Here is a 112,159-nt window from a genome sequence, read left to right as displayed (position 1 = left end):
TTCGCGGCGGCCGTCACCGAGGAGCTGGCCTCGCTCGCCATGCCCCACGCGCGCGTGTCGATCGCCATCAGCTCCACGGAGGTCCCCGAGGGGGCCGACGGTGTCGTGGTCGACGGCCGCACGGTCGCGTACGGCCCCTCCGGTGTCGACGAGGTGGAACTCCTCCTCGCCCCGCACCCGGGCGCACCGCCCCGGCCCATCGCCAAGGGCGCGTCGGGCGGTGAGCTGTCCCGCGTGATGCTCGCCGTCGAGGTGGTCTTCGCCGGGACCGACCCCGTCCCGACCTACCTCTTCGACGAGGTCGACGCGGGCGTCGGCGGCAAGGCGGCGGTGGAGATCGGCCGGCGCCTCGCGCGGCTGGCCAAGTCGGCGCAGGTCGTGGTCGTCACCCACCTTCCGCAGGTCGCGGCCTTCGCCGACCGGCAGCTGCTGGTCGAGAAGACCAACGACGGCATGGTCACCCGCTCCGGGGTGCAGGTCCTGGAGGGCGAGGCCCGGGTGCGCGAGCTGTCGCGGATGCTCGCCGGCCAGGAGGACAGCGAGACGGCACGGGCCCATGCGGAGGAACTCCTGGCCACCGCCAGGGGGGACGGCTAGCCTCCGGGGAACGCGTGGCCTCGGGTCGGCCGCGCCCAGGGGGAGGCTCCCGTGCCGGGGGCATCGGGCCGATTGTCAGTGGCGCCTCGTAGGGTGCGTGGCGCGGTGATGGGAACGTACGAGCCCCGTCTACGTCACCCGTGTGGGTGATCCGGGGCCGTGAGTTGCCCGGCCGTGCGCGGAAGTGACCTTTCAGCAGTGCCGGAACGTCCGTACGGGCTGGCATCCTTGGCGCACCATCTGCTCGACCCCGTCCCCTGCCCGACGTCAGCCAGGAGCCTTCGCCACGTGAGCCACGTGAGCAGCCACCCGCCGCACGGACAGACACCGCTGCACGCCGTGCACGTCCTCGGCGGTGGCAGCGCGGGCAGTAGTGTGCACGTCAGATCACTGGCCGCCGGGCTGACCGCCAGGGGCGTGCGGGTCACCGTGTGCGCCCCCGACGAGGCCGACCGCGCCTACGACTTCACCGGCGCGGGAGCCCGGCACGTGCCCGTGCCCCGCAGCGGCGACCCCGTCTCGGTGGCCGCCCTGCGCACCGCCTGCGCCGACGCCGGTCTCGTGCACGCCCACGGGCTGCACGCCGCCCTGCGCGCCACCCTCGCCCTCACCGGGCGCAGCGTCCCGCTCGTCGTCACGTGGCACGACCACGCGCACGCGGAGGGCGCCCGCGCACGGCTGGTCAGGCTGCTGGAACGGCGGGTCGCGCGGGCCGCCACCGTGGTGCTCGGCACCTCGTCCGACCTCGTCGACCGGGCGCGCGGCAGCGGCGCGAGGGACGCCAGGCTCGCGGCGATCGCCCTGCCCGGACAGCGCCGCACCGGTGCCACCGCGGTGGAGGACGAGCCCCTGCTGCACAAGTCCCGTGCCGAACTCGGCGCCGTGGACCGCCCGTTGGTGATGGCCGTGGGCGCCCTCGAACCGGGCAGGGGCCACGCGCTCCTGCTGGACGCCGCGCGCGCCTGGCGGCACCTGGACCCGCTGCCGCTCCTCGTCGTGGCGGGGGAGGGGCCCGAGCGCCCGGCCCTGCTGCGCCGGATCGAGACCGAGCGGCTGCCGGTCCGCCTGATCGGGCGGCGCGACGACGTCTCCGACCTCCTGGCGGCGGCCGACATCGCGGTCCTGCCCGGCGGCCGGGAGGCCCGCTCCGTACTCGCGCAGGAGGCGCTGCACGCGCGTGTGCCGCTCGTCGCGGCGGCGACGAGCACGCTCGCCGAACTGGTCGGCGACGCCGCGGAACTCGTGCCGCCCGGCGACGCCGGTGCGCTCGGCACCGCCGTGGCGCGGCTGCTCGCCGACCCGGTCCGGCGTGCCCGGCTCCGGGACAAGGGCGCGGCCCAGGCGGCGACCTGGCCGACCGAGGACGACACGGTCACGCAAGTGCTGAGTGTCTACGACGAGTTGACCCTGCCGCTGCCGTTCAGCTGACCCCCGCCGCTACGCCACGTGCCTGCGGGCCCGCAGCGCGAGGCTCAGCGCGAGCACCGTCTGCGGGTCGTCGAGGTCGGTGCCGAGGAGCTCGCTGATGCGGGCGAGCCTGTTGTAGAGCGTCTGCCGGTTCAGATGCAGCTCGCGCGCGGTCTCCGCCTTGCGGCCCGCGTGCGCCAGATACGTCTGGAGCGTGGGCAGGAGCGGCGGCTTCGCGCGCCGGTCGTGCTCGCGCAGCGGGCCGATCGCGCGGTCCACGAACGCCGCGAGGTCGGGATGGTCGCGCAGCCGCCAGAGCAGCAGGTCGATGTCGAGCCGCCGCGCGTCGTACCAGGGGCGGTCGACGAGGCCCTGCGCGGCCGTCGCCGTCTCCGCCGCGTGCCGCAGGCCCGCCGACGCCGCCGCCCAGCCGCCCGCGACGCCGACGACCACGACGGGTGGCTGGGCGCCGGGCCGTTGCATTCCGGCGCGCTCCACGCCCGCCCGCAGCGCGGCGGCGACCCGGTCGGCGACCGCCGTCCGCTCGGACTCCGTGCGCAGCCCGAGGAGCAGCGGCACGCGGCCCTCGACGGGACGCACACCGAGCAGGACCGGCACGCCCACCGACGCCAGCTCCTCCGCGACGGCCCGCGCGAGCACCGCCCAGCCGCCGCCGGTCGGCAGCCCGTCCGCGAGCCGCATCACCACCGGCAGGAGCGGGCTCCCCGCGGCCACCGGCCGGAAGCCGAGCACGCGGGCCTGGGCGGGGGCGTCATCGGCGGCGATCCGCCCCTCCGCGAGGTCGGTGAGGAAGTCGCCGCGGCCCCGGGCGGCGAGCTCCTCCTCCTGGCGGGCCTGCATCAGCACCACCGCGAGACTGCCCGCCGCCCGCTCCGCCGCGATGCGGTGCACCGGCAGCGGCGCGGACTCCACGGCGAGCAGCGCGAGCCTGGCCCGCACGGAACCGGCGCCGGGGCCGCCGCCCGGCACGTCGACGAGGATCGCGGAGGCCGGCGGGCCGTCCCGGTCGACGGCGCGGCCCCGCAGCCCCTCCCACACCTGGAGCGGGTCGGCGCACTCGGTGCCCGCCCCCGCGGCGTACAGCAGCTGCCCGTCCGCGGTCTCCAGGAACACCGGGTTGCCGCTGAACTCGGCGAGGATGGCGAGGACCTGCGGCACGCCGCCCCCGCCGAGCAGCGCCTCCGTGCACCGCCTGTGCACCTCCTCGGCCCGCTGGAGCAGCGCGTAGTGGCCGTTGACGATCTCGGTGTGCACCTCTTCGGTGACCGTCACGAACGGCACCTCGCGGTGCAGCTGCACCAGCGGGAGCCCGGCCGACCGCGCCGTCTCCACGAGCGCCGCGGGGAGCCGGGTGAAGCGCGGCCCCAGCTCGACGACCAGGGCGGCGATGCCGCGCTCGGCCAGCTTGCGCACGAAGGCCCGCTGGTCGGCGGGGCGGGTGCCGAGGCCCAGCCCCGTGGTCAGCAGCAGCTCGCCGCCCTTGAGCAGCGAGGCGATGTTGGGCACCTCGCCCGCGTGCACCCAGCGCACCGTCCGCTGGAGCCGCTCGGCGCCCGCGACGACCTCGGGGAGCCCGCCGCGCAGCCCCGGGAGTTCCAGCGCGCGCTGCACGGTGATGCCGCCCTGGGGGCCCTGACTTTCCATGGCGCGGACGCTACCGGGGCGCGGGGGGAGACGGCATCCCGGTCCCCCCCCGCGGCGTACGGCTCACCGGGCGACACGCCCGGCTGGGATCGCACGGCTCATGTCGGTCGTCGATTCCGTGAGCTGCGGGTACGCCCGTTGTCTCACGTCGTGTCGTCGCATGCTCGACTTCGATCGGGCGTCGAGACCGGGCTCCGGTGCCGACCCGCGGGCCCGCACCGGCGGGGCGAAGCGCTGTCAGGAGCAGCCGCGCCCCGGTCGTTCACTCCGCGTCCGGCCGGGGCCGCAGGCCGAGCAGGATGTCCTGGATGAGATCGGCGCTGCGCCTGACCGCGTCGTCGCCGAAGCCCAGGAAGTGCCGGTAGTGGATCGGCGCGTAGAGGAGGTCGACCATCACGTCGGTGGGCACGTCGGAGCGGAGCTGCCCGGCGGCGACGGCGGAGTCCAGGCGGGCCCGGCACTTCACGATGCTGGGTTCGAGGATCGTTTCGCGGAACGCCTTCATCAGCGCGGGGTCGTTCTGGGCCTCGCCCACGACGCCCTTGAAGGCCTCGCTGATCCTGCCGGTGATCAGCCGCTGGCTCACCGCGGTGATCTGGGTCGTGAGGTCGGCGGCGATGTCCCCGGTGTCGGGGTAGTCGAAGTCGTCGCCGAGTTCTTCGTTCATCGCCTCCAGCACCACCGCGCCCTTGGAGCGCCACCAGCGGTAGATGGTGGGTTTGCCCACGCCGGCCTGGGCGGCGATGGCCTCGATGGTCACCTTCGCGAAGCCCTTGCGGCGCACCAGGTCGGACGCCGCGTCGAGGATCGCCCGGCGAGCGCGCTCGCTGCGCCGTTCATTGTTCGGGTCGGGGGTCATGGCCTCACCCTACCGCTCGCGTGACGTTACGTTTCGTTTTGACATGGCGCTCGGGGTGGTCTAACGTCCGGAAACGTTACGGAACGTTTCGTAACGCGGTAAGCGGAGGCCGGTGCCGGCCCCCCGCCGAGACAGGGAGAGATATGTCCAGCAACGAGAGCGCGGCCACCGCGGGGCGCGTCGAGAAGATCGCGACCACGCCGGACTGGTACGCGCCGTACCGGATATCGCAGGCCGTCCGGGCCGGGGGCCTCGTGTACGTGTCGGGGCAGGCGGGCTTCGAGGAGGACGGGACGACCGTCGAGGGCGGGTTCCTGGCGCAGGGGCGGCAGGCGTTCAGGAACGTCGGACGGGTGCTGGAGGCGGCAGGCCTGGACTTCGCGGACGTGATCAAGGTCGGCATCTTCGTACGGGACATGGCGACGAACCTCCCGCACGTGATCACGCTGCGCGGCGAGTTCCTGGCCGAGCCCTACCCCGCCGACACCCTCGTCGAGGTCGTGTCGCTGGCCCGGCCCGACTGGCAGATCGAGGTCGAGGTCATCGCGCTGGACCGGAGCGCCGCATGAGCGCCGGGGCCGTGGCGGGACGGGCGCGGGACACGGCGACGCCGGAGGAGGGCGCGGGGGTGCGGGAGTTGCTGGAGCCGTACCGGGCGGGGCGGCTGGAGCTGGCGAACCGGATGGCGATGGCCCCGATGACGCGGGGCCGGGCCGACGACGTGACGGGGGTGCCGAGCCCGCACGCGGCGACGTACTACCGCCAGCGCGCCGGAGCCGGGCTGCTGATCACGGAGGGCGTGTACGTCAACGCGCTCGCCAAGGGCGGCCCCGGCATCCCGGGTCTGGTGACCGACGCGCAGACGCGTGGCTGGCGAGAGGTGACGGACGCGGTGCACGCCGAGGGCGGCACGGTCTTCGCCCAGCTGTGGCACGTGGGCCGGATGACCCACCCGCTGACGCTGCCGGACGGCGAGCTGCCGATGGCCCCGTCGGCCGTCGCCATCGAGGGGAAGCAGATCTTCACCCGGGACGGGCTGCTCGACCACGTGACCCCGCGTGAGATGACGGTCGCTGAGATCGACCGGACCGTGAGGGATTTCGCGTCCGCGGCCCGGCATGCGATCGAGGCGGGCTTCGACGGCGTGGAGATCCACGGCGCGAACGGCTACCTCATCCAGCAGTTCATCGCCGACAACACCAACCTGCGCATGGACGGGTACGGCGGCTCGGTCACCGGTCGTCTGCGGTTCGCGACGGAGGTCGTCGAGGCGGTCGTCACCGAGGTCGGCGCGGACCGCGTGGGCCTGCGCGTCTCGCCGGACAACGCCGAGAACCAGCTCGCCGAGACCGACGCACGCACCACGTACCGTGCGCTGGTCGACGCACTGGACCCGCTGGGCCTGGCCTATCTGCACGTGCTGGAGAACGGCGCGTACGGAGCCATCGCGGATTTGCGGACGCGCTGGTCGGGAACGCTCGTCGCCAACACGAACGGCCCGGCGCCGAGCAGCCCCGCCGCGGGGGCGCGGCTGGTGCGGGACGGGCACGCGGACGTGGTCGCCCTCGGCCGCCTGTTCATGACGAACCCGGACCTGCCCGCCCGCCTTGCCGACGGCATCCCGCTCGCGGGGCCGCCGACGGAGCACCTGTACGGGGGAGGGGCGGAGGGGTACATCGACTACCCGGCCGCGACGGACACCGGGGTCCCGGCAGTCGCCTGAACTCGCCCCGGCGCGCGGCCCGGCCCCCACAGGACGCTGTCGGCCGGTCCCGGCCCGGTTGCTTCGCCCCGCCGCTGTCCGGCGGGGCGAAGCGCTCAGCCGCCGTACGCCCCCGAAGCCGTCAGCCGGAGGGCCGTGTCGATCAGCGGGACGTGGCTGAAGGCCTGCGGGAAGTTGCCGACCTGCCGCTGGTTGGCGGAGTCCCACTCCTCGGCGAGGAGCCCCAGGTCGTTGCGGAGCGCCAGGAGCTTCTCGAAGAGCTTGCGGGCCTCGTCGACCCGGCCGATCATCGCGAGGTCGTCGGCCATCCAGAACGAGCAGGCGAGGAACGCGCCCTCGTCGCCCTCCAGGCCGTCCAGGTTCTCCTCGTCGTCGGCCGTGGGGTAGCGCAGGATGAACCCGTCCGGGGTGGACAGCTCCCGCTGGATCGCCTCGATGGTGCCGATGACGCGCTTGTCGTCGGGCGGCAGGAAGCCCATCTGCGGGATCAGCAGCAGCGAGGCGTCCAGCTCCTTCGAGCCGTAGGACTGCGTGAAGGTGTTCCGCTCCGGGTCGTAGCCCTTCTCGCACACGTCCCGGTGGATGTCGTCGCGCAGCTCGCGCCACTTCTCCAGCGGGCCGTCCGCCTCGCCGGACTCCAGGAGCTTGATGGTGCGGTCCACGGCGACCCAGGCCATCACCTTGGAGTGCACGAAGTGGCGGCGCGGGCCGCGCACCTCCCAGATGCCCTCGTCCGGCTCGTCCCAGTGGTCCTCCAGGTAGCGGATCAGCTTGAGCTGGAGCAGTGAGGCGTAGTCGTTGCGGGCCAGGCCCGTCATGTGGGCCAGGTGCAGGGCCTCGGTGACCTCGCCGTAGACGTCGAGCTGGAGCTGGTTGGCCGCGCCGTTGCCCGCCCGCACGGGGGTGGAGCCCTCGTACCCCGGCAGCCAGTCCAGCTCGGTCTCGCCCAGCTCACGCTCGCCCGCGATGCCGTACATGATCTGCAGGTTCTCGGGGTCGCCGGCCACCGCGCGCAGCAGCCACTCGCGCCAGGCGCGGGCCTCCTCGCGGTAGCCCGTGCGCAGCAGTGACGACAGCGTGATCGCGGCGTCGCGCAGCCACGTGAAGCGGTAGTCCCAGTTGCGGGAGCCGCCGACGTCCTCGGGCAGCGAGGTGGTCGGGGCGGCGACAATGCCGCCGGTCGGCGCGTAGGTGAGCGCCTTCAGGGTGATCAGCGAGCGGACCACGGCCTCCCGGTAGGGCCCGTGGTACGTGCAGTGCTCGACCCACTCGCGCCAGAACTCCTCCGTCGCCTCCAGGGCGTTCTCGGGCTCCGGCAGCGCGGGCTGGTCCTTGTGGGAGGGCTGCCACGAGATGGTGAACGCGATGCGCTCGCCCGGCGAGACGGTGAAGTCGGAGTAGGTGGTCAGGTCCTTGCCGAAGGTCTCGGCGTCGGTGTCCAGCCAGACCGAGTCGGGGCCCGCGACGGCCACGGTGCGGTTGTCGACCTTGTGCACCCAGGGCACCACACGGCCGTAGCTGAAACGCATCCGCAGGGCCGAGCGCATCGGCACCCGGCCGCTGACACCCTCGACGATCCGCACGAGCTGCGGGGCGTCGGTGTCGCGCGGCGGCATGAAATCGATCACGCGGACCGTGCCGCGTGGTGTGTCCCACTCCGACTCCAGGACCAGGGAGTCGCCGCGGTAGCCGCGGCGCGCGGCCGTGGGCGGCTGCGCCTGTGGGTCATAGGCCGGCCCGAGGCGCCAGAAGCCGTGCTCCTCGGTGCCCAACAGGCCGGCGAAAATGGCGTGAGAGTCGAAGCGGGGCAGGCACAGCCAGTCGACTGTCCCGTCCCGGCAGACCAAGGCTGCGGTCTGCATGTCTCCGATGAGTGCGTAGTCCTCGATGCGCCCGGCCACGTGCATCTCCAGTCGAACGGCCACGTTCGCCCCGCGGGGCGCTTACTTACTGGTCAGCGGTCAAGTGATCGTTGACGAGCGCTTGTTCCGGGTGCAAGGCGTGAGTGGTGCCGTGTGCCGGATGGGGGCTCGGCAGCGAGTGTCCGAGCAGGATACGACGCCCTTTGATGATCTGCGCGCCCCTCCCGGCAACGAGCTGCGGCCGAACGGGTGAGCGGCAGGTGAGAGGCCCCGTACCTGCGGGTTCATCGGGCGTGCGGCTGTTGTGACGATGCTGTGCCCGCCCGATGGCCGAGCGTGCCCGGGAGCGTCCCCCTCCGGTCGCTGATACCCTGGTAGCCCGTGAGCCGGTGGTCATAGAACCCCCGAACCGCAGCGACGGCACCTCCCCAGGATCTCCTGCTGAGAGCGCCGGCACGCACCTCCAGACCGCGACCACGGGAGCCCCCTCTTGGCCATGCAGCCCAAATCCAAGACGACCAAGCACATCTTCGTCACCGGGGGTGTCGCCTCTTCCCTCGGCAAGGGTCTGACTGCCTCCAGCCTGGGTGCGCTCCTCAAGGCGCGTGGCCTGCGGGTCACGATGCAGAAGCTCGACCCGTACCTGAACGTCGACCCCGGCACGATGAACCCCTTCCAGCACGGTGAGGTGTTCGTCACGAACGACGGCGCCGAGACCGACCTGGACATCGGCCACTACGAGCGCTTCCTCGACGTCGACCTCGACGGCTCGGCGAACGTCACCACCGGCCAGGTCTACTCCCAGGTCATCGCCAAGGAGCGGCGCGGCGAGTACCTCGGCGACACCGTCCAGGTCATCCCGCACATCACCAACGAGATCAAGCACCGCATCCGCCGCATGGCGACGGACGACGTCGACGTCGTCATCACCGAGGTCGGCGGCACGGTCGGCGACATCGAGTCCCTGCCGTTCCTGGAGACCGTCCGCCAGGTCCGCCACGAGGTCGGCCGCGACAACGTCTTCGTCGTGCACATCTCGCTGCTGCCCTACATCGGCCCCTCCGGCGAGCTGAAGACCAAGCCGACCCAGCACTCGGTGGCCGCCCTGCGCAACATCGGCATCCAGCCGGACGCCATCGTGCTGCGCGCCGACCGCGAGGTCCCGACCGCCATCAAGCGCAAGATCTCGCTGATGTGCGACGTCGACGAGGCCGCGGTGGTCGCCGCCATCGACGCCAAGTCGATCTACGACATCCCGAAGGTGCTGCACACCGAGGGCCTGGACGCCTACGTGGTGCGCAAGCTCGACCTGCCCTTCCGCGACGTGGACTGGACCCAGTGGGACGACCTCCTGGAGCGCGTCCACAGCCCGAAGCACGAGGTCACGGTCGCGCTGGTCGGCAAGTACATCGACCTGCCCGACGCCTACCTCTCGGTGACCGAGGCCATGCGCGCCGGCGGCTTCGCCAACCGCGCCCGCGTCAAGGTCAAGTGGGTCACCTCCGACGACTGCAAGACCCCGGCGGGCGCCGCGAAGCAGCTCGGCGACGTCGACGCCATCCTGATCCCCGGCGGCTTCGGCGAGCGCGGCGTCAACGGCAAGGTCAGCGCCATCCAGTACGCCCGCGAGAACAAGGTGCCGCTGCTCGGCATCTGCCTCGGCCTGCAGTGCATCGTCGTCGAGGCGGCCCGCAACCTCGCCGACATCCCGGACGCGAACTCCACGGAGTTCGACGCGGCCACCGCCCACCCGGTGATCTCCACCATGGCCGAGCAGCTCGACATCGTCGCCGGCGAGGGCGACATGGGCGGAACGATGCGCCTGGGTATGTACCCGGCCAAGCTCGCCGAGGGCTCCATCGTGCGCGAGGTGTACGAGGGCAAGGAGTACGTCGAGGAGCGCCACCGCCACCGCTACGAGGTGAACAACTCCTACCGCGCCGACCTGGAGAAGAAGGCGGGCATCATGTTCTCCGGCACCTCCCCGGACGGCAAGCTCGTCGAGTACGTCGAGTACCCCCGCGAGGTGCACCCCTACCTGGTCGCCACCCAGGCCCACCCGGAGCTGCGCTCGCGTCCGACGCGCCCGCACCCGCTGTTCGCCGGGCTCGTGAAGGCCGCCGTCGAGCGCAAGACGGGCGCCAAGTCCGCCAAGTGACGACAGGCGTTACGGTTGCCGGGGTGCGTGTCCCACGGGACGCGTGCCCCGGTTTCTGTTTGCGCGTGTGGGAGGACAGGGCGATATGACGATCAAGGACACCGCCGAGGAGTGGCAGGTCACGGCGAGCGAGACGCCGTTCGTCGGGAACAAGACCTCCGTGCGCACCGACGACGTGGTGATGCCCGACGGGACCGTCGTCCGCCGCGACTACCAGGTCCACCCCGGCTCGGTCGCCGTCCTCGCGCTCGACGGCGAGGGCCGTGTCCTGGTCATCCGCCAGTACCGCCACCCCGTACGCCACAAGCTCTGGGAGATTCCCGCGGGCCTGCTCGACGTCCCCGGCGAGAACCCCCTGCACGCCGCGCAGCGCGAGCTGTACGAGGAGGCGCACGTCAAGGCCGGGGACTGGCGCGTCCTGACCGACGTCTTCACCACCCCCGGCGGCTGCGACGAGGCCGTGCGGATCTTCCTCGCCCGGGACCTCGCCGAGGCCGAGGGCGAGCGCTTCGAGGTCTCCGAGGAGGAGTCCGACATGGAGCTGGACCGCCTCCCGCTGGAGGAGCTGGTGCGCGGGGTGCTCGCCGGGGAGCTGCACAACAACTGCCTGGTCGTCGGCGTCCTCTCGCTGTACGCGGCCCTGAACGGCGACGGCCTGGACGCCCTCCGCCCCGCCGAGGCCCCCTGGCCCGCCCGCCCCTTCGAGGCCTGAGACGCCCTCCGTATGGCCCCCCGCACCGGTATGACGATCCACTGATCCGATCGGGGGACTTGTGCGCGGCGCGCGGCCGGGAGGGCCGCAGGGCCTGAACTAGGCTCTGAAAGCGTCCCGCTCGGAGACCCGGGCGGGCTCGTGCGCAGGCGGACGGGAGCGTGGCCCGTGACGGATCAGGCGGTCGACACCGACGGTGCGGCGGCGGGTGGTGCTGTGCCGTCGCCCGCCGGCGCCGCGCCGGAGCCCGCGGCGGCTCCCTTCGTCGGCCGGCTCCGGGAACTGAGGGAACTCAGGGCCGACATCGACCGTGCGGGACTCGACACCCTCTCGGGCCGCAAGGCGCCCCGCGCCCGCGTCCTGCTGGTGGCGGGCCGCCCCGGTTCCGGCCGCACCTCGCTCGCCGAGGCGCTGGTGCGCAAGACCGCCGGCGAGTACCCCGACGGAGTGCTCCGGGCCCGCCTCACCGACCCCGACGGCACCCGCGTTTCCACCGAACGCACCGCCCGTACGCTCCTCGACGCCCTCGACGTCCCCGCACCCCCCGGCGCGCACGAGGACGAGCTGGCCGAGATCCTCAGAGGCGTGCTCGCCGAACGCAGGGCGCTGCTCCTCCTCGACGACGCGGCCGACGCCGAGCAGGTCGAACCGCTGCTCCCCGACACGCCCGACTGCCTGGTCGTCGCCGTCTCCGAGGGCCCGCTCACCGGCATCTCCGACGTACGGCCCTGCACCCTCGGCGGCCTCGACAAGGAGGCCGCGGTGCAGCTGCTCGCCCGCGCCGCGGGGCCCGTGCGCATCACCGTGGACCCGCGCTCCGCCGAGGCGCTGGTCGAGACCTGCCAGGGCCATCCCGCGGCCCTCGTCCTGGCCGGCGGCTGGCTCTCGGTGCGGCCCAAGGCCGCCGTCGCCGACCTGGCGAAGCGGCTGCACGACCTGCCGGGCGACGGACCCGCGCTGCCCCGCGTCTTCCGGCACACCTACGCCACGCTGCCCGGGACGCCCGCCCGGATGCTCCGGCTGCTCTCCCTGGCCCCGGCCGCGCACGTCGACCCGCACACCGCCTCCGCGCTGGCCGGCTGCTCGGTCCCCGCGGCCAAGGACGCCCTGGACGACTTCGTCTCCCTCGGCCTCGTACGGCCCGTCGAGTCGCCCCTCGCGCAGTACGAGGTGCCGGGCTGCCTGGTGCCGCTGCTGCGGCGGCTCACCGAGACCGAGGACCGGCCCGCCGAGCTCCAGCTCGCCCGCGCGCGCATGCTGGAGCGGACCGTGCGGCTGCTCCAGTCCTGCCGCGCCGTGACCGAACCCGACAACCCCGCCGCACAGAAGCTGCTCGCCGGGCTGCCGGCCGCCCTGCGCTTCGCGGACCCCGCGGCCGCCGCCGAGTGGCTGCGCATCCGGCAGCCCGCGCTGCTGGCCGCCGCCCGCCTCGCGGTGGCCGACGGGGAGCTCGACACCCTCGCGCGGCGCCTGATGGCGGCCCTGACCCGGGCCCTCGTCGCCCACCGCGGCCAGCAGGCGGCGGCCCCCGAGCTGTACTCCATCCACCAGCTCGTCCTCGACGTGGCCGAACGGCGGGAGCTGCCGCGCGAGGAGGCCGCCGCGCTGCTCAACCTCGCCGACCTCGACGCGCGGACCGGACGCACGCGCGACGCGCTGGCCCGGTACCGGGCGGCGCTGGCCGCGGGACGGCTGGCCGAGGACCCGTACGCCATCGGACGTGCGATGGAATCCGTAGGCGGCGCGCACCAGGAGCTGGAGGACTGGTCGCGGGCCTCCGACTGGTACGGCAGGGCGCTCGCCCACCGCCTGGCCCGCGGCGAGCGCGTCGACGCGGCCCGCCTCTACGGCCGGATCGCCACCGTGCACACCTACGCGGGCCGCTACGGCGAGGCGCTGCGCAACTGGAGCTCGGCGGTCACGGGCCACCGCAAGAACGGCGACGTGGCCGCCCACGCGCGGGCCCTGAGCGAGATGGCGCGCGTCCAGGAGTACGCGGGGCGGCCCGAGGAGTCGCTGCGCACCTGCCAGGAGGCGGTCGAGCTGGCACGGCACGCCGACGACGTGCGGCTGCAGGCCGCGCTCCAGCTCCGCCTGGCGGACACCCTGGAGCGGCTCGGCGACCCCACGGCCGCCCGGCTGCACAGGGGCGCGGCCGAGCGCATGCTGGGAGCGGAGGCCGCCAGTCTTGAAACGAACGGTGGAGCAGGGTCTTCCGCCTACGAAATCCGCAGCACATCGTCAGAGGATTGAAGTATTGGAAGGCTAGACAGCGAGAAATCCTTCATTAGACTGGCTCCGCCGCATACATCTGTGGCGTCTCCCGCTGCGCCCCCGAGTGCACCGGTCTGTAGTGCATTGCCCGAGATTTCCCCTGAGCCAAGGACCGTGATCGACGATGAAGGTCGGCATCCCCCGCGAGGTCAAGAACAACGAGTTCCGGGTGGCCATCACCCCGGCCGGTGTGCACGAGCTGGTGCGCCACGGCCACCAGGTCGTCATCGAGCGGAACGCCGGCGTCGGCTCCTCGATCACGGACGACGAGTACGTCTCGGCCGGCGCGACGATCCTGGACACCGCCGATGAGGTCTGGGCCGCCGCGGACCTGCTCCTGAAGGTCAAGGAGCCCATCGCGGAGGAGTACCACCGCCTCCGCAAGGACCAGACCCTCTTCACCTACCTCCACCTGGCCGCGTCCAAGGAGTGCACGGACGCGCTCCTGGAGTCGGGTACGACCGCCATCGCGTACGAGACCGTCGAGACCGCGAACCGCGCGCTCCCGCTGCTCGCCCCGATGTCCGAGGTCGCGGGCCGCCTGGCCCCGCAGGTCGGCGCCTACCACCTGATGGCCGCCAACGGCGGCCGCGGCGTCCTGCCGGGCGGCGTCCCCGGCGTGGCCGCGGGCAAGGCCGTCGTCATCGGCGGCGGCGTCTCCGGCTGGAACGCCGCGCAGATCGCCATCGGCATGGGCTTCCACGTGACCCTGCTCGACAAGGACATCAACAAGCTCAAGGAAGCCGACAAGATCTTCGGCACGAAGATCCAGACCGTCGTCTCCAACGCCTTCGAGCTGGAGAAGGCCTGCCTGGAGGCCGACCTCGTCATCGGCGCCGTCCTCATCCCGGGCGCCAAGGCCCCGAAGCTCGTCACCAACGAGCTGGTCTCCCGCATGAAGCCGGGAAGTGTCCTTGTCGACATCGCGATCGACCAGGGCGGCTGCTTCGAGGACTCGCACGCCACCACGCACGCCGAGCCGACCTTCCCGGTCCACGGCTCGGTCTTCTACTGCGTCGCCAACATGCCCGGCGCGGTGCCCAACACCTCCACCTACGCGCTGACCAACGCGACGATGCCGTACATCGTCGAGCTGGCGAACCGCGGCTGGGCCGAGGCCCTGCGCCGCGACCCGGCGCTCGCCCTGGGTCTCAACACCCATGACGGCAAGGTCGTTTACAAGGAGGTCGCCGAGGCCCACGGCTACGAGCACGTGGAGCTGGAGACGCTCCTCGGCTGACCCCTCCGCCGACTGCGGTCGGCCACCGACGCTTTCGTCGCTGTCGTCGACGAAAGTCGTCAATCTCACGCCCGCGGCCGGACCTTGAGAGGGGTCCGGCCGTATGCGTATCAGTGCGGACACGTTCAACTCGCCTTGAACGTAACCCTTTAGCCGTTTCGCCCACCCCGGAAACGTGCCACTGGCATGCCGGACGCCCTTGACATCGCCGTGTCCCTTTGCCGACACATCGGGCCCGGTCCGGCGGATTGTGTTGCTGTGGACCGGTGACACGCCATAGAGTCGCCAACCGTCGGCATGGTGCCACGCTGACCTATCGAGAAGTTCCCTGGTCACCAAGGAGGTAAGACGACTTGTGAATGAGTCGACATTTGCTCCCGGGGGTGGTCAACCAGGAACGTCCGAGCGGGGCCGAGGACCCGTGGGACTCGAGGCTGTCGGCTCCGTCGCTGTCCGAACCTTCGAAGCCCGGCAGAGCCCCCAGCCGACACAGCCAGCACCCCAGAGCATGGATGGCCATCACGTGAACGCCATGGCCGGCGACCGGAGTGGCGATAACACCCACACCCACCTCGCCGACTACGAGGAACTGCCCAAGGGGCACTTCTACGACCCCGACGCCGAGTACGAGCCCGATCCGGAGTACGCGGCCACGCTCGCGCCCGACGCGGCCCGCCAGCGCCGCGAGCGCGTCGGCCCCACGGGACGCCCGCTTCCGTACTTCCCGATCCCCGGTCCGCTGACCGACCACGGGCCCGCCAAGATCATCGCGATGTGCAACCAGAAGGGCGGCGTCGGCAAGACGACGTCGACCATCAACCTGGGCGCCGCCCTCGCGGAGTACGGCCGCCGCGTCCTGCTCGTCGACTTCGACCCCCAGGGCGCCCTCTCGGTCGGCCTCGGTGTGAACCCGATGGAGCTGGACCTCACGGTCTACAACCTCCTCATGGAGCGCGGCATGTCCGCGGACGAGGTGCTCCTGAAGACGGCGGTCCCCAACATGGACCTGCTGCCGAGCAACATCGACCTCTCCGCCGCCGAGGTGCAGCTCGTGAGCGAGGTCGCGCGCGAGTCCACGCTGCAGCGGGCGCTCAAGCCGCTGATGCAGGACTACGACTACATCGTGATCGACTGCCAGCCCTCGCTCGGCCTGCTCACGGTGAACGCGCTCACCGCCGCCCACAAGGTGATAGTGCCGCTCGAGTGCGAGTTCTTCGCCCTGCGCGGTGTCGCACTCCTGACGGAGACCATCGAGAAGGTCCAGGAGCGGCTCAACCCCGAGCTGGAGCTGGACGGCATCCTCGCGACCATGTACGACTCCCGCACCGTGCACAGCCGCGAGGTGCTCGCGCGCGTGGTCGAGGCCTTCGACGACCACGTCTACCACACGGTCATCGGGCGCACGGTCCGCTTCCCCGAGACCACGGTCGCCGGTGAGCCGATCACGACGTACGCCTCCAACTCGGTCGGCGCCGCCGCCTATCGCCAGCTCGCCAGGGAGGTGCTCGCCCGGTGTCACGCCGAGTGAGTCTGCCGGGGGCCGACGAGCTGTTCCGCACGACCGGCGGCATGGCCCTGCAGTCGTCGTCGCCGCGACGCCCGGCCAACGGTGAGGCGAGGGTGCCCGCTCCGGCGGGCGAGAGCGACGAGACCGCGGCGGCCGACGAGGCGGCGCAGGGCGAGGGCGGTGAGCCCGCCGAACACGCGGCCACCGACGCCGAGTCCGGCGCGGAGTCGCGCAGCCGGGCGGCGTCCGCCGACGCCGACAAGGGCGCGGGACGCCGGTCCGCGGGCCAGGCACAGGAAGGCGCCGCCCCGCAGGGCGGCGGCAAGAACGGCTCCTCCACCGCCCAGGCACGGCGCCGGGCGCGGGCGGCCAACCGACGGCCCAGCGGGCGCGAGCGGCACGACGAGAAGATCACCGTGTACGTCTCCGCCGAGGAGCTGATGGACCTGGAGCACGCGCGGCTCGTGCTCCGCGGCGAGCACGGGCTCGCGGTGGACCGCGGACGGATCGTGCGGGAGGCCGTCGCGGTCGTCCTCGCGGATCTGGAGTCGCGCGGGGACGCGAGCATCCTCGTACGACGGCTGCGCGGGCGGTAGGGGTAGCGTTTCCGGCCTGATGGCCTTGAACAGTGAATCCGCACCGCCCGCCGCCGGTCGGCGCCGCGCCCTGGGGCGGGGCCCCGGAGCGGCTCCCGCGGAGCCCGAGCCGGAGCAGACGGCCGCGGAGCCGGTCGCCCCGGAGCCCGTGGCCTCAGAGTCCGTGGCGCCGGAGCCCGTGGCCCCAGAGCCCGTGGCGCCGGAGCCGGTGGCCGCGGAGGCCCCCGAGTCCGAAGGGCCCGGTGACGGGCGGTTCACCGTGCGGCTCGCGAACTTCGAGGGCCCCTTCGACCTGCTGCTCCAGCTCATCGCCAAGCACAAGATGGACGTCACCGAGGTCGCGCTCTCCAAGGTGACCGACGAGTTCATGGCGCACATCCGGGCCATGGGGCCCGACTGGGACCTGGACCAGACGACGGAGTTCCTCGTCGTCGCCGCCACCCTGCTCGACCTCAAGGCGGCCCGCCTGCTGCCCGCCGCCGAGGTCGAGGACGAGGCCGACCTCGCACTGCTCGAAGCACGGGACCTGCTGTTCGCGCGGCTGCTCCAGTACCGCGCGTACAAGCAGGTCGCGGACGTCTTCGCGGGACGGCTCGAGGAGGAGGCGCGGCGCTACCCCCGCACCGTCGGCCTGGAGGCGCACCACGCCGAGCTGCTGCCGGAGGTCGTCATCAGCATCGGCGCCGAGGGGTTCGCCGAGCTCGCCGTGAAGGCCATGCAGCCGCGCGCGGAGCCCCAGGTGTACGTGGAGCACATCCACGCCCCGCTGGTGTCCGTGCGGGAGCAGGCGGGGCTGGTCGTCGCCCTGCTGCGGGAGCGCGGCGAGGCGGAGTTCCGGGAGCTGGTGGCGGACGCGGGGGACACGCTGACCGTCGTGGCCCGCTTCCTCGCCCTGCTCGAGCTGTACCGCGAGAAGGCCGTCGCCCTGGACCAGGACGACCCCCTGGGGGAGCTGATGGTGCGGTGGACCGGCGGGGACGGCGCCGACGGGCCGACCGTGACCGACGAGTTCGACCGGGCCCCCGAACCGATGGAGGAGAAGGCGTGAGCGAGCACCCCGCCGGGGCGGACACCGTCGCGGGCCTGGAGCTGCGGCCCGCCCTCGAGGCGGTCCTGATGGTCGTCGACGAGCCGGCCACCGAGGAGCACCTCGCGAAGATCCTCCAGCGGCCGAGGCGCGCGGTCGCCGACGCGCTGCGCGAGCTCGCCGACGAGTACACCGTGCAGCGGCGCGGCTTCGAGCTGCGCCTCGTGGCGGGCGGCTGGCGGTTCTACACGCGGCCCGAGTACGCCGCCGCCGTGGAGGGCTTCGTGCTCGACGGGCAGCAGGCGCGGCTCACCCAGGCGGCCCTGGAGACCCTCGCCGTCGTCGCGTACCGCCAGCCGGTGAGCCGATCGCGGGTCTCGGCGGTGCGCGGGGTGAACTGTGACGGCGTGATGCGCACGCTCCTGCAGAGGGGGCTGGTGGAGGAGGCGGGCGCGGAACCCGAAACAGGTGCGATCCTGTACAGGACGACGAACTACTTCCTGGAGCGGATGGGCCTGCGCGGCCTGGACGAGCTGCCGGAGCTCGCGCCCTTCCTCCCCGAGGCGGACGCGATCGAGGCCGAGACACGGGAAGGGGTTCCGTCGTTCGACCCGGACGCACCCGATGCGCCGGGTGACGAGGACGCAGCCGACTAAGACGGAACTTTTGATGCGAAGCAGCAGCGGCAGGAACAGCAGCGGAAACAACGGCGGGAGCCGTGGTGGCAACAGCGGCGGCCGCGGCAGCAGCGGCGGCCGCGGCAATTACCGGGGTGCCGGTAACAGCCGCGACGACAGGCGGGACGACAAGCGCGACGACAAGCGCGACGACAAGCGCGACGACAAGCCGAAGAGGCCCAGCAAGCCGCGCCCCGAGGAGCGGCGCTACGACGTGGGCGCGGGCGGCACCCAGAGCGGCCCGAAGTCCGGGCGCGGCGCCTCCGCGCGCGGCGGCGCCAAGGGCGGCCCCAAGCAGGGACAGCAGCGCGGCGCCCGGTCGGCCCCGTCCCGCTCCCGCGAGTACGAGACCCGGGCCGAGGAGCGCAACCGCGAGCGGTACGCGGGCAAGCCGAAGGTGAACCTCCCCAAGACCTTCCCCGGCGCCGAGCAGGAGGGCGAGCGGCTCCAGAAGATCCTGGCCCGCGCGGGCTACGGCTCGCGCCGCGCCTGCGAGGAGCTGGTCGACGAGGCCCGTGTCGAGGTCAACGGCGAGATCGTCCTGGAGCAGGGGCTGCGCGTCGACCCCGAGAAGGACGAGATCAAGGTGGACGGCCTGACGGTCGCCACGCAGTCGTACCAGTTCTTCTCGCTGAACAAGCCCGCCGGTGTCGTCTCCACCATGGAGGACACCGAGGGCCGCCAGTGCCTGGGCGACTACGTGACCAACCGCGAGACGCGGCTGTTCCACGTGGGGCGGCTCGACACCGAGACCGAGGGCGTCATCCTGCTCACCAACCACGGTGAGCTGGCCCACCGCCTGACCCACCCGAAGTACGGCGTGAAGAAGGTCTACCTCGCGCACATCGTGGGCCCGATCCCGCGCGACCTGGGCAAGCAGCTCAAGGACGGCATCCAGCTGGAGGACGGCTACGCCCGCGCGGACCACTTCCGCGTCGTGGAGCAGACCGGCAAGAACTACCTCGTCGAGGTCACCCTGCACGAGGGCCGCAAGCACATCGTGCGCCGCATGCTGGCCGAGGCGGGCTTCCCCGTCGACAAGCTGGTGCGGGTGGCCTTCGGGCCGATCACCCTGGGCGACCAGAAGTCCGGCTGGCTGCGGCGGCTGTCCAACACGGAGGTCGGCATGCTCATGAAGGAAGTCGACCTCTAGGAAACCCGGTGGACGGGCGGCCCGGAGGGCAAGAGTCCCGGTCCGGCCCGGCTAACCCTTGCGTGAGCCACCCCCCTCTCTTTATAGTCAACAGGACCATAAAGAGAGGGGGGTGGTCGTGCATGCGGGAATCACAGGAGTACGACAAGTACGCCCACGAACCGTTCGCCGTCACCGTGGACCTGGCGGTCTTCACCATCCGCGACGGCGCACTCCACGTGCTGCTCGTGGAGCGGGGCCAGGAGCCGTACGCGGGACAGTGGGCACTGCCCGGCGGATTCGTGCTGCCGGACGAGTCCGCGGAGAGCGCCGCACAGCGTGAGCTGGCCGAGGAGACGGGGCTCGCGGACGTCAGCGGGCTCCACCTGGAGCAGGTGCGCACCTACAGCGATCCCGGGCGCGATCCGCGGATGCGGGTCGTCTCCGTCGCGTTCGCGGCGCTCGTGCCCGACCTGCCGGAGGCCCGCGCGGGCGGCGACGCGGCCGGCGCGGCCTGGCTGCCGTACGGCCCGGCGGCGTACCGGCCCCTCGCCTTCGACCACGACCGGATCCTCGGCGACGCCTACGACCGGATCCGCGCCAAGCTGGAGTACACCGGGCTCGCCACCGCCTTCTGCCCGCCCGAGTTCACGCTCGGCGAGCTGCGCCAGGTCTACGAGGCCGTGTGGGGCGCGGAACTCGACCCCGCCAACTTCCGGCGCAAGGTCGTCGGCACCGCCGGGCTCGTCGAGGCGATCCCCGGCGCGGCCCGCCTCACCGGCGGCCGGGGCAAACCCGCCGCCCTCTTCCGGGCGGGCACGGCCACCGCCCTGCACCCGCCGCTGCTCCGCCCCACCCCGGAAGGACCGTCCTCATGAAGCGCCCGGCCACCGGCTCCCTCATGGGACTCGCCCTCGGGGACGCGCTCGGCTTCCCGACCGAGTTCAACGACGTCCCCTCGATCCTCGCCGAGTGCGGCCCGTGGCGTGCGATGGAGCTGCCCCGGCCCGCGATCGTCACGGACGACACCCAGATGACCCTCGCCCTGGCCAGGGCCCTGCGCACCGCCATGGACGAGGGCCCGCTCGGGCCGGAGCGGCTGACGCGGCCTCTGCGCGAGGAGTTCGTGGACTGGTACCGCTCGCCGGAGAACAACCGCGCGCCCGGCAACACCTGCCTGACGGCCTGCTCCCTCCTCCAGAGCGGCAGGCCGTGGGAGCAGGCGAGCCAGCCCCACTCCAAGGGCTGCGGCGCCAACATGCGGGTCGCGCCCATCGGCCTCGCCCCCGGCCTGAGCGACGAACAGCGCGCGGGCGCCGCCCAGCTCCAGTCCGCGCTCACCCACGGCCACCCGACCGCGCTCGCCGCCTCCGACCTCACCGCGCACGCCGTACGCCTGCTCGCCGCGGGCGCCGAACCGACCGGCCTCGTCGGCCTGCTGCGCTCCTACGCCTACGACAACCGCGAGACCTACCACGAGCGGTGGCTCGGCGAGCTGTGGCGGCGGAGCGAGGCGCCGACGCCGAAGGAGTTCATCGCCCACGGCTGGGACGAGTGCCTGGCGGTCCTGGAACGCCTGGAGACCGCGCTGAAGCGGGCCAACCCGGAGACCGACCCCTGCCTGGCCGCCGGCGAGGGCTGGATCGCCGAAGAGGCGCTGGCCACCGCCCTGCTCTGCTTCCTCCAGTTCGTCGACGAGCCGGTCACCGCGCTGCGCCGCGCGGCCTGCACCTCGGGCGACTCCGACTCCATCGCCTGCCTCGCCGGAGCCTTCGCGGGCGCCCACCTCGGCGCGGACGCGTGGCCCGCCGCCTGGACGCGGCGGATCGAGTACCGGGACGGGCTTCTCGGACTCGGGGCGCTCTGGGACGCCTGACGGCGAGGAGCGGCCCCCGCACGTCTCGGCAGGCGGGCGCCGCGTCCCCGCGCCCGCGGCGCTGACTACCCTTGACGTATTGCACGCGGGACACGAGGAGCGGTGACGTGGCGGTACGAGCGGTCCGGGGCGCCGTCCAGCTGGACGAGGACGAGGCCGGGCACATGGGGGAGCGGGTCGGCGCGCTGCTCACCGCCGTCCTGGAGCGCAACGCGCTGACCGCCGAGGACCTGATCAGCATCTGGTTCACGGCCACGCCCGACCTGCACAGCGACTTCCCCGCCGCCGCGGCCCGCGCCATCGGCCTCGTCGACGTTCCCCTGATCTGCGCGCGGGAGCTGGAGGTCGACGGCGCCATGCCGCGCGTCGTCAGGCTCCTCGCCCACATAGAGACCGACCGCCCCCGCTCAGAGATCGCGCACGTCTACCTCGGCGCCGCGGCCGCACTCCGCAAGGACATCGCCCAGTGAGAACCGCCCTCGTCATCGGCACCGGCCTGATCGGCACCTCCGCCGCCCTGGCCCTCGCCTCCCGCGGCGTCACCGTCCACCTCGACGACCACGACCCGGCGCAGGCCCGCACCGCCGCCGCGCTCGGCGCCGGCACCGACGAGGCCCCCGAGGGCCCCGTCGACCTCTGCGTCGTCTCCGTGCCGCCCGCGCACGTCGCCGCCACCCTGGCCGGCGTCATACGGCGCGGCGCGGCGCGCGCCTACCTCGACGTCGCCAGCGTCAAGGGCGGGCCCCGCCGCGACCTCGAAGCACTCGGCCTCGACCTTGCCACGTACATCGGCACGCACCCCATGTCCGGGCGCGAGCGCAGCGGCCCGCTGGCCGCCACCGCCGACCTCTTCGAGGGGCGGCCGTGGGTGCTCACCCCGACCCGCGACACCGACACCGAGGTGCTCAACCTCGCCCTCGAACTCGTCGCGCTCTGCCGTGCCGTGCCCGTCGTCATGGACGCCGACGCCCACGACCGCGCGGTCGCCCTCGTCTCGCACATGCCGCACCTGGTCTCCAGCATGGTCGCCGCCCGCCTGGAGAACGCCGACGAGTCGGCCGTACGCCTGTGCGGCCAGGGCATCCGCGACGTCACCCGCATCGCCGCCTCCGACCCGCGGATGTGGATCGACATCCTCTCCGCCAACCCCGGACCCGTCGCCGACCTCCTCGCCGACGTCGCCGCCGACCTCGACGAGACCGTCACGGCCCTGCGAGCCCTGCAGTCCGCCGACGAGGCCAAGCGCACCGAGGGCGCGGCCGGCGTCGCGACCATGCTGCGGCGCGGCAACGCGGGCCAGACCCGGGTCCCCGGCAAGCACGGCTCGGCCCCGGCCGCCTACGAGATCGTCGCGGTGCTGATCAACGACCAGCCCGGCCAGCTGGCCCGGATCTTCGCCGACGCGGACCGGGCGGGCGTCAACATCGAGGACGTGCGCATCGAGCACGCGACCGGTCAGCAGGCGGGCCTCGTGCAGCTCATGGTGGAGCCGAAGGCCGCCCCCGGGCTCGCCGCGGCGCTGCGCGAGCGCGGCTGGTCGATCCGGCAGTAGACGGCGGGCGGAAGGGGCTGTCGGGGCAGGCCGCGCGAGCCAGTAACCTTGTGCGGGGCGTGTCCACGCCCCGCCTCCCCGCCCCGAGTACTGCGAAAGGTGTCCGCAGCCCCGTGGAAACCGCAGAAAACGCCGCCCCGGCAGCCGTGATCGTCGCCATCGACGGCCCCTCCGGCACGGGCAAGTCGAGCACCTCCAAGGCCGTCGCCGCCCAGCTCGGGCTCAGCTACCTGGACACCGGCGCCCAGTACCGGGCGATCACCTGGTGGATGGTGCACAACGGCATCGACCTCACCGACCCCGGTGCGATCGCCGACGCCGCGGGCAAGCCCGGGATCGTCTCGGGCACCGACCCGCTGGCCCCGACCATCACGGTCGACGGCGCCGACGTCTCCGGCCCCATCCGCACCACCGAGGTCACCTCCAAGGTCAGCGCGGTCAGCGCCGTTCCCGAGGTCCGCACCCGCATCACCGAGCTGCAGCGCTGGATCGCGGAGTCGGCCGAGAAGGGCATCGTCGTGGAGGGCCGTGACATCGGCACCACCGTGCTGCCCGACGCCGACCTGAAGATCTTCCTCACCGCCTCGCCCGAGGCGCGCGCCGCCCGCCGCTCCGGCGAGCTCAAGGGCGCCGACGTCAAGGCGACCCAGGAAGCCCTGATCAAGCGGGACGCGGCCGACTCCAGCCGCAAGACGTCCCCGCTGGCCAAGGCCGACGACGCGGTCGAGGTCGACACCACCGAGCTCACGCTCCAGCAGGTCATCGAGTGCGTGGTCACCCTCGTCGAGGAGAAGCGGGCCGAGAAGTGAGCGAGGCGGGCGCCTCCGAGCGGGGGGCCGAGGTCGGCCGCCGGATCGGCGTCGGCCTCATGTACGGCCTGTTCCGGCCGCGGGTGCTCGGCTCCTGGCGGGTGCCCGTGAGCGGGCCCGTGATCCTGGCCGTCAACCACGCGCACAACGTCGACGGCCCGATGGTCATGGGCGTCGCGCCCCGGCCCACGCACTTCCTCATCAAGAAGGAAGCGTTCGTCGGGCCGCTCGGCCCCTTCCTCGACGCCATCGGCCAGGTGAAGGTGGACCGCTCGGGCGCCGACCGCACGGCCATCACCCGTGCCCTCGGCGTCCTCGGACAGGGCGGCGTCCTCGGCATCTTCCCCGAGGGCACCCGGGGCGAGGGCGACTTCGCCTCGCTGCGTGCCGGGCTCGCGTACTTCGCGGTGCGCTCCGGGGCCCCGATCGTCCCGGTCGCGGTCCTGGGAAGCACCGAGCGGGACGGACGGTTGATAAAGCAGCTGCCCCCGCTGCGCAGCCGGGTCGACGTCGTCTTCGGAGACCCCTTCGAGGCGGGCGACGGCAGCGGCCGGCGGACGCGCAAGGCGCTGGACGAGGCGACCGTGCGCATCCAGGAGCGGCTCTCCCGCCACCTGGAAAACGCCAGGCGCCTGACCGGGCGCTGAGCGAGACTTATCAAGTAGTGCGCCGACCCGACACGCGGACCCGCGCACCGATCACCACGATGAACGACGAGGTACGGACTTCATGAGCGACCAGATCCAGCCCGAGGGCGACGGCTTCGCCGAGCACGACCACGGGGCGCTCGGCGACGCCGAGTACGCGCAGTTCATGGAGCTCGCCGCCGAGGAGGGCTTCGACGTCGAGGACGTCGAGGGCGCCATCGAGGAGGCGGGCCACGGCCCGTTGCCCGTGCTCGCCGTCATCGGCCGCCCCAATGTCGGCAAGTCGACCCTGGTGAACCGCATCATCGGCCGCCGCGAGGCCGTCGTGGAGGACCGCCCCGGCGTGACCCGCGACCGCGTCACCTATGAGGCCGAGTGGTCGGGCCGCCGCTTCAAGCTCGTCGACACCGGCGGCTGGGAGCAGGACGTGCTCGGCATCGACGCGTCCGTCGCCGCCCAGGCGGAGTATGCGATCGAGGCCGCGGACGCCGTGGTCTTCGTCGTCGACGCCACGGTCGGCGCCACCGACACCGACGAGGCGGTCGTCCGCCTCCTGCGCAAGGCCGGCAAGCCCGTCGTGCTCTGCGCCAACAAGGTCGACGGCCCCTCCGGCGAGGCCGACGCCACCGCCCTGTGGTCCCTCGGCCTCGGCGAGCCGCACCCCATCTCCGCGCTGCACGGCCGCGGCACCGGCGACATGCTGGACGCCGTCCTCGAGGCGCTGCCCGAGGCGCCCGAGCAGACCTTCGGCACGGCCATCGGCGGCCCCCGCCGCATCGCGCTCATCGGCCGCCCGAACGTCGGCAAGTCCTCGCTGCTCAACAAGGTGGCGAACGAGGACCGCGTGGTCGTCAACGAACTCGCGGGCACCACTCGTGACCCGGTCGACGAGCTGATCGAGCTGGGCGGCGTCACCTGGAAGTTCGTCGACACGGCGGGCATCCGCAAGCGCGTCCACCTCCAGCAGGGCGCCGACTACTACGCCTCGCTGCGCACCGCCGCGGCCGTGGAGAAGGCGGAGGTCGCGGTGATCCTCATCGACGCCTCCGAGTCCATCTCCGTGCAGGACCAGCGCATCGTGACCATGGCCGTCGAGGCGGGCCGCGCGATCGTGGTGGCGTACAACAAGTGGGACACCCTCGACGAGGAGCGCCGCTACTACCTGGAGCGGGAGATCGAGACCGAGCTCGCCCAGGTCGCCTGGGCGCCCCGCGTCAACGTCTCCGCGGCCACCGGCCGCCACATGGAGAAGCTCGTCCCCGCGATCGAGACGGCCCTCGCGGGCTGGGAGACGCGCGTGCCGACCGGACGGCTGAACGCCTTCCTCGGCGAGATCGTCGCCTCCCACCCGCACCCGGTGCGCGGCGGCAAGCAGCCGCGCATCCTCTTCGGCACCCAGGCGGGCACGAAGCCGCCGCGCTTCGTCTTCTTCGCCTCGGGCTTCATCGAGGCCGGCTACCGCCGCTTCCTGGAGCGCCGCCTGCGCGAGGAGTTCGGCTTCGAGGGCACGCCGATCCACGTCTCGGTCCGGGTGCGCGAGAAGCGCGGCCGCAAGAAGTAGGACGCCCCTCGCCCGACCGTGCGCACGCGAGATGCCCGGCCCCGTTCCGCGGGGCCGGGCATCTCGTTCGTTCAGCGCTCGCGGCGCGAGGCCGCCGGCAGGGCCGCGGGGATCGGGTGGAGGCCCGTCGCGTAGTGGTCCTGCCGGCCGTGGCGGCCCATGTGGAACTGCCCGAAGGCGTGCGGGCGCGCGTCCTGCCGTCCGTCGCGCTGTCCGCCGTACGGTCCTGTGCCGAAGGCGGTGAAGCGGAACTCCTCCTCGCCGCTCCGGTCGCCCGGCAGGGCGCGGAAGGCCCTGCGGTACTCCGAGTACAGCGTGTCGTAGATCGGTGTGGCCGAGTACTGGCCCGCCGTGTCCGGCGCGGTGCGCATGGACGGGATCGGGGTCTGGTACGCCGGCCTGTAGCGGGAGGAGTCGTATGTGTGCACGTCTGTGCCAACGACACGGCGGCCCGTCGGATGCGGGGGCCACCCCGCGGCCATTCGGGTGATCAGGTGCCGGCGAGCGGCATGGACCCGGCGGCGAGCAGTCCGCGGGCGGCCGCGTTGTCCAGGGCGTCCCGGAGCAGGTCCTCGCGCGGCTGGCGGCCGATGGAGCCCGCGGGCGCCGCGAAGAGCAGCACGGTCTGGGTCTTGTTGACCGCGGTCCGCCAGTCCTCGGTCACCTGGAGCGGCTGGTGCGCCTGCCACCAGGCGACCGGGGCGCTGCCGTGGGGGCCGGGCTGGAAGACGGCGTGGAGCTGTCCCATGGCGAGCAGGACGGACCAGCCGTGCAGGACGGGCGGCACGGTGTCGAGCGAGGCCACCGGCATGAAGCCCTGCTCGATCAGGAGCGGCAGGAAGTCGTCGCCGCCGCCGGGCGCGGCGCCGGGGCGGGCGATGGGGCCGGTGGGCTCGACGACGAGCGCGGGGCGCAGCTCCCCCTCGATCAGGACGAGGCCGCTGGTCACGCCGAGCACGGCCTGGCTCGGCGCGGGCGCGGCCTCGGCGGGCACGTCGCCGCCGTCGCCGGTGATCGAGCGCACGGCGCCCTGGAGCTGCTCCTCGGAGACCGTCACGATCTGGGAGGGCAGGCAGGAGGCGTGCGCGAAGGCGAGCACGGCGGTCTCCTCGCCGACGAACAGGACCGTGCTGGTGCGTTCCTGCCCGGAGTCGCCCGGGGTGCGGCACGAGGTGCAGTCGTAACTGCCCGGAGTGTTCTCTCCGGCGAGCAGCCGGTCGGCTTCTTCGTCGCCGATCTCGGCGCGAACGTCGTCGCTGACGTCGAGCATGCGCGGCACGGGTGACTCCTCGGGATTGTCACGCGGGGTGATTGGTGCGGGTGTGATGAGCCGGGCGGTGCCCGGCTCATAGGAAGACAACGGCGGATCAGTGGCGCAAGTCACGCAAGACAGCGAACGGAATCGAACCGTCCGCAGCGCGGGGCGAGGTGGTCGCCGGAATGTGTCACTCCGCGCCAACAGGTCTGCGCTGCGGGGGAGTTGGCAGGGGGAGGTGAGCGGTGGGCTGTTGGATCAAGGGGCGTATAAATCCCGATATCAGCGAATGAAGTGGGTGGCCTGAATTCACCGCTACCGCGAGTAACCTCGAACTGGCCCGTGGGGACGGGGACCCGGACGCCGCCGGGGTGAGCCAGCTCCTGGATTTCGCCGCCGTGTGCAGCGAGCGGCGGGGGTACGCCGCCAACCGCGCCGGCATCGGCGGGAATCCGACGCCATCGCGCCGGGGCGGCGGCTGCGGGTCCGAGCCGCCGTTCGGGTGGGGTCCCGGTTCTCGCGGCGCGGGGCGCTGGGGGAGTGGCGTTCATATGCCTAACGTGACCCGATGCATCTGACGCATTCGACGCACTCGACGCATCTGACGCAGTGGACGCAGTGGACGCAGTGGACGCATACGACGTCCACGCCACGTCCGCCCCGGCGTTCCCGGCCGCTGGCCGTGGCCGTGGGCGCGGTCCTGGCCGTGGTGGCGCTGCCGCCCGCCGCCGCGTCCGCGGCTCCGCCGACACGGCCCGCAGCGGGGCCCACGGCAGGGGCCGCCGCCGGGCCCGCCGCGTACCGGAACAGCGCGTGCTCCTCCGACAAGGGGGCCTGGAACTGCCTGGCCCAGTGCGAGAGCAACGGGCGGTGGAACGCGAACACCGGGAACGGCTACTACGGCGGGCTCCAGTTCTGGCAGCCCACCTGGGAGGCGTACGGCGGCCTGCAGTACGCCCCGCGCGCCGACCTCGCCACCAGGTCGGAGCAGATCAAGGTCGCCGAGAAGTTGCGGCTCAGCCAGGGGTGGAAGGCCTGGCCCTCCTGCTCGCGGAAGCTGCGGATCGAGCGGTTCGACCGGCCGGAGGAGCCGACCCGCTCCAGCCGGGGGGAGCGGCGCACGCACGTCGTCGCACGCGGGGAGACCCTCACCTCCATCGCCCGGCGGTACGGGGTCGGCGGGGGCTGGAAGGACCTCTACGCGGCCAACCGGGCGGCGGTCGGGAGCCGGCCCGATCTGCTCCCCGTCGGAGCGAGGCTCGTCATCCCGAAGGGCTGAGCTCCGCGGCCTCTCCGCTGAACACCACCGTGCCTCGGCGCAGTTCGTGCACCACTACCGCCGTTCCCGCCGTCCCTGCCGTCTCTGCCGTCTCTGCCGTCTCTGCCGTCCCTGCCGTCCCCGCTGTTCCCGTCGTCCCCGCAGCCCGTCCCGCGTTCGCGCGCAGGGCGGGCGGCAGACGTTGCTCGGCCAGGACCACGCAGGCGGGGAGGGTGGTGAGGGCCGTGAGCAGGGCGTAGGTGCGGGCTGCGACCTGGGGAGACATGCCCTGGGTGGGCTCGTCGATCAGGATCACCGGGGTCTCGTGGTGGGAGTGGGCCCACCGCAAGGCCCTGGAGAGCGCCAGCATGCGTTGTTCGCCGCCGGAGAGGGTGCCCGCGGGGCGGGACGGGAGCCTCGCGCCGCGGAACGGCGAGCCGGGGTGGGACGGCGAGCTGTACGGCGGGACCGAGGTCTACCGGTACTTCAAGCGCGAGCAGGGAGCGCGGACCGCCGCGGTGGTCTCCTGCAACCAGGCCGCGTCCGCCTCCTACGCGCGGCTCGTCACCCGGGGGCTGCGGGCCGAGGGGTACGAGGTCGTCACCGAACAGCTCGACTTCGCCCTGCCGAACTTCCGGGCGGCCGCCGCCGACCTCCGGGAGCAGGGCGCCGACCTGGTCTTCGACGCGCTCGACACGCACGGCACGCCAAGCTCTGCGAGGCGATGGACGAGGCGGGCGTGGAGGTGACCGCGAAGGTGACCAACGTGCAGAACTGGACCTCGGCCGTCGCCGAGGACTACGAGAACGCGCCCCGCTGCCGCAACGCCCTGTGGGCGACCGGGTCGAGCAGGAACCACGAGGACACCGGCCATCCCGCCGTACGGAATTTCCGCGCCGCCATGAAAGGCCGGGAACTCTCGCAGTGGCAATTGGAGGGATGGGCCGCCGCCATGTGGTTCACGGACGCGGCGCGCGCGTGCGCGGGAGAGGACGGCGGTGACGTCACGCGCGCGTGCGTGGACCGATTCATGAACAGTGACCAGCCGTATCCAGCCCGCGGCCTGCTGATTCCGGTCACTTTCGAACACCTTGACGAACCGCCCGAGCGTCGCAGGACCTGTCTGTCGGTGGCCCGGTGGCGGGACGGCCGGGGCTGGACCACCCGGGGCGGCGACATGAACGAAAACTGCTTCGAAGTGCCCCAGCTCCCCTACCAGCCTTGATGTGCCGCAGGGCGGATAAGTTCCCTCTTCCGGCTACCGATCGCATATCTGTTGAAAAACAGGATGGTGTTGGCACCCAACCTTTGGCCAGGAATCCCCGTCTAACCCTGCGGTAGGCGGACGAGGGGGACTGTCCGCGGGGAAACGTGGGATACGGGGACGCATGCACATCTCTTTCCTGATTCACAACGCGTACGGGATCGGAGGGACGATCCGCACGACGTACAACCTGGCGAACACGCTGGCCCAGCAGCACGACGTCGACGTCGTCTCCGTCTTCCGGCACCGCGACGAGCCGGTGTTCGCGCCTGACCAGCGCGTCCGCCTGAGCCACCTCGTGGATCTGCGCAAGGGCGCCCCGGGCTACGAGGGCGACGACCCCGAACACCTGCGGCCTGCGCGGACCTTCCCCGACGCGGAGGGCCGCTACGACCAGTACAGCGCCCTCACCGACCGGCGCATCGCCGACCACCTCGCGCGCCTGGACGCGGACGTGGTCGTCGGCACCCGCCCCGGCCTCAATGTGCACATCGCCCGCCAGACCACGCGCGGCCCCCTGCGCGTCGGGCAGGAGCACCTCACGCTCGACAGCCACTCCAAGGAGCTGCGCCGCCAGCTCCGGAGCGTCTACCCCCGCCTGGACGTCCTGACCACGACGACCCGGGCCGACGCCCTCGCCTACACCCGCAAGATGCGGCTGCCGGGCGTGCACGTCCAAGCGGTGCCCAACCCCGTGCCCGCCCCCGGCATAGAGCCGGCCGACGGCTCCCACAAGTGGGTCGTCGCGGCCGGGCGGCTCGCCCCCGTCAAGCGGTACGACCTGCTGATCAGGGCCTTCGACAAGGTGCGGCGCGAGCGCCCCGACTGGCGGCTGCGGATATACGGCGGCGGCAAGCAGAAGGACAAGCTGCGCGCGCTGATAGACGAGCTGGGTCTGTACAACCACGTCTTCCTCATGGGCCCCGCCCACCCCATCGAGCCCGAGTGGGCCAAGGGCTCCATAGCCGCCGTCACCTCCAGCCTCGAATCCTTCGGCATGACGATCGTCGAGGCGATGCGCTGCGGCCTCCCCGTGGTCGCCACCGACTGCCCGCACGGCCCCGGCGAGATCATCGACAACGGTGTCGACGGGCGGCTCGTCGAGGTCGGCAACCCCGACGCCATCGCCGGCGGGCTCCTCGAACTCATCAACGACGACTCGCTCCGGCACCGCATGGCGGACGCCGCGCTCCAGGACTCCGAGCGCTTCGACCCCGCCCACATCGCCGAGCGCTACGACGCGATGTTCTCCGGGATGCTCACCCGCGGGAACTCGCTGGGGGGCCGGATGCGCGGCTCCCTCCACCGCACCCGCGGCGCACTGCTCGGAGGCGCCTACGCGGTGCGGGACCTCGGCCGCGTCCAGACGAAGGGATCCACCGCATGACGTCCTTGGCCACCTCGCAGGCGGCGTCGTCCGCAGGGGACCAGGAGGCCGCCGACGCGCCGCGCGCCGACTGCGTCGCCGACTCCGCCGGGGGCCTCACCTTCGACGTCACGGAACCGGGCGGATACGAGCCCGACGACGTGGCCTACCTGCTGCTGCGCCGCCGCGACTCCGACGACGAGGTCCGCCTGCCCCTCACCCCGGCCGCCGACGGACGGCTGCGGGCCGCGCTGCCCAGCAGCGTCGAGCTCGCCGAGGGCCGCTGGAACGCGTACGTGCAGGTGGCGAGCGGTGCGCCGCGCCGGCTCATACCGGGCGTCAACGACCTGCGCTCCCTGGTCGACCGGGCGCCGAGCGGCAGCCGCGGCTACGTCGCGGTCCGCATCCCGTACGTGACGAAGCAGGGCAACCTCTCCGTGCGGAGCTGGCTGCGGGCGCCGCACGCCGAGGCCGGGGAGATCGAGATCGCGGACGGCGGCATGACCGTGCACGGCCGCCTCTACGGCACCGTCCTGAGCGCCGACGCCTGCGCCGAGGCCGTCCGGCGGGCCGAGCCGGACCTCGTCCACCGCGCCGACGTCACGGCCGAGGGACCCCTGTTCAGCTTCGCGCTGCCGCACGGCGAGCTCGCCGAGCGCGGCGCGGGCCCCTGGGACCTGTGGTTGCGCCCGGCCGGGACGAGCGGGCCGCGGGTGCGCCTGGCCCGGCTCCTCGACGACGTCGCGGACAAGAAGGCGATCTTCACGTATCCGGTGCTGCGCCGCGAGACCGCGCACGGCGCGCTGGAAGCGGGCCCGTACTACACCAACGACAACGACCTGGCGGTGCGCGTGCGCGAGGCGGCCACCGGCACGGAGGACGCCGACGCCTGAGAACGCGGACCGTGGCTGTCCTTTATCCGGGGCACAATCGCGTCCATGTTGGAGACTTCGGCACGACTGCTTCGCCTGCTCTCCCTGCTGCAGGCCCACCGGGAGTGGTCCGGCGCGGGCCTCGCCGAGCGGCTCGGCGTGACCCCGCGCACCGTCCGCCGCGACGTGGACCGGCTGCGCGAACTCGGCTACCCCGTCAACGCCAGCCCCGGCACCGGCGGCGGCTACCAGCTCGGCGCGGGGGCCGAGCTGCCGCCGCTGCTCCTCGACGACGACGAGGCGGTCGCGGTCGCCGTCGGCCTGCGCACCGCCGCCGGACAGGGCATCGAGGGCATCGGCGAGACCTCCGTGCGCGCGCTCGGCAAGCTGGAACAGGTCCTGCCGAGCCGGCTGCGCCACCGGGTGGGCGCGCTGAACGCCTTCACCGTGCCGATGCTGCGCACTCCGCGGGCGCAGGGCGTCGACCCGGCCGTGCTCACCGAACTCGCGGGGGTCTGCCGCGACGCGGAGCGGCTCCGCTTCGAGTACCGCGACCACGCGGGGAGCGCCACGCGCAGGACCGTCGAACCGCACCGCCTGGTCTGCACCGAACGCCGCTGGTACCTCGTGGCCTGGGACCTGGACCGCGAGGACTGGCGCACCTTCCGCGTGGACCGTGTCGAACCCAGGCCGCCGCACGGCCCCCGCTTCACACCGCGCCCCCCGCCGGCCGACGACCTCGCCGCGTACGTCGCCAAGGGCGTCTCCCGGGGCGCGTACGCGGAGCAGGCCGTGGTCCGCCTCCTCGTGCCGCGGGCCGAGGCGGCGCAGCGGCTCACCCCGTCCGACGGCATGCTTGAGGCCGAGACGGACGAGAGCTGCCTGCTGCGCACGGGCGCGTCGAGCCTGGACGTGATGGTCTTCCACGTCCTGTTCCTGGGCATCGAGTTCGAGGTGGTGGAGCCCGTGGAGCTGATCGAGCGGATCAGGACGGCCCGGGACCACCTGAGCCGGGCCCTGGACCGGGGTGTCGCGTCCGCGGGCCCTCCGGCGCCCGGCCGCGGTCCTGGCGCGTGACCGCGGGCATGTTCAGCCGCGGGAACGCGACGTCGGGGGAGCCGATCTGGAGCGGCATGATCTCGTCGGCGAAGCCCGCGGACGTCGGCGTCGCGAAGAGCAGCGGCATGATCGTGCCGTGCGGGGTGAAGGCCTGGTCGGACTCCTCGTCGGTCATGAGCTGGAGGCCGGGCCCGGCCGGTTCGGCCCGCGTCATCAGCGCCATGAGGCCGGCGGCGAGGAAGAAGACGAACGACGTGTCAGGTAGAGGTGACCGATCTTCTGGTGGGCGGTGGGGGGCAGCCGGCCACGGCCACCCGGCCGGCGCGCGCCCGCCGTGCCGGCGACTCGACGGCCCGCACCGTCCCGGTCCCCATCGCTCGCCCCTTCGCCGTCGCGTCCCGGGCCTGCCCGAAGCTCAGGCCATGACGCGCGCGTCGGACCCGCCTCCGACAGAGGCGTACGGGCCGCTTCCGGACGGCCGGGGCAGGGTCGCCCCCGGGCGGAATGGTGAATTCCTCCATGGCGTGTCAGCGCCCGTTCCGCGGGCCGGAATCGGAAAGGGGGAAGGGGCCGCAAAGGGCGTCGTCCGCTATTCGGGGCGCCGCTTTCGGGCGTTGTTCGAACCGTCTTCGCGCCTGCGTGAAGGCGTCGCCGAATTACGTCGGGACCCGAGCGGAACCGCCCGTACGTGTGAGGGAGTTCGACCGAAACGCACGTCGTGATCCTGTGACAGAAGCGTGACCAGAGAGGTATACGTGACGCTTGGTGCAGGGGCCCCGGCCTTCCCCGGCGCGGCCCCGGCACCTACCGTGGCGGCCATGGCACCTATTCCGACCCCGCCCGCAGAGCCGCAGGACAGCCCCGACCGCTACGTCGGGCTCGCGTCGCAGGACGCCGAGCGGGAGGCCCGCGCGTCCGGCTGGACCACCGTCAGGTCGCTGCCCCCGGGGGCGATCATCACCATGGAGTACCTCGTGGGGCGGCTCAACTTCGAGGTCCAGGAGGGCGTGGTGACGCGCTCCTGGAAGGGGTAGCCCCCGCCCCGCGGGCCCCGCGTCCGTACGGCCACCCGCGCCATGACGAAGGCCCCGGTTCCTCGACGGAACCGGGGCCTTCGCGGTGCGGGGGATGGGCTGTGCGTACCGCCCCCGCGGGCTTCGTGGGTCAGCCGCCGGCCATCGGGCGGGCCGAGGCGGCGCCGCGCGGAACGCGGTCGGCGTGCGGGTGCGGCGGGCGGCGGCTGCCCGCGGGGGTGACCGGGGTGCGCTCGGAGCGGGCCGTGTGCGGGCCCGGGGCGAGGTACGCCGGGGGCCTCGTGGTGGTGCGGGCGGCGCCGACCGGCTCGCGGGCGGGGGCCTCGCCGCCGGCGGAGGGGCGCTGCTGCACGATCGCGGGGACGCCCACCGGGGCGGGCACGGGCTCGGGCGCCGGTGCCGTGGTGCCCGCGCGGCGGTCGCGCCAGGCCTCGCGGACGCGGAAGATGACGGCCTCGACGCGGGTGATCAGCGGCTCGAACCAGGGCAGCGCGAGCAGGATGAGCAGCCCCGCGGCCCAGCCGAGGAAGACGTCGCTCAGCCAGTGCGTACCGAGGTAGACGGTGGTGAGGCCGACGCTCAGGGAGACCACGGCGGAGAGGGCCGACAGATAGCGGCGGGTGCGCGGGGTGGAGGCCAGATAGGCCAGGATTCCCCAGGTCACGACCGCGTTGGCGGTGTGGCCCGAAGGGAATATATCGCCGTCCTGCCACATCTCGTTCGAGCCGATGACGGTGGCGTAGTGCGGGCCGAGGCGGCCCATGCCGATCTTGGCGGCGCCGACCGTGACGTTGAGCAGGAGCAGGGCGGTGCCGAACATGAGCAGCGGTCGCAGCGTGTGCTGCCGCCAGGAGCGCCAGCCGAGCCAGGCCGCGACCATGACGGCGGTCGGGCCGCGCTGGCCGAGGACGACCCAGTAGTCGAGGAAGGCGTGGATCTCCGGCCACTGCTGGTAGGGCCGGAAGAACATGACCTGCCAGTCGAACCGGACCAGCCACGAGGTGACGAGCACGGCGACGACGATGGCCAGGTAGAAGGCCAGGGTCGCGCCGAAGAGCACGACCCTGTGCCGGCTCATCCTCGGCACATCGAGGTGGGCCGGTCGTTCCGGCTCACGGTCAAGCCGGGCGAAGACCCGGTCAAGACGGGTGAGGTTTCGTTCGGTACGCACCCAATCGACGTTACAGCGAGTGAGTCTGGCGCTAGGCCGAATCAGTGGCTTTGTGATGACGATGTGATGTGGGATTGCTCTCAGGAGCGGGGCTATTCCCTGGGATTCCTTAATGAATCCTCGCGCCCATGCTCAATTCGTAGATCATTTCCGATGCGATTTTATATCCCTTATGAATTCGTTCACCGGGGGCTGGTGTGGAATTTCCCGTACGGCCTCCGGCGAACGAGTGAAACGATCATGACCTGCTCACGGCGGGCCCGAGCCGTGCAGCCAGAACGCCCCGTAGACCGCGCTCGCCACCGCGACGCTGCCCAGGACCAGCGCCGACCTCGACGTCCGCAGCCCGGCGAGCGCCACGGCGAGCGGCAGGAGCAGCGGGAAGGCGGGCAGGAGCAGCCGCGGCTTCGAGCCGAAGTAGCCGGCGGCGCAGAGGGCCAGTGCGACGACGACGCCGGTGTAGAGGAGCAGCGGCAGCGGCTGCCTCTGCCGGACGCCGGTCACGTACAGCCAGATGACCAGGGCGACGCCGACGATCAGGCCGACGCCCGCCAGGGCTCCGGGGACGCCGGTGAACTTCTCCCCGATGAAGCGCGCGAAGGCGAAGCCGAAGTCGAAGCCGTTGCCCCAGCCCGCCTGCACGTCGAGGTAGCCGAGGAGCCCGCCGCCGGTGCGGTGGCCGACCCACAGCACGTACCCGGCCGCGCCGAGCGGGGCGAGGACCACGCCGAGGAGCACGCGCGGCGCGGCCCGCCGCTCGCGGCACACCTGGACGGCCGCGGTCACCCAGATCGCGGCGACCACCGCCGCGCCCACCGGCCGGGTCAGTCCCGCGAGGGAGGCGAAGGCGCCCGCCCACACCCAGCGCCCCCGGAGCAGCGCATACAGTGACCAGGCCGCCAGCGCCGTGAACAGCGACTCGCTGTACGCCATCGACTGCACGATGCCGACCGGCAGCACCGCCCACAGGGCGACGGCGCAGATCCCGGCCCGCCGCCCGTACACGTGGTCGGCGACCGCGAGGATCCCCGCGGCGGCGAAGAGCGAGGCGAGCCAGCTCACCGCGAGCCCGGCATCGGCGTACGAGAGCGGGCTCACCGCCGCGACGAGCCGCTCCAGCCAGGGCAGGAGCGGGAAGAACGCCAGGTTGGAGTGGACGCTTCCGTCCGGGAGGCGCACCTCCCAGCCGTAGCCGAACTCGGCGACGCGGGTGTACCAGAGCGAGTCCCAGCGGGCGCTCAGCAGCGTGTGCGGGCTCTTCCCGGCCGCCGCGCCCCAGACCGCGAGGACCGCGAGGCCGAGCGCGCGCACCCCCGCGTAGACGAGGAGGGCGGGCGCGGCGCGCCGCAGCGCGTGGCCCGCCGGGGACGGCGAGGGGGGATGATCAAGGTCGTTCACGGGCTCGATTATCGGCCGTCGGGGGCGTGCGGGGCCCGACCGGGGCCGCGGCCGGGAGGTGGCCGCGTGGTGCACGCCACACGGCATCCGCGCAACCATGAGAGGTCCGCCACGCGCACCGGAAACGGACTCGCGTACTCTGGCGGCTCACTCGCCTTGTCCGCGCCGCCGTTTCGTGCCGCAGGAGCAGGGATTTCCCATCCCGCAGGCCGCCGATGCGAGGGATCACCTGGGAGGTACGCACATGTCCGGGACGACCACGGCCGCAGCACCGCAGGGCCGTCGGGGATCCGGGGACCGTGCCGGGGTCAATCGCTGGGTCGTGCTCGTCGTCCTCTGCGTCAGTCTGCTGCTGGTCGCCGTCGACGCCACCGTGCTGCACGTCGCCGTGCCCGCGGTCACCGAGGACCTGCGGCCCGGCGGGATGGAGCTGCTCTGGATCGTCGACGTCTATCCGCTCGTCTGCGCCTCGCTCCTCATCCTCTTCGGCACGCTCGGCGACCGCGTCGGCCGCAGACGCGTGCTCCTGCTCGGCTACGCGCTCTTCGGTGTCGCCTCGGCCGTCGCGGCCCTCGCCGACAACGCGCAGGTCCTGATCGCGGCCCGGGCGCTGCTCGGCGTCGGCGGCGCGATGATCATGCCCGCGACGCTGTCGATACTGCGCCAGGTCTTCCCCGACCGGCGTGAGCGCGCCGTCGCCATCGGCGTCTGGAGCGCGGTCGCCGCCGTCGGCGCGGCCGTCGGACCGCTGCTCGGCGGGTTCCTCCTCGAACACTTCTGGTGGGGCTCGGTCTTCCTCATCAACATCCCGCTGATGCTGGTCAGCCTGCCCGTCGGCCGCTGGCTCCTGCCGGAGTCGAAGGGCGACGGCGACGGCCCGTGGGACGTGGCGGGCGCGCTGATGGCCGCGGGCGGGCTCTTCGGCGTCGTCTACGGGGTGAAGCGCCTCGGCGGCGGGGACTCGCCGCTCGGCGTGGCGACCCTGGCCGCGCTGGCCGCGGGCGTCGCCCTGCTCGTCGGGTTCGTGCGCAGACAGCGGCGGCGCGCACGCCCGCTGGTCGATCTGTCGATGTTCGCGCGGCCCGCGTTCAGCACCTCGGTCGGCTGCATCGTCCTCGCCATGCTCGCCCTGGTCGGCCTCGAACTGATCGCCGCGCAGTACCTCCAACTCGTCCTCGGCCTCTCCCCGCTGGAGACCGGCCTGCGGCTGCTGCCGCTCACCCTCGCCGCGATGGCCGCGGGCCTCGCCGGATCGAAGCTCCTGCACCGCTTCGGGCCGCGCGTCACGGTGTGCTCCGGCTTCTGCCTCACCGCGCTCGCCGTCCTCGTGCTCACCGGCATGGGCGGCACCGCCAACGACGTCCTGCTGCTCACCGGCTTCGTGCTGCTCGGCCTCGGCCTGGAGACCACGCTCTTCGGCGCCTACGAGTCGATGCTCAGCGAGGCGCCGCCGTCCCAGGCGGGCGGGGCCGCCGCGATCGGCGAGACCTCCTACCAGCTCGGCGCGGGCATCGGCATCGCCCTGCTCGGCAGCGTCATGAACGCGGCGTACGCGCCGGGGCTCTCCTCGGTGCCGGGCGTCCCCGCGGCGGACAGCGCCGCGGCGGGGCACTCGCTCGGCGAGGCGTACGAGGTCGCCGCGCGGCTCGGCGGCGCGCCCGGCGACGCGCTGCGCTCGGCCGCGCGGGAGGCCTTCGTGCACGGGCTGCACGTGACGCTGCTCGTCAGCGCGGGGCTGCTGCTGCTGGGGGCGCTCGCCGCGCTGCGCCTGCCGCGCGGCATGGACTGTTCGGGCGGTGGTTCCACCTCCGCCTCCACCGAGCCGGGGGTGCCTGCGCCTCGGGAGCCCTCCCGGGTCGGGGTCGACTCCTCCGTGCGGTGAGGCGTCCTGTGCCGGCCTCCGGGCCGGATGGTTTCCCGTCCGCCCGCCTTGACGGCCGCGGTGTGCCGCTCGGGCCCGGCGGCGGGAGGTGTGCGGCGTCCCGTCGCTCTGGACGTGCGGCACACTGCGTCGTAACGTCAGCGCGAGTCGTATAACTACCGATGCTAGTTTTGTGTCGCCGGAGGCCCGCATGTCCGCAAGCGCCCGCACCCCGCTGCCGCCCTTCGACCCCGCCGACCCGCTCGGCATCGACGACCTGCTGGACCCCGAGGACCTGGCGATCCGCGACACCGTCCGCTCCTGGGCGGCCGACCGGGTCCTGCCGCACATCGCCGACTGGTACGAGAAGGGCGAGCTGCCCGGCATCCGCGAGCTGGCCCGTGAGCTGGGCTCCATCGGGGCGCTCGGCATGTCCCTGGAGGGCTACGGCTGCGCGGGCGCGACCTCCGTCCAGTACGGCCTCGCCTGCCTGGAGCTGGAGGCCGCCGACTCCGGCATCCGCTCCCTGGTCTCCGTGCAGGGCTCCCTCGCGATGTACGCCATCCACCGCTTCGGCTCCGAGGAGCAGAAGCGGCGATGGCTGCCGGGGATGGCCGCGGGCGAGATCATCGGCTGCTTCGGCCTGACCGAGCCCGACCACGGCTCCGACCCGGCGTCCATGCGCACGCACGCGAAGAAGGACGGCGCCGACTGGGTGCTCACCGGGCGCAAGATGTGGATCACGAACGGGTCGGTGGCCGGGGTCGCCGTGGTGTGGGCGCAGACCGACGAGGGGATCAGGGGGTTCGTCGTGCCGGCCGGCAGCCCCGGCTTCTCGGCGCCCGAGATCAAGCACAAGTGGTCGCTGCGGGCCAGTGTCACCAGTGAGCTGGTGATGGACGAGGTGCGGCTGCCCGCCGACGCGGTCCTGCCGGAGGTCGTCGGCCTGAAGGGCCCGCTCAGCTGCCTCTCCCACGCGCGCTACGGCATCGTCTGGGGGGCGATGGGGGCGGCCCGCTCGTCCTTCGACGCGGCGGTGGAGTACGCGAAGACCCGCGAGCAGTTCGGCCGGCCCATCGGCGGCTTCCAGCTCACCCAGGCCAAGCTCGCCGACATGGCGGTCGAGCTGCACAAGGGCGTTCTGCTGGCGCACCACCTCGGACGCCGCCTCGACGCGGGCAGGCTCCGTCCCGAGCAGGTCAGCTTCGGCAAGCTCAACAACGTACGAGAGGCGATCGAGATCTGCCGGACGTCCAGGACGATCCTGGGCGCCAACGGGATCTCCCTGGAGTACCCCGTCATGCGGCACGCGACCAACCTCGAATCGGTGCTCACCTATGAGGGCACCGTCGAGATGCATCAACTCGTTCTGGGCAAGGCGCTCACCGGTCTTGACGCCTTCCGGTGATCCGTTCCGGGGCCGGACGGTTCCGGTGAGCGGCCTCGCCCACTAGCTCTGGTTGAAGAATCCGTCCGAGGGGCGACTCGACGCCTCGCCGTTGACGATGTGCGTGTCGGCGGGGGTCAGCAGGAAGACCCGCGTCGCCACGCGCTCGATCGAACCGCGCAGTCCGTAGGTGAGACCGGCCGCGAAATCGACCACACGCTTGGCGTCGGTGGGGTCCATGGACGTGAGGTTCATGATGACCGGGACGCCGTCCCGGAACATCTCACCGATGCCGCGGGCGTCCCGGAAGCTGTTCGGGGTCACCGTCCCGATGCGGCGCTCCTGCTCCTGGGCCTTCTCGCTCGCCACCCGCACGCGCGGGTCGGTCACCCAGGCCTCCGGCTGGTCGGGCCCCTCGGCCCGGTCGTCTTCATAGCCGTCGTCGTAGTAACGCTCGTCGTTGTTGTCGTCAACGAGGCCAAGCCAAGCACTCGCCTTGCGCACCGATCCCATGGACGCCTCCTCTCGCAGCGGTTTCCCTGCTTTCCGCGTTCCTATCGTCGTCCATGATGCGGATGCTGCGCCAAGTGGATAGTCGCCGCGCGGGGTTTTCGTGACGGTACTGGTGCAGAGTCAACACGCCGACGCACGTGGTACTTCAAGGGTCCCGCTGTGTACGGCTGCTGACAGTGAGTGAAATATGATTTCTCCCGGCGTACGGGTGACGGGGGGTGCGTCCGGGTGAACGCCTCCCTCGTTACGATGCCCCGAAATCATCGGATCATCAGTTCGGGCCGTTCGGGGGAGTCGTTTTGTTCGGAATCGTCAGGCCCTGCAGCCATCGTCTCGGAGGCGGGCTCAAGACGCAGTGGATGGCCCACCTCTGCGGGCTCTGCCTCGCGCTCCGCGCCGACCACGGGCAGTTCGCCCGGATCGTCACCAATTACGACGGCCTGATCATCTCCGTCCTGACGGAGGCTCAGGCCGAGCGCCGGGACGGCGGGCGGCGCACCGCGGGGCCCTGTCCGCTGCGCGGGATGCGGACGGCGTCCGTGGCGCGGGGCGAGGGCGCCCGGCTCGCCGCCGCCGTCTCGCTGGTGCTCGCCTCGGCGAAGGTGCGCGACCACGTCGTCGACGGGGACGGGATGCTCGCCCGCAGACCGGTGGCCGTCGCCGCCCGGCGCGTGGCCAGGGGCTGGGACGAGGCGGGCGCGCGGACCGGGGCCGACGTGGGGTTCGACACGGCCGTCCTGCTCGACGCCGTCGAACGGCAGGCCGGGATCGAGGCCTTGGCGGGCCCCGGCACCTCACTCCTCGCGGTGACCGAGCCGACCGAGACGGCCACCGCGGCGGCCTTCGCGCACACCGCCCTGCTCGCCGGGCGGCCCGGCAACGTGGAGCCGCTCGCCGAGGCGGGACGCCTCTTCGGCCGCCTCGCGCACCTGCTCGACGCCGTGGAGGACAGGGAGGCGGACGCCGCGTCGGGCGCGTGGAACCCGCTCACGGCGACCGGCACCTCCCTCACCGAGGCGCGGCGGCTCGCCGACGACGCGCTGCACGGCATCCGCCTCGCGCTGCGCGACGCCGAATTCGCCGACGGCAAGCTCGCGCACGTCCTCCTCGCCCATGAGCTGCGCCGCTCGGTCGACCGCGCCTTCGGCACGGAGTCCTGCGGCCACACCCACCAGGTGACGGCACATCAGCAGGGCGCCTTCGGCCCGCCGCGGCAGGGCGGCCCCTACGGGCCTCCGGCCGGGGGACCGTACGGGCAGCAGAATCCGTACGGGGGCGGCGGCCCGTACGAGGGCGGGAACCCGTACGGGGACGGGGGGAACCCGTACGGCGGTGACGTGCCCGGCGGTCCCGGCGGTCCCGGCGGCGGGGGCGGGCACGGCTTCGGGCCGCAGCCGCCCAAGCCGGGCAAGCGGGGCTTCTGGGCCGGGTGCGCCGTGGCCATCGGGCTCTGCTGCACCTGCAAGGTGTGCTGCGCCGACACCTACGAGGGCCCGTGGTCCCGCAAGAAGCGCGAGGGCTGCTGCAACAACTGCGGCGACTCCGGGTGCTGCGGCTGCTGCGAGTGCTGCAGCTGCTGCGACTGCGGTCTCTGACCCCGCGTCAGCCCCCGCGTCCACGGCACGTGCCGACCGGCCGAGTTTCCGGATGGTTCAATTCCGGACATTCCCGGGGTGCGGTGCGCGAGCGGTGACGCGGCCGTGGTGGGCGTCGGCGCCGAGGACGTGCCCGGGCCCGGCGGAAGGCCCCTGACCGGGGCGGTTCGGCCGGGCCCCGGCTGCGGGGCCGTTCGCCGCCGGTCGCGTGGCGCCCGGTGGACGCCGCCCCGCCGTCATCGGGCGCGGAGGGCTCGGGGCGGTGCGCGACGCCGGTCCCGACTCCGCCGCCCGCCGCGCCCTCGCCGGGACCGGCGCCACGCCCCGCGTGCCGCGTCGACCGGCGGCCGGGCGCCGCACCCCGTACGGCGAGGAGCGCCCCGCCATGGCCGGCGGCGCCGACGGTGGGGAGCGGGGTCCCGGGGCCGGCGGTGAGCCCGCCTTCCGGAGCGGGGGCGCCCGCCACACGCCGCAGGTGAGGGTGGTGGACGGCGGCTCGTCCCCGGCCGCCGTCGCTAACGCCGCCGACGGCCCGCCCGGTCACCGTTTCCGCTTCCCGCGGCTCGCCCCACCCCGACGCCGGCCGACGTGGCACCGGCGGTTCCGACGGGACGTCGCCGCCGCCGTCGACCCCGCGCCGGTCATGCCGTCCGGCCCCTCCCGCGGCCCCGGGGCGCCCTGGTCACGGAGAGCGCCGCGGGGCGCGGAACCCCGCGGAAGCGGCCCGTACGCCTGGCCCGCACCCCCCGGGGCGACGGCCGAAAGGCGCCCTTGTGCGGCCGGACACCGCCCACCAATACTCCCGAGCAGCGCTTGCCAGGAGCACGGCGTACGTGTGCACCCCGAGCCCCGCTCCTCGGCTGCGCCTCACGGGCCCTCAACCCACAAGGGCCCACTGACTTCCCTCGGGAGGAACAAACGTGAGGATCAAGCGCACCACCTCCGGCATAGCGAGACACACCCGTCTGCTCGCCATCGCCACCGGACTCGTCGCCGCGGGAGCGCTCGCCGTACCCGCGGCCAGCGCGCACGACGGCGCGGCCACCTTCAGCGCCTCACAGCTGGAGCAGGCGAGTGACGCGGTGCTCGACGCCGACGTCGCGGGCACCGCCTGGGGCGTGGACCCGAAGACCAAGCGGGTCGTGGTCACCGCCGACAGCACCGTCTCCAAGGCCGAGATCGCCGAGCTCAAGGCGGCCGCGGGGTCCAACGCGGACGCCCTGAAGATCGAGCGGGCCCCGGGCAAGTTCCAGAAGTACATCTCGGGCGGCGACGCCATCTACGCGAGCAGCTGGCGCTGTTCGCTCGGCTTCAACGTCCGCAACGGCAGCACCTACTACTTCCTGACCGCCGGCCACTGCACCGACGGCGCGGGCACCTGGTGGTCCAACTCGGCGAAGACCACCGTGCTGGGCACGACGTCCGGGTCCAGCTTCCCGACGAACGACTACGGCATCGTCAAGTACACCAACGACTCGGTGACCAAGTCCGGCACCGTGGGCAGCCAGGACATCACGAGCGCGGCCGACCCCACCGTCGGGCAGAGCGTCACCCGCCGCGGGTCCACCACCGGCACCCACAGCGGCCGGGTCACCGCGCTCAACCAGACCGTCAACTACGGCGGCGGCGACGTCGTCTACGGCATGATCAAGACCACGGTCTGCGCCGAGCCCGGTGACAGCGGCGGCCCGCTGTACTCGGGTTCGACGGCACTCGGTCTGACCTCCGGCGGCAGCGGCAACTGCTCCTCCGGCGGCACGACCTTCTTCCAGCCGGTCACCGAGGCGCTGCGCGCGTACAACGTCAGCGTCTACTGATCCGGCGGGGCCCGAAGGCCGCGCACCGCACGTGAGACATCGGCACGACCGAGCCCCCGCCCGGCTTTCCGGGCGGGGGCTCGCTCTCTCCCAGGGGGCGAGCTACCTCCGAGGGGGACGCCCAACACGCCCGATGCGGATTCCGGGGGGCGAGCAAGGACGTCTCCCTGCCCGAGGCGATGAAGCGCTCCATGGCCCGCCAGACCGAGGCCGACCGCGAGCGGCGGGCCCGCGTCATCAACGCCGACGCCGAGCCGCGGGCGTCCAAGAAGCTCGCCGAGGCCGCGCACGAGATGGCAAAGGAGCCCGCCGCGCCCCAACTGCAGTTGCTGCGTGCCGTGGTGGCCGTCGCCGCGGAGAAGAACTCCACCCTCGTCCTGCCCTTCCCCGTGGAGCCGCTCCGCTTCCTGGAGCGCGCCCAGCAGGCCCTGCCGCAGCCCCCGGATTCCGGTACGGGGCGTGCGGAAGCCGGAGAGACACGCCGCTCCGGAGGGGCGAGAACCGGACAGGACTAGTCCTCACAGGCTGGTACCGCTTCCCACCACGCGGTGTTCGCAACCGGAACCGACATGGTGCGATGGAAGCGCTCACCGGTACGGGGGCGCACGGCAGTTACAGCGTGCGCGTCCTGAAGTAGACCTTGTGTGCGACCGGAAAGCGTCGGGATAGTGGGCGTGGCCAAGTTGGCATGGACGCGGCTTTTCCAGCGTGGCGTTCCATGCCCGCGTCTGCCCTGCGGCCCGTCAGGCCCCCACGCCCGACGGGTCGTTCCCCCCACAGGAGGTCGTGAGTTTTGAAGCACCGACGCATACCCAAGCGGCGTGTAGCCGTGGCAGGCGCGGGCATCGCCGCGCTGGTCGCCGCGGGAGTCACCTTTCAGACCGCGAACGCGAGCGAGAGCACGGCGGACCCCACCCCGGACGTCCTCTCGGTCGCCAAGGCCGGAAAGCTGGCCTCGGCCCTCGGCAAGGACCTCGGCGCGGACGCCGCGGGCACGTACTACGACGCCAAGGCGAAGACCCTGGTCGTCAACGTGCTGAACGACAAGGCGGCGAAGGCCGTCGAGTCGGCGGGCGGCAAGGCCAGAATCGTCGAGAACTCCCTCGCCGAGCTGAAGAGCGCCCGTGCGACGCTCGACGACGAGGCGGCCGTCCCCGGCACCTCGTGGGTGACGGACCCGACGACCAACAAGGTGGTCGTCACGGCGGACCGCACGGTCAAGGGCGCCGAGCTCGACAAGGTCGGCGCGATCGTGGAGAAGCTCGGCGGCAAGGCCGAACTGAAGCGCAGCAAGGGCGAGTACAAGGCCTTCATCGCCGGCGGCGACGCGATCTGGGGGAGCGGCTCGCGCTGCTCGCTCGGCTTCAACGTGGTCAAGGGCGGGGAGCCGTACTTCCTGACGGCCGGTCACTGCGGCAACTCGGTGAAGAGCTGGTCCGACTCGCAGGGCGGCCAGGAGATCGGCGCCACGCAGGAGTCGAGCTTCCCGGGCAACGACTACGCCCTCGTGAAGTACACGGCTGACGTCCCGCACCCGAGCGAGGTGAACCTCTACGGCGGCACCCAGGCGATCAGCAAGGCCGGGGACGCCACGGTCGGTCAGAAGGTGACGCGCAGCGGCAGCACGACCCAGGTCCACGACGGTGAGGTCACCGCGCTCGACGCCACGGTGAACTACCAGGAGGGGCAGGTCGACGGTCTGATCCAGACCACGGTCTGCGCCGAGCCCGGTGACAGCGGCGGCGCGCTCTTCGCCGGTGACACCGCGCTGGGTCTCACCTCCGGCGGCAGCGGCGACTGCAGCAGCGGCGGCGAGACGTTCTTCCAGCCGGTGCCGGAGGCGCTCAGCGCCTACGGGGCGGAGATCGGCTGAGGCGTCTCTTCGCAGGAGTGACGCGGTGAAGGGGCGCCGGTCCGCTGTCGCGGGCCGGCGCTCCGCCGTGTGCGGCGCGGGTCAGGCGACGCTCTTGCCGTAGCCGGTGCCGCTGAGGTCGATCGAGCCGGACCGTGTGGTGCGGCGGGCGGACAGGGCGAGGGTGACGACGGCGCCCAGGAGCGCCCAGCCCGCGAGGACGAGCAGCGGCCAGGTGATCGCGTTGCCCTCGAAGTACGCGAGGGAGCGGGCGACCCAGGTGCCCGCGCCCGGCGGCAGCCAGGGCCCGATCGCCTTCCAGAAGGGCGGCAGCATCGGCAGCGGGAAGGCGCCGCCCGCGCTGGGGTTGCCCCCGATGACGATGAGCAGGACGGCCAGGCCGATGCCCATGATGCCGGTGAGCGCCTGGAGGGCGAGCGTGATCGCGCCCACCCCGAAGATCACCAGGGCGCCGAGACCCCACAGGCCGAGGACGCTGCCGGGCAGGGCGCCGAGGATCGGCCCGATGATGACCGCGCCGCCGAGTCCGCCGATGACCGAGTAGAGCGCCATGGTGCCGAGTCTGATCACCGCGCGCGGCACGTTGGCGGCCCGGGAGCCCGCGCTGATCGCCAGGATCGACGCGCACAGGTAACCGCCGACGCACCAGCCGACGACGAGGTAGAAGGACGAGAGCCCGTTGAAGTCCTGGCCCGACGCCGGGGCGACGTCGACGCTCTTCACGGTGCGTTTCTGGTCCGCGTCGACCTCGGTGACGAGCGTGGTCAGGGTCCTGGACAGGGCGGTGCCCGCGCCGGAGGCGACCAGGAGGGTGTCGGTGGCGCCGCGGGGGTCGACGACCAGGGCGCCGTCGATCTCCCGGCTCATGATCTTGTGCCGGGCCATGGCCTCGTCCTTGACCCGGCGCGGGTCGAGCGGCTCCCCGGGCAGCTCACGCAGTCGGCGCACGGTCTGCTCGGCCGCCTCGCCCGGCGCGACCACCCCGAAGGCCACGTCCTTGGGCCTCGGGTCGTGCAGCGCCCCCACGTAGGAGGCGATGAACAGGAGCTGCAGGGCGAGTACGCCGATGACGAGCAGGGCTGCTCGCGGGGTGACGGCGCTCTTGAACTCATCGGCGAACCTCATGGCCCCCACGCTCCGGTCCGGGAGGCGTCTTCGCAGGCGGGATGGGCCGAACGGACCACACGGGCGGCGCCGGGGGAGGGGTTTCGCACACGTGTCGTACACGCGTTCGAAACTTGGTCTATGGTGGAGGTGGGGGTTACGGGATCGGTTCAGTTCAGGGTTACAGGAGGTGCGTGTGCCCGGGTTCACGCATCTGCACACCGTCTCCGGGTTCTCCCTGCGGTACGGCGCCTCGCACCCGGAGCGGCTCGCCGAGCGCGCCGCCGAGCGGGGCATGGACGCCCTCGCGCTCACCGACAGGGACGGCGTCGCGGGCGCCGTCCGGTTCGCCAAGGCCTGCGCGAAGGCCGGGGTCCGGCCGCTGTTCGGGGCCGAACTCGCGGTGGGCGGACCCACGCCGGACGAGCCCGGGTCCGCCAGGGGCGTGCGGCGGCGGACCCCCGTGCGCGGAGGCGCCTTCGTCGACGAGTCGGCCCCGCGCGTGACCTTCCTCGCCCGCGACGGCGCCACCGGCTGGGCGGCGCTCTGCCGCCTGGTCACCGAGGCCCACCGCGCCCCCGAGGGGCAGCCCCTCCTGCCGTGGGAGGAGAACCACGGCGAGGGCCTGACCGTGCTGCTCGGCCCCGCGTCCGACGTGGGGCGCGCGCTCGCCGCGGGCCGCCCCGACCGCGCCGCCCGGCTCCTCGCGCCCTGGCGCGAGCGGTACGGCGACGCCCTGCGCCTGGAGTCCGTCTGGCACGGCCGCGAGGGCACGGGCCCGGGGTCGCTCCGCCTCGCCGCCCGCACCCTCGGCTTCGCCGCCGAACAGGGCGTGCGCCCCGTCCTGAGCAACGCCGTGCGCTACGCCGACCCGGGCCAGGGCCCCGTCGCCGACGTCCTCGACGCCGCGCGCCGCCTCGTCCCCGTCGACCCGGCCAAGGAGCTCGACGGCGGGGAGCGCTGGCTGAAGGACGCCGACACCATGCTGGCCGTCGCCGAGCGGGTCGTCGAGGCCGCGGGGTTCCGCCGCGACACCGCCCACCGCCTGCTCGAACAGACCCGGGCGACCGCCGCCGAGTGCGTGGTCGACCCCGAGGACGACATCGGCATCGGCTCCGTGCACTTCCCCGAGCCCCACCTGGTCGGCGCGGGGCGCCGCACCGCGCAGCGCGTCCTCGCCTCGCGGGCCGCGGCGGGCATGGTGCTGCGCGGCTACGCCTCCCGGCGCGCGTACTGGGAGCGGATGCACGAAGAGCTGGACGTCATCGCCCACCACGGCTTCGCCTCCTACTTCCTCACCGTGGCCCAGGTGGTCGACGACGTGCGCGGTCTCGGCATCCGGGTCGCGGCGCGCGGCTCGGGCGCCGGGTCCCTCGTCAACCACCTCATCGGCATCGCGCACGCCGACCCCGTCGAGCACGGGCTGCTCATGGAGCGGTTCCTGTCCACACGGCGGCCCGTCCTGCCGGACATCGACATCGACGTCGAGTCGGCCCGCCGCATCGAGGTCTACCGCGCGATCATCGACCGCTTCGGCGCCGAGCGGGTCGCGACGGTCGCCATGCCCGAGACCTACCGGGTGCGCCACGCCGTACGCGACGTGGGCGCCGCCCTGTCCATGGACCCGGCCGACATCGACCGGATCGCCAAGGCCTTCCCGCACATCCGCGCGCGCGATGCCCGCACCGCGATGGCCGAGCTGCCCGAACTGCGGGAGATCGCCGCGGAGCTGGGCGACCACGCGCGCTTCTGGGACCTCGTCGAGGCCCTGGACGGGCTGCCGCGCGGCATCGCCATGCACCCGTGCGGGGTGCTGCTCTCCGACGCCTCGCTGCTCGCGCGCACGCCCACCGTGCCCACCAGCGGCGAGGGTCTGCCCATGGCGCAGTTCGACAAGGACGACGTCGAGGACCTCGGCCTGCTCAAGCTGGACGTGCTCGGCGTGCGGATGCAGTCGGCGATGGCGCACGCGGTGGCCGAGGTGGAGCGCGCCACGGGCGTCTCCGTCGACCTCGACGACCCGCGCCAGGTGCCGCCGGGCGACCCGGCGACGTACCGGCTCATCCAGTCCACCGAGACGCTCGGCTGCTTCCAGATCGAGTCGCCGGGCCAGCGCGACCTGGTCGGCCGGCTCCAGCCGTCGTCCTTCCACGACCTCGTGGTGGACATCTCCCTCTTCCGTCCGGGCCCGGTCGCGGCCGACATGGTGCGCCCCTTCATCGAGGCGCGGCACGGCCGCGCCCCCGCCCGCTACCCGCACCCCGACCTGGCGGAGCCGCTGGCGGAGACCTACGGGGTCGTCGTCTTCCACGAGCAGGTCATCGAGATCGTGGACATCATGACCGGCTGCGGGCGCGGCGAGGCCGACCGGGTGCGGCGCGGGCTCTCCGACCCGGAGTCGCAGGGGCGGATCAAGATCTGGTACGCGCAGCACGCGGCGGCCAAGGGGTACGACGCCGAGACGATCGAGCGCACCTGGGGGATCGTCGAGGCCTTCGGCTCGTACGGCTTCTGCAAGGCGCATGCCGTGGCCTTCGCCGTGCCCACCTACCAGTCGGCGTGGCTGAAGGCCCACCATCCGGCCGCCTTCTACGCCGGGCTGCTCACGCACGACCCCGGGATGTACCCGAAGCGGCTGCTGCTCGCCGACGCGCGGCGGCGCGGGGTGCCGATCCTGCCGCTCGACGTGAACCGGTCGGCGGTCGCTCACCGTATCGAACTGGTGTCCGAGCCTCGGCGTGCGTGGGGGCTCCGGCTCGCCCTCTCCGACGTGCACGGCATCAGCGAGGCCGAGGCGGAGCGCATCACGGAGGGGCAGCCCTACGCCTCGCTCGTCGACTTCTGGGAGCGGGCCAGGCCCTCCAAGCCGGTCGCCCAGCGGCTCGCCCAGGTCGGCGCGCTCGACGCGTTCGGCGCCAACCGCCGTGACCTGCAACTGCACCTGGCGGAGCTGCGGCGCGGCACCCGGGGGACCGCCGGGGGGCAGCTCCCGCTGGCCGGCGGGCGCGGCACCGCGCCGGCGGGGCTGCCCGACCTCGACGACGCGGAGCGGCTCAGCGCCGAACTCGGCGTCCTCGGCATGGACTCCTCGCGCCACCTCATGGGCGACCACCGCGACTTCCTCGCCGAGCTGGGCGTCCTCAGCGCCCGGCGGCTCCGCGAGGCCGAGGACGGGACGACCATCCTGGTCGCGGGCGCCAAGGCGGCCACGCAGACCCCGCCGCTCCGCTCCGGCAAGCGCGTCATCTTCACGACCCTGGACGACGGCACCGGCCTGGTCGACCTGGCCTTCTTCGAGGACGCGCACGAACGGTGCGCGCACACCGTCTTCCACTCCTGGCTGCTGCTGGTCCGCGGCGTGGTGCAGCGCCGCAGCCCCCGCAGCTTCAGCGTGGTGGGCGCGGCGGCGTGGAACCTGGCGGAACTGGTGGAGCTGCGCAAGGAGGGCGGCCTGGAGGCGGTGGCGCGACGCCTCGCGGAGCCCGAACCCGAGCCCGAACCCGAACCGGCCTGTGCGCAGGGGGCCGCCCCGGCGCCCACCGCGCGGCGCATCGAGATGCCCACCGGGTTCCGGATGAACCCCTGGGCGGACCTCCGGCCGCCGGGCGAGGGCCCCGCGGGCGTCAGCAGGAAGCTGTGGCACCAGAGTCCGGGGAGCGCGGGATGAGCGAGGCGAGCGAGGTGAGGGAGATGAGCGGGCGGACCGAGGGCGGGACGCTCTACGTGCGGTTCCTGCTGACGCCCATGTACGAGGCCGCGCTGCCCCAGCTGATGGCCCTGCTCGGCGAGTTCACCCCGCAGGTGGAGGCGCTGCCGCCCGACGCCGCGCTGGTGGACCTGCGCGGCGCGCGGCGGTACTTCGGCCGGAGCCCCGTCGACCTCGCCGCGCTGATCCGCGTACGGGCACTCGCGCTGTACGGGGTCGAGTGCGCGATCGGCGCCGGGCCCGGGCCCATGCTGGCCCGGATGGCCGCGCGCGACGCCGCCCCCGGCGTGACCAGGGCGGTGCCCGAGGGCCCCGACGGCGTACGGGACTTCCTCGCCGACCGGCCGGTCGCCGAGCTGCCCGGCATCGGCCGCGCCACCGCCCGCACCCTCTGCGAGTACGGCCTCGACTCCCTCGGGAAGGTCGGCGCCGCGCCCCTGTCCACCCTGCAGCGGCTCGTCGGCGTCCGCGCGGGCCGCGAGCTGCGCGAGAAGGCGCGGGGCATCGACCGCGGCACGGTCGTGCCCAACGCCGCCGCCCGCTCGGTCGCCGTGGAACGGCCCTTCCCCCGCGATGAGCTCGACCCCTTCCGGCACCGCCGCGCCCTGCTCTCCGGCGCGGAGGAGCTGGGCGCGAGGATGCGCGGCGAGGACCAGGTGTGCCGCACGCTGACCCTCACCGTGCGGTACGCGGACCGCTCCACGACCACCAGGACCAGGACCCTGCCCGAGCCGACCGCCCACTCCACCGCGCTGACCACGACCGCGTACCGCATGTACGAGGCGCTCGGCCTCCAGCGGGCCAGGGTGCGCGCCCTGTCCCTGCGCGCCGAGGGCCTGGCGCCCGCCGAACACGCCGCCCACCAGCTGACGTTCGACCCGGCGGACGAGAAGGCCCGCCGCATCGAGGAGGTCGCCGACCGCGCACGGGCGAAGTTCGGCCCCGGCGCGATCGTCCCGGGCACCCTGGCGGCCTAGCCGCATCGCGTCGCCCGTCTCCTTGACCCAGCGGTGCCTCTTGCCGCCGAGGAGCGCCGGGAGCGGCAGGAGCATGCCGACCGCCGAGGCCGCGGCGCCCGCGGCCTGCCGCAACCGTGCCGAGCGCGAGGCCGGTCAGCGCGCACACCGGCGCGAGCAGCGCGGGGGCCACGACGGCGCGCGACGCCCCGGGAGCGGCTTCCTGGTCTCGGCCCGGCCGCCCCTGCCGAAGGGAACGGCCCGATGAGTGGAGGGGCCGTCCGCGTGGCGCTCGCGGACGGCCAGCCGCTGGCGCGGGCCGGGCTGCGGGTGCTGATGTCCGACACCGCGGGCATCGAGGTCGTGGCGAGGCGGGAACGGGCGCCGAGGCGGTGGCTCCCGCCGATGACCTGCGCCCCGACGTCGTCGTCATGGACATCACGGTGGCCACCGTCAAGGCGCACGTGGCCAGGCTCTTCACGAAGCTGGGCGCGCGGGCCCGCGCACACCTGGGCATCGCGCGGGCCCGCGCACACCTGGGCATCGCGGCGTACGGGTCGGGGCTCGCGGCCCCGAACCGCTGAACCGCCGCGCGCCGCTCCGGCCGGGTCGTGCGACGGGCGCTCAGCGGCCGTGGCGTCCGGCGGCCCTGCGGCGGGTCGTGGCGAACATCGCGGCGGCGCCGACGGCCAGCGCGGCGGCCCCGCCGATCGCGAGGTAGGAGGTGGCGCCGGAGCCGCCGGTCTCGGCGAGGCGGTCGTCCGCGGCGGTGACGGGCTTCTCGGCGCCGCCCTTGGCCGCGGGCCGATTGCCGGACGCCTCCTCGCCGGCGGCCCCGGCCTCGGTCTCGGCGGCCGGGGCGGGCGCGGTGACCTCGGCGCCGGTCTTCGCGTCGGCGTCACCGTGGCCGTGGTGCTCGACCGACGACTTGCCGGCACCGGCCGCGATGTCCTCGTCGGAGGGCGCGGAGGCGGCCGGGGCGGGGGCCGAGCCGCCGCTGTCCTTGCCGAAGACGACGTCGGAGCAGGTGTAGAACGCCTCGGGGGAGTCCGAGCGCTGCCAGATCGAGTAGACGAGGTGGCGGCCCGACCTCGCCGGGACCTTCCCGTCGAAGACGTACTCACCGTTCACCAGCTTCGGGTCGGTGACCTCCGCGAACGGCTCGGCCTCCAGGTCCGACCACTTCAGGGGCTTCGACGGGTCGTACGAGTCCTTCGTGAGGTACAGCGCGAAGGAGCCCCGGTGCGGGGCGGTGGCCCTGTAGCGGAAGGTGTGGTCGCCCGCGGCGAGCGTGCTGGACGGCCAGTCGGCGCGCGGCAGGTCGAGGCCCCGGTACTTGTCGTTGCCCGCGCTGCACAGCTCGCCGTCGGGGATGATCTCCTTCGACTTGCCCGCGGCGTTGGCGATGTTCACCCCGTTCCAGTCGTAGAGGGCCTGCGTGCCGCCTGCGGCGACGGCGGCCTTGCAGGCGGCCGACTCCGGAGACTCGGGCCCCTCCTGGAAGCAGGCGGACACCCGGCTCACCGGGTCCGTCATCGAGCCGTGCGCGGCGGCGGGCGTGGCCGTGAGGACGGTCAGGGCCAGCGGGGCGACGCCGGCGGCGGCGAACGCGGCGGCCTTGCGACGAGCGAGCATGGGTGGTTCTCCTCAACTGCGGTTCGGGGGAGTGAAAACTAACCCCCGAAATCCGCGGAATCCCCTGCTGGGAGCGGGAGACGGTGATCCTTATGGCTGCGTTGAGGAAGGGCTCAGGCTCAGCTCAGGTCACGTCCGGGATGCCCGTTTCGGCACCGCCACGGCTCCCCGTCCACGGCTCGCCAGCCCACCGCTCACCCCGTCCACCGGTACCGCCGCTCGGGGCGCCCCGTCCCGCCGTACCGCAGCGTCACGGCCGCGCGCCCCGTCTCGGCGAAGAACTCCAGATAGCGGCGGGCGCTGACCCGGGAGAGGGCGCCGGCCGCCGCGCACTCCGACGCCGAGAGGCCGCCCGGGTGGTCGCGCAGGGTCTGCTCGACCAGGTCCGCGGTGTGCGCGGCGAGGCCCTTCGGCAGTTCGCGGGAGCCCGGCGGCCGGGTGCCGAAGATCCGGTCGACGTCCTCCTGGCGGGCCTCGGCGAGGCCGTCGAGCCGCGCCCGCACCGCCGCCACGTGCCGCAACTGCTCCCGCAGCGCCGCCTGGTTGAACGGCTTGATCAGATAGTGCAGGGCGCCCGCCCGCAGCGCGGCCCGTACGATCTCCGCGTCCCGCGCGGCCGTGATGAACAGCGCGTCCACCGGCTGCCGCCCCGGATCGCGCTCCTCCGCCGCCCGCAGCTCCCGCAGCACCGCGATGCCGTCCATGTCGGGCAGGTAGACGTCGAGGAGCACGAGGTCGGGGCGGACGTCCGCGGCCAGGCGCACCGCCTCCGCGCCGCTGTGCGCGACGCCGACCACCGCGAACCCCTCGACCGTGGAGACGTACCTGCTGTGCAGCTTCGCGACCATGAAGTCGTCGTCCACGACCAGGACCCTTGTCATCGCCGCAGGCTATGGGCGCGACCACAACGACCACAACGTCCGTTGATTCCGGAAGAGAGACAGGTTGTTAACACCCGGGCAACATGTGGGCCACCTCACACATACCCCGTCCCCCGGGGGCGTCCCTCCCCGGCGCCCCCTCGACGTACCGACAGGTGGTGGCACACGTGCGGCTGCGCACACCGCTCGCCCTGCTGGGGGCCGCCCTCCTCGTGCTCGTGGCGCCGCCGCTGCTCACCACGGGCAGCGGCGCCGACACCGGCACCCAGATCCCCGGCCTGCGCTTCATGGTCCCCAACACCCCCGGCGGCGGTTACGACATCACCGCCCGCACCGCGGCGAAGAACGCCGAGGACGCCGGACTCACCCACAACATCGAGGTCTACAACCTGCCCGGCGCCGGCGGCACCGTCGGCCTGACCCGGCTCGTCGGCGAGCACGGCAACGGCAAGCTCGCCATGTCCATGGGCCTCGGCGTCGTCGGCGCCGCCCGCTCCAACCACTCCCCGAAGAGCCTCGGCGACACCACCCCGATCGCCCGCCTCACCGAGGAGCAGGACGTCGTGGTGGTCGCCGAGAACTCCCCGTACAAGACCATCGACCAGCTCATCGGGGCGTGGCGGGAGAACCCCGGCAAGCTGCCCGTGGGCGGCGGCTCCTCGCCCGGCGGCCCCGACCACCTGGCCCCGATGCTGATGGCGCGCGCCGCCGGGATCGCCCCGAAGAAGGTCAACTACGTGCCCTTCGACGGCGGCGGCGAACTCCTCGCCTCCATCCTCGGCAGCAAGGTCGCCTTCGGCGTCTCCGGCGTCGGCGAGTACCTGGACCAGATCAAGTCCGGGGAGCTCAGGCTCCTCGCCGTCACCGGGCCGAAGCGGGTGAAGGGTTTGGACGGGCCCACCCTCAAGGAGTCCGGCTACGACGTGGACTTCACCAACTGGCGCGGCATCGTCGCCCCGCCCGGAATCAGCGACGCCGAGCGGAAGAAGCTCATCACCCTCGTCGAGAAGCTGCACGCCTCGCCCGAGTGGAAGAAGTCCCTCAAGACCAACGGCTGGGACGACGCCTTCCTGACCGGCGAGAAGTTCGGCGACTTCCTGGACGCCCAGGACAAGCGCGTGGTGTCGGTGCTGAAGGAGCTGGGACTGTGACCACCCCCGACACCACCACCACCACGACCGGCGCCGGCCCCGAGGGCACAGGCGGCCGCTCCCGCCGCGCCTGGCTGCGCGAGCACTCCGAACTCGGCGTCGGCGTCCTGCTCCTCGCCCTCGGCGTGCTCGTCCTCACCGACGCGCTCACCATGGACGTCGAGATCGCCCAGCGCGGCCCCATCGGGCCCAAGACCGTGCCCGTCGCTGTCGGCGTCGGACTGCTCGTCGTCGCCGTCCTGCTCGCCGTCGACGTGCTGCGCGGCGGGCGGGGCGAGGCCGAGGGCGGCGAGGACATCGACCTCTCCGAACCCGCCGACTGGCGGACCGTGCTGCTCCTGGCGGGCGTCTTCCTCGCCACCGCCGTCCTCATCGAGCCGGTCGGCTTCCCCATCGCGGGCGCCCTGCTGTTCTGGGGCTCCGCCTACGCCCTCGGCAGCCGCCACCTCGACCGCGACCCGCTGATCGCCGCCGGGCTCTCCGTGGTCACGTACGAGGTCTTCAACAACCTGCTCGGCGTTCCGCTGCCGGGCGGCCCCCTGATGGGAGTGCTGTGACATGGACGCCTTCAACTCCCTGATGGACGGCTTCGGCACCGCCCTCACCCCGGTCAACCTGCTCTGGGCCGCCGTCGGCGTGCTCCTGGGGACCGCGATCGGCGTACTGCCCGGCATCGGGCCCGCCATGGCCGTCGCCCTGCTGCTCCCCGTGACGTACGGCCTGGAGCCGACCGGCGCCTTCATCATGTTCGCGGGCATCTACTACGGGGCGATGTTCGGCGGGTCGACCACTTCCATCCTGCTCAACACCCCGGGCGAGAGCGCCGCCGTCGTCGCGGCCATGGAAGGCCATCCGATGGCCAAGGCGGGGCGGGGCGCGCAGGCCCTCGCCGCCGCCGCCATCGGGCACTTCGCCGGTGGCATGATCGGCACGCTGCTCCTCGTCGCCCTCGCCCCGACCGTGGCCGACCTCGCCGTCGACATCGGCGCGCCCGACTACTTCGCGATCATGGTGCTCGCGTTCATCGCCGTGACCTCGGTCCTCGGCTCCTCCCGCATCCGGGGCCTCGCCTCGCTGCTCATCGGCCTCACCATCGGCCTCGTGGGCCTGGACCAGATGACCGGCCAGCAGCGGCTCACCTTCGGCTCGCTCCAGCTCGCCGACGGCATCGACGTGGTGATCGTCGCGGTCGGCCTCTTCGCGATCGGCGAGGCCCTCTGGGTCGCCGCGCACCTGCGCCGCGGCGACGCCGAGGCGATCCCCGTGGGCCGCCCGTGGCTGGGCGGGGCGGATGTGCGGCGCACCTGGAAGTCCTGGCTGCGCGGCCCCTTCATCGGCTTCCCCTTCGGGGCGATCCCGGCGGGCGGGGCGGAGATCCCGACGTTCCTGTCGTACGTCACCGAGAAGCGCCTGTCCCGGCACAAGGACGAGTGGGGCAAGGGCGCGATCGAAGGCGTCGCCGGGCCCGAGTCGGCCGCCTCCGCGTCGGCCGCGGGCACCCTCGTCTCCATGCTGACGCTCGGCCTGCCCACGACCGCCGTCGCCGCCGTGATGCTCGCCGCCTTCCAGCAGTACGGCATCCAGCCCGGCCCGCTGCTCTTCGAACGCGAACCCGACCTGGTCTGGGGCCTCATCGCCTCGCTCTTCGTCGGCATGGTGCTGCTGCTCGCCCTCAACCTGCCGCTGGCCCCCGTCTGGGCGAAACTGCTGCGCATCCCACGGCCCTACCTCTACGCGGGCATCCTCTTCTTCGCGGCGGTCGGCGCCTACGCGGTCGGCGGCGAGCCGGTCGACCTCGTCATCCTGCTGGTCATCGGCCTGATCGGCTTCGGCATGCGGCGCTACGGGCTGCCGATCCTGCCCGCGGTCATCGGCGTGATCCTCGGCCCCAACGCCGAGCAGCAGCTGCGCCGCGCCCTGCAGATCAGCGACGGCAGCGTCGGCGGCCTGGTCGACACACCGTTCTCCCTCACCGTCTATGGACTGATCGTCCTGATCGTGGCCTGGCCGTTGGTGAAGAAGGCGCTGGCACGGGTCCGCCGCCGTGGCGTAGACGTGGAGGCATGACCGAGACCACGGATCAGTTCACGGACATCCGCCCCGCCACCGCCGCCGACGTCCCCGCCGTGGCGGCGGTGACCGACGCGGCCTACCACCACTACGTCGAGCGCATCGGGCTCCGCCCCTCGCCCATGGACGCCGATCACGCGGCCGACGTGGCGGCGGGGCGGGTGTTCGTGACCGGGGACCCGGTCGTCGGCCTGCTCGTCCTCGCCCCGGTCACCGCACCGGGCGAGGACGCCCATCTCTTCCTGGAGTCCATCGCGGTCCACCCCGACGCCGCGGGCCAAGGGGTGGGCCGCCGGCTGCTCGCCTTCGTCGACGCCCACGCGCGGTCACTGGGACTCGCCGAGATCCGCCTCTACACCAACGCCCTGATGTGGGAGAACCAGAAGATCTACCCCCGCCATGGCTACGACTTCGTGGAGCGGCGCCTCGACGGCCCCTACGACCGCGTGCACTACCGCAAGCGGCTCCACGGCGTCTGAGGGCGTCTCACCCGTCGGGCCACCAGGTCCGCTGGACGTCCTTGCGGACCTCGGACCTCTCACGCGGGGCGGCCTCGTCCTCCTGGCGTTCCCGTACTCGACGGCTGACGGCTTTGCTCACGGGCTTGTGCACGGTCACTCGGCGCATGGCTGCCTCCCTGCCTTACCGATGTCCACCTAAGACGTTCCGTAGACCTCCGTGGACAGGCTTTCTGATCGAAACCCTCGATCCGGCGCGGGTTCCGTCACTTCCCGAAGACCCGCACCACGGGCCAGCGCCTCCAGTCCGTCCAGGGCCCGCAGCGCCGCGACGGCCGCCGCGGGGTCCGCCGCACGCAGACCGCTCGCCTCGAACTCGTCCTCGTCGAGGCGGAGCACGGCGGCGCCGTCCGCGGAGCACCACAGGTCGAGGTCCAGGTCCTCCACCGTGAGGACGGCGCCCTCGCGGACGGCCGGGCGCGTCACGTCGCAGTACCAGCCCTTCAGGGCGCCGTCGGCCGCGTACACCTCTTTGACCGCGTACCAGCGGTCGCGCCAGTAGTGCTCGGTGAAGACGTCGCCCGGCTCGAAGCGCACGAAGCCGAAGTCGCGGACGCCGGGGGCCGCCCAGGGCGCCCGTACCGTGACGCGCGTGCCGTCGTCGTGGAGCAGCTCCGCCGGGTAGCGGATCTTCGTGGCGCCCGCCTTGACGAGGACGACCTCGACCGTCGTGGCCCCGCCGTCAGCCGAGGTCGCGGACATGGCGCACCTCCGTCGCGCAGATCTCGTAGCCGAACCATTCGTTGATCGCCAGCATCGGGCCGTTGCCCGCGTCGTTGCCGGTGAACGCCTCGGTGCAGCCGGCCGCGCGGGCGCGGTGCAGGGAGTCGTTCTTGGCGAGCTTGGCGAGGCCGCGGCCGCGGAAGGCGCGCGCGGTGCCCGTCATGCCGGACGCGTAGCGGCCCGCGCCGTCCGTGCGGGCCAGGCTGAACGCGGCGGGGTGGCCTTCCACCAGGGCCACCGTGGTGAGCTCCCGGCTCACCAGCGGGTGCCGCCAGGTCTCGGCGAGCCAGTGCTCGTAGTCCGTGAACTCCGCCGCGACGTCGCCGGGTTCGTCCGCCACGGTCTCCGCGTCGAGGGCGAAGAGGGGCCGCGCGTCCTCCGCGAACACCGACCCGCTGACCAGCTCCACCCCGGCGGGCGGCTCACGGCGTGGCGGCAGCGAGCCGTGCGCCAGATCGAGGCGGAGGAAGTGCGCGCTGCGGCTCGCGCGGTAGCCGCGCCGGGCGGCGAACGCGAGGTTCCCGGGCTCGTCGAGCACCCAGGAGTAGACGGTCCGCGCCCCCGCGTGCGCCAGGTGCTCCTCGGCCGTGCGCAGCAGCAGCGAGCCCGCGCCGGCGCCGAGCCGCTCCGGATGGACGTAGACGTTGGCGAAGCCCTGGCCGGGCTCCGGGCTGTCGTGGGCGATGCCCACCTGGGCGGTGCCGACCACCTCGCCGTCGTGCTCGGCGATCAACTGCCGGTAGTGGGCGTCGGGATGGGCGTGCGCCCGGTCGAAGGCGACCGACTCGGGGGTCGCGAGCATCGCGGGCACACAGGCCCGGCGTACGGCGGCGAAGCCCACGGCGTCCGCGGCGGCAGTGGTGCTGCTGGGGTCGAAGGCGCGCACGATCACAGTCATGGGGCCGCACGGTACGCGCGCGCCGCGCCCGGGGCCTCCCATTTTCCTCACGGGTAAAGGGGCCGGGCGGAGCGGCCTGCGCGGGCGGACCGGGCCCGTACGGGGGACCGGGGCGCCACGGGCGGACCGGGGCCCGCGCGTGCGGGACAATCGCTTTCGTGACTCTGCAGATCGACATCGACGAAGGCTCCAGCGCCGCGCCGTACGAGCAGGTGCGGGCCCAGATCGCCGAACAGGCCAGGTCCGGGGCGCTGCCGGTGGGCCACAAGCTGCCCACCGTGCGGGGGCTCGCCCAGGAGCTCGGGCTCGCCGCCAACACCGTCGCCAAGGCCTACCGGGCGCTGGAGGCCGACGGGGTCATCGAGACCCGGGGCCGCAACGGCACGTTCGTCGCCGCGGTGGGCGACGCCGCCGCACGGGAGGCGTCCGCCGCCGCCCAGGCGTACGCCGAGCGCGCGCGGCGGCTCGGCCTCTCCGAGCAGGACGCGCTCGCCGCGGCACGGGACGCCCTGCGGGCGGCGTACGGAGCCGCGCGGTAGCCCACCGCACCCGGGCCGCCCTACAGGTACAGCCCCGCGTCCGCGCCCTCCCGCTGGTCCGGCACCGACGTCGGCGCCGTGCCGCGCCGCAGCGCGAACAGCTCCGCCAGGGTGGCGCCCTCGCGGCCCACGCCCTCGTCCGTGCCGAGCCACTCCACCGCCTCGGGCCGGGTCAGCGCGCCGACCTCGATACGGGCCAGGCAGCGCCCTGGGCGGACGACGGCGGGGTGCAGCCGCTCCAGGTCCTCGTTGGTCGTGACGCCGACCAGGACGTTGCGGCCCTGCCCGAGGAGGCCGTCGGTGAGGTTGAGCAGCCGGGAGAGCGCCTGGCCCGCCGTGTGTTTCGCCTCACCCCTGATCAGCTCGTCGCAGTCCTCCAGGAGCAGCAGCCGCCAGCGGCCCTTCCCCGTGCCGTCGTCCTCGCCGATCGCGATGTCCATCAGATAGCCGACGTCGCCGAACAGCCGCTCCGGGTCCAGGACGCAGTCCACCTGGCACCAGTCGCGCCAGGCGCGCGCCAGCGTCCGCAGCGCCGACGTCTTGCCCGTGCCCGGCGGGCCGTGCAGGAGCAGCAGCCGGCCCGCGATGTCCTCCGGGACCGTCTTCATCAGCTTGTCCATGGCATCGGCGACCGGCGCGGTGTAGTTGGGCCGCACCTCCTCCCACGTGCCGGCCGAGATCTGCCGGGTCGTGCGGTACGGGCCGCGCCGCGGCGAGACGTACCAGAACCCCATGGTGACGTCCTCCGGCTGAGGCTCCGGCTCGTCCTGCGCGCCGTCCGTCGCCTGCTTGAGGATCTTCTCCGCCAGCTCCTCGCTGGTCGCCGTCACCGTGACGTCCGCGCCGCGGTTCCAGCGGGAGACCAGCAGGGTCCAGCCGGGGCCCTCGGCGAGCGTCGCGTTGCGGTCGTCGTCGCGGGCGGCCCGCAGGACCTTCGACCCCGGGGGCAGCAGCGTGGAACCGGACCTGACGCGGTCGATGTTGGCGCTGTGCGAGAACGGCTGCTCGCCCGTCGCGAAGCGGCCGAGGAACAGCGCGTCCACGACGTCCGACGGGGAGTCGCTGTCATCGACGTGCAGCCGGATCGGCAGGGCGTCGTGCGGGTTGGCGGCCATGCCGACATGATCCGGCACGGACGCCTCTCCTTGCATCCGGTTTCCGCCGCGTGTTCCCGCGCACCGCCGCGCGGGGAGCGGAGCCGGGCCCGTCACGGAGCTGTGTCCGGAACCTGTCCCGCCGTAGGGGCACGCCGATACGCTTGTCGCTGATGGGACGTCATGGGTGGGTTTCCTCGGCACTGCGGTGGCGGTTCACCGCACTGCTCGGCGTTGGTGCGGTCGTTCTGGCCCTGGTGATCACTCTGGTCCACACGCTCCCCGGCGACGGCGGCAGCACCGCGGGCACCACGCCCGACGGCGACAAGGTGCACGGCACCCCCGCCGTCCCTCCCGACGGCATGGACGCGGCCGTGGGCTGGGGCTTCACCCACACCCAGTACAGCGCGGACGAGGGCGAGGACGCCGCGGTCGACCGCGCCCGCTCCGGGCTCGCGGACCAGGGGCGGCCGGTCCCGCAGATCCAGCACATCATGGGCTGGGGCGCGAGCAACCCCGAACCGGTCAAGGGGCACTACGACTTCTCCGAGATGGACCGCCGCATCGACTTCGTCAGGGAGAGCGAGGGCGTCCCCGTCGTCACGCTGTGCTGCGCCCCCGACTGGATGAAGGGCGGCGAGCCCGGCGCCGACAGCACCGACTGGAGCCAGCAGGCCCTGGAGACCGCGCCGGACCCCGAGCACTACGACGACTTCGCGAAGCTCGCCGCGACCGTCGCCAAGCGCTACCCCGACGTACGCCACTTCATCGTCTGGAACGAGTTCAAGGGCTTCTGGAACACGGAGAAGGGCCGCTGGGACCACGAGGGGTACACCGAGCTGTACAACCGCGTCCACGAGGAGCTGAAGAAGGTCGACGAGGACATCATGGTGGGCGGCCCCTACCTCGTGATGGACAGTCTCCACCCCCGCCAGACCGTGGACGCCTCGCCGGTCAAGGGCGCCTGGGGCAGCCTGGACCAGCGCGTCCTCGACGCCTTCACGTACTGGAACAAGCACAAGAGGGGCGCGGACTTCGTCGTCGTCGACGGCTCCAGCTACACCACGGACGACGAGACGCTCCCCGACGAGTTCAGGGCCACCGACAAGTTCACGGCCGTGGGCCGGTGGATCCGTGAGCGCGCCGGCGACCTGCCCCTGTGGTGGGCCGAGTACTACGTGGAGCCCGGCGACAGCAGGGACAACCGCGACGACTGGTCCGAGGCGCACCGCGTCGCCGTCCATGCCGCCGGCCTGATGGGCATGGCCAAGGGCGGCGCCACCAGCGGCTTCTACTGGAACCCGCAGAAGAGGGGCGCCAAGTGCGCCGGCTGCCTGTGGACCCCGACGCGGCGCGCGGACGGCGGCGCCCCCCTGCCCATGCTGAAGCTCATCGAGCGGTTCGGCGCGGAGTTCGGGCCCGGCACCCGCTTCCGTGAGGTGAGGGTCGCCGCCGGCGACCGGCCCGCCGTGCGGGTCCTCGCCGACGACGACGCCGTCCTCGTGGTCAACACGCTGGCCCGCCCGATCAGCGCGAAGGTCGACGGCAAGCGGTTCGACCTGGCCGGGTACGAGGTGAAGTGGCTCGAACGCTGAGCCCCGCAGCTCCGCCCCGGCCTCCCGGAAGCAGTCCTCCCGCCGGCGGAACCTCCCGGAAGCGGACGCCCCCGGCAGCGGGCCTCCTCGGAGCGGGCCCGCCGGAGGGCCCGCCTCACGCCATCGTCACGAACCGCTGGACCAGCGAGGCGAGCAGCACCGCGAGCAGCGGCAGCGAGAACCAGAAGCTGCTCTGCAGCCACCGCTGCTGCCGCACGCTCGGCGCCGTCGCCACCCGCACCACCTCGCGCGTCGTGAGCAGCAGCGCGAGCGCCACGAAGGCCAGCGCCCCCACGACCGTCCACGGCGTCCACGTCACCTTCGGCCCGGCCGCCCAGTCCGCGGCCTGCGGGGCCTCGCCGTCCGGCCGCCCGCGCATGCCGTAGATGGTCGCGTCCTCGTTGCTGAAGACCTTCTTCAGCTCCTCGCGCTCGTCCAGGTGCTGGATGAGCCGCGGCTGCCACGTCTCGGAGTAGCCCGCGTCGAGCTCCAGGTACGTCGTCTGGCTGCGGTTGATCATCAGGTACGAGTGCGGGCCCGCGTCCTTGAGCGCCTTCACCAGGCCGGAGACCAGGACCGGATCGGCGGGCGCGAGCGTGGGGACGTACTCCACCTTCTCCATGTCTCGGGCGCCCCACGGCATGGCGGGCGTGACATTGTCGACCGTGTCGTCGCTCATCCAGAGCAGCCGTACCGTCGGGTCGTCGTGCGCGTACACGTACTCCATGGCCGCGACCTCGCCGGGGCGGATCCGCTCGAAGGGCTCGTTGCCCCAGCGCGCCACCAGGAAGCCGCCCATCAGGACGAGCCCGGCCATCAGCGCGGCGAGTGGCGCGAGGCTCACCCGGTCCCGGTCCCGCTCCTCCGCGGTGAGGCCGGCCCTCGGGAAGAGCGCGAGCCCGGCGAGCAGGGCCGCGCCGGGCAGCGCGAACATGAAGACGCGCAGCGCCATCTCGCCGCCGTAGGACTGCATGCCGAAACCGAGGAACGGCACGAAGGTCAGGACGAGGAGCGAGCGCTCGCTGTACCGGTAGAAGCGCCGCCGCCACCAGCCCCAGCAGGCGAACGCCAGCACGCCGCCGGCCATCGCCACGCGCGCGTACAGCACGAGCCGGTGCGTGGAACTGCCGCCCTCGATCCGGCCGGAGACCGACGAGGACACATTGCCGCCGACGCCCCCGACGCCGCCGAACAGCTCGTCGAAGTGCCCCGACCAGTAGGGCTCGGCGAGGAAGCCGAGCCACACGACGACGAACACACCGAGGAGCACGGGCAGACCGCGCAGCTCCGAGCGGCCGATGAGGACGAGCACCGTCAGGACGCCGAGCATCACGAACGGCGTGAGCTGGTGCGCGGCGACCGACGCCACGAAGATGCCGACGAGGATCAGCAGCAGTACGGCGCGCTCCCCGCGGCCCGTCGGCTCGACCTCCAGCTCGCCGGGGCGCCGCTTGGTCCACAGCACGCGCGGCGCGCGGAACCAGACCAGGAGGACGGCGATGAAGGCGAGGTAGAGCAGGTACGTGAAGCCCTGCGGGGAGAAGTAGTCCTGGCCCACCCAGCCGCTCAGGACGAAGATCCACAGCCCCGCCCACTTGGCGCGCCAGGCCGCCCGCATCGAGCGCACGAGCAGGAACATCGGCGCCAGGTACAGCACCTGGATGGCCGTCGGCCACCAGCGGATGACCTCGGTCATGTCCGAGACGCCGCACGCCTTCGCGACGAACGCGGCCGCGGCGAAGAAGCCCGGCCAGCTCCAGCGCGCGTCGAGATCGGGCGCGGCGGCGCCTGTCCTGTCGATGTACTCCATGAAGCCCAGGTGCTGCCAGGCCGTGGCGAACCGCGGCTCGGTCTCGATGACCGCGGGCAGCGCGTGCAGGGACACCACCGTGGCGAGGAGCGTCACCAGGAGCAGGCCCTTGATCGGCCGGTCCATCCAGAGCAGCACGGCGAAGACGACGATCAGCAGGGCCGCGCCGAGCAGCGTCGCCCTCGGCAGCACGGAGATCAGGCCGAGCCCGCCCATGTCCTCCAGGTCGGCGTCGCCCATGCCGAGCACGGGCACCCAGTACAGGGTGAGCGCGAGGGCCAGGAGCAGCGCCATGACGAGGACGTGGCGGCGGGGCGCGCGCGGGGGCGTGCCGCCGTCCGCGGAGGCGTCCTCGCCGGGCGCGCCCTCGGGGGGCGCCTTCCGGGGAAGCGGTTCCTCGGGGGGAGCCTCTTCGAGGAGCGGTTCCTCGGGGGGCTCCTCCCGCCGCTCCTTCAGCCGCTCCTCCAGCGGTTCTCCGAGCGGTTCCGCCGGCGGGGGCTCGTCGGCGGCGTCCCCGGCACGTGAGGTGTCGGCGTCGCGGGAGGCCGGCGTTCTCAGCGCCCACGTGGGCCGGTGGTCCATGTCGTCCCCCTCGCTCTCCGCCGCGGGCGTGCCGGGTGGCAGGGCCGTCCCCGCGGCGGGCGTGCCCGGTCCCGGCCGCACGTCGGGCCTGCGCTCCGGGTGGTCGAAGTCCAGTTGCACGGCGAGCTGCAGGGTGTCCGAGTCCAGGGACTCCCACAGCGCCCACGCGGGCCCGTGGCGCTCCTTGCCGTCGGCGCGGGCGGCGGCGCGGCGTATCGCCATCGTCGGCGCGTCGCGCGTGCCGAGGCCGGCCAGGTCCCCGTCGGGGGCCTCGCCCGCCGGGGGCCGGGCCGTGGGCGCGCTCCGCGTGACGCGGTACAGCTTCGGCGCGGCGATCGCCACGATCACCGCCAGGCTGGAGATCTCCGCGATGCCCGCGCCCGTCAGGCCCATCCGCGGCAGCAGGATCAGCGTCAGGCCGAGGACCAGGACGCAGAGCAGGCCCTGCAGCCAGGCGATCCCGGAGGTCTTGCTCTGCGCGCGCTGCACCGCGAAGTACGTCTCCATGACGACCCGCAGCAGCGCCCCCACGGCGAACCAGCGCAGCAGCGGGGTCGCGGCGTCCGCGTACGCCTGGCCGAACAGGCTCAGGATGAACGGCGCCGCGAGGAACAGGGTGCCGCACACCGGCAGCATGATCATCGCCATCCGGCGCAGCGCGGCACGGGTGTTGGCCGCGAGCAGCGCCGGGTCGTGCGCGCCCTCGACGGTCAGCGAGGCGCCCATGTTGATGGCGAGCAGGTTGACGGTGCCGCCGATGGTGGTGGTGATGTAGAAGTACGCGTTGTCGACCGAGCTGACCTGCGAGGCGACGATGACCGGCACGAGGTAGACGACGGCGAGCGAGAACAGCGAGCCGGTGTAGTCGCCGGCCAGGAAGCGGCCGATCTCGCGCAGCGTCGGCGGCTTCGTCCTGCCGTCGGTGGCCTTCACATGGCGCGGCACCAGGCGCCGGAAGACCAGCCAGCCGAGCGGGATCACCGACACCGCGATCGAGGCGACCCAGGAGACGAAGACACCCGCGGTCGGGACGGCCGCGGCCACGGCGATGAGCAGCCCCAGCTTGGCGACCGAGAAGACGGTGTTGCCGACCGGCACCCACAGCGCGTTGCGCAGCCCGGTGAGCACCCCGTCCTGGAGGGTGAGCACCGACCAGGCGACGACGGCGAGGACGAACCCGACACCGTGCACCGGACCGTGCAGGAACCGGTACGAGGGCCCCCACAGGTCCAGCGTGAGCAGGAAGACGCCCGCGGCGAGCGCCACGGCCACCGAACTTCCCGCGTACGTGCGGAAGATCAGCCTGCCCGTGGCGCGGCCCGCGATGGGGATGAACCGGGCGAGGGCGCCGGTCAGCGTCACGGCGGTGAGGCCCGCGAGGAGCTTCATCGCCGCGATCGCGGCCGAGCCCTGGCCGACCGCCGACTCCGAGTAGTAGCGGGCGGCGGCCAGCCAGAAGCCGACCCCGAGCACGCCCGAGATGCCCGTGTTGAGCATCAGGGCGTAGGCGTTGCGGAACAGCGGACTGCCGCCGTCCGCGCCCGGCAGGCGCATTCTGCGCGGCCTGCCGGACTTGCCGGACGGCGGCTGCCCGCCGCCGCTCTCGGGGCCGGTGACACCGGCCTGGGCGGTGGTCGTGTCAGACACGGGTGCGCATCGCCTTCCGGCGGATCTGTCGGGCTCTGCGGACCATGGCGTACCCCTTGGTGAGGGCACGGTCCCTGGCGAAGACGCGGGCGACGGCGCGCCCCTCCACGAGGCGCTCGAACTCCTCGGCCCCGGTGGCGCGGCGCACGGTGACCCGCCGCAGCGCGTACGGGCCCTGGCCGCGGCGGGCCAGGGAGTTGCCGACGGCGAGCGCCTGGGCGAAACCCGCCTCCCGCACGCGGGCGCGCACCCGGCGGTCCGAGTAGCCGTAAGGGTAGGCGAACGAGAGGGGCCGGGCGCCCAGCTCGTCGGCGACGATGTCGCGGCAGCGCCTCAGTTCGTGGCGCAGCTCGGCGCCGGGCAGCTGGTCCAGCTCGGGGTGGGTGTGGCTGTGGCCGCCGATCTCGGCGCCCGCCGCGGCCAGTTCGCGCACCTGGTCCCAGTCGAGCATGAAGTCCAGGGCGCCACCGGTGTCGTGCGCGCCGCGCAGCCAGCCGGTGGAGACGAAGAGCGTCGAGGCGAAGCCGTGCTTGGCGAGCACGGGCAGCGCGTACCGGTGCACGCCCTCGTAACCGTCGTCGAAGGTGACCAGGACGGGGCGCTCGGGCAGGGGCCGTCCGGAGCGCCAGGCCGCGGCGAGCCCGGCGGTCGTGAGCGGGGTGAAGCCCCGCTCCGCCAGCACCTCCATCTGGAGGGCGAACGCGTCGGGCGACACCGACAGCTCGTGCGTCGCCTCGTTCGGCGCGTGCGCCACCGAGTGGTACATCAGGATCGGCACGGGACCCGGCGCCCGGCTCATGCGGCGGCCCCCTCACCGGCCGCGCCCTGCCCGCCCCCGCGTTCCGCCGCCCCCTCGGCGGCGACGGCGTCCCCGGCGATCTCCACGACACGGAACGTGGTGCCGCCGCGCCTGGCGCGGAGGGCGCCGAGGGCGTAGCCCCCGGCGGCGGTGAGGACGCCGGCCACGATGGCGCCCGCCCGTCCCGCGCCGCCCGGCCGCCCGAGCACGGTGTCCCGCAGGCCGCGGCCGACGCCGGCCGGCAGGACGCGCGTGGTGTAGCGCCGCTCGGACTCCAGGCCCTTGGCGGCGCCGACGCTCCGGGCGACCAGGGCCTTGGAGAGCCCTTCGGCGTAGGTGCGGGAGCGGAAGTAGCGGAACCGCTCCCGCGCGGCGGGCACCCGGTGGTGGATCACCGCGCGGTCGTCGATGAGCAGGACCGCGTCCGGGGCGGCGCGGGTGAGGCGGATGCAGAACTCCGTCTCCTCGCAGCCGAGCGGCCTTCTGTCGCCGTCCCGCCCGATGCCGGTCGCGAAGCCGCCGGCGACGTCGAAGGCGGAGCGCCGGAACGCGGCGTTCCCGCCGAGCACGTTGCGCACGCGGACCCGGCCGGGCGGGAGCCCCTTGTACGTACAGCCGACGACCCAGTCGAACTCCTCGGGGAACCAGACGGGCCGCCGCTTCGACTCCCACAGCGGCATGGTGCGCCCGCCGACGGCGAGGACCCGCGGGTCCTCGAAGCCCGCGGCGAAGTGGCGCAGCCAGTCGCGCTCGGCGACGGCGTCGTCGTCGAGGAAGGCGACGACGGAGCCGCGGGACGCGGCGATCCCGGTGTTGCGTCCCGCGGAGAGGCCGCGCGGACCCGCGTTGGCGAGCACCCGCACCCCCTCGGTCTCCTTGTACTCCCCGGCCAGCCGTTCGAGGAGCGTGGCGTTGTGGTCGACCACGAGCAGGGTCTCCAGGGCGGGCAGCGACTGCGCGCCCACCGAGGAGACCGCCGCGAGGATGTCCTCCCAGCGGTCCTCGGTGTACACGCAGACGACCACGGAGATCTCCGTGCTCAAGACACCTCTCCCCGGCCGGCGCCGAAGGGGAGCACACGGGCGGCCTTGGGCTTCGAGCCGCGCCGGACGCGGTTCGAGCGCTCGTTGAGTATCACCTTCAGGACGCGCAGGCCGTCGCGGACGGCACGGAGGTTGCTGACGCCGTGTATCCGCAGGTACTCGTGGCTGGGAATCTCCTGGACCTTCAGGCCCGCCTTGACGACCCTGATGTTCATCAGGGTCTCGACCTCGAAGCCGGTGCAGTCCAGCTCGATCTTGTCCAGGCAGTGCCGCCAGAACGCGTTGTATCCGTAGCACAGGTCGGTGTAGCGGGCGCCGAACTTGGCGTTGACGACGGAGCACAGGACATGGTTGCCGAGCTTGCGTATCGGCGTCATGTCGTCCGTGCCGCCGCCGTTGGCGAACCGGGAGCCCTTGGCGAAGTCCGCGCCCGAGACGAGGGCGGAGACGTAGGAGACGATCTCCTGGCCGTCGGCGGAGCCGTCGGCGTCGACCATCACGATGATGTCGCCCGTGCACGCGGCGAAACCGGTGATCAGGGCGTCGCCCTTGCCCTTGCCGAGTTGGCGGACCACCTTCACGTCCGGCCACAGCTCACGGGCGACGGCCACGGTGTCGTCGGTGGAGTTCCCGTCCACGAGGACGACCTCGTGGATCCACTCGGGAAGTGTCTTGAAAACGTAGGGCAGATTCTCCGCCTCGTTCATGGCGGGAATAACCACGCTGACCGGCGGAGTGATCGCCAAATGCGTGGAGATCGGCCGGAAGTCGCGCGAGATCTCGTCTAACGGGTCCTGCCCGGCGTCTGCCGGGCGCACAAAAGAAGTCATGAGTCCGGTGGTCCCTCTCGTCCGGTGGACCGCCCGCCCCCGGGCGGTCCGGTAATTGATCCGGTTCGAAAGGGGGGTTCTCACAAGGCGCATGCCGAAATTGATCTCCGTACATGCCGAGTGAGCTGGCATAGCGCGGGACGTGACCCGGTCATGAAGCGACGCCGGGCACGGCACCCCCCTACCGCGCCCCGCACCGGAACCATCGCGATCTTGAGCCCTCCCCCAGATCGCATGACGTGATGGACCGTTGCGGGTGGATGTACGACGGTATTGATGATTGAGACTGTATGGCAAGACCTGGAACGTGGCCTCACGTTTTTCATGATTTGAGCTGTCTATGCGATCAGATGCGGACTTTCCTATTCCCTGCCACGTGATCGGATTTTACCCATCCGTTTGAGCAGCCTGTCAGCCGGATCAAACAATTCCGGCCTCGACAGGACGGTATTGCGCAGCGCCCTGACCGGCGCGCGTCGCGCCGTGTGTCCGAATGCCACCGGGTGGCGCAGGGCCACCCTGCCCTCGAAGACATCGATTTCACGCGTCTTGAGGGAGTCCTTGTACTCCTTCTGGCCACGGCCCAGATCGAGATACGCGATGCCGTCGGCGGCGGCCGCCTCCGCCATGCGCAGATGCAGCACCAGGCCGGGCGAGTACTTCGCGAACGCCGGGTCGTACGCCGGGAACCAGCAGGCGAGGACGCGCTCGCTGCGCAGCCCGAAGTGCGCCGCGACCGGGACGTCCGCCGCGTAGAGCACCGAGAGGACGCCGGCGAAGGACTCGCCCCTGGAGTGGAAGAGGCGGTGCACGAGCTGGGTGATCCACGGGTGCGCGAAGCGGTCGCTGCGGCCCGTCCTGCGGTACTGGGCCGACTTCCAGCCCATCAGGGCGGCCAGGGCCCGCGGGTCGCGCTCGTCGTGCACGTAGCGCACGGGGCCGTGGTCGCGGCCGAGCTTGCGCTCCTTGGCCAGAGTGGTGCGGGTGAACTTGGGGGAGCGCTCCCGCAGTCGACCGAGATAGACCTCATACCCCTGGTCGACGTCCATGACGGGGGACGGGAAGACGCCGCGCGCGCCCGCCTCGAACGGTCCCTGCCCGCTCGCGAGGTGGTCGAACTCCCAGACCGCGAGCCCGCAGGCCCGCAGCAGCTCCCGCGCGTCCCACGTGAAGCCGGGCCGGTGCACGAGGCCCTGGCAGTCCGAGACGCCGAGGCCGACGGCCCGGCCGACGCCGGTGACGGTCCGCTGGAAGGGGAAGAACGCGGCGGGCCCGCCGGCGTCCCGCGCGACCGCGATCCGCACCCCGCGCCGCTCGTGCCCCAGGGACAGGGTGAACTCGGGGGACAGGAAGGGGTTGGCGAGCTCCGGCGAGCCGTTGAGGTGCGCCTTGGACTGCCACGCGGTCCAGGCCGCCCGGTCGGCGGCCGTCAGCTCGCCGGGGCGGTGCACGGTTATGTTCACGTCAGGAAGTCCACTTTCTCACCGCGTGACGGCGCAGCCGCTGTGCCTCCAGGAGCAGCAGGACGAGAGCGCTCAGGACGGTCACGGCGACGACGCCGCCGCGCACCGACCACACGTGCAGCGCCAGCATGGCCTGCGCCACCAGCATGTTGACGGCGATGGAGCCGGCCACGGCGGCCACGGCCCTGCCCCACGGCTCCAGCGCCCGCAGCGCGGCGGCGATCGCCGCACCGGGCGCGGCGATCAGGAAGAAGAGCGTGAAGGGGCCGCGCAGCGGCGAGTCGAGGTCGACCAGCGCGAGCATCGCGCCGACGCCGCCCACGGCGACGGCCGCTCCCGCGAACAGCGGCAGCAGGTCCCGCGCCCGGTCCCGTGCCCCGGGCCGTGGCACGCCCGGTGTCGACGCCTTGCTCCGCATGGTCTGCATTGGCGACTTCGCCCCCCGACGCGCCGGATGCCGGGCTTCAATGTGTCGCAGCGTCAGGCGAACCGTCAAGACGGCCGGGAGAGGGGCGGGTGTTCCTCGCCATGCGCCTGGGACGCCAGGTGAACTACGCGCGTGCGCAGGGGAATTGCCGGTGAAATTATTGACATGGACACTATCGACGGGTCGGAGCCGCGTGCTACCACGGGGTAGCGGAAATCCTGCTTAGGGAGGCTCCATGAGATTGTCCCGGACCGCGGCATACCTGTCCTCGCTCCTCCTCGCCGCCGCCTTCGCCCTCACCGGGGCGGCGGCGGCACACGCGGCCCCCTCCACCGACGCCCGGGCGGCCACCGGATATGTGGCGCTCGGCGACTCCTACTCGTCCGGCGTCGGCGCCGGCAGCTACGACAGCTCAAGCGGCGACTGCAAGCGCAGCACCAAGGCCTACCCGGCCCTCTGGGCAGCGGCGAACTCGCCCTCCAGCTTCCACTTCACGGCCTGCTCCGGCGCTCGTACGGGTGACGTCCTGGCCAAGCAGCTCGGCCCGCTCGGCTCCGGCACCGGCCTCGTCTCGATCTCGGTCGGCGGCAACGACGCGGGCTTCGCCGACGTCATGACGACCTGTGTCCTGCAGTCCGAGAGCAACTGCCTGGCCCGCATCGCCCAGGCCCGCTCGTACGTCGACTCCACGCTCCCCGGCAATCTCGACAAGGTCTACTCGGCGATCAGCGCCAAGGCGCCCTCCGCCCAGGTGGTCGTCCTCGGCTACCCCCGCTTCTACAAGCTCGACGGCAGCTGCGTGGCCGGCCTCTCCGAGCGCGAGCGGGCCGCCATCAACAGCGCGGCCGACTACCTCAACACGGCCACCGCCAAGCGCGCCGCCGACCACGGCTTCACCTTCGGCGACGTCACGGGCGCGTTCACCGGGCACGAGCTCTGCTCCGGCAGCCCCTGGCTGCACAGCCTGAACATCTTCAACCCCGGCGAGTCCTACCACCCCAAGGCCGCCGGACAGTCCGGCGGCTACCTTCCCGTCCTCACCTCGGCTGCCTGACCTCCGCGGGCCGCGCGTAGGCGTTCGGTGGGGAGGAGGCCCCGTCCGTCGGGGTCTCCTGCCCCTGCTCGCACGCCACCGAGTACTCCACGGAGTTCGACGTCGCGGAGACGGGGCCGCGCACCTGTACGTGGACCGCGTCCGTCCACGTCTCCGAACCGGTGCTGTACCCCGTCTCCGTGTGTGCGACCTGCCGTGTCTTCGTGCCGCCCGAGGAGAAGGGCAGCGTCTTCCACCCCGGGTCGCTCGACTCTCCCGACCTGGTGACCCAGCGGTACCGCACGTCGGCCGGGACGCGCCCCACCGTGAAGGTGGCCGTGAACGACGGCGCGCGGCCCGCGGCCGGGGGACAGGCGCCCTTGTACCGGGTGCGGGAGCCCTCGACCCGCACCTTCACGCTCTGCGCCGGCTGGGTGGTGGTGCCACCGTCGCCGCCGTTGCCCCCGTTCCCGCCGTTCGTCGAGCCGCCGTCGCCGCCACCGCCGTCACTCCCGCCGTCCGACGAGCCGTCGCCGTCCGATGAGCCGCCGTCCGACGAGCCTTTCGACCCCTCCGACGAACCGCCGCCCTTGCTCCCGCCGTCGTCCGACCCGCCGGAGGCGCTGTGGGGCGAGCCGCCCCCGCTGTTCCCGCCGCCACCGTCCCGGCCGAGCAGGGCGTACGCGATCCCGCCGACGGTGAGGGCGAGCACCACGAGTCCGGCGACGAGCAGGACGAGCACGCGGCGCCGCCGGTCCGCCTCCGCCGCGTCCGGCTCCGGGGCGACGTGCCGCGCCGAGGTGTCGGGCAGCGGGGCGGGCGGCGGCGGCCCGTACGGGTGCTCGGCCGTGACGGTCGGCCGGTGGGGGAGGGCGGTCCCGGTGGACGGCCTGCCGCCGGCGGCGACGAGCCGCAGGTCGCTCTCGGCGTCGGCAGCGGACGTCCGCTCGGCCGGGTCCTTGCGCAGCAGCCCCTCGATGACCGGGGCGAGCGGCCCGGCGTTGCGCGCGGGCGGCAGGTCGTCGTCGACCACTGCCCGCAGTGTGCTCAGCGGGGTGTCCTGACGGAACGGAGAGCTGCCCTCCACGCAGGCGTACAGCAGCACGCCGAGCGACCACAGGTCGGAGGCGGGGCCGGGGCGCTGCCCCAGCGCGCGCTCGGGGGCGAGGAACTCCGGGGAGCCGACGACCTCTCCGGTCATCGTCAGCGCGGAGCTGCCCTCGACCATGGCGATGCCGAAGTCGGTGAGGACGACGCGGCCGTCGTTGGCGATCAGGACGTTGCCGGGCTTGACGTCGCGGTGCAGGACCCCGGCGTCGTGGGCGGCGCGCAGGGCCGCGAGCAGCTCGGAGCCGATGCGGGCCGTGCGCTGCGGCGGCAGGGTTCCCTCCGCCTCCAGCACGTCGGAGAGCGAGAGGCCCCGCACGACCTCCATGACGATCCAGGGGCGGCCCTCCTCCATCGCCACGTCGTAGACGGTCACGACGTTGCGGTGCGGGATGCGGGCGGCGGCCCAGGCCTCCCGTTCGAGGCGGGCGTAGAGTCGGTCGACCTCGCTCGCCGGGAGCCCGGCGGGCGCGCGCACCTCCTTGACGGCGACCTCACGGCCGAGCACTTCGTCACGGGCCCGCCACACGGTGCCCATGCCGCCCTCGCCGAGGGGCGAAAGGAGCCGGTACCGCCCGGCGATCACGCGCTCTGGCTGGCTCACGGGGCGCCCCCATCCGCAGCGGTGCGTTTCTCCACAAAAGTAGCCACGTGAGATAGCCCACGTCGACCCGGCGGGAACAGGAGGCGGCGTGAACGGAGTCCCGCCGTGGTGCGGCGGCAAGGGTGCTCCCCCGCGCCATATGTCCAACTCGCCCTGGAATCAGGTGGATGCGGGGCGTTGTTGTCAACCTCCTTACGGGGAAGGTGAATCCTGCCACCGGGATACACGGGCGTCGCGGTGGGGCGATAGGGTTAACTTGCCCTGGGCCGGGTGCCCTCGTACGGGTGGGGAGTGACATGGAACAGATAACGGTGCGCAGCAGGGCGCGTGTCCCTGCGATCACGTGTGGGAGCAGTGCGACCAGCACGCGCCTCGACCGCCATCTCTCGGTGCTGGGCGGCCCCGCCGTCCCGCAGCGCGAGTCGCACGAGGCGACGCTGCTGATGCGTGAGCTGACTTCACGTGACGCCGCGCACGCCCGTGGCGGCAGGGGTGCACGAGTGAGGCACGTCTCGCTCTTCGCGCCACTGCGCAGGCTGCGGCGCTCGCTTTTCGGCGGACGCTGAAGCACGGGTGGTCCCCGGGACTGAGCCGCCGCTCCGCGGCGGATCTTTCCCACCCACCCGTTCCCCCTCGTCCCTCCCTTGCCTCACCCGCATCACACCCGTACCCCCCGTCACACCCCGCACCCCCAGAACGTCCCGCCGCCCCGCGCGCACCGGTTGACGAAACATCACGCCCCCGCTCTCACCCGCGCGCGTACCGCCGCACGGCCGCCGGCACGCACAGGGCCAGCAGAAGCAGACACCACGCGATCGAGCCCGCCGCTGGGTGGGCGACCGGCCAGGCGGCGCCCGTCGGGACGGGAGCGTTGCCGAAGAGGTCGCGTATCGCCGTCGCCACCGCGCTGATCGGATTCCACTCGGCGACCGTCCGCAGCCAGCCGGGCAGCCCGTCCGTCGGGATGTAGGCGTTCGACAGCAGCGGCAGGATGAACGTCGCGCCGCCCAACTGCCCCGCCGCCTCCTCGCTCCGCGACACCAGGCCGAGCAGGATGCCGATCCACGTCGCCGTGAACCGGAAGAGCAGCAGCAGCCCGAACGCGCCGACCGCGGCGGGCGCGCCGCCGTCGATCCGCCACCCCATCGCCAGCCCCACGAGCATCAGCGGCACAAGACCCACCGCCGTGGTGACCAGATCGGCCGCGGCCTGCCCGAGCGGTACGGCAGCACGGCTCACCGGCAGCGTCCGCAGCCGGTCCATCACTCCTCGGTGGGAATCCTGGGCGGCGGTGAACATCCCGGTCATGATGCCGTTGGCGGCGGTCGCGACGAGCATGCCCGGCACCAGATAGGCGCGGTAGTCCGAGCCCGGCATCGCGAGGGCGCTGCCGAAGACGTAGCCGAAGAAGAGCAGGAAGACGATGGGCATCGTCTGGGTCATGACCAGGATGGCGGGGGCGTGCCGCACGCGCCGCAGATGCCGGCCGAGCATGGCGGTGCCGTCGTAGAGGATGGCGCTCATGAAGGGACCTCCGAGGTCGGGGGAGAGGGGAGGGTGGGCGCCCGGCTCACGGGACCAGGCGCAGGAAGACGTCGTCGAGCGTCGGGGCCCGCAGGCTCACGTCCACGAGCGGGACCCCCGCGGCGTCCAGCTCCCGGACCAGGCGGGGCAGAGTGAGGGCCGGGTCGGGAGAGACCACGCCCACGGTCCGCCGCTCCGCGTCGAGGACCGGTTCGGCGCCGGTCAGCTGGTCGAGCACCACGGCGGCCGCGGGCACGGCCGCGTCCTCGGCGACGACGACCTCCGCGTAACTCCCCATCCGCGCCTTCAGCTCCGCGGGTGTGCCGCGGTGCGCCGCGCGCCCGCCGTCGATCAGCACCACCTCGTCGGCGAGCTGATCGGCCTCCTCCAGGTACTGCGTGGTCAGGAGCACCGTCGTGCCCTCGCCCGCCAGCTCGCGCACGGCCTCCCAGATGCCGTTCCTGCTGTGCGGGTCGAGCCCCGTGGTCGGCTCGTCGAGGAAGAGCACGGCCGGCGGCACGATGAGACTCGCCGCGAGGTCGAGGCGGCGCCGCATGCCGCCGGAGTACGTCCGCGCGGGCCGCTCCGCCGCCTCGGTGAGCCCGAACCGCTCCAGGAGTTCGTCGGCGTGCGCGCGGGGCGCCCTCAGCAGCCGGGCGAAGAGCCGCAGGTTCTCGCGGCCTGTCAGGTCGCCGTCGACCGAGGCGTACTGCCCGGTGACCCCGATGCGGCGGCGCACGGCCGCCGGGTCCCGCACCACGTCGTGACCCGCGACCCGCACGGTCCCCGCGTCCGGCGCGAGGAGCGTGGTCAGCACCCGGACTGCCGTCGTCTTCCCCGCGCCGTTGGGGCCGAGCAGTCCGCACACGCTCCCTTCGGCGACGGCGAGGTCAAGGCCGCGCAGCGCGTGGACGGCCGAGCCGCCGGAGCCGAAGCGCTTCGTCAGACCTTCACTAAGTACAGCGTACGTAGATGGCATGGTGTCACCGTACCTCACTACGTACGCTGTACGTAACTACTATGGGAGCGAGGTGATGATCCATGGCGGGCCGAGCGGCCGAACCGGAAGTGATCTGGGCGCGCCCCGAGCGTGCGGGCCGTGGCCCGAGGCCCGCGTACAGCAGGGCGGACATCGCGGCGGCGGCGGTCCGCATCGCCGACGCGGACGGCATCGACGCGGTATCCATGCGGCGCGTGGCGGGCGAGCTGGGCTGCGGCACGATGTCGCTGTACAACTACGTGCCGCGGAAGGAAGACCTCTACGAACTGATGGTCGACGCTGTCAGCGGTGAGTACGAGCTGTCCGAGGCGGCCGTCGGCGGTGACTGGTACGCGGGGATGCTGGGCCTGGGTCGCCAGACCCGGGACATCCTGCGCCGCCACCCATGGCTGACACGGGTGATGTCGACGGGCCACGCCTTCAGCCCCAACGCCTTGCGCTACCTGGAGCACTGCCTGGGCGTCCTTGACGGCCTCGCCGCGCCCCAGGGCACGAAGATGGAGCTCATCGCGATGGTCAACGGCACGGCGATGACCGCGGTCGCCCACGAGATCGCCATGGCCGAACGCGCCAGGGGGCTGCCGTGGTCCGAGGAGCAGGAGCAGCGGGTCCGCTCCGCCTATCTGCACGGCCAGTTGGCCGACGGCGCGTATCCGCGGCTGGCGAGGGTGATGGCGGAGGGCCCGGCGCCGGGCGATCCGGACGAGAGCTACGAACGCGCGCTGCGCCGACTGCTCGACTCGTTCCGCCGAGAGCCCGCGCCGTGACACGGGCGCCGGCTCTGACGCTCAGAGCAGGGCGAACTGCCCGTCGGGTCCCTCTTCGCGGTGGTCGAGGACGGAGGCGGGGCGACGTGCGGCGTCCGGCACGGGCAGGACGCCCGCCCGGCCGAGATCGCCCGCGGTGATCCGAGGAGCCTCCGTCGACGCCAACTCCCGCTGCTCGGGCCTCAGTTCCGCGAGCAGGGCCAGGACCGTGATCAGTTCGAGCAGCTCCGACGTCCAGGCCTGCGGCCACGTCCGGGGGCGGATGGCCGCAAGCGACCCCGGCTGCGCGTCCGCGTCGGCCGTGCGCGCGCCGAACCAGTGCTCGATCACCCGCACCCCGCTCACCTCGAACTCCCACGCCTCCTTCGGCACCGGTGAGATGACGCCCTCGTCGCCGATCTGCAGGACCCGCTCATCGGCGTCGTACGACAGTGAGCAGGGGCGCGCGGGCAGGGGCGCGCGGACATAGGGCCTGCGCCCGCCGGGCAGCTTCGGGCGCTCACCGTCGCCCCGCAGATGCAGCCGCAGCATCCGCTCGCCCAGGTCGGCGCCGCGCGCCCAGACTCCGGGGTCGGAGGTGAGCGGCACCCGGCAGCCCGCCGCCGAAGCCGTCCCCGTGGCGAGGGCGAAGGCGAGCAGCGACCGCGCGGTGACCTCGTGGCCGAGGAGCTGCGACAGATGCCCGGCGAGCCCCGGCGCCAGGTTGGGCTCGACGGCCCCCGGGCGGCGGAAGAGCGGCCGGATGCGGCCGGGGCGTCCGGCGGGGGAGCGCCCGTCCGGCAGCACGGCCGAGGCGAGGACGGCGGGCCCCGCGGCGCCGGGCACGTAACCCTGTTCGACGGCGAAGAGCTGGCCCTCGCCCGCGACCCGCCACAGTTCGGGGCGGGCCACGTCCAGGAGGCGGTGGTCGGGGATCAGCCACTGCTCGTCGAAGGGGCCGTGCAGGACGCGCACCGGCTCGGGGCAGGGGCCCGACTCCCTGGCCAGGCGGCCGGTGCCCCCGGCGTGGCCGGGGAGCTGGGCGACCGCGGTGTGCGGTGTGCGGGAGCGCGTGGGGCGGAACAGGGCCTCGCGGTCCTCGCCCGTCGCGCGGACCAGCGTGTCCCAACGGGCCCTCAGCGATGCGGCGTCCGGCGCCATCGGCCACCCGCGGCCCGGCCGGAGCGGTGCGACGGACCACGGCATGAGATCCGCGAGCAGCGGCGCTTCGTCGTGCGTCACGCCCGGCATCGTAACCCCCTGGGACTACGTCGCCTCCAGCGTGACCGAGAAGGAGAAGCGGTCGCCGCGGTAGTGGATGCGGGCCACGTCCAGGGCCCGTCCTTCCTCGTCGTAGGTGACGCCGGTGTAGTGCAGGATCGGGCTGAGCAGCGGCACTTGCAGGAGCCGGGCGGTCTCGGGATCGGCGAGCGTGGCCTCGACGGTGTCGGTGATCCGGCTGATCCTGACGCCCACCACGTCGCGCAGCACCTTCGTCATCGGCCAGCGCGCGAGGTCGTCGGGGTCGATGCGGGCGGCGAGCTCCGGGCGGACGAAATTGCGGGCGTGGTTGGTCGGCTCGCCCGTCTTCTCGTCGCTGCGCAGCCGGTGGTACGTGGCCACCTCGGCGGAGTCGGGGAAGTACGCCGCGAGTTCGGCGGCCGGCGGGGCCGAGCCGTGGTCGAGCAGCTCGGTGGTCATGCCCGACTGCTGGGCCACGATCGCGTCGACCGAGCCGAGCAGGCGGACGGGGGCGCCGCGCCGGGCGCTCGGCTCGATGAAGGTGCCGCGCCGCCGGTGGCGGGTGATGAGCCCCTCGTCCTCCAGCTCCTTGAGCGCCTGCCGCATGGTCAGCACGCTCACCCCGTAATGCCCCGCCAGCTGCTCCTCGGTGGGCAGCCGGAGCGGGGCGTCGGGGGTGCGGCCGAGTATCGAGGCGCGCAGGGACTGCGACACCTGGTACCAGAGCGGCAGCTTTCGGTTCAGGACGATCGAGTCCGGTGCGAAAGCAGTCACGGTCTCTCCGGGTCAGTTGCGGAAGTGGCGCTCCAGACCCTGCCACACGTCGTCGTACCCACGCTGCAGGTGGGACGCCTGAGCCGCCTGCTCCGTGGCCGTCACCGGCCACCGCGTCTCGAACATGAAGGCGAGGCCGTCGTCGATCTTCTGCGGCCTCAGCTCCGCCGCCGAGGCCTTCTCGAACGTCTCGCGGTCCGGGCCGTGCGCCGACATCATGTTGTGGAGCGAACCACCGCCGGGGACGAAGCCCCCTTCCCCGGCCGCCTTCGCGTCGTACGCGCCCTCGATCAGGCCCATGTACTCGCTCATCACGTTCCGGTGGAAGTACGGGGGCCGGAAGGTGTCCTCGCCCACCAGCCAGCGCGGCGCGAAGACGACGAAGTCGACGCCGGCGAGGCCGGGGGTGTCGGACGGCGAGGTGAGCACCGTGAAGATCGACGGGTCCGGGTGGTCATAGCTGATCGAGCCGATGACGTTGAAGCGGTGCAGGTCGTAGACGTACGGGACGTGGTTGCCGTGCCAGGCCACCACGTCGAGCGGCGAGTGGTCGTACGTCGCGTGCCAGAGGTTGCCGCAGAACTTGTTCACCACCTCCACCGGGCCCTCGACGTCCTCGTACGCGGCGACGGGCGCCCGGAAGTCGCGTGCGTTCGCCAGGCCGTTGGCGCCGATCGGGCCGAGGTCGGGGAGCTGGAAGGGGGCGCCGTAGTTCTCGCAGACGTACCCGCGGGCGCTCGCGTCGAGGAGTTCCACGCGGAAGCGGACGCCGCGCGGGATCAGCGCGACCTCGCCGGGCTCGGCGTGCAGCAGCCCGAACTCGGTGCGCAGGAGCAGGCCGCCGCGCTCGGGCACGATGAGCAGCTCGCCGTCCGCGTCGCTGAACACCCGGCCGGTCATCGAGGCGTTGGCGTGGTAGAGGTGGATGCCCATGCCGGTGCGCTGGGCCGCGTCGCCGTTGCCGCCCAGCGTCCACAGGCCCGCGAGGAAGTCCGTGCCGGGGGCCGGCTCGGGGAGCGGGTTCCAGCGCAGCCGGTTCGGGTCGGGCGCCGACTCGGTGAAGGGGGCGGTGCGGACGCCGCCGTTGTCCACGCGGGTGAAGCGCGGGTGCGCGGCCGAGGGGCGGATGCGGTACAGCCACGAGCGGCGGTTGTGCGCCCGCGGCTCGGTGAAGGCCGAGCCGCTGAGCTGTTCCGCGTAGAGCCCGAGGGGGGCGCGCTGGGGCGAGTTGCGGCCGTGCGGCAGGGCGCCGGGCACCGCCTCGGAGCTGTGTTCGTTGCCGAAGCCGGAGAGGTAGCCCAACCCCTCGGCGGTCTTGCGTGCCTCGCCTTCGCCGGCTCGGCCCGTGGTGCTCGTGCGGTCCCCGCTCATCATGGCTCCCTCTGCAATCATTCCTATGGGACACCGTAGGATTGGAGGTTTCCTTCCGCAAGGGGAAGCCAAGAACATGAGGGGTGCTCTACTCTCCCGGGATGCGCCAGCCGAAGCCGCCCAGGGAACCGAAGGCCCCGGCCTCGATGCGCCGCGTGCCCGTGCAGGAGCGCAGCGCCGAGCGGCTGGCCCGCATCCTCGACGCCTGCGCCGCCGTCCTCGACGAGGTCGGCTACGAGAACCTCACCACCCGGGCCGTCGCCCTCCGCGCCGGCGTGCCGATCGGCTCGGTCTACCGGTTCTTCGGCAACAAGCGCGCCCTCGCCGACGCCCTGGCCCACCGCAACCTCGACCGCTACGCCGAACGCGTCGCGGCCCGCATGGCCGACGTCGCCCGGGGCGACTGGCGCGGCGCGGTCGACGCCGCCTTCGACGAGTACCTCGCGATGATGCGCACCGTCCCCGGCTTCGGCCTCGTGGACTTCGGCATCCCCTCGGCGCCCGACGCCATGCCGGACGCCAACGAACAGGTCGCCGAACGGGTGGCGGCGCTGCTCGCGGACCACCTGGACCGGCCGCTGGAGGGCCGGCTGCGCAGGACCGTGGCGGTCGGCGTCGAGGCGGTCGACGCCGTGCTCCAGCTCGCCTTCCGGGGCCGCCCCGGCGGCGACCCGCACCTGGTCGAGGAGGCGCGGACCCTGCTGCACGCCTACTTCGCGCGGACGCTCGACTGACCGCCGCCGGTTGCGCCTCTCGTACGCGTACCTCGTTGACCAGGAGTTTTGCGCTTATTGCTCGCACGTCAACATCTTGTTAACGCTCGATTGCGGGTCCTAACGTCATCCGGACCGCCAGACCTGGTGGGAGTTCGATGGTGAACGTTAGGTAGCCCCCATGCTGACAATCCTCGGATTCGTCATGATCGCCACCTTCCTGGTGCTGATCATGATGAAGAAGATGTCGCCGATCGCGGCACTGGTGCTGATCCCCGCTCTCTTCTGCGTGTTCGTGGGGAAGGGAGCCCATCTCGGGGACTACGTCCTCGAAGGCGTCGGCAATCTGGCGCCCACGGCGGCCATGCTCATGTTCGCCATCGTGTACTTCGGCGTCATGATCGACGTCGGCCTCTTCGACCCGATCGTCCGGGGCATCCTGCGCTTCTGCAAGGCGGACCCGGTCCGCATCGTGGTCGGCACCGCCGTGCTCGCCGCGATCGTCTCCCTCGACGGCGACGGCTCGACCACCTTCATGATCACGGTCTCGGCGATGTACCCGCTCTACAAGCGCCTCAAGATGAGCCTCGTGGTCATGACCGGCGTCGCCGCCACCGCCAACGGCGTCATGAACACCCTGCCCTGGGGCGGCCCCACCGCCCGCGCCGCGACCGCCCTGAAGGTCGACGCCGCCGACATCTTCGTCCCGATGATCCCGGCGCTCGCCATGGGACTCGTCGCCGTCTTCCTGCTCTCCTACGCGCTCGGCCTGCGGGAGCGCAAGCGGCTCGGCACGCTCTCGCTCGACGAGGTCCTCCACAAGGAGACCGCCACGGCCGACGAGACGGTCCTCGTGGGCGCGGGCGGCGCCGGCGGCCGTACGCCGCTCACGAAGAAGACCACCGGAGGCGGCGGCGAGGCCCCGGGAGCGGACGCGGAGGACGCCGGCGAGGACGCGGCGGAGGACGGCTTCCAGGGCCTCGACCCGCACCGCGCCACCCTGCGCCCCAAGCTCTACTGGTTCAACGCGGGCCTCACCGTCCTGCTGCTCACCGCCATGATCATGGAGTGGCTGCCGATCCCGGTCCTCTTCCTGCTCGGCGCCGCGCTCGCCCTCACGGTCAACTTCCCGCACATGCCCGACCAGAAGGCCCGTATCGCCGCCCACGCGGAGAACGTCCTCAACGTCGCCGGCATGGTCTTCGCCGCCGCCGTCTTCACCGGCGTCCTCACCGGCACCGGCATGGTCGACAGCATGGCCACGTGGCTCGTCGACGCCATCCCCGAGGGCATGGGCCCGCAGATGGGCCTCGTGACCGGGCTCCTCTCCCTGCCGCTCACCTACTTCATGTCGAACGACGGCTTCTACTTCGGCGTCCTGCCGGTCCTCGCCGAGGCGGGCCAGGCGCACGGCGTCAGCACCCTGGAGATCGCCCGCGCCTCCATCGCCGGGCAGGCGCTGCACATGTCGAGCCCGCTGGTGCCCGCCGTCTACGTCCTGGTCGGGATGGCCAAGGTCGAGTTCGGCGACCACACGCGGTTCACCGTCAAATGGGCCGTCCTCACCTCGCTGGTGGTGCTCGGCTCCGGCATCCTCTTCGGCATCATCTGATGCCTGACGCCTCGGCCCGGCCCGGTGGCAGGGGCTGGCTGCTCCGTCTCGTCATCGCCTTCAGCTTCGCGCAGGGGGCGGTGTCGATGGCGCGGCCCGCCGTCTCCTACCGGGCCCTGTCCCTGGGCGCCGACGAGCGTGCCATCGGCGTCATCGCGGGCGTCTACGCCCTGCTCCCGCTCTTCGCGGCCGTCCCCCTCGGCCGCAGGACGGACCACGGGCGGTGCGCCCCCCTGCTGCCCGCCGGCGTCGTCCTGATCGCCGGCGGCTGCGCCCTGAGCGGCACGGCGGGCTCGCTCGCCGCGATGGCGGCGTGGAGCGGTGTGATGGGGCTCGGCCACCTCTGCTTCGTGATCGGCGCGCAGTCGCTCGTCGCCCGGCAGTCCGCGCCCGAGGAACAGGACCGCAACTTCGGCCACTTCACCATCGGCGCCTCGCTCGGCCAGCTGGCGGGCCCGCTCGCGGCGGGCGCCCTGATCGGCGCGGACATCGACCGTACGAGCGCCTTCGCGCTGTTCGTCTCGGCGGCGGTCGCCGCTCTCGCCCTGGGCTCGCTGTGGCGCATCGAGCACGTCCGCTCCGCGGGCCCCCGCCCCGAGCGGGCGGCGAAGGCGCCGGTCCTCGGCATCCTGCGCGCCCGTGGCGTGCCCGCGGGCATCTTCATCAGCCTGGCCGTGCTCTCCGCGACGGACATCCTCACGGCCTATCTGCCCGTGGTCGGCGAGGACCGCGGCATCGCGCCCGCCACGGTCGGCCTGCTGCTCTCGCTGCGGGCCGCGGCGACCATCGCCTGCCGGCTGGTGATGACCCCGCTGATCGGGCTGCTCGGCCGCACCGCGCTGATCGTCGTCACCTGCTCGCTCGCCGCGCTGCTCTGCGCGGGGGTCGCGCTGCCCGTGCCCGTGTGGGCGCTCGGCGTCATGCTCGTGCTGCTCGGCTTCTGCCTGGGTGTGGGCCAGCCTCTGTCGATGACGACGGTCGTCCAGGCGGCTCCGGACGAGGCCCGCTCCACCGCCCTCGCGCTCCGGCTGACCGGCAACCGGCTCGGGCAGGTCGCCGCACCCGCCTCCGCCGGCCTGATCGCCGGGGTGGCGGGCGTGGCGGCGCCGTTCGTGATGCTGGGCGGGCTGCTGCTCGTCGCGGCGGGCCTCGGCGCGCGCAGCCGCCCCGGGGGTTCCGGCAAGAGCGAGGGCCCCGGCGAGCGGGAAGACCCCGATGAGCGCGAGGAACCCGGTGAGCGGGATCGGCCCGTCCGGGCCGGCGACCCGGGGCCTACCGCTCCTCGCCCGTGAAGTCCCACACCGCACGCGCGCCGGGGCCGACGGTGAGGGTGGAGTTGCCGATCCGCTCCACGTGCCGCTGCTCGGCCGCCTTGTTGAGCGCGAACGTGAACCGCTTCAGGCCCGCCCGGTCGCGGGGCGCGGTGTCCAGCCGGATCGTGGTGCCGCCGCCGGCCGCGACGACGCCGCCCGCCACTTCCCGGACCCGGAAGCCGCCCGCCCGCAGCAGCGGCACGGTGTTGTCCAGGTCGCGCTCGGTGACCGCGAAGCGGACCGAGGTCACGTCGCGCATCAGGCGCTCGCGGTAGGTGTCGGGGAGGTAGCGCTCGCGGCCGACGTCCCCGGGGTGGGAGGCCGGCTCGGTCTTGCCGCGCGGGTCGGCGAAGTACTCCGGCCGGTACTCCATGGCCCAGGCCCCGAAGGCGTCGTACTGGTCGGTGGTGAAGATGAAGTCGAACCACGGCACGGGGACGCCGTCGCCGAAGTCCCGGGTCTGCACACCCTCGATCGGCTTCTCGATCCCCGCGTCCCGCAGCCGCTCCAGCACGGTCGCGAAGTCGCCGTCGCGCTCGGTGGAGACCGCGAGCCCGGCGCTGCCATGCTCCGTGCCGGGCAGGTCGCCGACCCCGAAGAGTTCGAGATAGGTCTCGCGGCCCTTGAGGTAGCGCCCGGTCCAGGTGCCCTGGGAGCCGGTCGTGGTGCGCACCTCGAAGTCGGCGAACTTCGGGAGGTAGTCGGAGTGTTCGATGGCGTCGGCGGTCTCGCGGTCGAGCACGCCGTACGAGTGGTTGTAGAACAGCAGCTGTCGGTCGGTCGGTGGCTTCTCCTCGGCCCGCGCCGTCCTCGTCCCGCCGTCGGGCACCCCGAGGAGCGTGGCCGCGAGGGCCGTGGCGAGGACCGCGGTCATCCGTAGCTTGCGTCGCAGCAGCAGCATGCGTATGAGCGTAGGACGCGGTGGAGCGCGGACGCCGCTGTTCCGTGAACCACACGCCGGGAGATGCCCCTGGTGCCCCAAAACTAACAGCGCTAGTTTGTACGCGGACGCCAGAGCCCGTGCCATGGCGCCGGATGCCCGGCCGGGGTGCCGGCACAGGCTCCCAACCTGGAGGTATGCGATGAAGGCCCACGACGGGATGTACATCGGCGGCGCCTGGCGCCCGGCCGCAGGCGCCGGCACGATCACGGTCGTCGACCCGGCGGACGAGCGGCCCGTCGGCCAGGTCCCCGCGGGCTCGGCCGAGGACGTCGACGCCGCCGTCCGCGCCGCCCGCGCCGCCCTGCCCGGCTGGGCCGCGACGCCGCCCGTCGAGCGCGCCGCGCTGATCGGGGCGCTCCGCGACCGGCTCGCCGCCCGCAAGGACGAGATCGCCGAGACCGTCACCGCAGAGCTGGGCTCCCCGCTGCCGTTCTCGCAGACCGTGCACGCGGGCGTGCCGGTCCTGGTCGCGGGATCGTACGCGGAGCTGGCCGCGACCCACCCCTTCGAGGAGAAGGTCGGCAACTCCACGGTCTACCTGGAGCCGGTCGGCGTGGTCGGCGCGATCACCCCCTGGAACTACCCCCTGCACCAGATCGTCAACAAGGTGGCCCCCGCGCTCGCGGCCGGCTGCACGGTGGTGCTCAAGCCCGCCGAGGACACCCCGCTCACCGCCCAGCTCTTCGCCGAGGCGGTGCACGAGGCGGACATCCCCGCGGGCGTCTTCAACCTCGTCACCGGCCTCGGCCCGGTCGCGGGGCAGGCGCTCGCCGAGCACGAGGGCGTCGACCTCGTCTCCTTCACCGGCTCCACGGCCGTCGGCAGGCGGATCGGCGCCGCGGCCGGGGCCGCGGTCAAGCGCGTCGCCCTGGAGCTCGGCGGCAAGTCCGCCAACGTCATCCTGCCGGGCGCCGACCTCGCCAAGGCGGTCAACGTCGGCGTCGCCAACGTCATGTCCAACTCCGGCCAGACGTGCAGCGCCTGGACCCGCATGCTGGTCCACACCGACTCCTACGACGAGGCGGTGGAGCTGGCCGCGGCCGCCGCCGCCAAGTACGGCCCCCGCATCGGCCCGCTCGTCAACGCGGTGCAGCAGGCCCGCGTCCGCGGCTACATCGAGAAGGGCGTCGAGGAGGGCGCCCGGATCGTGGCGGGCGGCCCCGAGGCGCCCAGGGAGCGCGGCTACTACGTGCAGCCCACGGTCTTCGCCGACGTCACCCCCGAGATGACCATCGCCCAGGAGGAGATCTTCGGCCCGGTGCTCTCCCTCATCCGCTACGAGGACGAGGAGGACGCCCTGCGCATCGCCAACGGCACGGTGTACGGCCTGGCGGGCGCGGTGTGGGCCGCCGACGACGCCGAGGCCGCCGCCTTCGCCCGGCGCATGGACACCGGGCAGGTCGACATCAACGGCGGCCGCTTCAACCCGCTCGCGCCCTTCGGCGGCTACAAGCAGTCCGGTGTCGGCCGCGAACTCGGCGCGCACGGCCTCGCGGAGTACCTCCAGACGAAGTCCCTGCAGTTCTGAGCCGTCCCGCCGCCCCGCAGCCCCGAGCCAGCCAACTTCCCAAGGAGTACGTGAACGTGGTCCGCGCCGCCATCCTCCCCGCCGTCGGCTCCCCGCTGGAGATCGCCGCCATCGAGCTGCCGGAGCCGGGGCCCGGCCAGGTCCGGGTGCGGCTCGCCGCCGCCGGGGTCTGCCACTCCGACCTGTCCCTGTCCAACGGCACGATGCGGCTCCCCGCGCCCGCCGTCCTCGGCCACGAGGGCGCGGGGACGGTGGTCTCCGTGGGCGAGGACGTCACGGGGTACGCGCCCGGCGACGCCGTCGTCCTGAACTGGGCCCCGTCCTGCGGCGTCTGCCATGCCTGCTCGCTCGGCGAGGTGTGGCTCTGCGCCGACGCCCTGGCGGGCGCCGCCCGGGTCCACGCGCGGCGTCCCGACGGCACGGAACTGCACCCGGGCCTGAACGTCGCCGCCTTCGCCGAGGAGACCGTGGTCCCGGCCCGCTGCCTCCTGCCCGCGCCGGACGGCGTCCCGCTCACCGACGCAGCCCTGCTCGGCTGCGCCGTCCTGACCGGGTACGGGGCCGTGCGCCACTCCGCGAAGGTCCGCGAGGGCGAGACGGTCGCCGTCTTCGGCGTGGGCGGGGTCGGCCTCGCCACGCTGCAGGCGGCCAGGATCGCCGGGGCCGCGCGGATCGTCGCGGTGGACGTCTCGCCCGAGAAGGAGGAGCTGGCGCGGGCCGCGGGGGCCACGGACTACGTCGTCGCCTCGGACACCACGGCCCGCGCGGTCCGCAAGCTGACCGGCGGCCACGGCGTCGACGTGGCCGTGGAGTGCGTGGGCCGCGCGGTGACGATCCGCACGGCCTGGGAGTCCACGCGGCGCGGCGGCCGGACCACGGTGGTGGGCATCGGCGGCAAGGACCAGCAGGTGACGTTCAACGCCCTGGAGATCTTCCACTGGGGCAGGACGCTCTCCGGCTGCGTGTACGGCAACTCCGACCCCGCGGTGGACCTGCCGGTCCTCGCCGGGCACATCCGGGCGGGCCGCCTGGACCTGAGCGTCCTGGTGACCGACCGGATCGGGCTCGACGGCATCCCGGCGGCCTTCGACAACATGCTCGCGGGCAAGGGCGGCCGGGCGCTGGTGGTGTTCTAGGCCGCGCCTCTAGCCCTCCGCCGGGCCCGCGCCCCGGCGGTGCGCCCCCAGTCGGGGGAAGGACGTGGCGGCGGCCAGGAACACCAGCGTCGTGAGGACGAACGGCCAGGTGAACACGGGCCCGCCGGACGGCGCGAGGAGGGCGGCCACCGCAGGGCCCGCGGCCGTCGCCACGGCCGCTCCCACCAGCGCGTACGCCAGTGTCGCCGCCCGCGCGGGCAGGAAGCCCCCGCAGAGGGCGAGCGCCACGAGCACGGCGTTGTACCCCGCCGTGCCGTCGGCGATCCCCGCGGCGGGGGCGCCGAGCGCCCATGCCGTCGCCATGCCCGCCGCGTTGCCCAGGCACGCCACGGCCGCGGCCCGGCGGCTCGCCACGAGGAGGCCGAGCAGGAGCAAGGCGCCCACGTGCCACTGCGGCGCGAGGAAGATCTCGGCGAATCCGGAGAGGAAGCCGCGGGCCAGGTCGTCGGGGCCGAGTCCCGTGGGACCGGTGGCGGGACGGGGCGGGGCCGCGAGCGTCTCGCCCTGGTGCCAGATGCGGCGGAAGCCCGGCGCGGCGGCGGCCGTCGCGCTCACGGTCAGGCAGAACGGCAGCGTGAGCGAGGGCAGTCCGAGGGGGCCGAGCAGATGGCCCGCGGCGCCGGTGACGACCGTGACGACCCCGCAGCCCGCGAGCGCGAGCAGGGCCGTCGAGAGGTGGCGCGGTCCCAGCACGGCGGCGAGGCCGAGCGCGGTCAGGCAGGCGTTGAACCCCTCGAGGCCCAGGGACACCCGGTCGCGGTCGGCCCCGAGGAGCCGCGCGGCGCCCGTGCCGACGGCGGTGCCCGCCAGGCCGTAGAGCCCGTACTCCCAGCCCGCCGCCGTCAGCGCCAGGCAGAAGACGCCGCCCGCCGCGACGCTGGGCAGGAAGGTCACCTGGCCCTGCCCCCGCAGCACCGCCGCCGCGAACTCCCGCGGCCGGAGCGGCGGCACGGCGTCCCCGCCCGCACCGCCCGCGCCGCCCGCACCGGCCGTGCCCGTCACGTGCCCCACGATCCACCCATCCCCCGGCGTGATGTCCCTGTCCGCACGGCGGGACGGATGTCTCACCCGGCAGGACGGGTGCAGAGTACATCCACTCTCTGGCCGACGCTATAGTACTCTCTGTGTAGTGGTCGGAGTGTAGTACTACGTCTGGAGTGGTGGCCATGGTGCGCAGGAACGACGGCCGGCGGGCGGCCCTGGTCGACGCCGCCATCGAGGTGCTGGCCAGGGAGGGCGCCCGCGGGCTCACCTTCCGCGCGGTGGACACCGAGGCGGGGGTGCCCACCGGCACCGCGTCCAACTACTTCGCCAACCGCGACGACCTGCTGACCCAAGCGGGCGCCCGCGTCTACGAACGCCTCACGCCCGGCGAGGAGGAGGTCGCACGCCAGCGCTCCGCCGAGCCCGACAAGGAGACCTACGCGCGGCTCATGCGCGAGGTCGTCGGACGGGTCAGCGGCTTCCGCACCGGCTATCTCGCCCTGCTCGAACTGCGCCTTGAGGCGACCAGGCGCCCGGAGCTGCGCGCCGTCCTCACCGAGCGCGTACGGGACGACCTCGCCGCCAACGTCGCGTACCACGAGTCCTCCGGCCTGCCCGGCGACGCGACGGCGGTCAAGCTCCTGTACCTGGCCTTCAACTGGCTCATCGTCGAGCAGCTCACCCTGCCCGACGTGCTCTCCGAGGCCGAGCGGGACCGGCTCGTCACGGCGGCCGTGGAGCGCATCGTCAACGACTGACGCGGCGGGCCTCAGAGGTCCGTGACGCCGAGGTGCGCGGCGAAGGCCCGCGCGCCCGCCGGGGTGACCTTCACCGCGCGCTGCGAGCCGATCCGCGCGCACCACCCCGCGTCCAGCGCGTGCCGGCAGAGCGCCGCGCCCGCCACCCCGGCCAGATGCGGCTTCCGCTCGGTCCAGTCGAGGCAGCCCCTGGCCAGCGGCCGCCGCCCGGCGCGCACCAGCTCGATGCCGAGTTCCCCGAACCAGGCGAGGCCGTCGTCGGTGAGCGCGAAGCCGGTGTCCTGGCGGAGCAGCCCCCGCTCGGTCATCGCCCCGGTGACCCTGATGCCCAGCCGGCCCGCCAGATGGTCGTAGCAGGTGCGCCCGCGCGCCATGGCGGCGCCCGCGCTCGACTGGCGCAGCGTGCGGGGCCGCGCCGGGGCCCCGGGCGCCGCGTGCGCGGCGAGGTCCTCGACGAGCTGGGCGATCCCCGCGTCGGCGAGCCGCACATAGCGGTGGCGTCCCTGCCGCTCCTCGGCGAGCAGCCCGCCCGCGACCAGCTTGCCCAGGTGCTCGCTGGCGGTGGAGGGGGCCACGCCCGCGTGCCGTGCCAGCTCGCCCGCCGTCCAGGCCCGTCCGTCCAGCAGCGCGAGCAGGCAGGCGGCCCGCGTCTCGTCGGCGAAGAGCCCGGCGAGCGAGGCGAGGGCGGGGGCGGTGGTGATCGATGTGACGTCCTGCGGCATGTCTCAAGGATGACCGGGTGACGCTTCGGCGGGCGTCGAAGCGTCACCGGCGGGCCTCCCGGGACCCTCGCCGCCCGCCATGTGCTCGTACTGCGCGGCGAGCCCGTCGAGTAGGGCGTGCAGGCCCGTCTCGAAGGCGCGGGCGTCGATGAGGTCCTGGCGCTCGGCGAGGAGGTGGGCCTGGCCGAGGTGGGGGTAGTCGGCCGGGTCGTACGCGGTCTCGTCGTCCACGAAGCCGCCGGCGAAGGAGCCGAGCGCGGAGCCCATGATGAAGTACCGCATCAGGGCGCCGATCGACGTGGCCTGCGCGGGCGGCCACCCCGCCGCCACCATCGCCCCGAACACCGCGTCGGCGAGCCGCAGCCCGGCGGGCCTGCGCCCGGGGCCCCGCGCGAGCACGGGGACGATGTTCGGGTGCAGCGTGAGCGCCGCCCGGTAGGAGACCGCCCAGTCGTGCAGGGCCGTGCGCCAGTCGCGGGGGTCGGCGGCGTCGAACATCGAGAGGTCGACCTGCGCGCTCACCGAGTCCGCGACCGCCTCCAGGATCTGGTCCTTGGTGCGGAAGTGGTTGTAGAGGGACGGCCCGCTCACCCCGAGTTCGGCGGCCAGGCGGCGCGTGGAGACGGCGGCGAGCCCCTCGGCGTCCACGAGGGCGCGCGCCGTGTCGACGATGCGTTCTCGGCTGAGGAGGGGCTTGCGCGGTCGGGCCATGCGGCACATAGTAGGGCTGCCACGGGAAACTAGCAGTGCTAATTTAAAGGCCGACGCGAAGAGGGTGCGCACGATGAACCTGGAGCTCAGCGAGGAGCAGACCGCCGTCAAGCGGCTGGCCGAGGACTTCGTCGCGCGCGAGATCACCCCGAACGTCGTCGCGTGGGACCGCGCCGAGAGCGTCGACAGGGCCGTCGTGAAGAAGCTCGGCGACCTCGGGTTCCTCGGGCTCACCATCGACGCGGAGTACGGCGGCTCGGGCGGCGACCACCTCGCGTACTGCCTGGTGACCGAGGAGCTGGGGCGCGGCGACTCCTCCGTGCGCGGCATCGTCTCGGTCTCGCTCGGGCTCGTCGCCAAGACCGTCGCCGCCTGGGGCGCCGAGGAGCAGAAGCGGCGGTGGCTGCCGGGGCTGACCTCGGGCGAGTACGTCGGGTGCTTCGGCCTCACCGAGCCCGGCACCGGCTCCGACGCGGGCAACCTCACCACGCGGGCCGTGCGCGACGGCGGCGACTACGTGGTCAACGGCGCCAAGATGTTCATCACCAACGGCACCTGGGCCGACGTCGTCCTCCTCTTCGCGCGCACCAACGACGCCCCGGGGCACAAGGGCGTCTCCGCCTTCCTGGTGCCCACCGACACCCCCGGGCTCGACCGCCGCGCCGTCCACGGCAAGCTCGGCCTGCGCGGCCAGGCCACCGCCGAGCTGACCTTCCAGGACGTCCGCGTCCCGGCCTCGGCGATGCTCGCGCCCGAGGGCAAGGGGTTCTCCGTGGCGATGTCCGCCCTGGCCAAGGGGCGCATGTCGGTGGCCGCCGGATGCGTGGGCATCGCGCGGGCCGCCCTCGACGCGGCGGTGCGGTACGCGGGCGAGCGCGAGCAGTTCGGCAAGCCCATCGCCCGCCACCAGCTCGTCCAGGAGCTGATCAGCGACATCGCGGTGGACGTGGACGCCGCGCGCCTGCTGACCTGGCGGGTCGCCGACCTGATCGACCGGGGGCAGCCGTTCGCCACCGAGTCCTCCAAGGCCAAGCTGTTCGCCTCCGAGGCCGCCGTGCGCGCCGCCAACAACGCCCTCCAGGTCTTCGGCGGCTACGGCTACATAGACGAGTACCCGGTGGGCAAGCTCCTGCGGGACGCCCGGGTGATGACCCTGTACGAGGGCACGAGCCAGATCCAGAAGCTGGTCATCGGGCGCGCGCTGACGGGGGTCTCGGCGTTCTGACCGCCCCGGCGCGCCCTGAGTACCTACCTGAGTACGTCAGCGGATACGGCACGCCCCGCCTTCCGGCGAAGCTGGCGCCATGACTGAGCCGCCCGTCAAGCAGCAGACGACCAACGCCTTCTACGGCCAGGCCGTGGCCTCGTTCGCGGTGTCCCTCGCCGCCGTCGCCGTCGGCATCGGCTATCTGGACGCCTCGGCCTGGGTGCGGGGCTTCCTCGCCATCGCCGTGCTCTACCTGACGACCTCCGCGTTCACCCTCGCCAAGGTGATCAGGGACCGGCAGGACGCGGTGCAGATCGTCAGCAGGGTCGACCAGGCCCGCGTCGACAAGCTCCTCGCCGAGCACGACCCGTTCGCCAAGCCCTGACCCGGTCCCTAAGCGCTTGCTCACCGTCAGGGGTATGGTGTCCCTCCCGAAGAGAGACGCGGGCGGAACAGGAGTGGGCATGAGTGCGGCGGAGGAGACGGGCGGCGGCGAGGAGCAGCCGTGGGGCGAGGTCAGCCCCGACGCGGCCAGGCGGCTGCTGATCGCCGCCGTGGAGGCCTTCGCCGAGCGCGGCTACCACGCGACGACGACCCGTGACATCGCGGGCCGCGCGGGGATGAGCCCGGCGGCGCTCTACATCCACTACAAGACCAAGGAAGAGCTGCTCCACCGCATCAGCAGGATCGGCCACGACAAGGCCCTCGCCATCCTGCGCACCGCGGCGGACGGCGAGGGCACGGCGGCCGAGCGCCTGACGGCGGCCGTGCGGTCCTTCGTCGGCTGGCACGCCGCCCACCACACCACCGCGCGGGTCGTGCAGTACGAGCTCGACGCGCTCGGCGCCGAGCACCGCACGGAGATCGTCGCGCTGCGCCGCAAGACCGACGAGGCGGTGCGGGACATCATCAACGACGGTGTGCGGGCCGGGGAGTTCGACGTCCCCGACGTGCCCGGCACGACCCTCGCCGTGCTCTCGCTCTGCATCGACGTGGCCCGCTGGTTCAACGTGGCGGGGCGCCGCACGCCCGACGAGGTCGGCGCGCTCTACGCCGACCTCGTGCTGCGCATGGTGGGCGCGGGGACGTAGCGCCCCCGGGCCCGCGCGGTGCTCAGAAGTAGTAGCGCGAGACCGACTCCGCCACGCACGCCGGCTTGTCGGAGCCCTCGCGCTCCACGGTGACCTGGGCCGTCACCTGCACCCCGCCGTCCTTCGTGGGGCTCGCGTCGGTGAGCACGGCGCTCGCCCGCAGGCGCGAGCCCACCGGCACGGGGGAGGGGAAGCGCACCTTGTTGGCGCCGTAGTTGATGCCCATCTTCATGTTCTCGACGCGGAGCACCTGCGGCACCAGGCTCGGCAGCAGCGACAGCGTCAGGTAGCCGTGCGCGATCGTCGTCCCGAACGGGCCGTCGGCGGCCTTCGCGGCGTCCACGTGAATCCACTGGTGGTCGCCCGTGGCGTCGGCGAAGAGGTCGATCCGCTTCTGGTCGATCTCCAGCCAGTCGCTGTGCCCCAGTTGCTCGCCGATCCCGGCCCGCAGTTCCTCGGCCGACGTGAAGATCCTCGGCTCCGCCATGTCCCTGGTCCTCCCAGACTCTCGGTCTTCCGCGACGCGCGTGTCCCGCGCGGCGTGCCTGCCCCGCATGCACGACTAAGCGCTTGCTCAGCATGCTGGGTGTGCCGATCCGTGTCAACGGACCACCCATTAGGGTTCGAGGGGTGCCCCAGATTCCAGAGAAGGTCCACGAACTCACCGTCGGCCAGGTCTCGGCCCGTAGCGGCGCGGCCGTCTCCGCCCTGCACTTCTACGAGTCCAAGGGCCTCATCACCAGCCGCCGCACCTCGGGCAACCAGCGCCGCTACCACCGGGACACGCTGCGCCGCGTCGCCTTCATCCGCGCCTCGCAGCGCGTCGGCATCCCGCTCGCCACGATCCGTGAGGCCCTCGACTCGCTCCCCGAGGAGCGCACCCCCACCCGTGAGGACTGGGCGCGCCTCTCGGGGACCTGGCGCTCGGAACTGGACGAGCGCATCAAGCAGCTGAGCCGGCTGCGCGACCACCTCACGGACTGCATCGGCTGCGGCTGCCTCTCCCTGGAGACCTGCGTGCTCTCCAACCCCGACGACGTCTTCGGCGAACGGCTCACCGGCTCCCGTCTGATGGCGGAGCGCCGCTCCTCGTCGTGAGTCCGGCCGCCGCCCGGCGGTCCCGGGCGGCGGCCCGCCGGCTCACTCGTACTCCGTGCCGCCCTTGCGCGTCAGATAGGCGGCGCTGACCGCCTTGGCGATGGCCCGGCCGCCCGTCACCGGGCTGTACCGCTCCACGGCCGGGCGGATCACCACGCCCTCGCGCAGGTGCAGCCCCCGCCCCGACACGGTCTCGCGGCCCGAGGCGAGCTCCAGGACGCGGCCCGCGTCGTAGGGCCCCTCGTACAGCCGCGGGACGAGGGGCAGTTGGCCGTCGAGCAGGGCCGCCGCGTCCAGCCAGCGCACCTGCCCGTCGATCTCCGCGCTGACGTCGAAGACGGCGTACCCCAGCGTGTCGCGCCGCCCGTCCGCGCCGTACGACAGGTCCTGCACCCCGTCGCCGTACACCTCGCCGAAGACGCCGACCCTGCTCGCCCCCAGCCGCTCGGCGAGCCGTGCCGCCGCGTCCGCCACGCCGTGGCCGCGGACGGCCCGCCAGTAGAGGTTGCGCGGGTCCTCGCGCAGGGCCAGGGACTTTGCCCCGAAGCCCTTCGACGAGACGTGGACGCGGCCGTCCGCGGCGACATACGTCAGCAGACACGCCGAGCCGTGCAGCTTCTCGGTCACGACCACCGGCTCGCCCGGGGCGAAGACGTCCGGGTGGCGCTGGATGTTCTCGATGTCGACCCAGGGCAGCAGGCCGGGCGCCGCCTCCGTGTCGCCGCTCATGGTGGGCGGGATCGGCGGCGCCCACTTGGTGATGCCGAGGCGCTCCGCGAAGTCCGTGCCCTCGGCCGCCGCCCGCGCCAGGTCGACGCCGGCGAGCGCGGCCGGACGGCACACGATGCCCTGCGACAGCTCGCCGCGCAGCCGCACCGCCTTGACCCGGTCGCCGCTGCCGCCCGCGAGGCGTCCCGTCAGCCCCAGTTCCTCGATGAGGGCGGCGGGCAGGACCGCCTGCTCGGGGATGTACACCGCGACGTCGCCGGTGCGGTAGGCGCCCTTGGCGACGACCGCGCGGTACAGGCCCACCTGGGCGAGTTCGAGGGCGTCGGCGCCCGGGTGCTCGTGGACGGTCAGTGCTTCGGCGGTGACGCGCAGCGTCGACATGGGCCCGTTCTCCTCGGTGGCCGGCGGATGTCCTTCCTCGCCGCCCACTCTCGCCCGTCACAAAACGACGTGACCACCGTAATTTCCCCGTGCTACGGAACCGGCGCCCGAGGCCGCAAGGTAGGTGCAGGACACGCGAGCCGAAGGAAGCCACGCACCACATCACCCAGGGAGGGCCGATGCCGGTCGCCATCTGTTCGTTGAAGTGGGACGCCGCGCAGGACGGGCGTCAGTCCGTCACGTATGACAGCGACGGCTACCACCTCGTGCGCTTTCCGTACGGCGCGGGGGAGGAGAACTACGACCCCTGGCGCATGCACGACCCGGCGAAGGGCGGCGGCTCGTCCGCCGCGTTCCCCCACCCGCGCTCGGGGCTGATATGGCCGAGCCACGACGGCTGGGGCGTGCTCTCCGCGCTGGTCTTCTGGGAGCCGGACAGCGGCCCCACCGAATACCGCACCCGCTTCGTCCGCGACCCGCTCGGCCTCTCGACCGGGTACGACTCGACCGCGACGACCGACTCCGCGCCCACCAGGGGCAGCCAGTTCCGGTCCTACGTCTGGCAGATGTTCGTGCACCCGAACACGCCCGTGGGGCTGAAGATCTCGGCGCGCGGCGTGGGCGACGTCCGCAAGAAGACGCCGATCACACACGCCCAGTTCAAGCTCGCCATCCACACGGACGTGCTCAGGCCCTGAGCGTCACACCTCTCACACCGACACCAGCGGGCGCAGCCGCCGGGCGCGTACCTGGGCCCGGCGCACCGCCTCCCGGGTGAGGACGGGAGCGGGCACGACGATGCCGCAGCCCGTGCAGACCGCGCCCGACGACGGCTCGTGCGCCAGGCCGTGCCGCCACACGAGGGTGGTGTCCTCGCAGACCGGGCAGGCCTCGCCCGGCTCCCTCTCCAGTGCCGCTATCAGCCGGCGCAGGACGTCCGCGAGGTGCGCGTCGGGGTGGACGTCGGGGTCGTCGCACCAGGCGACCCCGAACCCGCCCCAGGTGCGGCGGTGCCAGTCGTCGTCACTGCCCGGCCGGCGCAGGCCGTCGTGCTTCTCCTTGCGGCGGCGCTCCGCGAAGTCCGCCTCGTAGGCGAGCCAGACCGCCCGCGCCGCCTCCAGCTCCGTCAGCGCCGCCACGAGCCGCGCCGGGTCGGGAGACCTGTCCTCGGGCCCGAAGCCGGCCCGGGCGCACAGGTGATCCCAGGTCGCCCGGTGTCCATAGGGGGCGAACCTCTCCAGGCACTTGCGCAGTGAGTACCGCCGCAGTGCCAGGTCGCTCCTCGGATCACGTACCTGTCTCGCGAGACTCCGGAATCCGGCCATCGCCCTGCACCTCCGTCACACGTACGTCGTTCTGGTACCCCGTGTTCCTTCTCTCCCGGCGCCGCTGCCGAGCGGAAGCCGAAGCGGCGTCGCCGAGTAGACGTATCGACACGCGATTCGGCTCCCTTTTCGGGCGACCGCTTTTCGCCTGCCCGTCGGAGCTGCCCTGATGCACCCGGAGAGGGGGCGCGTTGTGGTGATTCGGAAAAGGCGACGGTTGTTCATCTTTCGGGTTCGTCGACCCGCCAGTAACCTCCGCCGCATCGGCCTTCCGCAGACCACCGGAGGAGCACCCATGGGACGACGCAACGTCAGACTCAGAACGTTCACCGCGGGGGCGGCGCTCGCCCTCGGCGCCGCGCTCCTCACGCCCCTGCCGGGCGCGGCGGCGGCGCCGGACGACCCGGGTGCGAGGGAACGCTCCGCCGAAGCGGCGGACTACTGCGGGAGCCAGTGCGCCGACGTCCTGCCGCCCGGCGCCAACGGCAACGCGACGCTCGCCGAAATCCTCGCCCACCGGGTCCTCGGCACCCAGCCGGCGCACGCCGACGACCAGCTCGGCCCCTACGACGCCCTGTCCTCGGGTTACACCTCGCTCACCGACGACAAGCTGACGGAGTTCTTCGACGACGCCTCCTTCGGGGTGCGTGAGGGCCAGGTCGCCTCCGTCACCAGGCCGCGCGAAGACGTGACGATCACCCGGGACAAGAAGTACGGCATCCCGCACGTCAAGGGCACCACGCGCTACGGCACCGAGTTCGGCGCGGGCTTCGCCGCGGGCCAGGACCGGCTCTGGCTCATCGACCTCTTCCGGCACATCGGACGCGGGCAGCTCACCTCCTTCGCGGGCGGCGCGCCCGCCAACCAGGGCCTGGAGCAGCAGTTCTGGCCGCAGGCCCCATACACCGAGGCGGACCTGGAGAAGCAGGTCGAGTACATCCGCTCGACGCAGGGCGAGCGCGGCAAGCAGGCCATGGAGGACGCGCAGGCCTATGTCGACGGCCTCAACGCCTACCGCGTGAAGTCCAAGAACGGCCGCTACTTCCCCGGCGAGTACGTCCTGACCGGCAAGATCGACGCGATCACCAACAAGGGCGAGATAGAGCCCTTCAAGATCACCGACATGATCGCGCTGGCCTCCGTGGTCGGCGGGCTCTTCGGCAACGGCGGCGGCGGCGAGGTCGAGTCCGCCCTCTCCCTGCTGAAGTCCCAGGAGAAGTACGGCGTCCAGAAGGGCACCGAGGTCTGGGAGTCCTTCCGCGCCCGCAACGACCCCGAGGCCGTGCGGACCATCCACGACGGCACGAGCTTCCCCTACGCGAACAAACCGGACAAGGCGCGCGGCACCGCGCTGCCCGACCCGGGCTCCGTCGAGCGCGAGCAGCTCGTGTACGACCGCGAGGGCGGCGCCAGGACGGGCGCCAAGGACCCGGTGAAGGCCCCGAAGAAGCTGAAGCCCGCCCAGGGCATGTACGACGAGGGCGTCCTGCCCGAGGACCTGTTCCGCCAGGACGGCCACAAGAAGGGCATGTCCAACGCGCTGCTGGTCTCCGGCAAGCACACCGCGAGCAAGAACCCCGTCGCCGTCTTCGGCCCCCAGACCGGCTACTTCGCCCCCCAGCTCCTCATGCAGCAGGAGCTCCAGGGACCCGGCATCAGCGCCCGCGGCGTCTCCTTCGCGGGCGTCGGCATGTACGTCCAGCTCGGCCGCGGCCAGGACTACGCCTGGTCGGCCACCTCCGCGGGACAGGACATCACCGACACTTACGCCGTGGAGCTGTGCGAGCCCGGCGGCGGGACGCCCACCAAGCAGTCGACCGGCTACCTGTACCGCGGCACGTGCACGCCCATGGAGAAGCTGGAGCGCAAGAACGCCTGGCAGCCGACCGTCGCCGACTCCACGGCCGCAGGCTCCTACCGCATGCAGGTCTTCCGCACCAAGTACGGCGTCGTGACCCACCGCGCGAGCGTCGACGGCGCGCCCGTCGCGTACGTCTCGCTGCGCTCCACCTACCGCCACGAGGCCGACTCGATCATCGGCTTCCAGATGCTGAACGACCCCTCGTACGTCAAGGACGCCGCGACCTTCCAGAAGGCGGCGCAGCACATCAGCTACGCCTTCAACTGGTTCTACGCCGACTCGCGCGACATCGCGTACTACAACAGCGGCGCCAACCCCGTACGCGCCGAGGACGTCGACCCCGCCCTGCCGGTCAAGGGGGAGCAGGCCCTCGAATGGCGGGACTTCGACCCCGCGGACAACACCTCGGCGCAGACCCCGCCCGCCGAGCACCCGCACTCCGTCAACCAGGACTACTACATCTCCTGGAACAACAAGCAGGCCGACGACTTCAGCACCGCCGGCTTCGGCATGAGCGCCGTGCACCGCGGCGACCTGCTCGACGGGCGGGTCAAGAAGCTCACCGAGGCGGGCGGCGTCACCCGCGCCGCACTGACCCGGGCCATGTCCGAGGCGGCCGTCACCGACCTGCGCGGCGAACAGGTGCTGCCCGAGCTGCTCAAGGTGCTCCGCAGCAAGCCGGTCACCGACCCGCGGGCGGCCGAGGCCGTCCAGCAGCTCGACGCCTGGCAGAAGGCGGGCGCCCGGCGCAACCAGACGGCGGCGGGCTCGAAGACCTACGCCCACCCCGACGCCGTGCGCATCATGGACGCCTGGTGGCCGAAGCTCATCGAGGCGCAGTTCGAGCCCGGTCTCGGCAAGGACCTCTACGCCGCCCTGACCGCGCAGCTCGCCACCGACGAGGCGCCGTCCGCGGGCCACGGACCCACCGGAGCGCACGCCGGTTCCGCCTTCCAGTACGGCTGGTGGGGCTACGCCGACAAGGACCTGCGCACGGTGCTCGGGGAGCCGGTGAAGGGCGCGCTCGGCGACACCTTCTGCGGCGGCGGCGACCTCGACGCCTGCCGCGACGCCCTGCTGACCACGCTCACCCGGGCCGCCGCCAGGCCCGCCACCGAGGTCTACCCCGGCGACGACGCGTGCAAGGCCGGCGACCAGTGGTGTGCGGACTCCATCATCCACCGGGCGCTCGGCGGCATCACGCACAAGCCGGTCCAGTGGCAGAACCGTCCGACCTACCAGCAGGTCGTGGAGTTCCCCCGGCACCGGTAGGAGAGCGTCACGCGAGGGCGATCCGTCCGGCGGCGAACACGACGCGTGCCAGTTCCTCGTGGCAGATGTCGCTGTGCGCGCCGGCGGGCGGGCCGCCCCGGCGCACCACCGCGGCGGCGTCCAGACTCACGCACCCCTTGGCCGGCACCTTCTGGCCCAGCTTGACGCGCATGGCGCCGGCCACCGACCGGATGCCGTTGTAGCCGATGGCGCCCCACCGCTCCCACAGGCCGAGGAACGTGGTGGAGTCGCCCGCCAGCTTCGACGCCAGCGGGTAGAGCCGCCCGAGGGCGTCGTCGTGGCGCGAGTGGCAGGAGACCAGCGGCCCGTCGACGCGGCGCTGCATGCCGTACAGGGCGCCCCTGCGCGAGGGGTCGTGCGGGACCCGGCCCGCGAAGGCGTAGTGCGAGAACGCCCCTTGGAGCAGCGTCACCCCCTTCACCGCGCGCACGTCCGCGGGCATGCCGCGCAGGGCGTACGAGACGAGGCGCGCGCCGAAGCTGTGCCCGATGAGGTGGACCCTGATCCCGGACACGTCGGCGGCGAGCAGGCCGATCGCCGGGCCGAGACCGAGCTGGCCGACCGCGCCCGCCCGCCGCTTCATGGCGTAGTAGGAGCCCTGGCGCAGCAGTTCGTAGGCGCCGTCCCACACCCGTTCGCGCAGGTTGCCGAGGAGTTCGGGCCGCCCGGTGTCCGCGCGGGCCGCGGCCAGCAGCTCGCAGACCTGCACCGCGTCGTCGGTGAGCATGGCGGGCTCGCCCGGGCCGGTGTCCTCGCCCAGGTGCCGGGCCGGGCTGGTCTCCCGCAGGGACACCAGCTCACGGACCTGCCGGCCGAACTCGTAGACACGGGAGGCGACCTCGGAGCGCTCGTCGAGCAGCTCCGCGATCCGGTCCAGCGTCTCGCCGTGGCCGGGGAAGGCGCGGTCGAGCACCCGCCGGGTCACCGGGTCGAGGTCGGGTCCGCCGACCGCCGCGGCGACGGCGGCGGCCGAGGGGTCGGCGTCGGGAAGGGGTTCGTCGGGGAAGCGGATGGCGGGCCACAGCACCCCGACGTAGCCGAGGCGCACCCCCGCGCCCGCCAGGCGCGCGCACGGGGCGAAGAACCGCCGGCACAGCTTCCTGGCGTCGTCCTTGTCGTTGTTCCAGCCGTGCGCGAAGACCAGCAGATCGGTGACGTGTTCGCGTTCCACGCCGGACAGCAGTTCCTCGCGCCGCACGGTGTCGACGTCGCCGTCGGCGTCGAAGGCCAGTTCCCAGTAGGGCTCCACGCCGTCATGGTCCCGCCGCCCGCGCCGCCTGGCCATACGCCGTGCGGTGTCCGACCCGGCGAACAGGGGCCCGATTCAGGCCAGTTCCCGCTCCCGCGTCTCCGGCAGCGCCAGCACGCAGAGCAGCGACACGACCGCCATCGCGCTCACGTACCAGCCCACCGACGAGGAGCCGAACGCCGACTGCAGCCGGGTCGCCACCAGCGGTGAGACCGCGCCGCCGAGCACACCGCCCAGGTTGTACGCGAGCGAGGCGCCGGAGTACCGCACGTTCGTGCCGAACAGCTCGGGGAGGTAGGCGCCCATCGGGCCGTAGACCACGCCCATGCAGAACAGCGCGCCGCCCAGCGCCAGCGCGATGAGCACCGGCCGCTCGGTGTCGAGGAGCGGGAACAGCACCAGGCCCCACACCACGGAGAGCGCCGCGCCGACGACGACCAGCTTGCGCCGCCCGGCCCCGTCGGAGCGCGTGGCGGCCAGCCAGGTGCCCGCGGCGAGGAAGAGGCAGGCCACCAGGGAGAGGCCGAGCATGGTGTTGCGTGGGACGTGCAGGGTGCCGGTGGCGTAGGCGAGGCAGTACGTCGTGGCCGTGTAGAAGAGGCCGTAGGCCACGACCATGCCGCCCGCGCCGAGCAGCAGTTCGCGCGGGTGGCGGCGCAGCACGTCGAGCGTGGGGACCTTGCTGGCCTCCTGCGCCTCCATGACCTTGGCGAAGACCGGCGTCTCGCTGATCCGCAGCCGCACGAAGAGGCCGACGCCCACCAGCAGGAAGGAGAGCAGGAACGGCACGCGCCAGCCCCAGGAGCGGAACGCGTCGTCGGACAGCGCGGACGAGAGCAGCCAGAAGATGCCCGTCGCCGCGAAGAACCCGACGGACGGGCCGAGCTGCGGGAACGCCGCGTACAGCCCGCGCTTCTTCTTCGGGGCGTGCTCCACCGCCAGCAGCGCGGCCCCGCCCCACTCACCGCCGAGCCCGATGCCCTGGAGGAAGCGGAGCAGGATGAGCAGCAGGGGCGCCCAGATGCCCAGCGTGTCGTAGCCGGGCAGCAGCCCGACGAGCGCGGTCGAGAGCCCCATCAGGAGCAGGGAGGCCACGAGCACGGACTTGCGGCCCACCCGGTCACCGAAGTGCCCGAAGATCACCGAGCCGATGGGCCGTGCCGCGAACGCCACCGCGTACGTGGAGAACGACGCGAGCGTGGCGTTGACCGGGTCGAGGGTCGGGAAGAAGGCCTGGTTCAGGACGAGCGCGGCGGCCGTGCCGTAGATGTAGAAGTCGTAGAACTCGATGGCGGTGCCGATGAACGAGGCCACGGCCACGCGCCGCATGCTCTCCGGGCCCCCGGCCTCCGACGCCGCGTCCTGCGCGCCCTGGACCTGCTGTTTCTCTGCTGCTTCAGCGTCGCTCTGCACGAGCGGCACTCTCACGTCGATCGCAGGAGCCAGTCAATACCCAAGACAGGCCATCTCGGTGCGTGAGACCGGGGCGCCTCGTCCCGGATCACCGCTGCCGGTGAGCCGCCGTCACCTCGTGCAGATGGATGAGGACGTCGTGCGAGCGGCCGAGCGGGATCTTCCACGGGCCGTCCGGGTAGGCCGTGCCGATGCTCCGCGTCGGGCGGGCCTCGGCCAGCCACTTCCTCGCCGCCGCGGGCGCGGTCCTGGTGTCGAGGAAGTAGTCGTCGTGGCGCACCTTGTCGAGCGTGTACTCGTTCATGCCGGGCGTGGCGGGGGCGAGCGAGCGCGGCTTCCAGACCTCGGAGTCCGCGCTCTGCGCCATCAGGCCGCCCCGGTCGAAGGTGAACCCGACGCTCACGTACCGCTCGCCGAGCCGGTCGCGGAGGAAGGCGCCCTGCATCTTCGGGTAGCGCGCGTCGTAGGAGACGTACGCGACATGGGCGTTGTGCGCCGAGAGCAGCACCTTGGTGCCGGTCCGCCGCTGCCACCAGGCGGTGTTGTGCGCCATGACGCGGTCGCGGTGCAGCATGGCGGCCCGCTGCCCCTCGGGGGAGCCGAGGTCGTACGCGAGGATGTCGGCGGTCTGCGCGAGGGACGTGGCGTGCTGGAGCGCCCATGCGAACGCCTCGCTCCCTCCCTTCGGCCGCCGGTCGGCGAGGAGTTCGCACGCCCGCCTCGCCCGCTCCGCCAGCTTCTCGCGCTCGGCCAGGGGGCGGGCCATGTACGCGTCGCCGTCCGCCAGGCGCCGCATGGGTGCGTACAGCCGGGCCAGCTCAGGCCGCAGGCCGGGCTCATGGGCGCCCGCGTAGTCGAGCACGCCGTCGAACACCTCGGCGCCCAGCTCCGGGTAGTTGAGGTCGTCGCCCACGAAACGGAGCTGCCGGCCGGGGTGCTCGTCGTTGTAGGCGCGCATCCAGGTGAGCAGGTGCACGTACTCCTCGGTGTCCCACGGCGTCTTCGCCAGCTCGCGGTGGACGAGCGCGCGGACGTCGTCGTCCCGCTCGCCGCGTACGTAGGCGTCGAAGCGCAGGCCGGTCGTCCAGCTCACCTCCTGGGCGAAGGAGGTGAAGCCCTTCTCCTCGACGAGGTGGCGGAAGACCCGCTCCTTCATCGTGAAGAACTCATGCGTGCCGTGGGTCGCCTCGCCGAGGCCCACCACCGTGGCGTCGCCCACCATGTCGCCGAGCGGCCGCAGGTCCCTGGTGCTGCCGCCGGGGTCGGTCGAGCGCAGCGGGTGGGCCGCGCGCTCGATCGCCGCCACCGGATCGGCGGGCCGTGGCGCCGCGTGCGCGGCCTGGGGTGCGATGAGCGCGCCCGTGCCGACCGCCGCCAGGAGCAGCGGCGGGAGCCTTCGCCGTGTGGTGCGGGACATCTGGTGCCTCCTGGGAACTCGTGCGGCAACCCGCGTGCGCGTACGGAGATCACGGTTCCGCACGGCCGGGGGGCGGCGCCATCCGGCAGGCACCCGTATCCGCGGTGGGGTCTGCCGGGGGGCTGCCGCGCGGGCGCGCGGCGTGTACGTTCGGCGCCATGGCGGAATTCATCCTGGTGGCGGGCGCCTGGCTCGGGGCGTGGGCGTGGGACGACGTGGCGGACGAACTGCGGAAGGCCGGGCACGGCGCCCATCCGCTGACCCTCTCCGGGCTCGCCGACAAGCAGGGAGCACCCGTCGGCCCGCGGACCCATGTGCGTGACATCCTCGACGAGGCCGAGCGCCTGGACCCGCGTGACGTCGTCCTCGTCGGCCACAGCTACGCCGGAATCCCGGTCGGGCAGGCCGCGGGGCTGCTCGGCGACCGGCTCGCCCATGTGGTGTTCGTGGACGCCGACGTCCCTGTCGAGGGAGAGTCGTTCGCCTCCTGCTGGTGGCAGGGCAAGGAGACCTTCGAGGCCGCGCTCGCCGAGAACGACGGCGTCTGGCCGCTCGACACGGCCGGCTTCGACGGGCAGGGCCTCAGCGGAGAACAGATCGCACGGTTCGCGAGCGGTGCGACGCCGCACCCCGGCGCCTCCCTGACCGAACCGGCCGAACTCACGCGCCCGCTCGGGGACCTGCCCGCCACGTACGTCAAGTGCCTGCTGGACGGCGAGGAGCCGATGGACGACGTGGCCGAGGCGCTCAAGAGCGACCGGTGGCGTCTGGTGGAGATGGACACCGGCCACTGGCCGATGTTCTCCCGGCCGCGTGAGCTGGCACGCGTCCTGCACGCGAGCGCGCCGCGCTGAACCCCGCGCCCCCGGTCCCGCCGACCCCTTTCGTCACGACATACCGACTGGTTAGTCTGCCTGGACAGCCAGCCGCGCGAGCCGTGGTCGAGCCCGAGGTCGAAGGAGACCGCACGTGGAGACCCTGAAGGACAAGGGAGTCGTCGTCACCGGCGCCGGGGGCGGGATCGGAGCGGCGCTGGCCCGCCGCTTCGCCGCCGAGGGGGCCCGCGTCGTCGTCAACGACCTGGACGGCGCCAAGGCCGAGGCCGTGGCCGCGGACGTGGGCGGCATCGCCGTGCCGGGCGACGCCTCCGCGATCGTGGAGCGGGCCGCCGAGGCGCTCGGCGGCACGGTCGACGTCTACTGCGCCAACGCCGGGCTCGGCTCCGGCGGCACCGAGGCCGCGCCCGAGGAGGTCTGGGCCGCGGCCTGGGACGTCAACGTCATGGCGCACGTCCGCGCGGCCCACGCGCTGCTGCCCGGCTGGCTGGAGCGCGGCAGCGGCCGCTTCGTCTCCACGGTCTCGGCGGCCGGACTGCTCACCATGATCGGCGCCGCCCCCTACAGCGTCACCAAGCACGGCGCGTACGCCTTCGCCGAATGGCTCTCGCTGACCTACCGCCACCGCGGCCTCAAGGTCCACGCGATCTGCCCCCAGGGCGTGCGCACCGACATGCTGGCCGCCACCGGCAGCGCGGGCGACCTGGTCCTCACGCCCACCGCCATCGAACCGGAGGACGTCGCCACCGCGCTCTTCGCGGGCATGGCCGACGACCGCTTCCTGATCCTGCCGCACCCCGAGGTCGCCGCCTTCTACGAGGCCCGCGCCGTCACCCCGGACAAGTGGCTGGCCGGCATGAACCACATCCAGCGCAAGTGGGAGGCGACCGAGAAGTGACGACCTACCCGGCCGGTTCGGTCTACGCGGCCAAGCCCTGGCTCGCGCGCCTCAACGACGCACAGCGCGGCCCCGTGGAGCCCGCGGCCTCCATGGCGCACTCCTTCCGCGCGGCCGTCGCCAGGGCCCCCGAGCACACCGCCCTCGCCTACTTCGACGGCCGCCTGAGCTACCGCGAGACGGACGCCCTCACCGACTCCGTCGCCGGACACCTGGCGGCCCGGGGCGTCGCCCGCGGCGACCGCGTCGCCATCCTCCTGCAGAACACCCCGCACTTCGTGATCGCGCTCATCGGCGCCTGGAAGGCGGGCGCGACGGTCGTGCCCGTCAACCCCATGTACAAGTCCGCGGAGGTCGCCCACGTCCTCGCCGACGCCGACGTGACCGCGCTGATCTGCGCGGACCGCGCCTGGGAGGCGTACCTGCGCGAGACGGCCGCGGGGTCGCCCGTGCGGATCGTGCTCACCGCCTGCCAGCTCGACCTCCAGAGCAGGAACGACACCCGCGTCCTCGACTTCGAGCGGCTGCCGCCCGCGGCCGACGCCGACGACCTCGTGGCCGTCGCCCGCGCGGGCCACCCGGCCCCCGAAGGGCGTGACCTCGGCCCGTCCGACGTGGCCCTGATCAGCTACACCTCGGGCACCAGCGGCGCACCCAAGGGCGCCATGAACACCCACGGCAACATCACCTACAACGCCGAGCGGCAGCGCACGGGCTCCGGGATACCGGAAGGCGCCTGCTACTTCGCGCTCGCCCCGCTCTTCCACATCACCGGCATGGTCGCCCAGGTCGCGGCGTGCCTCGCCAACGCGGGCACCCTCGCGCTCTCCTACCGCTTCGAGGCCGGCGTGGTCCTCGACGCCTTCGCCGAGCACCGCCCCGCCTACACGGTCGGCCCCTCCACGGCCTTCATGGCGCTGGCCGCCCACCCGGACGCGACGCGCGGCCACTTCGACTCCTTCGCGCTGATCTCCTCGGGCGGCGCGCCGCTGCCCCCGGCCCTGGTGGAGAAGTTCCGCGCCGCCTTCGGCCCCTACCTGCACAACGGCTACGGCCTCACCGAGTGCACCGCCCCCTGCGCCTCCGTGCCGCCCGGCCAGGAGGCCCCCGTCGACCCGGTCTCCGGCACGCTCGCCGTGGGCGTCCCCGGACCCGAGACCGTCGTCCGCGTCCTGGACGACGCGGGGCGGGAGGTCCCCTTCGGTGAGCACGGGGAGATCACCGTGGCCGGGCCCCAGGTGGTGCCCGGCTACTGGAGGCGGCCCGAGGCCACCGAGGAGGCCTTCCCCGACGGCGAACTGCGCACCGGCGACATCGGCTTCATGGACCCCGCGGGCTGGCTCTACGTCGTCGACCGCAAGAAGGACATGATCAACGCGTCCGGCTTCAAGGTCTGGCCGCGCGAGGTCGAGGACGTCCTGTACTCCCACCCCGCCGTCCGCGAGGCGGCCGTCGTCGGCGTCCCCGACAGCTACCGCGGCGAGAGCGTCAAGGCGTACGTGAGTCTGCGCCCCGGCGCCGGGACCGGCGCCGAGGAGCTGACGGCGTACTGCAAGGAGCGGCTCGCCGCGTACAAGTACCCGCGCAAGGTCGAGATCCTGGCGGAGCTGCCGAAGACGACAAGTGGGAAGATCCTCCGGCGGGAACTGCGTTCCCGCTCACAGCAGAGTCGGTGACATCTCGAAAGGCAGGTGGCGGCAGTGGCCAGGACGACGGACGGTGACGGCACACCCGTCCCGCAGCGGCTGCTCGCCGCCGCCACCCGGCTCTTCGCCGACCGCGGCTACGACCGTACGTCCGTGCAGGAGATCGTGGAGGCGGCGGGCGTGACCAAGGGCGCCCTCTACCACTACTTCGGCTCCAAGGACGACCTGCTGCACGAGGTCTACGCCCGGATGCTCCGCGTCCAGCAGGAGCGGCTCGACGCCATCGCGGACGGCGACGCGCCCGTCGAGCAACGGGTCCGCGACGCCGCCGCCGACGTCGTGGTGACCACCATCGACAACCTCGACGACGCCTCGATCTTCTTCCGGTCCATGCACCATCTCAGCCCCGAGAAGAACAAGCAGGTGCGCGCCGAGCGGCGTCGCTACCACGAGCGCTTCCGGGCCCTGATCGAGGAGGGCCAGCGGTCCGGCGTCTTCGCCTCGGCGACCCCGGCGGACCTGGTGGTGGACTACCACTTCGGCTCGGTCCACCACCTGTCCACCTGGTACCGCCCCGAGGGCCCGCTCACCCCCCGCCAGGTGGCGGACCACCTGGCGGACCTGCTGCTGCGGGCGCTACGGCCGTAGCCCTCCGTCCAGCGTGGCCAGGCCGTGCTCGATGAACACGGGCACCAGCTCGCCGATCCGGTCGAAGCCGGCGCCGACCGTCTGGCCGAGCGTGTAGCGGTAGTGGATGCCCTCCAGGATCACGGCGAGCTTGAACCACGCGAAGGCCGTGTACCAGGAGACGGCGGAGACGTCGCGCCCCGAGCGCGCGGCGTACCGCTCGATCAGCTCGGCGGGGTCGGGGTGGCCCGGCGCGCCCGCGGTGGTGCTGACCGGGGAGTCGGGCACGTCGAGCCGGGCGCTGTACATCACGAGCAGCCCGAGGTCGGTGAGCGGATCGCCGAGTGTGGACATCTCCCAGTCGAGGATGGCCCTGATCCGGTCGTCGTCGCCGATCAGGACGTTGTCCAGGCGGTAGTCGCCGTGGACGACGGCCGGCGCGGGCGAGGCGGGCAGCGAGCGCCCGAGCGCGGCGTGCAGCTCGTCGACGCCGGCCAGGTCGCGGTTGCGCGAGGCGTCGAGCTGCTTGCCCCAGCGGCGCAGCTGCCGGTCGAGGAAGCCCTCGGGGCGGCCGAAGTCGCCGAGGCCGACCGCCGCGGGGTCCACCGCGTGCAGGTCGACGAGGGTGTCGACGAGGCCGAGCACCGCGTCACGGGTGCGCTCGGGGCCGAGCGGCGCCAGCTCCTCCGCGGTGCGGTACGGGATGCCGTCCACGTACTCCATCACGTAGAAGGGCGCCCCGATGACGGCCTCGTCCTCGCAGAGCAGGACGGGCGCGGGGACCGGCACGTCCGTGGGGTGCAGGGCGGCTATCACCCGGTGCTCGCGCCTCATGTCGTGCGCGGTGGCGAGGACGTGGCCGAGCGGCGGGCGCCGCACGACCCAGCGCGTGGTCCCGTCGGTCACGGCGTACGTGAGGTTGGACCGGCCGCCCTCGATCAGCCGGGCGGTGAGCGGTCCGCCGACCAGGCCGGGGCGTTCGCGGTCGAGGTGGCCGCGCAACTGGTCGAGGTCGAGGCCCGGCGGGTGGTCTGCGCTCATGGTCGCTCCTGATCGGCGTGGTGGTGATGTGCCACCCCATGATGCCGACCAGTCGGTATGCCGTCCAGAGGCTCACGGCCGCTCAGTGATCGTCCCAGTGGCCGTCGTGCGAGGCGTGCCGGTGGCCGTCGTGCAGATAGTCCACGTGGTCGCCGTGGACCACGGACCTGTGGCCGCAGCCCTCGGCGTGCCGGTGGTCGTGGCCCTGGTGGGCGACGTGCCCGGCCGGCTCGCACTCGTCGTAGTGGTCGGTGTGGGCGCGGTGCATGTGGCCGTCGTGCGCGTAGTCGACGTGGTCGCCGTGCGGCACCTCGGCGTGGCCGCACGCCGGCCCGTGGATGTGGTCGTGCGCCGGGTGTTCGTGGTGGAGCGTGGTCATGTCGCGCACCTTCTGTGACTCGGGGTGGATGACCCTCTCAGGCTAGCGCCATATGCCCGGTTGGTGACGCTATGGAAGCCTTGTGAAGGTTTGCTCGCCCGCGTGCCGGGGACCCGACGGCGCGCCCCACCCGTACGCGACCGACGAAAGCGACACCCATGAAGGCGATCAGCTACCGAAGCTACGGCGGCCCCGAGGTCCTGGAGTACGGAGAAGTGCGCGACCCCAAGGTCGGGCCCGACTCCGTCCTGGTGAAGGTGCGGGCCGCAGCCGTCAACCCCGTCGACTGGAAGTGCCGCGAGGGACACCTCGACGCGCTCCTCGAACCCGTCTTCCCGGTGATCCCGGGCTGGGACGTCGCGGGCGTCGTGGAGCGGCCGGGCGTCGCCGCCCCGGAGTTCTCCGCGGGCGACGAGGTCATCGGCTACGTGCGCGAGGACTTTCTCTCCCGCGGCACCTTCGCCGAGTACGTCGCGGCCCCCGTGCGCACCCTCGCCCGCAAGCCGCGCAACCTCTCCTTCGAGGAGGCCGCCGGGCTGCCGCTCGCCGGGCTCACCGCCTACCAGGTGATCACCAAGGCCCTGGGGGTGAAGCCGGGCGACGTCGTCCTCGTGCACGCCGCGGCCGGCGGCGTCGGCTCCCTCGCGGTGCAGATCGCCCGGCACCTGGGCGCCCGCGTCATCGGCACCGCGAGCGAGCACAACCACGACTACCTGCGCGAACTCGGCGCGGAACCCGTCCGGTACGGGGACGGCCTCGTCGACCGGGTGCGCGGGCTCGCCCCCGACGGCGTGGACGCGGCCTTCGACACGGTCGGCGGCGACACGCTCAAGGCCTCCGCCGAACTGCTGGGCCCGCGGGGGCGGCTCGCCTCCATCACCGACAACGAGGTGGTGGGCCTCGGCGGCCAGTACTGCTTCGTGCGCCCCGACGCCGCCGACCTGACGCGGCTGAGCGAGCTGGCCGAACAGGGCGTCGTGACCGTGCACGTCGACGAGGCGTTCCCGCTGGAGCGCGCCGCCGACGCGCACCGCCGCAGCGCCGAGGGTCGCACCCGGGGCAAGGTCGTCGTCACGGTGGAGTGAGCGGAACCGCCCCCGGGGCCCTCGCCCCGTCAGACGACCAGCGCCGCCGCGCACAGGGCGAGGGCGAGGGTGCACAGGGCCGCCGCCCACGCGCCCCGGCCCGTGAGCCGCCGGGGCCGCGCGGCGGTCAGGGCGACCATCCTGCGGTGGGCGACGGCGAGGAAGCCCAGCCACAGCAGCAGGCAGAGGGCGCAGGCGAGGACCCCCGTCGGGCTCGGCCCCCGGTTCAGGACCGCGCGGGCGGCGAGGACCGCGGCGACCGTGCACGAGAGCGTGGTACGCCGCCACGCGAGCCTGGTGCGCTCCGGCTGGAGCCCGGGGTCCCTCGCGGGCTCGGCGGCCGTCATCCCTCCCACCCGAAGAGGACGACCACCACCATGGCGAGTGCGACCAGGGCGACGACCAGGCCCAGCAGCGCCGGGAAGCGGCCCGCGGGCAGGTCCTCGCCGCGCCGCATGGCCCGCTCGCAGCGCACCCAGTGGCTGACCGCGCGCAGCGAGCTCAGCACGCCCGCCGCGAGCAGCGCGAGGGCCAGGCCGATCCGCCAGCCCCAGCGCAGGTCCGGCAGGAACTGGTCCACCGCGAAGCCGCCGCCGATCAGCGCGAGGGCGGTGCGCAGCCAGGCCAGGAAGGTGCGTTCGTTGGCGAGCGAGAAGCGGTAGTCGGGTGTGTCGCCCTCCTCGCGGATGCGCTCGGGTGCGAACCACAGCCTCAGACTCCGTACGAAATTGCTCACGGGCGCACCATAATCCGTGCCCCCGTCCGCCCTCTCACCAGGCGGTCAGCCCTCACCCGGCGCGGAAGTCGAGCAGCCGCCGGTAGGCGGCGAGCCCGTCGGGCACCCACTCCCACTCGTCGAGCCGCCGCGTCAGCTCCTCCTCGGTGACGAAGGCGTGCCAGGCGACCTCCTCGGCCTGCGGGTCCACGGGCGGCTCGCAGCGCACCTCGTAGAGGGACGACCACCAGCTGTGGCCCGCGCCGTCCTCGTAGAGGAATGTGAACAGCGGCGTCGGGCGCGGCAGCGCGTCCACGCCCAGCTCCTCCCGCGCCTCCCGCAGCGCCGCGTCGTCGTAGGACTCGCCCGCCCCGACCACGCCGCCGACGAACATGTCGTACAGCGAGGGGAAGACCAGCTTCTGCGGGGTGCGGCGGTGCACGAAGACGCGGTCGTCGGCGTCCCGCGCCAGGACGAACACGCAGCGGTGGCGCAGGCCGCGCGCGTAGACCTCGCCGCGCGGCGCCTCCCCGACGACCTCGTCGTTCTCGTCGACGACGGACAGGATCTCCTCGCGGGGGTCGGCCGGACCCGTGGTCGCATCAGTCATGCCGCCCATCCAACCCCACCCGCGGGCGGGGGCGGGATCCGCCACCGGCCGGCCGGCCGGTCCGGCGCCGGCGGCCCGTCGCCGAGCGGGGGCGCCGTCCGCGCCCCGTGGCCACCGCGTGGCATCGCCGGATGCATGCCGAGCAGCACCACGCCCGCCACGATCGCCGCGAGCCCCGCCGCCTCCCACGCGAGGGCGCCCGCGTCGGTCCGCAGCCGGTCCCCGAGGAACCCGACGCCGCACGCGATCCCGGCCAGCGGTTGCGCGGCCGTCAGCGCGGGCAGCGACATCCGCAGCGGAGCCGTCTCGAAGGCGCTCTGCACCAGCACGAGCGCCGTGAC

At 73.1% G+C, this 112,159-nt stretch carries 103 protein-coding genes and 4 pseudogenes (2 of these 107 running past the window's edge); 62 read left to right on the top strand and 45 right to left on the bottom strand.

The genetic code is table 11. The annotated features are described in order from the left end of the window. Positions 1–597, top strand: the end of a protein-coding gene (recN, locus tag DCW30_RS21600) for a DNA repair protein RecN (RefSeq protein WP_076686935.1). Its footprint begins 1,131 nt before the window's first position; 597 of the gene's 1,728 nt are visible here — the last part of the coding sequence; the start codon falls outside the window, past its left edge; it ends in the stop codon at positions 595–597. A 288-nt stretch (positions 598–885) separates the two neighbouring features. Then, positions 886–2,025 carry a glycosyltransferase family 4 protein gene (locus DCW30_RS21595; protein ID WP_076686936.1) on the top strand — a complete coding sequence of 380 codons (1,140 nt, stop codon included), beginning with the start codon at positions 886–888 and terminating at the stop codon, positions 2,023–2,025. A gap of 9 nt (positions 2,026–2,034) precedes the next feature. On the opposite strand, the gene DCW30_RS21590 is transcribed toward DCW30_RS21595, so the two are convergent. Both DCW30_RS21590 and DCW30_RS21585 read right to left on the bottom strand, forming a co-directional pair. Next, positions 2,035–3,669, bottom strand: a complete 1,635-nt coding sequence (locus DCW30_RS21590; protein WP_076686937.1) for a PucR family transcriptional regulator — start codon at positions 3,667–3,669, stop codon at positions 2,035–2,037. A gap of 262 nt (positions 3,670–3,931) precedes the next feature. Then, the gene (locus tag DCW30_RS21585; protein ID WP_062782776.1) at positions 3,932–4,528 is read right to left on the bottom strand and encodes a TetR/AcrR family transcriptional regulator; all 597 of its coding nucleotides are present in this window, start codon (positions 4,526–4,528) and stop codon (positions 3,932–3,934) included. A 143-nt stretch (positions 4,529–4,671) separates the two neighbouring features. Between DCW30_RS21585 and DCW30_RS21580 the strand changes: the two genes are divergently transcribed. Next, entirely contained in the window at positions 4,672–5,097 is a 426-nt protein-coding gene (locus DCW30_RS21580; RefSeq protein ID WP_062782773.1) for a RidA family protein, read from the top strand. After that, a complete protein-coding gene (locus tag DCW30_RS21575) occupies positions 5,094–6,251 on the top strand; it encodes an alkene reductase (RefSeq protein ID WP_079250180.1) in 1,158 nt (385 codons plus the stop codon). The genes DCW30_RS21580 and DCW30_RS21575 overlap by 4 nt, the downstream gene beginning before the upstream one ends. Before the next feature lie 95 nt (positions 6,252–6,346). Here the strand turns inward: DCW30_RS21575 and DCW30_RS21570 are convergent, their stop codons facing one another. Further along, positions 6,347–8,176 carry a glycoside hydrolase family 15 protein gene (locus DCW30_RS21570; RefSeq protein ID WP_198502278.1) on the bottom strand — a complete coding sequence of 610 codons (1,830 nt, stop codon included), beginning with the start codon at positions 8,174–8,176 and terminating at the stop codon, positions 6,347–6,349. 433 nt (positions 8,177–8,609) lie between these two features. On the opposite strand from DCW30_RS21570, the gene DCW30_RS21565 reads away from it, so the two are divergent. The 16 genes from DCW30_RS21565 to der all read left to right on the top strand — a co-directional run bounded on the left by DCW30_RS21565 (position 8,610) and on the right by der (position 25,881). After that, the gene (locus DCW30_RS21565; protein ID WP_076686938.1) at positions 8,610–10,271 is read left to right on the top strand and encodes a CTP synthase; all 1,662 of its coding nucleotides are present in this window, start codon (positions 8,610–8,612) and stop codon (positions 10,269–10,271) included. An 85-nt stretch (positions 10,272–10,356) separates the two neighbouring features. Then, positions 10,357–10,983, top strand: coding sequence for an NUDIX domain-containing protein (locus DCW30_RS21560; protein ID WP_062782761.1), 627 nt, complete (start codon positions 10,357–10,359; stop codon positions 10,981–10,983). Between the two features lie 168 nt (positions 10,984–11,151). Continuing rightward, positions 11,152–13,236 carry an AAA family ATPase gene (locus DCW30_RS21555; protein WP_079250181.1) on the top strand — a complete coding sequence of 695 codons (2,085 nt, stop codon included), beginning with the start codon at positions 11,152–11,154 and terminating at the stop codon, positions 13,234–13,236. 145 nt (positions 13,237–13,381) lie between these two features. Beyond that, positions 13,382–14,497 (top strand): alanine dehydrogenase, encoded by a 1,116-nt coding sequence (gene ald / locus DCW30_RS21550; protein ID WP_076686939.1) that lies wholly within the window; start codon positions 13,382–13,384, stop codon positions 14,495–14,497. Positions 14,498–14,852: 355 nt separating this feature from the next. Beyond that, positions 14,853–16,025 carry a ParA family protein gene (locus DCW30_RS21545; RefSeq protein ID WP_076686940.1) on the top strand — a complete coding sequence of 391 codons (1,173 nt, stop codon included), beginning with the start codon at positions 14,853–14,855 and terminating at the stop codon, positions 16,023–16,025. Continuing rightward, positions 16,010–16,600 (top strand): hypothetical protein, encoded by a 591-nt coding sequence (locus DCW30_RS21540; RefSeq protein WP_076686941.1) that lies wholly within the window; start codon positions 16,010–16,012, stop codon positions 16,598–16,600. Before DCW30_RS21545 ends, DCW30_RS21540 begins: the two co-directional genes overlap by 16 nt. Positions 16,601–16,619: 19 nt before the next feature. After that, positions 16,620–17,648, top strand: a complete 1,029-nt coding sequence (locus tag DCW30_RS21535) for a segregation and condensation protein A (protein WP_076686942.1) — start codon at positions 16,620–16,622, stop codon at positions 17,646–17,648. After that, positions 17,645–18,283, top strand: coding sequence for an SMC-Scp complex subunit ScpB (scpB, locus tag DCW30_RS21530; protein WP_076686943.1), 639 nt, complete (start codon positions 17,645–17,647; stop codon positions 18,281–18,283). Before DCW30_RS21535 ends, scpB begins: the two co-directional genes overlap by 4 nt. Before the next feature lie 13 nt (positions 18,284–18,296). Further along, positions 18,297–19,457, top strand: a complete 1,161-nt coding sequence (locus tag DCW30_RS21525) for a pseudouridine synthase (protein ID WP_076686944.1) — start codon at positions 18,297–18,299, stop codon at positions 19,455–19,457. Positions 19,458–19,579: 122 nt separating this feature from the next. Beyond that, positions 19,580–20,314 (top strand): NUDIX hydrolase, encoded by a 735-nt coding sequence (locus tag DCW30_RS21520; protein ID WP_076686945.1) that lies wholly within the window; start codon positions 19,580–19,582, stop codon positions 20,312–20,314. Beyond that, positions 20,311–21,312 carry an ADP-ribosylglycohydrolase family protein gene (locus DCW30_RS21515; protein ID WP_062782736.1) on the top strand — a complete coding sequence of 334 codons (1,002 nt, stop codon included), beginning with the start codon at positions 20,311–20,313 and terminating at the stop codon, positions 21,310–21,312. The genes DCW30_RS21520 and DCW30_RS21515 overlap by 4 nt, the downstream gene beginning before the upstream one ends. 107 nt (positions 21,313–21,419) lie before the next feature. Beyond that, positions 21,420–21,782 (top strand): chorismate mutase, encoded by a 363-nt coding sequence (gene aroH, locus DCW30_RS21510; RefSeq protein WP_076686946.1) that lies wholly within the window; start codon positions 21,420–21,422, stop codon positions 21,780–21,782. Then, positions 21,779–22,864, top strand: coding sequence for a prephenate dehydrogenase (locus tag DCW30_RS21505; RefSeq protein WP_076686947.1), 1,086 nt, complete (start codon positions 21,779–21,781; stop codon positions 22,862–22,864). Before aroH ends, DCW30_RS21505 begins: the two co-directional genes overlap by 4 nt. A gap of 113 nt (positions 22,865–22,977) precedes the next feature. Then, entirely contained in the window at positions 22,978–23,673 is a 696-nt protein-coding gene (gene cmk / locus DCW30_RS21500; protein ID WP_076686948.1) for a (d)CMP kinase, read from the top strand. A 59-nt stretch (positions 23,674–23,732) separates the two neighbouring features. After that, the gene (locus tag DCW30_RS21495) at positions 23,733–24,320 is read left to right on the top strand and encodes a lysophospholipid acyltransferase family protein (protein WP_076689482.1); all 588 of its coding nucleotides are present in this window, start codon (positions 23,733–23,735) and stop codon (positions 24,318–24,320) included. An 82-nt stretch (positions 24,321–24,402) separates the two neighbouring features. Continuing rightward, positions 24,403–25,881: a ribosome biogenesis GTPase Der gene (gene der / locus DCW30_RS21490; protein WP_076686949.1), complete on the top strand. Its 1,479-nt coding sequence runs from the start codon at positions 24,403–24,405 to the stop codon at positions 25,879–25,881. Between the two features lie 71 nt (positions 25,882–25,952). On the opposite strand, the gene DCW30_RS21485 is transcribed toward der, so the two are convergent. Further along, positions 25,953–26,252: a hypothetical protein gene (locus tag DCW30_RS21485; protein ID WP_103557663.1), complete on the bottom strand. Its 300-nt coding sequence runs from the start codon at positions 26,250–26,252 to the stop codon at positions 25,953–25,955. Between the two features lie 119 nt (positions 26,253–26,371). Further along, positions 26,372–27,160, bottom strand: coding sequence for a hypothetical protein (locus DCW30_RS21480; RefSeq protein WP_076686951.1), 789 nt, complete (start codon positions 27,158–27,160; stop codon positions 26,372–26,374). Positions 27,161–27,704: 544 nt separating this feature from the next. Between DCW30_RS21480 and DCW30_RS37935 the strand changes: the two genes are divergently transcribed. After that, positions 27,705–28,415 (top strand): LysM peptidoglycan-binding domain-containing protein, encoded by a 711-nt coding sequence (locus DCW30_RS37935; protein ID WP_079250182.1) that lies wholly within the window; start codon positions 27,705–27,707, stop codon positions 28,413–28,415. On the opposite strand, the pseudogene DCW30_RS36750 reads toward DCW30_RS37935, so the two are convergent. After that, a pseudogene (locus tag DCW30_RS36750) lies at positions 28,399–28,815 on the bottom strand (P-loop NTPase family protein); the annotation flags it as partial. The gene DCW30_RS37935 and the pseudogene DCW30_RS36750 sit on opposite strands and share 17 nt — an antisense overlap. Between DCW30_RS36750 and DCW30_RS21465 the strand changes: the two are divergent. From DCW30_RS21465 to DCW30_RS21450, 4 genes and pseudogenes are all read left to right on the top strand, one after another. Next, positions 28,805–29,619: pseudogene (locus tag DCW30_RS21465) on the top strand (ABC transporter substrate-binding protein); the annotation flags it as partial. The pseudogenes DCW30_RS36750 and DCW30_RS21465 sit on opposite strands and share 11 nt — an antisense overlap. Before the next feature lie 163 nt (positions 29,620–29,782). After that, a complete protein-coding gene (locus tag DCW30_RS21460; protein ID WP_076686952.1) occupies positions 29,783–31,045 on the top strand; it encodes a glycosyltransferase family 4 protein in 1,263 nt (420 codons plus the stop codon). Continuing rightward, positions 31,042–31,917 (top strand): hypothetical protein, encoded by an 876-nt coding sequence (locus DCW30_RS21455; protein ID WP_076686953.1) that lies wholly within the window; start codon positions 31,042–31,044, stop codon positions 31,915–31,917. Before DCW30_RS21460 ends, DCW30_RS21455 begins: the two co-directional genes overlap by 4 nt. Before the next feature lie 45 nt (positions 31,918–31,962). Then, positions 31,963–32,973, top strand: a complete 1,011-nt coding sequence (locus tag DCW30_RS21450) for a helix-turn-helix transcriptional regulator (protein WP_062772052.1) — start codon at positions 31,963–31,965, stop codon at positions 32,971–32,973. A gap of 7 nt (positions 32,974–32,980) precedes the next feature. Here the strand turns inward: DCW30_RS21450 and DCW30_RS21445 are convergent. Continuing rightward, a pseudogene (locus DCW30_RS21445) lies at positions 32,981–33,329 on the bottom strand (cbb3-type cytochrome c oxidase subunit I); the annotation flags it as partial. 444 nt (positions 33,330–33,773) lie between these two features. Here DCW30_RS21445 and DCW30_RS21440 point away from each other — a divergent pair. Next, entirely contained in the window at positions 33,774–33,989 is a 216-nt protein-coding gene (locus DCW30_RS21440; RefSeq protein ID WP_062772279.1) for an I78 family peptidase inhibitor, read from the top strand. A 130-nt stretch (positions 33,990–34,119) separates the two neighbouring features. Here the strand turns inward: DCW30_RS21440 and DCW30_RS21435 are convergent, their stop codons facing one another. Together DCW30_RS21435 and DCW30_RS21430 are read right to left on the bottom strand one after the other, a co-directional pair. Next, entirely contained in the window at positions 34,120–35,160 is a 1,041-nt protein-coding gene (locus DCW30_RS21435) for a phosphatase PAP2 family protein (protein ID WP_076686954.1), read from the bottom strand. Between the two features lie 249 nt (positions 35,161–35,409). After that, entirely contained in the window at positions 35,410–36,558 is a 1,149-nt protein-coding gene (locus DCW30_RS21430; RefSeq protein ID WP_076686955.1) for a glycosyltransferase family 39 protein, read from the bottom strand. Positions 36,559–36,802: 244 nt separating this feature from the next. On the opposite strand from DCW30_RS21430, the gene DCW30_RS21425 reads away from it, so the two are divergent. Continuing rightward, complete coding sequence (locus tag DCW30_RS21425; protein WP_076686956.1) at positions 36,803–38,440, top strand: MFS transporter; 1,638 nt, start codon at positions 36,803–36,805, stop codon at positions 38,438–38,440. A gap of 190 nt (positions 38,441–38,630) precedes the next feature. After that, positions 38,631–39,827 (top strand): acyl-CoA dehydrogenase family protein, encoded by a 1,197-nt coding sequence (locus tag DCW30_RS21420; RefSeq protein WP_076686957.1) that lies wholly within the window; start codon positions 38,631–38,633, stop codon positions 39,825–39,827. A 42-nt stretch (positions 39,828–39,869) separates the two neighbouring features. Here DCW30_RS21420 and DCW30_RS21415 read toward each other — a convergent pair whose 3' ends face one another. Further along, positions 39,870–40,319, bottom strand: coding sequence for a cell division protein SepF (locus tag DCW30_RS21415; RefSeq protein WP_062772071.1), 450 nt, complete (start codon positions 40,317–40,319; stop codon positions 39,870–39,872). Between the two features lie 299 nt (positions 40,320–40,618). Between DCW30_RS21415 and DCW30_RS21410 the strand changes: the two genes are divergently transcribed. The 4 genes and pseudogenes from DCW30_RS21410 to DCW30_RS21395 all read left to right on the top strand — a co-directional run bounded on the left by DCW30_RS21410 (position 40,619) and on the right by DCW30_RS21395 (position 45,604). Then, positions 40,619–41,914, top strand: coding sequence for a DUF5685 family protein (locus DCW30_RS21410; RefSeq protein WP_076686958.1), 1,296 nt, complete (start codon positions 40,619–40,621; stop codon positions 41,912–41,914). Between the two features lie 920 nt (positions 41,915–42,834). Further along, positions 42,835–43,731, top strand: coding sequence for a S1 family peptidase (locus DCW30_RS21405; RefSeq protein WP_062772077.1), 897 nt, complete (start codon positions 42,835–42,837; stop codon positions 43,729–43,731). A 155-nt stretch (positions 43,732–43,886) separates the two neighbouring features. Continuing rightward, positions 43,887–44,246 (top strand): annotated as a pseudogene (locus DCW30_RS21400) (SPFH domain-containing protein); the annotation flags it as partial. Between the two features lie 278 nt (positions 44,247–44,524). Continuing rightward, positions 44,525–45,604: a S1 family peptidase gene (locus DCW30_RS21395; protein WP_076686959.1), complete on the top strand. Its 1,080-nt coding sequence runs from the start codon at positions 44,525–44,527 to the stop codon at positions 45,602–45,604. Between the two features lie 81 nt (positions 45,605–45,685). Here DCW30_RS21395 and DCW30_RS21390 read toward each other — a convergent pair whose 3' ends face one another. Then, complete coding sequence (locus DCW30_RS21390; protein WP_076686960.1) at positions 45,686–46,729, bottom strand: ABC transporter permease; 1,044 nt, start codon at positions 46,727–46,729, stop codon at positions 45,686–45,688. A 175-nt stretch (positions 46,730–46,904) separates the two neighbouring features. Here DCW30_RS21390 and DCW30_RS21385 point away from each other — a divergent pair, with 175 nt between their 5' ends. From DCW30_RS21385 to DCW30_RS21375, 4 genes are all read left to right on the top strand, one after another. Then, on the top strand, positions 46,905–50,375 hold the full coding sequence (locus DCW30_RS21385; protein WP_076686961.1) for a DNA polymerase III subunit alpha: 3,471 nt from the start codon (positions 46,905–46,907) through the stop codon (positions 50,373–50,375). After that, positions 50,372–51,391 (top strand): DNA polymerase Y family protein, encoded by a 1,020-nt coding sequence (locus DCW30_RS21380; protein ID WP_232626644.1) that lies wholly within the window; start codon positions 50,372–50,374, stop codon positions 51,389–51,391. The genes DCW30_RS21385 and DCW30_RS21380 overlap by 4 nt, the downstream gene beginning before the upstream one ends. Before the next feature lie 73 nt (positions 51,392–51,464). Beyond that, positions 51,465–51,638, top strand: a complete 174-nt coding sequence (locus tag DCW30_RS36745) for a hypothetical protein (RefSeq protein ID WP_162933595.1) — start codon at positions 51,465–51,467, stop codon at positions 51,636–51,638. A gap of 124 nt (positions 51,639–51,762) precedes the next feature. Next, entirely contained in the window at positions 51,763–51,954 is a 192-nt protein-coding gene (locus tag DCW30_RS21375; protein WP_076686962.1) for a helix-turn-helix domain-containing protein, read from the top strand. A gap of 40 nt (positions 51,955–51,994) precedes the next feature. On the opposite strand, the gene DCW30_RS21370 is transcribed toward DCW30_RS21375, so the two are convergent. Together DCW30_RS21370 and DCW30_RS21365 are read right to left on the bottom strand one after the other, a co-directional pair. Further along, on the bottom strand, positions 51,995–53,005 hold the full coding sequence (locus DCW30_RS21370; RefSeq protein WP_076686963.1) for a lytic polysaccharide monooxygenase auxiliary activity family 9 protein: 1,011 nt from the start codon (positions 53,003–53,005) through the stop codon (positions 51,995–51,997). A 194-nt stretch (positions 53,006–53,199) separates the two neighbouring features. Next, on the bottom strand, positions 53,200–53,886 hold the full coding sequence (locus DCW30_RS21365) for a response regulator (RefSeq protein ID WP_062772092.1): 687 nt from the start codon (positions 53,884–53,886) through the stop codon (positions 53,200–53,202). Between the two features lie 167 nt (positions 53,887–54,053). On the opposite strand from DCW30_RS21365, the gene DCW30_RS21360 reads away from it, so the two are divergent. Genes DCW30_RS21360 through DCW30_RS21345 form a run of 4 tightly spaced genes read left to right on the top strand, consistent with a single transcriptional unit; the run spans position 54,054 to position 57,586 of the window. Continuing rightward, entirely contained in the window at positions 54,054–55,037 is a 984-nt protein-coding gene (locus DCW30_RS21360) for a Bug family tripartite tricarboxylate transporter substrate binding protein (RefSeq protein WP_076686964.1), read from the top strand. Continuing rightward, positions 55,034–55,594 carry a tripartite tricarboxylate transporter TctB family protein gene (locus DCW30_RS21355; RefSeq protein ID WP_076686965.1) on the top strand — a complete coding sequence of 187 codons (561 nt, stop codon included), beginning with the start codon at positions 55,034–55,036 and terminating at the stop codon, positions 55,592–55,594. Before DCW30_RS21360 ends, DCW30_RS21355 begins: the two co-directional genes overlap by 4 nt. Position 55,595: 1 nt before the next feature. Then, the gene (locus DCW30_RS21350; RefSeq protein ID WP_076686966.1) at positions 55,596–57,104 is read left to right on the top strand and encodes a tripartite tricarboxylate transporter permease; all 1,509 of its coding nucleotides are present in this window, start codon (positions 55,596–55,598) and stop codon (positions 57,102–57,104) included. After that, positions 57,101–57,586, top strand: a complete 486-nt coding sequence (locus DCW30_RS21345; RefSeq protein ID WP_076686967.1) for a GNAT family N-acetyltransferase — start codon at positions 57,101–57,103, stop codon at positions 57,584–57,586. The genes DCW30_RS21350 and DCW30_RS21345 overlap by 4 nt, the downstream gene beginning before the upstream one ends. Positions 57,587–57,593: 7 nt before the next feature. Here the strand turns inward: DCW30_RS21345 and DCW30_RS36740 are convergent, their stop codons facing one another. The 3 genes from DCW30_RS36740 to DCW30_RS21335 are packed head-to-tail and all read right to left on the bottom strand — an operon-like array spanning position 57,594 to position 59,246. Continuing rightward, on the bottom strand, positions 57,594–57,734 hold the full coding sequence (locus DCW30_RS36740) for a hypothetical protein (RefSeq protein ID WP_162933596.1): 141 nt from the start codon (positions 57,732–57,734) through the stop codon (positions 57,594–57,596). Positions 57,735–57,763: 29 nt separating this feature from the next. Then, on the bottom strand, positions 57,764–58,327 hold the full coding sequence (locus DCW30_RS21340) for a ribonuclease FAU-1 family protein (RefSeq protein ID WP_076686968.1): 564 nt from the start codon (positions 58,325–58,327) through the stop codon (positions 57,764–57,766). Then, a complete protein-coding gene (locus DCW30_RS21335; RefSeq protein ID WP_076689488.1) occupies positions 58,308–59,246 on the bottom strand; it encodes a GNAT family N-acetyltransferase in 939 nt (312 codons plus the stop codon). Before DCW30_RS21335 ends, DCW30_RS21340 begins: the two co-directional genes overlap by 20 nt. A gap of 158 nt (positions 59,247–59,404) precedes the next feature. On the opposite strand from DCW30_RS21335, the gene DCW30_RS21330 reads away from it, so the two are divergent. Next, entirely contained in the window at positions 59,405–59,785 is a 381-nt protein-coding gene (locus DCW30_RS21330) for a GntR family transcriptional regulator (RefSeq protein ID WP_076686969.1), read from the top strand. Positions 59,786–59,805: 20 nt separating this feature from the next. Here the strand turns inward: DCW30_RS21330 and DCW30_RS21325 are convergent, their stop codons facing one another. Beyond that, entirely contained in the window at positions 59,806–60,900 is a 1,095-nt protein-coding gene (locus DCW30_RS21325) for a DUF5925 domain-containing protein (protein ID WP_076686970.1), read from the bottom strand. A 152-nt stretch (positions 60,901–61,052) separates the two neighbouring features. Between DCW30_RS21325 and DCW30_RS21320 the strand changes: the two genes are divergently transcribed. Continuing rightward, positions 61,053–62,474, top strand: coding sequence for a GH39 family glycosyl hydrolase (locus tag DCW30_RS21320; protein ID WP_076689490.1), 1,422 nt, complete (start codon positions 61,053–61,055; stop codon positions 62,472–62,474). A gap of 115 nt (positions 62,475–62,589) precedes the next feature. Here DCW30_RS21320 and DCW30_RS21315 read toward each other — a convergent pair whose 3' ends face one another. The 6 genes from DCW30_RS21315 to DCW30_RS21290 form a co-directional block, all read right to left on the bottom strand. Then, on the bottom strand, positions 62,590–66,513 hold the full coding sequence (locus tag DCW30_RS21315) for a lipopolysaccharide biosynthesis protein (RefSeq protein WP_076686971.1): 3,924 nt from the start codon (positions 66,511–66,513) through the stop codon (positions 62,590–62,592). Then, a complete protein-coding gene (locus DCW30_RS21310; protein WP_198502250.1) occupies positions 66,506–67,312 on the bottom strand; it encodes a polysaccharide deacetylase family protein in 807 nt (268 codons plus the stop codon). The genes DCW30_RS21315 and DCW30_RS21310 overlap by 8 nt, the downstream gene beginning before the upstream one ends. Further along, entirely contained in the window at positions 67,309–68,355 is a 1,047-nt protein-coding gene (locus tag DCW30_RS21305) for a glycosyltransferase family 2 protein (RefSeq protein ID WP_076686973.1), read from the bottom strand. Before DCW30_RS21305 ends, DCW30_RS21310 begins: the two co-directional genes overlap by 4 nt. Beyond that, positions 68,352–69,185 carry a glycosyltransferase family 2 protein gene (locus DCW30_RS21300; protein WP_076686974.1) on the bottom strand — a complete coding sequence of 278 codons (834 nt, stop codon included), beginning with the start codon at positions 69,183–69,185 and terminating at the stop codon, positions 68,352–68,354. Before DCW30_RS21300 ends, DCW30_RS21305 begins: the two co-directional genes overlap by 4 nt. 362 nt (positions 69,186–69,547) lie before the next feature. After that, entirely contained in the window at positions 69,548–70,648 is a 1,101-nt protein-coding gene (locus tag DCW30_RS21295; protein WP_076686975.1) for a GNAT family N-acetyltransferase, read from the bottom strand. 1 nt (position 70,649) lies between these two features. Then, complete coding sequence (locus DCW30_RS21290; RefSeq protein ID WP_076686976.1) at positions 70,650–71,075, bottom strand: hypothetical protein; 426 nt, start codon at positions 71,073–71,075, stop codon at positions 70,650–70,652. A 235-nt stretch (positions 71,076–71,310) separates the two neighbouring features. On the opposite strand from DCW30_RS21290, the gene DCW30_RS21285 reads away from it, so the two are divergent. Then, positions 71,311–72,129, top strand: a complete 819-nt coding sequence (locus DCW30_RS21285) for an SGNH/GDSL hydrolase family protein (protein ID WP_198502247.1) — start codon at positions 71,311–71,313, stop codon at positions 72,127–72,129. Here the strand turns inward: DCW30_RS21285 and DCW30_RS21280 are convergent. Next, on the bottom strand, positions 72,113–73,753 hold the full coding sequence (locus tag DCW30_RS21280) for a serine/threonine-protein kinase (RefSeq protein ID WP_237283583.1): 1,641 nt from the start codon (positions 73,751–73,753) through the stop codon (positions 72,113–72,115). The genes DCW30_RS21285 and DCW30_RS21280 overlap by 17 nt on opposite strands. Positions 73,754–74,115: 362 nt before the next feature. On the opposite strand from DCW30_RS21280, the gene DCW30_RS21275 reads away from it, so the two are divergent. Next, the gene (locus DCW30_RS21275; protein ID WP_076686978.1) at positions 74,116–74,385 is read left to right on the top strand and encodes a hypothetical protein; all 270 of its coding nucleotides are present in this window, start codon (positions 74,116–74,118) and stop codon (positions 74,383–74,385) included. A 181-nt stretch (positions 74,386–74,566) separates the two neighbouring features. Here the strand turns inward: DCW30_RS21275 and DCW30_RS21270 are convergent, their stop codons facing one another. Together DCW30_RS21270 and DCW30_RS21265 are read right to left on the bottom strand one after the other, a co-directional pair. Continuing rightward, positions 74,567–75,343, bottom strand: a complete 777-nt coding sequence (locus DCW30_RS21270) for an ABC transporter permease (protein ID WP_076686979.1) — start codon at positions 75,341–75,343, stop codon at positions 74,567–74,569. 46 nt (positions 75,344–75,389) lie between these two features. Next, on the bottom strand, positions 75,390–76,322 hold the full coding sequence (locus DCW30_RS21265) for an ATP-binding cassette domain-containing protein (RefSeq protein WP_076686980.1): 933 nt from the start codon (positions 76,320–76,322) through the stop codon (positions 75,390–75,392). 62 nt (positions 76,323–76,384) lie between these two features. Here DCW30_RS21265 and DCW30_RS21260 point away from each other — a divergent pair, with 62 nt between their 5' ends. Next, positions 76,385–77,110, top strand: a complete 726-nt coding sequence (locus tag DCW30_RS21260) for a TetR/AcrR family transcriptional regulator (RefSeq protein ID WP_076686981.1) — start codon at positions 76,385–76,387, stop codon at positions 77,108–77,110. A 21-nt stretch (positions 77,111–77,131) separates the two neighbouring features. Here DCW30_RS21260 and DCW30_RS21255 read toward each other — a convergent pair whose 3' ends face one another. Genes DCW30_RS21255 through hmgA form a run of 3 tightly spaced genes read right to left on the bottom strand, consistent with a single transcriptional unit; the run spans position 77,132 to position 80,476 of the window. Further along, the gene (locus tag DCW30_RS21255) at positions 77,132–78,340 is read right to left on the bottom strand and encodes a type ISP restriction/modification enzyme (RefSeq protein WP_076686982.1); all 1,209 of its coding nucleotides are present in this window, start codon (positions 78,338–78,340) and stop codon (positions 77,132–77,134) included. A 15-nt stretch (positions 78,341–78,355) separates the two neighbouring features. Beyond that, positions 78,356–79,105 (bottom strand): GntR family transcriptional regulator, encoded by a 750-nt coding sequence (locus DCW30_RS21250; RefSeq protein ID WP_062772137.1) that lies wholly within the window; start codon positions 79,103–79,105, stop codon positions 78,356–78,358. Positions 79,106–79,117: 12 nt separating this feature from the next. Further along, a complete protein-coding gene (gene hmgA, locus DCW30_RS21245; protein WP_076686983.1) occupies positions 79,118–80,476 on the bottom strand; it encodes a homogentisate 1,2-dioxygenase in 1,359 nt (452 codons plus the stop codon). 101 nt (positions 80,477–80,577) lie between these two features. Here hmgA and DCW30_RS21240 point away from each other — a divergent pair, with 101 nt between their 5' ends. From DCW30_RS21240 to DCW30_RS21230, 3 genes are all read left to right on the top strand, one after another. Next, positions 80,578–81,210 (top strand): TetR/AcrR family transcriptional regulator, encoded by a 633-nt coding sequence (locus tag DCW30_RS21240; protein ID WP_076686984.1) that lies wholly within the window; start codon positions 80,578–80,580, stop codon positions 81,208–81,210. A 160-nt stretch (positions 81,211–81,370) separates the two neighbouring features. Further along, on the top strand, positions 81,371–82,801 hold the full coding sequence (locus DCW30_RS21235) for a CitMHS family transporter (RefSeq protein ID WP_076686985.1): 1,431 nt from the start codon (positions 81,371–81,373) through the stop codon (positions 82,799–82,801). Then, positions 82,801–84,093, top strand: coding sequence for an MFS transporter (locus DCW30_RS21230; protein ID WP_076686986.1), 1,293 nt, complete (start codon positions 82,801–82,803; stop codon positions 84,091–84,093). The genes DCW30_RS21235 and DCW30_RS21230 overlap by 1 nt, the downstream gene beginning before the upstream one ends. Here the strand turns inward: DCW30_RS21230 and DCW30_RS21225 are convergent. Further along, a complete protein-coding gene (locus DCW30_RS21225; protein WP_198504953.1) occupies positions 84,074–84,988 on the bottom strand; it encodes a DUF5829 family protein in 915 nt (304 codons plus the stop codon). The two genes, DCW30_RS21230 and DCW30_RS21225, sit on opposite strands and share 20 nt — an antisense overlap. 208 nt (positions 84,989–85,196) lie before the next feature. Between DCW30_RS21225 and DCW30_RS21220 the strand changes: the two genes are divergently transcribed. Together DCW30_RS21220 and DCW30_RS21215 are read left to right on the top strand one after the other, a co-directional pair. Then, positions 85,197–86,585 (top strand): aldehyde dehydrogenase family protein, encoded by a 1,389-nt coding sequence (locus DCW30_RS21220; protein ID WP_076686987.1) that lies wholly within the window; start codon positions 85,197–85,199, stop codon positions 86,583–86,585. Positions 86,586–86,641: 56 nt separating this feature from the next. Further along, positions 86,642–87,721: a zinc-binding dehydrogenase gene (locus DCW30_RS21215; protein ID WP_076689496.1), complete on the top strand. Its 1,080-nt coding sequence runs from the start codon at positions 86,642–86,644 to the stop codon at positions 87,719–87,721. A 9-nt stretch (positions 87,722–87,730) separates the two neighbouring features. On the opposite strand, the gene DCW30_RS21210 is transcribed toward DCW30_RS21215, so the two are convergent. After that, on the bottom strand, positions 87,731–88,744 hold the full coding sequence (locus DCW30_RS21210) for an urea transporter (protein WP_237283456.1): 1,014 nt from the start codon (positions 88,742–88,744) through the stop codon (positions 87,731–87,733). 164 nt (positions 88,745–88,908) lie between these two features. Between DCW30_RS21210 and DCW30_RS21205 the strand changes: the two genes are divergently transcribed. After that, entirely contained in the window at positions 88,909–89,484 is a 576-nt protein-coding gene (locus DCW30_RS21205) for a TetR/AcrR family transcriptional regulator (protein ID WP_076686988.1), read from the top strand. 11 nt (positions 89,485–89,495) lie between these two features. Here the strand turns inward: DCW30_RS21205 and DCW30_RS21200 are convergent, their stop codons facing one another. Both DCW30_RS21200 and DCW30_RS21195 read right to left on the bottom strand, forming a co-directional pair. Continuing rightward, the gene (locus tag DCW30_RS21200; RefSeq protein WP_076686989.1) at positions 89,496–90,206 is read right to left on the bottom strand and encodes an ArsR/SmtB family transcription factor; all 711 of its coding nucleotides are present in this window, start codon (positions 90,204–90,206) and stop codon (positions 89,496–89,498) included. A 3-nt stretch (positions 90,207–90,209) separates the two neighbouring features. Then, the gene (locus DCW30_RS21195; protein ID WP_062772162.1) at positions 90,210–90,917 is read right to left on the bottom strand and encodes a TetR/AcrR family transcriptional regulator; all 708 of its coding nucleotides are present in this window, start codon (positions 90,915–90,917) and stop codon (positions 90,210–90,212) included. A 73-nt stretch (positions 90,918–90,990) separates the two neighbouring features. Between DCW30_RS21195 and DCW30_RS21190 the strand changes: the two genes are divergently transcribed. From DCW30_RS21190 to DCW30_RS21180, 3 genes are all read left to right on the top strand, one after another. Further along, entirely contained in the window at positions 90,991–92,142 is a 1,152-nt protein-coding gene (locus DCW30_RS21190) for an acyl-CoA dehydrogenase family protein (protein WP_076686990.1), read from the top strand. Between the two features lie 79 nt (positions 92,143–92,221). Continuing rightward, entirely contained in the window at positions 92,222–92,509 is a 288-nt protein-coding gene (locus DCW30_RS21185; protein WP_062772168.1) for a YiaA/YiaB family inner membrane protein, read from the top strand. 79 nt (positions 92,510–92,588) lie between these two features. Further along, positions 92,589–93,215 (top strand): TetR/AcrR family transcriptional regulator, encoded by a 627-nt coding sequence (locus tag DCW30_RS21180; protein WP_199837672.1) that lies wholly within the window; start codon positions 92,589–92,591, stop codon positions 93,213–93,215. A gap of 22 nt (positions 93,216–93,237) precedes the next feature. Here DCW30_RS21180 and DCW30_RS21175 read toward each other — a convergent pair whose 3' ends face one another. Beyond that, a complete protein-coding gene (locus DCW30_RS21175; protein WP_076686991.1) occupies positions 93,238–93,702 on the bottom strand; it encodes a MaoC family dehydratase in 465 nt (154 codons plus the stop codon). A gap of 143 nt (positions 93,703–93,845) precedes the next feature. Between DCW30_RS21175 and soxR the strand changes: the two genes are divergently transcribed. Continuing rightward, positions 93,846–94,313 (top strand): redox-sensitive transcriptional activator SoxR, encoded by a 468-nt coding sequence (gene soxR / locus DCW30_RS21170; protein WP_062772177.1) that lies wholly within the window; start codon positions 93,846–93,848, stop codon positions 94,311–94,313. A 42-nt stretch (positions 94,314–94,355) separates the two neighbouring features. On the opposite strand, the gene DCW30_RS21165 is transcribed toward soxR, so the two are convergent. Further along, positions 94,356–95,423, bottom strand: coding sequence for an RNA ligase (ATP) (locus DCW30_RS21165; protein WP_076686992.1), 1,068 nt, complete (start codon positions 95,421–95,423; stop codon positions 94,356–94,358). A gap of 179 nt (positions 95,424–95,602) precedes the next feature. Here DCW30_RS21165 and DCW30_RS21160 point away from each other — a divergent pair, with 179 nt between their 5' ends. Beyond that, on the top strand, positions 95,603–96,121 hold the full coding sequence (locus DCW30_RS21160; RefSeq protein ID WP_076686993.1) for a hypothetical protein: 519 nt from the start codon (positions 95,603–95,605) through the stop codon (positions 96,119–96,121). 12 nt (positions 96,122–96,133) lie between these two features. On the opposite strand, the gene DCW30_RS21155 is transcribed toward DCW30_RS21160, so the two are convergent. Next, positions 96,134–96,748 carry a hypothetical protein gene (locus DCW30_RS21155; RefSeq protein ID WP_062772186.1) on the bottom strand — a complete coding sequence of 205 codons (615 nt, stop codon included), beginning with the start codon at positions 96,746–96,748 and terminating at the stop codon, positions 96,134–96,136. A gap of 295 nt (positions 96,749–97,043) precedes the next feature. Between DCW30_RS21155 and DCW30_RS21150 the strand changes: the two genes are divergently transcribed. Further along, complete coding sequence (locus DCW30_RS21150) at positions 97,044–99,881, top strand: penicillin acylase family protein (RefSeq protein WP_076686994.1); 2,838 nt, start codon at positions 97,044–97,046, stop codon at positions 99,879–99,881. Positions 99,882–99,888: 7 nt separating this feature from the next. Here DCW30_RS21150 and DCW30_RS21145 read toward each other — a convergent pair whose 3' ends face one another. From DCW30_RS21145 to DCW30_RS21135, 3 genes are all read right to left on the bottom strand, one after another. Next, positions 99,889–101,151 (bottom strand): serine-threonine protein kinase, encoded by a 1,263-nt coding sequence (locus DCW30_RS21145; protein ID WP_076686995.1) that lies wholly within the window; start codon positions 101,149–101,151, stop codon positions 99,889–99,891. Positions 101,152–101,226: 75 nt separating this feature from the next. Then, on the bottom strand, positions 101,227–102,564 hold the full coding sequence (locus tag DCW30_RS21140; protein ID WP_418347318.1) for an MFS transporter: 1,338 nt from the start codon (positions 102,562–102,564) through the stop codon (positions 101,227–101,229). Between the two features lie 88 nt (positions 102,565–102,652). Beyond that, a complete protein-coding gene (locus DCW30_RS21135) occupies positions 102,653–103,981 on the bottom strand; it encodes an erythromycin esterase family protein (RefSeq protein ID WP_076686996.1) in 1,329 nt (442 codons plus the stop codon). Positions 103,982–104,139: 158 nt separating this feature from the next. Here DCW30_RS21135 and DCW30_RS21130 point away from each other — a divergent pair, with 158 nt between their 5' ends. The 4 genes from DCW30_RS21130 to DCW30_RS21115 all read left to right on the top strand — a co-directional run bounded on the left by DCW30_RS21130 (position 104,140) and on the right by DCW30_RS21115 (position 108,009). Further along, complete coding sequence (locus DCW30_RS21130) at positions 104,140–104,835, top strand: alpha/beta fold hydrolase (RefSeq protein ID WP_076686997.1); 696 nt, start codon at positions 104,140–104,142, stop codon at positions 104,833–104,835. 124 nt (positions 104,836–104,959) lie between these two features. Next, positions 104,960–105,715 carry an SDR family oxidoreductase gene (locus DCW30_RS21125; RefSeq protein ID WP_373569088.1) on the top strand — a complete coding sequence of 252 codons (756 nt, stop codon included), beginning with the start codon at positions 104,960–104,962 and terminating at the stop codon, positions 105,713–105,715. Further along, positions 105,712–107,391: an AMP-binding protein gene (locus tag DCW30_RS21120; RefSeq protein ID WP_076686999.1), complete on the top strand. Its 1,680-nt coding sequence runs from the start codon at positions 105,712–105,714 to the stop codon at positions 107,389–107,391. The genes DCW30_RS21125 and DCW30_RS21120 overlap by 4 nt, the downstream gene beginning before the upstream one ends. Before the next feature lie 24 nt (positions 107,392–107,415). Continuing rightward, a complete protein-coding gene (locus tag DCW30_RS21115) occupies positions 107,416–108,009 on the top strand; it encodes a TetR/AcrR family transcriptional regulator (RefSeq protein WP_062772210.1) in 594 nt (197 codons plus the stop codon). Here DCW30_RS21115 and DCW30_RS21110 read toward each other — a convergent pair. Continuing rightward, a complete protein-coding gene (locus tag DCW30_RS21110; RefSeq protein ID WP_062772213.1) occupies positions 107,998–109,029 on the bottom strand; it encodes a phosphotransferase family protein in 1,032 nt (343 codons plus the stop codon). The two genes, DCW30_RS21115 and DCW30_RS21110, sit on opposite strands and share 12 nt — an antisense overlap. Before the next feature lie 82 nt (positions 109,030–109,111). Next, the gene (locus DCW30_RS21105) at positions 109,112–109,408 is read right to left on the bottom strand and encodes a hypothetical protein (RefSeq protein WP_076687000.1); all 297 of its coding nucleotides are present in this window, start codon (positions 109,406–109,408) and stop codon (positions 109,112–109,114) included. 158 nt (positions 109,409–109,566) lie between these two features. Here DCW30_RS21105 and DCW30_RS21100 point away from each other — a divergent pair, with 158 nt between their 5' ends. Beyond that, a complete protein-coding gene (locus DCW30_RS21100; protein ID WP_076687001.1) occupies positions 109,567–110,493 on the top strand; it encodes an NADP-dependent oxidoreductase in 927 nt (308 codons plus the stop codon). A gap of 29 nt (positions 110,494–110,522) precedes the next feature. Here DCW30_RS21100 and DCW30_RS21095 read toward each other — a convergent pair whose 3' ends face one another. The 4 genes in view from DCW30_RS21095 to DCW30_RS21080 are tightly spaced (at most 52 nt apart) and all read right to left on the bottom strand, a layout consistent with a single transcriptional unit that may run on beyond the window. Next, positions 110,523–110,840, bottom strand: coding sequence for a DUF202 domain-containing protein (locus DCW30_RS21095; protein ID WP_076687002.1), 318 nt, complete (start codon positions 110,838–110,840; stop codon positions 110,523–110,525). Then, the gene (locus DCW30_RS21090) at positions 110,837–111,229 is read right to left on the bottom strand and encodes a YidH family protein (RefSeq protein ID WP_062772225.1); all 393 of its coding nucleotides are present in this window, start codon (positions 111,227–111,229) and stop codon (positions 110,837–110,839) included. Before DCW30_RS21090 ends, DCW30_RS21095 begins: the two co-directional genes overlap by 4 nt. A 52-nt stretch (positions 111,230–111,281) precedes the next feature. Further along, positions 111,282–111,818: an NUDIX hydrolase gene (locus DCW30_RS21085; protein WP_079250427.1), complete on the bottom strand. Its 537-nt coding sequence runs from the start codon at positions 111,816–111,818 to the stop codon at positions 111,282–111,284. Further along, positions 111,815–112,159 carry the 3' portion of a DMT family transporter gene (locus DCW30_RS21080; protein WP_167552454.1) on the bottom strand. Its footprint extends 624 nt past the window's final position, so the window shows 345 of its 969 coding nt (coding positions 625–969); its start codon lies beyond the right edge, outside the window; its stop codon occupies positions 111,815–111,817. Before DCW30_RS21080 ends, DCW30_RS21085 begins: the two co-directional genes overlap by 4 nt.

Source organism: Streptomyces alfalfae (assembly GCF_004127445.1).
In the GTDB taxonomy this organism is placed as follows: Bacteria; Actinomycetota; Actinomycetes; order Streptomycetales; family Streptomycetaceae; genus Streptomyces; species Streptomyces alfalfae.
This window is presented reverse-complemented; position numbering and strand designations above follow the sequence as displayed.

What these genes read in the sequence shown, in the direction of transcription:
- DCW30_RS21590 (WP_076686937.1), bottom strand. Translation starts at nt 3,669, where the DNA reads ATGGAAAGTCAGGGCCCCCAGGGCGGCATCACCGTGCAGCGCGCGCTG.
- DCW30_RS21585 (WP_062782776.1), bottom strand. Translation starts at nt 4,528, where the DNA reads ATGACCCCCGACCCGAACAATGAACGGCGCAGCGAGCGCGCTCGCCGG.
- DCW30_RS21580 (WP_062782773.1), top strand. Translation starts at nt 4,672, where the DNA reads ATGTCCAGCAACGAGAGCGCGGCCACCGCGGGGCGCGTCGAGAAGATC.
- DCW30_RS21575 (WP_079250180.1), top strand. Translation starts at nt 5,094, where the DNA reads ATGAGCGCCGGGGCCGTGGCGGGACGGGCGCGGGACACGGCGACGCCG.
- DCW30_RS21565 (WP_076686938.1), top strand. Translation starts at nt 8,610, where the DNA reads ATGCAGCCCAAATCCAAGACGACCAAGCACATCTTCGTCACCGGGGGT.
- DCW30_RS21560 (WP_062782761.1), top strand. Translation starts at nt 10,357, where the DNA reads ATGACGATCAAGGACACCGCCGAGGAGTGGCAGGTCACGGCGAGCGAG.
- ald (WP_076686939.1), top strand. Translation starts at nt 13,382, where the DNA reads ATGAAGGTCGGCATCCCCCGCGAGGTCAAGAACAACGAGTTCCGGGTG.
- DCW30_RS21535 (WP_076686942.1), top strand. Translation starts at nt 16,620, where the DNA reads ATGGCCTTGAACAGTGAATCCGCACCGCCCGCCGCCGGTCGGCGCCGC.
- DCW30_RS21525 (WP_076686944.1), top strand. Translation starts at nt 18,297, where the DNA reads ATGCGAAGCAGCAGCGGCAGGAACAGCAGCGGAAACAACGGCGGGAGC.
- DCW30_RS21520 (WP_076686945.1), top strand. Translation starts at nt 19,580, where the DNA reads ATGCGGGAATCACAGGAGTACGACAAGTACGCCCACGAACCGTTCGCC.
- DCW30_RS21515 (WP_062782736.1), top strand. Translation starts at nt 20,311, where the DNA reads ATGAAGCGCCCGGCCACCGGCTCCCTCATGGGACTCGCCCTCGGGGAC.
- DCW30_RS21495 (WP_076689482.1), top strand. Translation starts at nt 23,733, where the DNA reads ATGTACGGCCTGTTCCGGCCGCGGGTGCTCGGCTCCTGGCGGGTGCCC.
- der (WP_076686949.1), top strand. Translation starts at nt 24,403, where the DNA reads ATGAGCGACCAGATCCAGCCCGAGGGCGACGGCTTCGCCGAGCACGAC.
- DCW30_RS21485 (WP_103557663.1), bottom strand. Translation starts at nt 26,252, where the DNA reads ATGCGCACCGCGCCGGACACGGCGGGCCAGTACTCGGCCACACCGATC.
- DCW30_RS37935 (WP_079250182.1), top strand. Translation starts at nt 27,705, where the DNA reads ATGCATCTGACGCATTCGACGCACTCGACGCATCTGACGCAGTGGACG.
- DCW30_RS21460 (WP_076686952.1), top strand. Translation starts at nt 29,783, where the DNA reads ATGCACATCTCTTTCCTGATTCACAACGCGTACGGGATCGGAGGGACG.
- DCW30_RS21455 (WP_076686953.1), top strand. Translation starts at nt 31,042, where the DNA reads ATGACGTCCTTGGCCACCTCGCAGGCGGCGTCGTCCGCAGGGGACCAG.
- DCW30_RS21450 (WP_062772052.1), top strand. Translation starts at nt 31,963, where the DNA reads ATGTTGGAGACTTCGGCACGACTGCTTCGCCTGCTCTCCCTGCTGCAG.
- DCW30_RS21440 (WP_062772279.1), top strand. Translation starts at nt 33,774, where the DNA reads ATGGCACCTATTCCGACCCCGCCCGCAGAGCCGCAGGACAGCCCCGAC.
- DCW30_RS21425 (WP_076686956.1), top strand. Translation starts at nt 36,803, where the DNA reads ATGTCCGGGACGACCACGGCCGCAGCACCGCAGGGCCGTCGGGGATCC.
- DCW30_RS21420 (WP_076686957.1), top strand. Translation starts at nt 38,631, where the DNA reads ATGTCCGCAAGCGCCCGCACCCCGCTGCCGCCCTTCGACCCCGCCGAC.
- DCW30_RS21415 (WP_062772071.1), bottom strand. Translation starts at nt 40,319, where the DNA reads ATGGGATCGGTGCGCAAGGCGAGTGCTTGGCTTGGCCTCGTTGACGAC.
- DCW30_RS21390 (WP_076686960.1), bottom strand. Translation starts at nt 46,729, where the DNA reads ATGAGGTTCGCCGATGAGTTCAAGAGCGCCGTCACCCCGCGAGCAGCC.
- DCW30_RS21380 (WP_232626644.1), top strand. Translation starts at nt 50,372, where the DNA reads ATGAGCGAGGCGAGCGAGGTGAGGGAGATGAGCGGGCGGACCGAGGGC.
- DCW30_RS36745 (WP_162933595.1), top strand. Translation starts at nt 51,465, where the DNA reads ATGCCGACCGCCGAGGCCGCGGCGCCCGCGGCCTGCCGCAACCGTGCC.
- DCW30_RS21370 (WP_076686963.1), bottom strand. Translation starts at nt 53,005, where the DNA reads ATGCTCGCTCGTCGCAAGGCCGCCGCGTTCGCCGCCGCCGGCGTCGCC.
- DCW30_RS21365 (WP_062772092.1), bottom strand. Translation starts at nt 53,886, where the DNA reads ATGACAAGGGTCCTGGTCGTGGACGACGACTTCATGGTCGCGAAGCTG.
- DCW30_RS21350 (WP_076686966.1), top strand. Translation starts at nt 55,596, where the DNA reads ATGGACGCCTTCAACTCCCTGATGGACGGCTTCGGCACCGCCCTCACC.
- DCW30_RS21345 (WP_076686967.1), top strand. Translation starts at nt 57,101, where the DNA reads ATGACCGAGACCACGGATCAGTTCACGGACATCCGCCCCGCCACCGCC.
- DCW30_RS36740 (WP_162933596.1), bottom strand. Translation starts at nt 57,734, where the DNA reads ATGCGCCGAGTGACCGTGCACAAGCCCGTGAGCAAAGCCGTCAGCCGT.
- DCW30_RS21340 (WP_076686968.1), bottom strand. Translation starts at nt 58,327, where the DNA reads ATGTCCGCGACCTCGGCTGACGGCGGGGCCACGACGGTCGAGGTCGTC.
- DCW30_RS21335 (WP_076689488.1), bottom strand. Translation starts at nt 59,246, where the DNA reads ATGACTGTGATCGTGCGCGCCTTCGACCCCAGCAGCACCACTGCCGCC.
- DCW30_RS21325 (WP_076686970.1), bottom strand. Translation starts at nt 60,900, where the DNA reads ATGGCCGCCAACCCGCACGACGCCCTGCCGATCCGGCTGCACGTCGAT.
- DCW30_RS21320 (WP_076689490.1), top strand. Translation starts at nt 61,053, where the DNA reads ATGGGACGTCATGGGTGGGTTTCCTCGGCACTGCGGTGGCGGTTCACC.
- DCW30_RS21310 (WP_198502250.1), bottom strand. Translation starts at nt 67,312, where the DNA reads ATGAGCCGGGCGCCGGGTCCCGTGCCGATCCTGATGTACCACTCGGTG.
- DCW30_RS21300 (WP_076686974.1), bottom strand. Translation starts at nt 69,185, where the DNA reads ATGACTTCTTTTGTGCGCCCGGCAGACGCCGGGCAGGACCCGTTAGAC.
- DCW30_RS21290 (WP_076686976.1), bottom strand. Translation starts at nt 71,075, where the DNA reads ATGCAGACCATGCGGAGCAAGGCGTCGACACCGGGCGTGCCACGGCCC.
- DCW30_RS21285 (WP_198502247.1), top strand. Translation starts at nt 71,311, where the DNA reads ATGAGATTGTCCCGGACCGCGGCATACCTGTCCTCGCTCCTCCTCGCC.
- DCW30_RS21280 (WP_237283583.1), bottom strand. Translation starts at nt 73,753, where the DNA reads ATGGGCACCGTGTGGCGGGCCCGTGACGAAGTGCTCGGCCGTGAGGTC.
- DCW30_RS21275 (WP_076686978.1), top strand. Translation starts at nt 74,116, where the DNA reads ATGGAACAGATAACGGTGCGCAGCAGGGCGCGTGTCCCTGCGATCACG.
- DCW30_RS21270 (WP_076686979.1), bottom strand. Translation starts at nt 75,343, where the DNA reads ATGAGCGCCATCCTCTACGACGGCACCGCCATGCTCGGCCGGCATCTG.
- DCW30_RS21265 (WP_076686980.1), bottom strand. Translation starts at nt 76,322, where the DNA reads ATGCCATCTACGTACGCTGTACTTAGTGAAGGTCTGACGAAGCGCTTC.
- DCW30_RS21260 (WP_076686981.1), top strand. Translation starts at nt 76,385, where the DNA reads ATGGCGGGCCGAGCGGCCGAACCGGAAGTGATCTGGGCGCGCCCCGAG.
- DCW30_RS21255 (WP_076686982.1), bottom strand. Translation starts at nt 78,340, where the DNA reads ATGCCGGGCGTGACGCACGACGAAGCGCCGCTGCTCGCGGATCTCATG.
- hmgA (WP_076686983.1), bottom strand. Translation starts at nt 80,476, where the DNA reads ATGAGCGGGGACCGCACGAGCACCACGGGCCGAGCCGGCGAAGGCGAG.
- DCW30_RS21240 (WP_076686984.1), top strand. Translation starts at nt 80,578, where the DNA reads ATGCGCCAGCCGAAGCCGCCCAGGGAACCGAAGGCCCCGGCCTCGATG.
- DCW30_RS21235 (WP_076686985.1), top strand. Translation starts at nt 81,371, where the DNA reads ATGCTGACAATCCTCGGATTCGTCATGATCGCCACCTTCCTGGTGCTG.
- DCW30_RS21230 (WP_076686986.1), top strand. Translation starts at nt 82,801, where the DNA reads ATGCCTGACGCCTCGGCCCGGCCCGGTGGCAGGGGCTGGCTGCTCCGT.
- DCW30_RS21225 (WP_198504953.1), bottom strand. Translation starts at nt 84,988, where the DNA reads ATGACCGCGGTCCTCGCCACGGCCCTCGCGGCCACGCTCCTCGGGGTG.
- DCW30_RS21220 (WP_076686987.1), top strand. Translation starts at nt 85,197, where the DNA reads ATGAAGGCCCACGACGGGATGTACATCGGCGGCGCCTGGCGCCCGGCC.
- DCW30_RS21205 (WP_076686988.1), top strand. Translation starts at nt 88,909, where the DNA reads ATGGTGCGCAGGAACGACGGCCGGCGGGCGGCCCTGGTCGACGCCGCC.
- DCW30_RS21200 (WP_076686989.1), bottom strand. Translation starts at nt 90,206, where the DNA reads ATGCCGCAGGACGTCACATCGATCACCACCGCCCCCGCCCTCGCCTCG.
- DCW30_RS21195 (WP_062772162.1), bottom strand. Translation starts at nt 90,917, where the DNA reads ATGGCCCGACCGCGCAAGCCCCTCCTCAGCCGAGAACGCATCGTCGAC.
- DCW30_RS21190 (WP_076686990.1), top strand. Translation starts at nt 90,991, where the DNA reads ATGAACCTGGAGCTCAGCGAGGAGCAGACCGCCGTCAAGCGGCTGGCC.
- DCW30_RS21185 (WP_062772168.1), top strand. Translation starts at nt 92,222, where the DNA reads ATGACTGAGCCGCCCGTCAAGCAGCAGACGACCAACGCCTTCTACGGC.
- DCW30_RS21180 (WP_199837672.1), top strand. Translation starts at nt 92,589, where the DNA reads ATGAGTGCGGCGGAGGAGACGGGCGGCGGCGAGGAGCAGCCGTGGGGC.
- DCW30_RS21175 (WP_076686991.1), bottom strand. Translation starts at nt 93,702, where the DNA reads ATGGCGGAGCCGAGGATCTTCACGTCGGCCGAGGAACTGCGGGCCGGG.
- DCW30_RS21165 (WP_076686992.1), bottom strand. Translation starts at nt 95,423, where the DNA reads ATGTCGACGCTGCGCGTCACCGCCGAAGCACTGACCGTCCACGAGCAC.
- DCW30_RS21160 (WP_076686993.1), top strand. Translation starts at nt 95,603, where the DNA reads ATGCCGGTCGCCATCTGTTCGTTGAAGTGGGACGCCGCGCAGGACGGG.
- DCW30_RS21155 (WP_062772186.1), bottom strand. Translation starts at nt 96,748, where the DNA reads ATGGCCGGATTCCGGAGTCTCGCGAGACAGGTACGTGATCCGAGGAGC.
- DCW30_RS21150 (WP_076686994.1), top strand. Translation starts at nt 97,044, where the DNA reads ATGGGACGACGCAACGTCAGACTCAGAACGTTCACCGCGGGGGCGGCG.
- DCW30_RS21135 (WP_076686996.1), bottom strand. Translation starts at nt 103,981, where the DNA reads ATGTCCCGCACCACACGGCGAAGGCTCCCGCCGCTGCTCCTGGCGGCG.
- DCW30_RS21130 (WP_076686997.1), top strand. Translation starts at nt 104,140, where the DNA reads ATGGCGGAATTCATCCTGGTGGCGGGCGCCTGGCTCGGGGCGTGGGCG.
- DCW30_RS21110 (WP_062772213.1), bottom strand. Translation starts at nt 109,029, where the DNA reads ATGAGCGCAGACCACCCGCCGGGCCTCGACCTCGACCAGTTGCGCGGC.
- DCW30_RS21105 (WP_076687000.1), bottom strand. Translation starts at nt 109,408, where the DNA reads ATGACCACGCTCCACCACGAACACCCGGCGCACGACCACATCCACGGG.
- DCW30_RS21100 (WP_076687001.1), top strand. Translation starts at nt 109,567, where the DNA reads ATGAAGGCGATCAGCTACCGAAGCTACGGCGGCCCCGAGGTCCTGGAG.
- DCW30_RS21095 (WP_076687002.1), bottom strand. Translation starts at nt 110,840, where the DNA reads ATGACGGCCGCCGAGCCCGCGAGGGACCCCGGGCTCCAGCCGGAGCGC.
- DCW30_RS21085 (WP_079250427.1), bottom strand. Translation starts at nt 111,818, where the DNA reads ATGACTGATGCGACCACGGGTCCGGCCGACCCCCGCGAGGAGATCCTG.